Source organism: Pseudomonas sp. 3MA1 (assembly GCF_029237275.1).
GTDB lineage: Bacteria > Pseudomonadota > Gammaproteobacteria > Pseudomonadales > Pseudomonadaceae > Aquipseudomonas > Aquipseudomonas fluorescens_AP.
Genome location: NZ_JAACFX010000008.1, coordinates 224378 through 330748, shown reverse-complemented (window position 1 = coordinate 330748; position 106371 = coordinate 224378). Strand labels below are relative to the sequence as shown.

Annotated in this window: 103 protein-coding genes and 4 tRNA genes (1 of these 107 running past the window's edge); 74 read left to right on the top strand and 33 right to left on the bottom strand. The window is 61.5% G+C overall.

Features of this window, described 5'->3' with window-relative positions:
- Nucleotides 1–232: 232 nt before the first annotated feature.
- The 49 genes from birA to bfr all read left to right on the top strand — a co-directional run bounded on the left by birA (nucleotide 233) and on the right by bfr (nucleotide 36078).
- Nucleotides 233–1192, top strand: a complete 960-nt coding sequence (gene birA / locus GWQ44_RS22265; RefSeq protein ID WP_275928281.1) for a bifunctional biotin--[acetyl-CoA-carboxylase] ligase/biotin operon repressor BirA — start codon at nucleotides 233–235, stop codon at nucleotides 1190–1192.
- Nucleotides 1193–1248: 56 nt separating this feature from the next.
- Complete coding sequence (locus GWQ44_RS22260) at nucleotides 1249–1695, top strand: hypothetical protein (RefSeq protein WP_016967547.1); 447 nt, start codon at nucleotides 1249–1251, stop codon at nucleotides 1693–1695.
- A gap of 142 nt (nucleotides 1696–1837) precedes the next feature.
- A tRNA-Tyr gene (locus tag GWQ44_RS22255) sits at nucleotides 1838–1922 on the top strand.
- A gap of 24 nt (nucleotides 1923–1946) precedes the next feature.
- A tRNA-Gly gene (locus GWQ44_RS22250) sits at nucleotides 1947–2020 on the top strand.
- 26 nt (nucleotides 2021–2046) lie between these two features.
- Nucleotides 2047–2122, top strand: a tRNA-Thr gene (locus GWQ44_RS22245).
- 84 nt (nucleotides 2123–2206) lie between these two features.
- Nucleotides 2207–3400 carry an elongation factor Tu gene (tuf, locus tag GWQ44_RS22240; RefSeq protein ID WP_060841339.1) on the top strand — a complete coding sequence of 398 codons (1194 nt, stop codon included), beginning with the start codon at nucleotides 2207–2209 and terminating at the stop codon, nucleotides 3398–3400.
- A gap of 54 nt (nucleotides 3401–3454) precedes the next feature.
- Nucleotides 3455–3530, top strand: a tRNA-Trp gene (locus tag GWQ44_RS22235).
- Nucleotides 3531–3575: 45 nt separating this feature from the next.
- Entirely contained in the window at nucleotides 3576–3944 is a 369-nt protein-coding gene (secE, locus tag GWQ44_RS22230; protein WP_016968680.1) for a preprotein translocase subunit SecE, read from the top strand.
- A gap of 9 nt (nucleotides 3945–3953) precedes the next feature.
- On the top strand, nucleotides 3954–4487 hold the full coding sequence (gene nusG / locus GWQ44_RS22225; protein ID WP_002555501.1) for a transcription termination/antitermination protein NusG: 534 nt from the start codon (nucleotides 3954–3956) through the stop codon (nucleotides 4485–4487).
- 118 nt (nucleotides 4488–4605) lie between these two features.
- Nucleotides 4606–5037, top strand: coding sequence for a 50S ribosomal protein L11 (gene rplK, locus GWQ44_RS22220; protein WP_003176435.1), 432 nt, complete (start codon nucleotides 4606–4608; stop codon nucleotides 5035–5037).
- Complete coding sequence (rplA, locus tag GWQ44_RS22215; protein WP_011063782.1) at nucleotides 5037–5732, top strand: 50S ribosomal protein L1; 696 nt, start codon at nucleotides 5037–5039, stop codon at nucleotides 5730–5732. Before rplK ends, rplA begins: the two co-directional genes overlap by 1 nt.
- Before the next feature lie 198 nt (nucleotides 5733–5930).
- Nucleotides 5931–6431, top strand: a complete 501-nt coding sequence (rplJ, locus tag GWQ44_RS22210; RefSeq protein WP_016968679.1) for a 50S ribosomal protein L10 — start codon at nucleotides 5931–5933, stop codon at nucleotides 6429–6431.
- A gap of 80 nt (nucleotides 6432–6511) precedes the next feature.
- Nucleotides 6512–6877 (top strand): 50S ribosomal protein L7/L12, encoded by a 366-nt coding sequence (gene rplL / locus GWQ44_RS22205; protein ID WP_011063780.1) that lies wholly within the window; start codon nucleotides 6512–6514, stop codon nucleotides 6875–6877.
- Between the two features lie 221 nt (nucleotides 6878–7098).
- Nucleotides 7099–11172, top strand: coding sequence for a DNA-directed RNA polymerase subunit beta (rpoB, locus tag GWQ44_RS22200; RefSeq protein ID WP_016968678.1), 4074 nt, complete (start codon nucleotides 7099–7101; stop codon nucleotides 11170–11172).
- A gap of 64 nt (nucleotides 11173–11236) precedes the next feature.
- Complete coding sequence (gene rpoC, locus GWQ44_RS22195) at nucleotides 11237–15436, top strand: DNA-directed RNA polymerase subunit beta' (protein WP_016968677.1); 4200 nt, start codon at nucleotides 11237–11239, stop codon at nucleotides 15434–15436.
- A gap of 201 nt (nucleotides 15437–15637) precedes the next feature.
- Nucleotides 15638–16009 carry a 30S ribosomal protein S12 gene (gene rpsL / locus GWQ44_RS22190; protein WP_003186084.1) on the top strand — a complete coding sequence of 124 codons (372 nt, stop codon included), beginning with the start codon at nucleotides 15638–15640 and terminating at the stop codon, nucleotides 16007–16009.
- Nucleotides 16010–16120: 111 nt separating this feature from the next.
- Nucleotides 16121–16591 (top strand): 30S ribosomal protein S7, encoded by a 471-nt coding sequence (gene rpsG / locus GWQ44_RS22185; protein WP_007925959.1) that lies wholly within the window; start codon nucleotides 16121–16123, stop codon nucleotides 16589–16591.
- 30 nt (nucleotides 16592–16621) lie between these two features.
- Nucleotides 16622–18769, top strand: coding sequence for an elongation factor G (gene fusA, locus GWQ44_RS22180; RefSeq protein WP_016968676.1), 2148 nt, complete (start codon nucleotides 16622–16624; stop codon nucleotides 18767–18769).
- Nucleotides 18770–18803: 34 nt separating this feature from the next.
- Nucleotides 18804–19997, top strand: coding sequence for an elongation factor Tu (gene tuf / locus GWQ44_RS22175; RefSeq protein WP_060841339.1), 1194 nt, complete (start codon nucleotides 18804–18806; stop codon nucleotides 19995–19997).
- 140 nt (nucleotides 19998–20137) lie between these two features.
- Nucleotides 20138–20449 (top strand): 30S ribosomal protein S10, encoded by a 312-nt coding sequence (gene rpsJ, locus GWQ44_RS22170; protein ID WP_003186070.1) that lies wholly within the window; start codon nucleotides 20138–20140, stop codon nucleotides 20447–20449.
- An 80-nt stretch (nucleotides 20450–20529) separates the two neighbouring features.
- Nucleotides 20530–21165 carry a 50S ribosomal protein L3 gene (rplC, locus tag GWQ44_RS22165; protein ID WP_007924205.1) on the top strand — a complete coding sequence of 212 codons (636 nt, stop codon included), beginning with the start codon at nucleotides 20530–20532 and terminating at the stop codon, nucleotides 21163–21165.
- 12 nt (nucleotides 21166–21177) lie between these two features.
- The gene (gene rplD / locus GWQ44_RS22160) at nucleotides 21178–21780 is read left to right on the top strand and encodes a 50S ribosomal protein L4 (protein ID WP_007924200.1); all 603 of its coding nucleotides are present in this window, start codon (nucleotides 21178–21180) and stop codon (nucleotides 21778–21780) included.
- The gene (rplW, locus tag GWQ44_RS22155) at nucleotides 21777–22076 is read left to right on the top strand and encodes a 50S ribosomal protein L23 (protein ID WP_275928280.1); all 300 of its coding nucleotides are present in this window, start codon (nucleotides 21777–21779) and stop codon (nucleotides 22074–22076) included. Before rplD ends, rplW begins: the two co-directional genes overlap by 4 nt.
- 14 nt (nucleotides 22077–22090) lie before the next feature.
- Nucleotides 22091–22915, top strand: coding sequence for a 50S ribosomal protein L2 (gene rplB, locus GWQ44_RS22150; protein ID WP_011063775.1), 825 nt, complete (start codon nucleotides 22091–22093; stop codon nucleotides 22913–22915).
- A 16-nt stretch (nucleotides 22916–22931) separates the two neighbouring features.
- A complete protein-coding gene (gene rpsS, locus GWQ44_RS22145; RefSeq protein ID WP_002555486.1) occupies nucleotides 22932–23207 on the top strand; it encodes a 30S ribosomal protein S19 in 276 nt (91 codons plus the stop codon).
- 13 nt (nucleotides 23208–23220) lie between these two features.
- Nucleotides 23221–23553, top strand: coding sequence for a 50S ribosomal protein L22 (gene rplV / locus GWQ44_RS22140; protein ID WP_003103908.1), 333 nt, complete (start codon nucleotides 23221–23223; stop codon nucleotides 23551–23553).
- 13 nt (nucleotides 23554–23566) lie between these two features.
- On the top strand, nucleotides 23567–24253 hold the full coding sequence (gene rpsC / locus GWQ44_RS22135) for a 30S ribosomal protein S3 (RefSeq protein WP_007924192.1): 687 nt from the start codon (nucleotides 23567–23569) through the stop codon (nucleotides 24251–24253).
- Between the two features lie 12 nt (nucleotides 24254–24265).
- Entirely contained in the window at nucleotides 24266–24679 is a 414-nt protein-coding gene (gene rplP / locus GWQ44_RS22130; RefSeq protein WP_003228729.1) for a 50S ribosomal protein L16, read from the top strand.
- A complete protein-coding gene (gene rpmC, locus GWQ44_RS22125) occupies nucleotides 24679–24870 on the top strand; it encodes a 50S ribosomal protein L29 (RefSeq protein WP_057433756.1) in 192 nt (63 codons plus the stop codon). Before rplP ends, rpmC begins: the two co-directional genes overlap by 1 nt.
- 2 nt (nucleotides 24871–24872) lie before the next feature.
- Nucleotides 24873–25139 (top strand): 30S ribosomal protein S17, encoded by a 267-nt coding sequence (gene rpsQ / locus GWQ44_RS22120; protein WP_003194644.1) that lies wholly within the window; start codon nucleotides 24873–24875, stop codon nucleotides 25137–25139.
- Between the two features lie 23 nt (nucleotides 25140–25162).
- Nucleotides 25163–25531: a 50S ribosomal protein L14 gene (rplN, locus tag GWQ44_RS22115; RefSeq protein ID WP_002555479.1), complete on the top strand. Its 369-nt coding sequence runs from the start codon at nucleotides 25163–25165 to the stop codon at nucleotides 25529–25531.
- A gap of 11 nt (nucleotides 25532–25542) precedes the next feature.
- A complete protein-coding gene (rplX, locus tag GWQ44_RS22110; RefSeq protein ID WP_007896770.1) occupies nucleotides 25543–25857 on the top strand; it encodes a 50S ribosomal protein L24 in 315 nt (104 codons plus the stop codon).
- 20 nt (nucleotides 25858–25877) lie between these two features.
- On the top strand, nucleotides 25878–26417 hold the full coding sequence (gene rplE, locus GWQ44_RS22105; RefSeq protein WP_003210069.1) for a 50S ribosomal protein L5: 540 nt from the start codon (nucleotides 25878–25880) through the stop codon (nucleotides 26415–26417).
- A gap of 13 nt (nucleotides 26418–26430) precedes the next feature.
- Nucleotides 26431–26736 (top strand): 30S ribosomal protein S14, encoded by a 306-nt coding sequence (gene rpsN, locus GWQ44_RS22100; RefSeq protein ID WP_275928279.1) that lies wholly within the window; start codon nucleotides 26431–26433, stop codon nucleotides 26734–26736.
- A 207-nt stretch (nucleotides 26737–26943) separates the two neighbouring features.
- Nucleotides 26944–27336, top strand: a complete 393-nt coding sequence (gene rpsH, locus GWQ44_RS22095; protein WP_011063773.1) for a 30S ribosomal protein S8 — start codon at nucleotides 26944–26946, stop codon at nucleotides 27334–27336.
- Between the two features lie 12 nt (nucleotides 27337–27348).
- Nucleotides 27349–27882 (top strand): 50S ribosomal protein L6, encoded by a 534-nt coding sequence (gene rplF, locus GWQ44_RS22090; protein WP_016966733.1) that lies wholly within the window; start codon nucleotides 27349–27351, stop codon nucleotides 27880–27882.
- Between the two features lie 10 nt (nucleotides 27883–27892).
- Nucleotides 27893–28243, top strand: a complete 351-nt coding sequence (gene rplR, locus GWQ44_RS22085; RefSeq protein WP_003186037.1) for a 50S ribosomal protein L18 — start codon at nucleotides 27893–27895, stop codon at nucleotides 28241–28243.
- Nucleotides 28244–28246: 3 nt separating this feature from the next.
- Nucleotides 28247–28747, top strand: coding sequence for a 30S ribosomal protein S5 (rpsE, locus tag GWQ44_RS22080; protein ID WP_007924184.1), 501 nt, complete (start codon nucleotides 28247–28249; stop codon nucleotides 28745–28747).
- 2 nt (nucleotides 28748–28749) lie between these two features.
- Nucleotides 28750–28926 carry a 50S ribosomal protein L30 gene (gene rpmD, locus GWQ44_RS22075; protein WP_003176408.1) on the top strand — a complete coding sequence of 59 codons (177 nt, stop codon included), beginning with the start codon at nucleotides 28750–28752 and terminating at the stop codon, nucleotides 28924–28926.
- Between the two features lie 3 nt (nucleotides 28927–28929).
- On the top strand, nucleotides 28930–29364 hold the full coding sequence (rplO, locus tag GWQ44_RS22070) for a 50S ribosomal protein L15 (RefSeq protein ID WP_007924183.1): 435 nt from the start codon (nucleotides 28930–28932) through the stop codon (nucleotides 29362–29364).
- On the top strand, nucleotides 29365–30693 hold the full coding sequence (gene secY / locus GWQ44_RS22065) for a preprotein translocase subunit SecY (RefSeq protein WP_007924182.1): 1329 nt from the start codon (nucleotides 29365–29367) through the stop codon (nucleotides 30691–30693).
- Nucleotides 30694–30717: 24 nt separating this feature from the next.
- Nucleotides 30718–30834, top strand: a complete 117-nt coding sequence (gene rpmJ, locus GWQ44_RS22060) for a 50S ribosomal protein L36 (protein WP_002555468.1) — start codon at nucleotides 30718–30720, stop codon at nucleotides 30832–30834.
- A gap of 130 nt (nucleotides 30835–30964) precedes the next feature.
- Nucleotides 30965–31321 carry a 30S ribosomal protein S13 gene (gene rpsM / locus GWQ44_RS22055; protein WP_003186020.1) on the top strand — a complete coding sequence of 119 codons (357 nt, stop codon included), beginning with the start codon at nucleotides 30965–30967 and terminating at the stop codon, nucleotides 31319–31321.
- A 30-nt stretch (nucleotides 31322–31351) separates the two neighbouring features.
- The gene (rpsK, locus tag GWQ44_RS22050; RefSeq protein WP_007924177.1) at nucleotides 31352–31741 is read left to right on the top strand and encodes a 30S ribosomal protein S11; all 390 of its coding nucleotides are present in this window, start codon (nucleotides 31352–31354) and stop codon (nucleotides 31739–31741) included.
- 18 nt (nucleotides 31742–31759) lie between these two features.
- Nucleotides 31760–32380: a 30S ribosomal protein S4 gene (gene rpsD / locus GWQ44_RS22045; protein ID WP_011063772.1), complete on the top strand. Its 621-nt coding sequence runs from the start codon at nucleotides 31760–31762 to the stop codon at nucleotides 32378–32380.
- A 22-nt stretch (nucleotides 32381–32402) separates the two neighbouring features.
- The gene (gene rpoA, locus GWQ44_RS22040) at nucleotides 32403–33404 is read left to right on the top strand and encodes a DNA-directed RNA polymerase subunit alpha (protein WP_007970428.1); all 1002 of its coding nucleotides are present in this window, start codon (nucleotides 32403–32405) and stop codon (nucleotides 33402–33404) included.
- A 42-nt stretch (nucleotides 33405–33446) separates the two neighbouring features.
- Nucleotides 33447–33833 (top strand): 50S ribosomal protein L17, encoded by a 387-nt coding sequence (gene rplQ, locus GWQ44_RS22035; RefSeq protein WP_007924175.1) that lies wholly within the window; start codon nucleotides 33447–33449, stop codon nucleotides 33831–33833.
- A gap of 176 nt (nucleotides 33834–34009) precedes the next feature.
- Entirely contained in the window at nucleotides 34010–35458 is a 1449-nt protein-coding gene (locus GWQ44_RS22030) for a catalase (RefSeq protein ID WP_016966732.1), read from the top strand.
- Nucleotides 35459–35613: 155 nt separating this feature from the next.
- Entirely contained in the window at nucleotides 35614–36078 is a 465-nt protein-coding gene (gene bfr / locus GWQ44_RS22025; RefSeq protein WP_016966731.1) for a bacterioferritin, read from the top strand.
- 117 nt (nucleotides 36079–36195) lie between these two features.
- Here the strand turns inward: bfr and uvrA are convergent, their stop codons facing one another.
- Nucleotides 36196–39030: an excinuclease ABC subunit UvrA gene (gene uvrA, locus GWQ44_RS22020; protein WP_275928278.1), complete on the bottom strand. Its 2835-nt coding sequence runs from the start codon at nucleotides 39028–39030 to the stop codon at nucleotides 36196–36198.
- 178 nt (nucleotides 39031–39208) lie between these two features.
- Between uvrA and GWQ44_RS22015 the strand changes: the two genes are divergently transcribed.
- Nucleotides 39209–40603 carry an MFS transporter gene (locus GWQ44_RS22015; RefSeq protein WP_016966729.1) on the top strand — a complete coding sequence of 465 codons (1395 nt, stop codon included), beginning with the start codon at nucleotides 39209–39211 and terminating at the stop codon, nucleotides 40601–40603.
- Nucleotides 40604–40612: 9 nt separating this feature from the next.
- The gene (locus GWQ44_RS22010; protein WP_011063767.1) at nucleotides 40613–41122 is read left to right on the top strand and encodes a single-stranded DNA-binding protein; all 510 of its coding nucleotides are present in this window, start codon (nucleotides 40613–40615) and stop codon (nucleotides 41120–41122) included.
- 82 nt (nucleotides 41123–41204) lie between these two features.
- Here GWQ44_RS22010 and GWQ44_RS22005 read toward each other — a convergent pair whose 3' ends face one another.
- From GWQ44_RS22005 to GWQ44_RS21945, 13 genes are all read right to left on the bottom strand, one after another.
- Nucleotides 41205–42257: a hypothetical protein gene (locus tag GWQ44_RS22005; RefSeq protein WP_275928277.1), complete on the bottom strand. Its 1053-nt coding sequence runs from the start codon at nucleotides 42255–42257 to the stop codon at nucleotides 41205–41207.
- Nucleotides 42258–42289: 32 nt separating this feature from the next.
- A complete protein-coding gene (locus GWQ44_RS22000; RefSeq protein ID WP_275928276.1) occupies nucleotides 42290–44149 on the bottom strand; it encodes a hypothetical protein in 1860 nt (619 codons plus the stop codon).
- A gap of 3 nt (nucleotides 44150–44152) precedes the next feature.
- The gene (locus tag GWQ44_RS21995; RefSeq protein ID WP_016966726.1) at nucleotides 44153–45433 is read right to left on the bottom strand and encodes a hypothetical protein; all 1281 of its coding nucleotides are present in this window, start codon (nucleotides 45431–45433) and stop codon (nucleotides 44153–44155) included.
- Nucleotides 45434–45446: 13 nt separating this feature from the next.
- The gene (locus tag GWQ44_RS21990) at nucleotides 45447–46388 is read right to left on the bottom strand and encodes a hypothetical protein (RefSeq protein WP_275928275.1); all 942 of its coding nucleotides are present in this window, start codon (nucleotides 46386–46388) and stop codon (nucleotides 45447–45449) included.
- A gap of 66 nt (nucleotides 46389–46454) precedes the next feature.
- Nucleotides 46455–48884 carry a hypothetical protein gene (locus GWQ44_RS21985; RefSeq protein ID WP_275928274.1) on the bottom strand — a complete coding sequence of 810 codons (2430 nt, stop codon included), beginning with the start codon at nucleotides 48882–48884 and terminating at the stop codon, nucleotides 46455–46457.
- 11 nt (nucleotides 48885–48895) lie between these two features.
- Nucleotides 48896–50083 (bottom strand): hypothetical protein, encoded by a 1188-nt coding sequence (locus GWQ44_RS21980; RefSeq protein WP_275928273.1) that lies wholly within the window; start codon nucleotides 50081–50083, stop codon nucleotides 48896–48898.
- Nucleotides 50062–51507, bottom strand: coding sequence for a nucleotide pyrophosphatase/phosphodiesterase family protein (locus tag GWQ44_RS21975; protein WP_103741306.1), 1446 nt, complete (start codon nucleotides 51505–51507; stop codon nucleotides 50062–50064). Before GWQ44_RS21975 ends, GWQ44_RS21980 begins: the two co-directional genes overlap by 22 nt.
- Nucleotides 51497–52735, bottom strand: coding sequence for a metabolite traffic protein EboE (gene eboE / locus GWQ44_RS21970; protein WP_275928272.1), 1239 nt, complete (start codon nucleotides 52733–52735; stop codon nucleotides 51497–51499). The genes GWQ44_RS21975 and eboE overlap by 11 nt, the downstream gene beginning before the upstream one ends.
- Entirely contained in the window at nucleotides 52732–53616 is an 885-nt protein-coding gene (locus GWQ44_RS21965) for a TatD family hydrolase (protein ID WP_047306302.1), read from the bottom strand. Before GWQ44_RS21965 ends, eboE begins: the two co-directional genes overlap by 4 nt.
- 53 nt (nucleotides 53617–53669) lie before the next feature.
- Nucleotides 53670–54437 (bottom strand): EboA domain-containing protein, encoded by a 768-nt coding sequence (locus tag GWQ44_RS21960; protein WP_047306301.1) that lies wholly within the window; start codon nucleotides 54435–54437, stop codon nucleotides 53670–53672.
- Nucleotides 54434–55318, bottom strand: coding sequence for a UbiA family prenyltransferase (locus GWQ44_RS21955; RefSeq protein ID WP_179599533.1), 885 nt, complete (start codon nucleotides 55316–55318; stop codon nucleotides 54434–54436). Before GWQ44_RS21955 ends, GWQ44_RS21960 begins: the two co-directional genes overlap by 4 nt.
- Nucleotides 55315–57198, bottom strand: coding sequence for a 3-dehydroquinate synthase (locus tag GWQ44_RS21950; RefSeq protein ID WP_275928271.1), 1884 nt, complete (start codon nucleotides 57196–57198; stop codon nucleotides 55315–55317). The genes GWQ44_RS21955 and GWQ44_RS21950 overlap by 4 nt, the downstream gene beginning before the upstream one ends.
- 702 nt (nucleotides 57199–57900) lie before the next feature.
- Nucleotides 57901–58449 (bottom strand): cysteine hydrolase family protein, encoded by a 549-nt coding sequence (locus tag GWQ44_RS21945; RefSeq protein WP_016964701.1) that lies wholly within the window; start codon nucleotides 58447–58449, stop codon nucleotides 57901–57903.
- Between the two features lie 102 nt (nucleotides 58450–58551).
- On the opposite strand from GWQ44_RS21945, the gene GWQ44_RS21940 reads away from it, so the two are divergent.
- Nucleotides 58552–59550, top strand: coding sequence for a GlxA family transcriptional regulator (locus tag GWQ44_RS21940; RefSeq protein ID WP_275928270.1), 999 nt, complete (start codon nucleotides 58552–58554; stop codon nucleotides 59548–59550).
- A gap of 81 nt (nucleotides 59551–59631) precedes the next feature.
- On the opposite strand, the gene GWQ44_RS21935 is transcribed toward GWQ44_RS21940, so the two are convergent.
- Nucleotides 59632–63918, bottom strand: a complete 4287-nt coding sequence (locus GWQ44_RS21935) for a DEAD/DEAH box helicase (protein ID WP_275928269.1) — start codon at nucleotides 63916–63918, stop codon at nucleotides 59632–59634.
- A 243-nt stretch (nucleotides 63919–64161) separates the two neighbouring features.
- Between GWQ44_RS21935 and GWQ44_RS21930 the strand changes: the two genes are divergently transcribed.
- Together GWQ44_RS21930 and GWQ44_RS21925 are read left to right on the top strand one after the other, a co-directional pair.
- On the top strand, nucleotides 64162–65046 hold the full coding sequence (locus tag GWQ44_RS21930) for a sugar nucleotide-binding protein (protein ID WP_042942244.1): 885 nt from the start codon (nucleotides 64162–64164) through the stop codon (nucleotides 65044–65046).
- Nucleotides 65039–65968: an NAD-dependent epimerase/dehydratase family protein gene (locus tag GWQ44_RS21925; RefSeq protein ID WP_047306295.1), complete on the top strand. Its 930-nt coding sequence runs from the start codon at nucleotides 65039–65041 to the stop codon at nucleotides 65966–65968. The genes GWQ44_RS21930 and GWQ44_RS21925 overlap by 8 nt, the downstream gene beginning before the upstream one ends.
- A gap of 60 nt (nucleotides 65969–66028) precedes the next feature.
- Here the strand turns inward: GWQ44_RS21925 and GWQ44_RS21920 are convergent, their stop codons facing one another.
- The 5 genes from GWQ44_RS21920 to GWQ44_RS21900 form a co-directional block, all read right to left on the bottom strand.
- Nucleotides 66029–66727 carry an OmpW family outer membrane protein gene (locus tag GWQ44_RS21920; RefSeq protein ID WP_016968467.1) on the bottom strand — a complete coding sequence of 233 codons (699 nt, stop codon included), beginning with the start codon at nucleotides 66725–66727 and terminating at the stop codon, nucleotides 66029–66031.
- A 186-nt stretch (nucleotides 66728–66913) separates the two neighbouring features.
- On the bottom strand, nucleotides 66914–67435 hold the full coding sequence (locus tag GWQ44_RS21915; RefSeq protein WP_042942249.1) for a DUF3299 domain-containing protein: 522 nt from the start codon (nucleotides 67433–67435) through the stop codon (nucleotides 66914–66916).
- 25 nt (nucleotides 67436–67460) lie between these two features.
- A complete protein-coding gene (locus GWQ44_RS21910) occupies nucleotides 67461–68726 on the bottom strand; it encodes an ABC transporter permease (protein ID WP_275928268.1) in 1266 nt (421 codons plus the stop codon).
- Between the two features lies 1 nt (nucleotide 68727).
- Nucleotides 68728–69438 (bottom strand): ABC transporter ATP-binding protein, encoded by a 711-nt coding sequence (locus tag GWQ44_RS21905; RefSeq protein ID WP_275928267.1) that lies wholly within the window; start codon nucleotides 69436–69438, stop codon nucleotides 68728–68730.
- 61 nt (nucleotides 69439–69499) lie between these two features.
- Nucleotides 69500–70105, bottom strand: coding sequence for a DUF2796 domain-containing protein (locus GWQ44_RS21900; protein WP_275928266.1), 606 nt, complete (start codon nucleotides 70103–70105; stop codon nucleotides 69500–69502).
- A gap of 133 nt (nucleotides 70106–70238) precedes the next feature.
- Between GWQ44_RS21900 and GWQ44_RS21895 the strand changes: the two genes are divergently transcribed.
- On the top strand, nucleotides 70239–70586 hold the full coding sequence (locus GWQ44_RS21895) for a hypothetical protein (protein ID WP_016968463.1): 348 nt from the start codon (nucleotides 70239–70241) through the stop codon (nucleotides 70584–70586).
- A 105-nt stretch (nucleotides 70587–70691) separates the two neighbouring features.
- Here GWQ44_RS21895 and trxA read toward each other — a convergent pair whose 3' ends face one another.
- Genes trxA through GWQ44_RS21880 form a run of 3 tightly spaced genes read right to left on the bottom strand, consistent with a single transcriptional unit; the run spans nucleotide 70692 to nucleotide 72761 of the window.
- Complete coding sequence (gene trxA, locus GWQ44_RS21890; RefSeq protein WP_275928265.1) at nucleotides 70692–71564, bottom strand: thioredoxin; 873 nt, start codon at nucleotides 71562–71564, stop codon at nucleotides 70692–70694.
- A 31-nt stretch (nucleotides 71565–71595) separates the two neighbouring features.
- Entirely contained in the window at nucleotides 71596–72306 is a 711-nt protein-coding gene (locus tag GWQ44_RS21885; protein WP_275928264.1) for a 50S ribosomal protein L11 methyltransferase, read from the bottom strand.
- On the bottom strand, nucleotides 72303–72761 hold the full coding sequence (locus GWQ44_RS21880; RefSeq protein ID WP_016968460.1) for a hypothetical protein: 459 nt from the start codon (nucleotides 72759–72761) through the stop codon (nucleotides 72303–72305). Before GWQ44_RS21880 ends, GWQ44_RS21885 begins: the two co-directional genes overlap by 4 nt.
- 129 nt (nucleotides 72762–72890) lie before the next feature.
- On the opposite strand from GWQ44_RS21880, the gene nrdR reads away from it, so the two are divergent.
- From nrdR to GWQ44_RS21820, 12 genes are all read left to right on the top strand, one after another.
- Nucleotides 72891–73355, top strand: coding sequence for a transcriptional regulator NrdR (gene nrdR, locus GWQ44_RS21875; protein ID WP_016968459.1), 465 nt, complete (start codon nucleotides 72891–72893; stop codon nucleotides 73353–73355).
- The gene (gene ribD / locus GWQ44_RS21870; protein ID WP_275928263.1) at nucleotides 73352–74485 is read left to right on the top strand and encodes a bifunctional diaminohydroxyphosphoribosylaminopyrimidine deaminase/5-amino-6-(5-phosphoribosylamino)uracil reductase RibD; all 1134 of its coding nucleotides are present in this window, start codon (nucleotides 73352–73354) and stop codon (nucleotides 74483–74485) included. Before nrdR ends, ribD begins: the two co-directional genes overlap by 4 nt.
- Nucleotides 74486–74532: 47 nt before the next feature.
- Nucleotides 74533–75198 carry a riboflavin synthase gene (locus tag GWQ44_RS21865; protein ID WP_103741321.1) on the top strand — a complete coding sequence of 222 codons (666 nt, stop codon included), beginning with the start codon at nucleotides 74533–74535 and terminating at the stop codon, nucleotides 75196–75198.
- A 16-nt stretch (nucleotides 75199–75214) separates the two neighbouring features.
- Complete coding sequence (gene ribBA / locus GWQ44_RS21860) at nucleotides 75215–76306, top strand: bifunctional 3,4-dihydroxy-2-butanone-4-phosphate synthase/GTP cyclohydrolase II (RefSeq protein WP_016968456.1); 1092 nt, start codon at nucleotides 75215–75217, stop codon at nucleotides 76304–76306.
- A 91-nt stretch (nucleotides 76307–76397) separates the two neighbouring features.
- The gene (ribE, locus tag GWQ44_RS21855) at nucleotides 76398–76874 is read left to right on the top strand and encodes a 6,7-dimethyl-8-ribityllumazine synthase (RefSeq protein ID WP_016968455.1); all 477 of its coding nucleotides are present in this window, start codon (nucleotides 76398–76400) and stop codon (nucleotides 76872–76874) included.
- Nucleotides 76871–77371 carry a transcription antitermination factor NusB gene (gene nusB / locus GWQ44_RS21850; RefSeq protein WP_047306286.1) on the top strand — a complete coding sequence of 167 codons (501 nt, stop codon included), beginning with the start codon at nucleotides 76871–76873 and terminating at the stop codon, nucleotides 77369–77371. Before ribE ends, nusB begins: the two co-directional genes overlap by 4 nt.
- 18 nt (nucleotides 77372–77389) lie before the next feature.
- Entirely contained in the window at nucleotides 77390–78355 is a 966-nt protein-coding gene (gene thiL, locus GWQ44_RS21845; RefSeq protein ID WP_199011242.1) for a thiamine-phosphate kinase, read from the top strand.
- Nucleotides 78352–78855: a phosphatidylglycerophosphatase A gene (locus GWQ44_RS21840; RefSeq protein WP_016968453.1), complete on the top strand. Its 504-nt coding sequence runs from the start codon at nucleotides 78352–78354 to the stop codon at nucleotides 78853–78855. Before thiL ends, GWQ44_RS21840 begins: the two co-directional genes overlap by 4 nt.
- A 10-nt stretch (nucleotides 78856–78865) precedes the next feature.
- On the top strand, nucleotides 78866–79621 hold the full coding sequence (locus GWQ44_RS21835; RefSeq protein ID WP_047306284.1) for a transporter substrate-binding domain-containing protein: 756 nt from the start codon (nucleotides 78866–78868) through the stop codon (nucleotides 79619–79621).
- Between the two features lie 113 nt (nucleotides 79622–79734).
- A complete protein-coding gene (gene ribA, locus GWQ44_RS21830) occupies nucleotides 79735–80352 on the top strand; it encodes a GTP cyclohydrolase II (RefSeq protein WP_016968451.1) in 618 nt (205 codons plus the stop codon).
- Complete coding sequence (locus tag GWQ44_RS21825; protein WP_016968450.1) at nucleotides 80349–80768, top strand: hypothetical protein; 420 nt, start codon at nucleotides 80349–80351, stop codon at nucleotides 80766–80768. The genes ribA and GWQ44_RS21825 overlap by 4 nt, the downstream gene beginning before the upstream one ends.
- The gene (locus tag GWQ44_RS21820) at nucleotides 80768–81565 is read left to right on the top strand and encodes a cobalamin-binding protein (protein ID WP_275928262.1); all 798 of its coding nucleotides are present in this window, start codon (nucleotides 80768–80770) and stop codon (nucleotides 81563–81565) included. Before GWQ44_RS21825 ends, GWQ44_RS21820 begins: the two co-directional genes overlap by 1 nt.
- Nucleotides 81566–81631: 66 nt before the next feature.
- On the opposite strand, the gene GWQ44_RS21815 is transcribed toward GWQ44_RS21820, so the two are convergent.
- The 9 genes from GWQ44_RS21815 to GWQ44_RS21775 all read right to left on the bottom strand — a co-directional run bounded on the left by GWQ44_RS21815 (nucleotide 81632) and on the right by GWQ44_RS21775 (nucleotide 94101).
- On the bottom strand, nucleotides 81632–83524 hold the full coding sequence (locus GWQ44_RS21815; protein ID WP_275928261.1) for a TonB-dependent receptor: 1893 nt from the start codon (nucleotides 83522–83524) through the stop codon (nucleotides 81632–81634).
- Between the two features lie 119 nt (nucleotides 83525–83643).
- A complete protein-coding gene (dxs, locus tag GWQ44_RS21810; protein WP_016968447.1) occupies nucleotides 83644–85545 on the bottom strand; it encodes a 1-deoxy-D-xylulose-5-phosphate synthase in 1902 nt (633 codons plus the stop codon).
- Between the two features lie 101 nt (nucleotides 85546–85646).
- Complete coding sequence (gene ispA, locus GWQ44_RS21805) at nucleotides 85647–86534, bottom strand: (2E,6E)-farnesyl diphosphate synthase (RefSeq protein ID WP_016968446.1); 888 nt, start codon at nucleotides 86532–86534, stop codon at nucleotides 85647–85649.
- Nucleotides 86531–86773 carry an exodeoxyribonuclease VII small subunit gene (locus GWQ44_RS21800; RefSeq protein WP_011063724.1) on the bottom strand — a complete coding sequence of 81 codons (243 nt, stop codon included), beginning with the start codon at nucleotides 86771–86773 and terminating at the stop codon, nucleotides 86531–86533. Before GWQ44_RS21800 ends, ispA begins: the two co-directional genes overlap by 4 nt.
- Before the next feature lie 194 nt (nucleotides 86774–86967).
- Nucleotides 86968–88137, bottom strand: a complete 1170-nt coding sequence (locus GWQ44_RS21795; RefSeq protein ID WP_275928260.1) for an MFS transporter — start codon at nucleotides 88135–88137, stop codon at nucleotides 86968–86970.
- A 21-nt stretch (nucleotides 88138–88158) separates the two neighbouring features.
- Nucleotides 88159–89097 carry a LysR substrate-binding domain-containing protein gene (locus GWQ44_RS21790; RefSeq protein ID WP_047306279.1) on the bottom strand — a complete coding sequence of 313 codons (939 nt, stop codon included), beginning with the start codon at nucleotides 89095–89097 and terminating at the stop codon, nucleotides 88159–88161.
- Between the two features lie 78 nt (nucleotides 89098–89175).
- Entirely contained in the window at nucleotides 89176–91182 is a 2007-nt protein-coding gene (locus tag GWQ44_RS21785; protein ID WP_275928259.1) for a CocE/NonD family hydrolase, read from the bottom strand.
- Nucleotides 91183–91231: 49 nt separating this feature from the next.
- Entirely contained in the window at nucleotides 91232–92533 is a 1302-nt protein-coding gene (locus GWQ44_RS21780) for an OprD family outer membrane porin (RefSeq protein WP_275928258.1), read from the bottom strand.
- On the bottom strand, nucleotides 92530–94101 hold the full coding sequence (locus tag GWQ44_RS21775) for a BCCT family transporter (protein WP_047306276.1): 1572 nt from the start codon (nucleotides 94099–94101) through the stop codon (nucleotides 92530–92532). Before GWQ44_RS21775 ends, GWQ44_RS21780 begins: the two co-directional genes overlap by 4 nt.
- Nucleotides 94102–94694: 593 nt before the next feature.
- Here GWQ44_RS21775 and GWQ44_RS21770 point away from each other — a divergent pair.
- The 7 genes from GWQ44_RS21770 to nirK all read left to right on the top strand — a co-directional run bounded on the left by GWQ44_RS21770 (nucleotide 94695) and on the right by nirK (nucleotide 106123).
- Nucleotides 94695–95486 (top strand): DUF2135 domain-containing protein, encoded by a 792-nt coding sequence (locus tag GWQ44_RS21770; protein ID WP_047306275.1) that lies wholly within the window; start codon nucleotides 94695–94697, stop codon nucleotides 95484–95486.
- Between the two features lie 37 nt (nucleotides 95487–95523).
- Complete coding sequence (locus GWQ44_RS21765) at nucleotides 95524–97236, top strand: DUF2138 domain-containing protein (RefSeq protein ID WP_275928257.1); 1713 nt, start codon at nucleotides 95524–95526, stop codon at nucleotides 97234–97236.
- Nucleotides 97221–97880 carry a DUF1175 family protein gene (locus GWQ44_RS21760; RefSeq protein ID WP_016963383.1) on the top strand — a complete coding sequence of 220 codons (660 nt, stop codon included), beginning with the start codon at nucleotides 97221–97223 and terminating at the stop codon, nucleotides 97878–97880. Before GWQ44_RS21765 ends, GWQ44_RS21760 begins: the two co-directional genes overlap by 16 nt.
- Nucleotides 97877–102454 carry an alpha-2-macroglobulin gene (locus GWQ44_RS21755; protein ID WP_275928256.1) on the top strand — a complete coding sequence of 1526 codons (4578 nt, stop codon included), beginning with the start codon at nucleotides 97877–97879 and terminating at the stop codon, nucleotides 102452–102454. The genes GWQ44_RS21760 and GWQ44_RS21755 overlap by 4 nt, the downstream gene beginning before the upstream one ends.
- Nucleotide 102455: 1 nt before the next feature.
- Nucleotides 102456–104099 carry a DUF2300 domain-containing protein gene (locus GWQ44_RS21750; RefSeq protein WP_275928255.1) on the top strand — a complete coding sequence of 548 codons (1644 nt, stop codon included), beginning with the start codon at nucleotides 102456–102458 and terminating at the stop codon, nucleotides 104097–104099.
- A gap of 3 nt (nucleotides 104100–104102) precedes the next feature.
- Nucleotides 104103–104921: a DUF2135 domain-containing protein gene (locus tag GWQ44_RS21745; protein WP_016964896.1), complete on the top strand. Its 819-nt coding sequence runs from the start codon at nucleotides 104103–104105 to the stop codon at nucleotides 104919–104921.
- A gap of 113 nt (nucleotides 104922–105034) precedes the next feature.
- Nucleotides 105035–106123, top strand: coding sequence for a copper-containing nitrite reductase (nirK, locus tag GWQ44_RS21740; protein WP_042940988.1), 1089 nt, complete (start codon nucleotides 105035–105037; stop codon nucleotides 106121–106123).
- A gap of 33 nt (nucleotides 106124–106156) precedes the next feature.
- Here nirK and GWQ44_RS21735 read toward each other — a convergent pair whose 3' ends face one another.
- Nucleotides 106157–106371, bottom strand: partial view of a dienelactone hydrolase family protein gene (locus GWQ44_RS21735; RefSeq protein ID WP_275928254.1) — the final stretch only. The gene runs 868 nt beyond the window's last position; only the last 215 of its 1083 coding nucleotides appear in the window; the start codon falls outside the window, past its right edge — the gene reads right to left on this strand; it ends in the stop codon at nucleotides 106157–106159.

Sequence of the window (106371 nt, the reverse complement as noted above, 5' to 3'; positions counted from 1 at the left end):
ACGATGCATCGCCGATGGTAGTGTGGGGTTTCCCCATGTGAGAGTAGGTCATCGTCAAGATTAAATTCCGAAACCCCAACTGCGAAAGCAGTTGGGGTTTTGTTTTTGCGTCGCAGAAAAGCTGTGCTGCTAGCGCTTCGATCCCTCTCTGAAGTCCTTTGTCTGCTGTGATTTCTATGCAATGGCTTTGGGCGTGGCTATCATGCCAGCCTCATTGTAAGGCAGAGCTTGCATGTCGATGTTGTTAGAGCTTCTTAAGGATGGGCAATTTCACTCAGGGCAAGCCCTTGGGCGCGCGCTAGGTGTTACTCGTAGTGCTATATGGAAGCAACTGCAGCTTCTTGAGGCAGAGTTGGGGCTCGATATTCATAAGGTGCGAGGTCGTGGTTACCGATTGGCCTCCCCAATTACTTTGTTAAGTGCAGAGAAAATTAATCGTCTTTCTCCAGATGCTCCCTGGACGGTCCAGGTTTTTGACTTTTTAGACTCGACAAACGCTGAGGCGCTGCGCTCCATCGAGCGTGGAAGCGTTGCTCCCTTCCTGGTTCTAGCTGAGCGACAAACGGCGGGGCGCGGCCGGCGCGGTCGTAAATGGGTCAGCCCTTTTGCCGAAAACATTTACTACAGCCTTGTGTTGCGAGTTGATGGCGGTATGCGGCAGTTGGAGGGGCTCAGTCTGGTTGTAGGTCTGGCTGTGATGCAGACTCTTCGAGGCTGCGGTGTTCCAGGTGCGGGGTTGAAGTGGCCGAATGATGTTTTGGTCGGCCAAAAAAAGATTGCTGGAATACTTCTTGAGCTGGTGGGTGATCCTGCAGATGTATGTCATGTGGTCATTGGTGTTGGCATCAATGTGAACATGCAAGGTTCTGAAGAGGTCGATCAGGAGTGGACTTCAGTAAGGCTTGAGTCTGGCAAGGTCGTAGATCGCAACCAGCTTGCCGCTCGCCTGGGTGAGGTTCTGGCAACTTATCTGGAGCGTCATCGCTTGCATGGGTTTTCAGCTATCCAGCATGAGTGGGAGCAAAACCATCTATGGCAGGGACGCTCAGTATCTCTGATAGCGGGTGTAACTAGGGTCGACGGGGTTGTGCTGGGGATTGATCGTCAGGGAGGTCTGCTCCTTAAGGTAGGGGATGAGGAAAAGGTATATAGCGGTGGAGAGCTCAGTTTGAGGTTGCGCGACGACTCTTGAGCTCTGGCCAGCGCTAATTGGATTGGCTGTGGCACGTCCGCTGTCGTGAGGTGTTTATGCGTTGGTTGTTTCTGCTGTTATTGGTGCTCAATGTTTTCTACTACGTCTGGCATCAACAGGAGGCCCCGCTTCGGGCTAAAGAGGTGATGCCGCTCTCACTTTATCGGGGTTCTCAGCAGGATATTCGGCTGTTGAGCGAGTCTACTGAGGCGGTCGAGCGACGCGATAAGGGCCGTGTGGTCGATACGGAGGCGGGCTGTCTATATTTGGGAGGCTTTGCGCGTCGTGAGCCGGCTCAGGTGCTTGAGCGGCGTCTCGGTGAGTTGGGTGTCGAGGTCAAATTGCAGGCTTTGAATGCTCCTGGGTCATCAGGTTTTTGGTTGCGCATATCTCCTGAAAGCAAGCATCTATTGGATGATCCTCAGTTGCTGAGCCTTGCTAAGGAATTCAATGAGTTAAAACATAAAATAATGCCTTGTGAGGGGGTTGCAACTGTCGAATAGGTTGCATAGAATGGCGCCCGCTCCGCAGTGAAGACTTCTTGAAGTTAAAGCTAAAGAGCGAGGTCAATGCAGCTAACCTCAAGATTTAATTGAGAAAATGCTTGACAGAAGGGTGGCATAGTATATAATGCTGCCTCGCTTAGGAGGGGTTCCCGAGCGGCCAAAGGGATCAGACTGTAAATCTGACGTCTACGACTTCGAAGGTTCGAATCCTTCCCCCTCCACCAGATTTAGCGAGAGCTGCAGGCTCCGCGGGTATAGTTTAGTGGTAGAACCTCAGCCTTCCAAGCTGATGATGCGGGTTCGATTCCCGCTACCCGCTCCAAGTTTGCAGATTTTGCAAAGTGTTTTGCTCTTGTAGCTCAGTTGGTAGAGCACACCCTTGGTAAGGGTGAGGTCAGCGGTTCAAATCCGCTCAAGAGCTCCATATAACAAGGCAGATATGAAAATATCTGCCTTTGTTTTAATGGCTTGTGTGAGTTGCTTAATTCTTCTCCTAGGGGTGATTTCGATGGCTAAGGAAAAGTTCGAACGTAATAAGCCGCACGTTAACGTGGGTACTATCGGTCACGTTGACCACGGTAAAACCACTCTGACTGCTGCTCTGACTCGCGTTTGCTCCGAAGTTTTCGGTTCGGCTCGTGTTGACTTCGACAAGATCGACAGCGCCCCAGAAGAAAAGGCTCGTGGTATCACCATCAACACTGCACACGTAGAGTACGATTCGCACATTCGTCACTACGCGCACGTTGACTGCCCAGGTCACGCCGACTACGTCAAAAACATGATCACTGGTGCTGCCCAGATGGACGGCGCGATCCTGGTTTGCTCGGCTGCCGATGGTCCGATGCCACAAACTCGTGAGCACATCCTGCTGTCCCGTCAGGTAGGCGTTCCGTACATCGTTGTCTTCCTGAACAAGGCTGACATGGTTGACGACGCTGAGCTGCTGGAACTGGTTGAGATGGAAGTGCGCGATCTGCTGAGCACTTACGACTTCCCAGGTGACGACACTCCGATCATCATCGGTTCGGCTCTGATGGCTCTGAACGGCCAAGACGACAACGAAATGGGTACCACCGCTGTTAAGCGTCTGGTAGAAACTCTGGACACCTACATCCCAGAGCCAGAGCGTGCAATCGACAAGCCGTTCCTGATGCCAATCGAAGACGTGTTCTCGATCTCTGGTCGTGGCACTGTGGTAACTGGCCGTGTTGAGCGTGGCATCGTCCGCATCCAGGAAGAAGTTGAGATCGTCGGTCTGCGCGACACTCAGAAAACTACCTGCACTGGCGTTGAAATGTTCCGCAAGCTGCTCGACGAAGGTCGTGCTGGCGAGAACTGCGGCGTTCTGCTGCGTGGTACCAAGCGTGACGACGTTGAGCGTGGCCAGGTTCTGGTTAAGCCAGGCACCGTTAAGCCTCACACCAAGTTCACCGCTGAAGTTTACGTTCTGAGCAAAGAAGAAGGCGGCCGTCATACTCCGTTCTTCAAAGGCTACCGTCCACAGTTCTACTTCCGTACTACTGACGTGACTGGTAACTGCGAGCTGCCAGAAGGCGTTGAAATGGTAATGCCAGGTGACAACATCCAGATGACTGTCACTCTGATCAAAACCATCGCGATGGAAGATGGTCTGCGTTTCGCTATCCGTGAAGGCGGTCGTACCGTCGGCGCTGGCGTCGTAGCCAAAGTCATCGAATAAATTCTTGAAATATCTACATCGGGCCGACATAATGGTCGGCCTGATTTTGTTTTTAGGTCAGTAGCTCAATTGGCAGAGCGACGGTCTCCAAAACCGTAGGTTGGGGGTTCGATTCCCTCCTGACCTGCCAGATTCACTCAATGTGTCTGGCTTTCTTTTCACAGGATCTTCATAGATGACTCCTAAAGCTGAAGCTCAAGGCTCTCGCTTCGATCTGCTCAAGTGGCTCGTTGTGGTCGCTTTGGTGATTGTTGGTGTTGTTGGCAATCAGTACTATTCTGCTTCGCCGATCCTGTACCGCGTCCTAGCGCTGCTTGCTATTGCTGCTGTTGCCGCCTTTGTTGGCTTGCAGACTGCAAAGGGCAAGTCGTTCTTCGTGCTGGTTAAGGAGGCGCGCACTGAGATTCGTAAAGTCGTATGGCCAACCCGTCAAGAGACCACGCAGACCACTCTGATTGTAGTGGCTGTGGTTTTGGTCATGGCGTTGCTGTTGTGGGGCTTAGACTCCCTGCTCGGTTGGCTTGTTTCCTTGATTGTTGGCTAAGGGTGTCCCGTGGCTAAGCGTTGGTACGTTGTGCATGCTTACTCGGGTTACGAGAAGCATGTAATGCGCTCGTTGATCGAGCGCGTGAAGCTGGCTGGCATGGAAGATGGCTTCGGCGAAATTCTGGTTCCCACTGAAGAAGTGGTCGAAATGCGTAACGGCCAGAAGCGCAAAAGTGAGCGTAAATTCTTTCCAGGCTACGTGCTGGTTCAGATGGATATGAATGAGGGTACTTGGCACTTGGTCAAGGATACTCCTCGTGTCATGGGCTTTATTGGTGGTACTGCTGATAAGCCGGCTCCTATTACTGATAAAGAGGCGGAAGCGATTCTGCGTCGCGTCGCTGATGGTAGTGATAAGCCCAAGCCTAAGACCCTGTTTGAGCCGGGTGAGGTGGTTCGTGTTACTGACGGTCCATTCGCTGACTTTAATGGCACGGTTGAAGAGGTTAACTACGAAAAGAGCCGGATCCAGGTGGCAGTGCTCATTTTCGGTCGCTCTACTCCGGTAGAGCTAGAGTTCAGTCAGGTCGAGAAGGCATAACTGAACGAGAATCCCATACCCCGCAGCCTTAGGCTGTGGGGTTTTGTCGTCACTGGGATAAACGCGCAAGTAACCGGGGAGCCTTTCTAGGCGTCTGAACCCGTAATTGGAGTGCCTCATGGCTAAGAAGATTACTGCTTACATCAAGCTGCAAGTTAAGGCCGCTCAGGCCAACCCAAGCCCGCCCGTTGGTCCAGCTCTGGGTCAGCACGGCGTGAACATCATGGAATTCTGCAAGGCTTTCAACGCCCGTACTCAGGGTCTTGAGCCAGGTCTGCCGACTCCTGTGATCATCACTGTCTACAGTGACCGCAGCTTCACTTTCGAAACTAAGAGCACCCCTGCTTCGGTTCTGCTGAAGAAAGCTGCTGGTCTGACCAGCGGTTCCGCTCGTCCGAACACCGTTAAGGTTGGCACTGTTACCCGTGCTCAGCTGGAAGAAATCGCGAAAACCAAAAACGCGGATCTGACTGCAGCTGATATGGATGCAGCCGTGCGTACTATCGCCGGTTCTGCTCGTAGCATGGGCCTTAACGTGGAGGGTGTGTAATGGCTAAGCTGACCAAGCGCCAAAAGGCTATCGCCGGCAAGATTGAAGCAGGCAAGGCCTACAACTTCGTAGAAGCCGCTGCTCTCCTGACCGAGCTGTCGACCGTTAAGTTCAGCGAGTCCGTAGACGTTGCTGTGAACCTGGGCGTAGACCCACGTAAATCTGACCAGGTTGTTCGTAGCGCTACTGTGCTGCCACACGGCACTGGCAAGACTGTACGTGTTGCTGTGTTTACCCAAGGTCCAGCTGCTGAAGCTGCTCTGGCTGCCGGCGCTGATCGCGTAGGTATGGACGATCTGGCTGCCGAAATGAAAGGCGGCGACCTGAACTATGACGTAGTTATTGCTTCTCCGGATGCAATGCGCGTTGTAGGTCAGTTGGGCCAGGTTCTGGGTCCTCGCGGCCTGATGCCTAACCCGAAGGTCGGTACCGTTACTCCAGACGTAGCTTCGGCAGTCAAGAACGCCAAGGCTGGTCAGGTTCGTTACCGCACCGACAAAAACGGCATCATCCACACTTCCGTTGGCAAGGTCGGCTTCGACGCCGTCAAGCTGAAGGAAAACGTTGAAGCCCTGATCGCTGACCTGAAGCGTATCAAGCCAGCTTCTTCGAAAGGCATCTACGTCAAGCGCGTTACCCTGAGCACCACTATGGGCCCAGGTCTGGTCATCGACCAAGGTTCGCTGGACGTATAAGACACAGGTTGGCGCAAGCGATTGCGCTAGCTGCAAGATTGGGGTCCCTGCCTGGCGGGGGCTATCCAAGACCGTAGGCGACGCAAGTCTTAAACCTCAAGCCTACGCAGATGGTGCTCCCGGTTCCTTACCGAATCAGACACCAAAACGACATCCAGCCCAGGTTGGATGAAACGGTAACAAGCAGGAGTTAAACCCGTGGCAATTAAACTCGAAGACAAGAAGGCCATCGTCGCTGAAGTCAACGAGGCTGCCAAAGTCGCTCTGTCTGCTGTTGTGGCTGATGCCCGCGGTGTGACAGTAGGCGCAATGACCGGACTCCGTAAAGAGGCCCGCGAAGCTGGCGTTTACGTACGTGTTGTACGTAACACCCTGCTCAAGCGCGCTGTTGAAGGCACTCAATATGACGTGCTCAACGACGCGTTCGTCGGCCCTACCCTGATTGCATTCTCTAAGGAACATCCGGGCGCTGCCGCTCGTATTTTCAAAGAGTTCGCAAAGGGTCAGGACAAGTTCGAGATCAAGGCAGCTGCGTTCGAGGGCAAGTACCTCGCAGCAAACGAGATCGACGTGTTGGCTTCGCTGCCAACTCGCGACGAAGCTATTGCGAAGCTGATGAGCGTGATTCAAGGCGCTACCAGCAAGCTGGCTCGTACTCTGGCGGCTATTCGCGACCAGAAAGAAGCTGCTGCTGCCTAAGGCACCGCAAGCCCTTTCAAAATCATATGTTTAATTTGATGGCTGCGTAGGCTGTCACCCCAATACAGGAATTTATAGTCATGTCTCTGACTAACGAGCAAATCATCGAAGCAATCGGCCAGAAAACCGTTCTGGAAGTTGTTGAGCTGATCAAGGCAATGGAAGAAACCTTCGGCGTTACCGCTGCTGTTGCCGCTGCTGGCCCAGCTGCTGCTGCCGCTGTTGTTGAAGAACAAACTGAATTCAACGTCATGCTGACCGAAGCTGGCGAGAAGAAAGTTAACGTGATCAAGGCTGTACGTGAACTGACCGGTCTGGGCCTGAAAGAAGCCAAGGCTGTAGTTGACGGCGCTCCTGCCATGGTTCTGGAAGCTGTTGCTAAAGAAGCAGCTGACAAAGCCAAAGCAGCTCTGGAAGAAGCAGGCGCTAAAGTCGAGCTCAAGTAAGCATCGACTTTGTGTCTCCAGCCCAAGCGTTAAGCGAACGGCTGATGGCTGGTGGCTTTTGCCACCGGCCTTTTTCCGTTATTGGCGACCGACTGGGTCGGTGCCTTTAACGTGCTGTAACCCACCCTGTGCGGTGGCGCAAACCAAAGGGTTTGCACGATTTTCTGGCTGCTCCCGTCGGGAGAAGCCGAATAAGCAGGTGACCAAGCTGGGGAACGCTGATGGCTTACTCATATACTGAGAAAAAACGTATCCGCAAGGACTTTAGCAAGTTGCCGGACGTCATGGATGTGCCGTACCTCCTGGCCATCCAGCTGGATTCGTATCGTGAATTCTTGCAAGCGGGAGCGACTAAAGATCAGTTCCGCGACGTGGGCCTGCATGCGGCCTTCAAATCCGTTTTCCCGATCATCAGCTACTCCGGCAATGCTGCGTTGGAGTATGTCGGTTATCGCCTGGGCGAACCGGCGTTTGATGTTAAAGAATGCGTGTTGCGTGGTGTGACTTACGCCGTACCTTTGCGGGTAAAAGTTCGTCTGATCATTTTCGACAAAGAATCGTCGAACAAAGCGATCAAGGACATCAAAGAGCAAGAAGTCTACATGGGTGAAATCCCCCTGATGACTGAGAACGGTACCTTCGTAATCAACGGTACCGAGCGTGTAATCGTTTCCCAGCTGCACCGTTCCCCTGGCGTATTCTTCGACCACGACCGTGGCAAGACGCATAGCTCCGGTAAGCTGCTGTACTCCGCGCGGATCATTCCGTACCGCGGTTCGTGGCTGGACTTCGAGTTCGACCCGAAAGACTGCGTGTTCGTCCGTATCGACCGTCGCCGCAAGCTGCCAGCGTCGGTTCTGCTGCGCGCGCTGGGTTACACCACTGAAGAAGTGCTGGACGCTTTCTACACCACCAACGTATTCCATGTGAAAGGCGAGAGCCTGAGCCTGGAGCTGGTGCCTCAGCGCCTGCGTGGTGAAATTGCCGTTCTGGACATCCAGGATGACAAGGGCAAGGTTATTGTCGAGCAGGGTCGTCGTATCACCGCTCGTCACATCAACCAGCTGGAAAAAGCCGGTATCAAAGAGCTGGATGTGCCTCTGGACTATGTCCTGGGTCGTACCACTGCCAAGGCTATCGTGCATCCGGCCACCGGCGAAATCCTGGCAGAGTGCAACACCGAGCTGAACACCGAGATCCTGGCAAAAATCGCCAAGGCTCAGGTTGTTCGCATCGAAACTCTGTACACCAACGACATCGACTGCGGTCCGTTCGTTTCCGACACTCTGAAGATCGACTCCACCAGCAACCAATTGGAAGCGCTGGTCGAGATCTATCGCATGATGCGTCCTGGCGAGCCACCAACCAAAGATGCCGCCGAGACTCTGTTCAACAACCTGTTCTTCAGCCCTGAACGCTATGACTTGTCCGCCGTTGGCCGGATGAAGTTCAACCGTCGTATCGGTCGTACCGAGATCGAAGGTTCGGGCGTCCTGTGCAAGGAAGACATCGTTGCCGTACTGAAGACTCTGGTCGACATCCGTAACGGTAAAGGCATCGTCGACGACATCGACCACCTGGGTAACCGTCGCGTTCGCTGCGTAGGCGAAATGGCCGAGAACCAGTTCCGCGTTGGCCTGGTGCGTGTAGAGCGTGCGGTCAAAGAGCGTCTATCGATGGCCGAAAGCGAAGGCCTGATGCCGCAAGACCTGATCAATGCCAAGCCAGTGGCTGCAGCAGTGAAAGAGTTCTTCGGTTCCAGCCAGCTGTCGCAGTTCATGGACCAGAACAACCCTCTTTCCGAGATCACCCACAAGCGTCGTGTCTCTGCACTCGGCCCAGGCGGTCTGACTCGTGAGCGCGCAGGCTTCGAAGTTCGTGACGTACACCCGACTCACTACGGTCGTGTATGCCCGATCGAAACGCCGGAAGGTCCGAACATCGGTCTGATCAACTCCCTGGCGGCCTATGCGCGCACCAACCAGTACGGCTTCCTTGAGAGCCCGTACCGTGTGGTGAAAGACGCTCTGGTCACCGACGAGATCGTGTTCCTGTCCGCCATCGAAGAGGCCGATCACGTGATCGCCCAAGCTTCGGCGACCATGAACGACAAAGGTCAGCTGATCGATGAGCTGGTAGCTGTTCGTCACTTGAACGAATTCACCGTCAAGGCGCCGGAAGACGTCACCTTGATGGACGTTTCGCCGAAGCAGGTAGTTTCGGTTGCAGCGTCGCTGATTCCGTTCCTCGAGCACGACGACGCCAACCGTGCATTGATGGGTTCCAACATGCAGCGCCAGGCTGTACCGACACTGCGTGCCGACAAGCCGCTGGTAGGTACCGGCATGGAGCGCAACGTTGCTCGTGACTCCGGTGTTTGCGTGGTGGCTCGTCGTGGCGGCGTGATCGACTCGGTCGATGCCAGCCGTATCGTGGTTCGTGTTGCGGATGACGAAGTTGAGACCGGCGAAGCCGGTGTTGATATCTACAACCTGACCAAGTACACCCGCTCCAACCAGAACACCTGCATCAACCAGCGTCCGCTGGTGAGAAAGGGTGATCGGGTTCAGCGCAGCGACATCATGGCCGATGGTCCGTCCACCGACATGGGTGAGCTGGCACTGGGTCAGAACATGCGTATCGCGTTCATGGCGTGGAACGGCTTCAACTTCGAAGACTCCATCTGCCTGTCCGAGCGTGTGGTTCAGGAAGACCGCTTCACCACGATCCACATCCAGGAACTGACCTGTGTGGCTCGTGACACCAAGCTTGGCCCAGAGGAAATCACTGCAGACATCCCGAACGTGGGTGAGGCTGCACTGAACAAGCTGGACGAAGCCGGTATCGTTTATGTAGGTGCTGAAGTTGGCGCAGGCGACATCCTGGTCGGTAAGGTCACTCCGAAAGGCGAGACTCAGCTGACTCCGGAAGAGAAACTGCTGCGCGCGATCTTCGGTGAAAAAGCCAGCGACGTTAAAGACACCTCCCTGCGTGTACCTACCGGTACCAAGGGTACTGTCATTGACGTACAGGTCTTCACTCGTGACGGCGTTGAGCGTGATGCTCGTGCACTGTCCATCGAGAAGAGCCAGCTCGACGAGATCCGCAAGGACCTGAACGAAGAGTTCCGCATCGTTGAAGGCGCGACCTTCGAACGTCTGCGCTCCGCTCTGGTCGGCCATAAAGCCGAAGGCGGCGCCGGCCTGAAGAAAGGTCAGGAAATCACCGACGAAGTGCTCGACGGTCTTGAGCATGGCCAGTGGTTCAAGCTGCGCATGGCTGAAGATGCTCTGAACGAGCAGCTCGAGAAGGCTCAGGCCTACATCGTTGATCGCCGCCGTCTGCTGGACGACAAGTTCGAAGACAAGAAGCGCAAACTGCAGCAGGGCGATGACCTGGCTCCAGGCGTGCTGAAGATCGTCAAGGTCTACCTGGCAATCCGTCGTCGCATCCAGCCGGGCGACAAGATGGCCGGTCGTCACGGTAACAAGGGTGTGGTCTCCGTGATCATGCCGGTTGAAGACATGCCGCACGATGCCAATGGCACCCCGGTCGACGTGGTCCTCAACCCGCTGGGCGTACCTTCGCGTATGAACGTTGGTCAGATTCTCGAAACTCACCTGGGCCTCGCGGCCAAGGGGCTGGGCGAGAAGATCAACCGCATGGTTGAAGAGCAGCGTAAGGTGGCAGAGCTGCGCACCTTCCTGGATGAGATCTACAACCAGATCGGTGGTCGTAACGAAGACCTGGACAGCTTCTCCGATCAGGAGATCCTGGATCTGGCGAACAACCTGCGCGGCGGTGTGCCAATGGCCACTCCGGTGTTCGACGGCGCCAAGGAAAGCGAAATCAAGGCCATGCTGAAACTGGCGGACCTGCCAGAGAGCGGCCAGATGCAGCTAACCGACGGCCGTACCGGCAACAAGTTCGAGCGTCCAGTTACCGTTGGCTACATGTACATGCTGAAACTGAACCACTTGGTAGACGACAAGATGCACGCTCGTTCTACCGGTTCGTACAGCCTGGTTACCCAGCAGCCGCTGGGTGGTAAGGCGCAGTTCGGTGGTCAGCGTTTCGGGGAGATGGAGGTCTGGGCACTGGAAGCATACGGTGCTGCATACACTCTGCAAGAAATGCTCACAGTGAAGTCGGACGATGTGAACGGTCGTACCAAGATGTACAAAAACATCGTGGACGGCGATCACCGTATGGAGCCGGGCATGCCCGAGTCCTTCAACGTGTTGATCAAAGAAATTCGTTCCCTCGGCATCGATATCGATCTGGAAACCGAATAACACGTGACGCGAATCGAGAGCGGGGCAGGATTGCCCGCTCTCTGCTCCGCCAGGAGGAAAGGCCTTGAAAGACCTACTGAATTTGCTGAAAAACCAGGGTCAAGTCGAAGAGTTCGACGCCATCCGTATCGGATTGGCCTCGCCTGAGATGATCCGTTCGTGGTCGTTCGGCGAAGTTAAAAAGCCGGAAACCATCAACTACCGTACGTTCAAGCCTGAGCGTGACGGCCTGTTCTGCGCCAAGATCTTTGGCCCGGTAAAGGATTACGAGTGCCTGTGCGGTAAGTACAAGCGCTTGAAGCATCGCGGCGTGATCTGCGAGAAGTGCGGCGTTGAAGTTGCACTGGCCAAGGTTCGTCGTGAGCGCATGGCACACATCGAACTGGCTTCGCCGGTTGCCCACATCTGGTTCCTGAAATCGCTGCCGTCCCGTATCGGCCTGCTGATGGACATGACCCTGCGTGATATCGAGCGCGTTCTCTACTTCGAGAGCTACGTTGTTATCGATCCAGGCATGACTACCCTGGAAAAGGGTCAGCTGCTGAACGACGAGCAGTATTTCGAAGCGCTGGAAGAGTTCGGTGATGACTTCGACGCCCGCATGGGTGCCGAGGCTGTCCGCGAGCTGCTGCACGCTATCGACCTGGAGCACGAGATTGGCCGTCTGCGTGAAGAGATTCCGCAAACCAACTCGGAAACCAAGATCAAGAAGCTGTCCAAGCGTCTGAAGTTGATGGAAGCCTTCCAAGGCTCCGGCAACCTGCCAGAGTGGATGGTGTTGACCGTTCTGCCGGTTCTGCCGCCAGATCTGCGTCCACTGGTTCCGCTGGATGGCGGTCGCTTTGCGACTTCCGACCTCAACGACCTGTATCGTCGAGTGATCAACCGTAACAACCGTTTGAAGCGCCTGCTGGATCTGTCCGCTCCGGACATCATCGTGCGCAACGAAAAACGTATGTTGCAGGAAGCCGTCGACGCCTTGCTCGACAACGGTCGTCGTGGCCGCGCTATTACCGGTTCCAACAAGCGTCCTCTGAAATCCCTGGCTGACATGATCAAGGGTAAACAAGGTCGTTTCCGTCAGAACTTGCTCGGTAAGCGCGTTGACTACTCCGGTCGTTCGGTAATTACCGTAGGTCCGACCCTGCGTCTGCACCAGTGCGGTCTGCCGAAGAAGATGGCTCTGGAGCTGTTCAAACCGTTCATTTTCGGCAAGCTGGAAATGCGTGGCCTGGCCACGACTATCAAAGCCGCCAAGAAGATGGTCGAGCGCGAACTGCCAGAGGTCTGGGACGTTCTCGCTGAAGTGATTCGCGAACACCCAGTGCTGCTCAACCGTGCACCGACCCTTCACCGTCTGGGTATCCAGGCGTTTGAACCGGTACTGATCGAAGGCAAGGCGATTCAGCTGCACCCTCTGGTCTGTGCGGCGTACAACGCCGACTTCGACGGTGACCAAATGGCCGTGCACGTACCGCTGACGCTGGAAGCCCAGCTGGAAGCGCGTGCGCTGATGATGTCGACCAACAACATTCTGTCGCCAGCCAACGGTGAGCCAATCATCGTTCCGTCGCAGGACGTTGTATTGGGTCTGTACTACATGACCCGTGAAGCGATCAACGCCAAGGGCGAAGGTCGTGTGTTTGCCGACCTGCAGGAAGTCGACCGCGTATTCCGCGCCGGCGAAGCCGCTCTGCACGCCAAGATCAAGGTTCGTATCAACGAAACCGTTAACGATCGTGATGGCGGCAGTGTAAGCACCACCCGTATCGTCGACACTACTGTCGGCCGTGCGCTGCTGTTCCAGGTTGTGCCGAAAGGTCTGTCGTTCGACGTCGTCAACTTGCCGATGAAGAAGAAGGCGATCTCCAAGCTGATCAACCAGTGCTACCGCGTGGTGGGTCTGAAAGAGACCGTGATCTTCGCTGACCAGTTGATGTACACCGGTTTCGCTTACTCGACCATTTCCGGCGTTTCCATCGGTGTTAACGACTTCGTTATCCCGGATGAAAAAGCCCGCATCATCGGTGCTGCCACCGACGAAGTGAAGGAAATCGAGAGCCAGTACGCCTCCGGCCTGGTAACCCAGGGCGAGAAGTACAACAAGGTGATCGACCTTTGGTCGAAAGCTAACGACGAAGTATCCAAGGCGATGATGGCCAACCTCTCGAAAGAGAAAGTCATCGACCGCAATGGCGACGAAGTCGAGCAAGAATCGTTCAACTCGATGTACATGATGGCTGACTCGGGTGCGCGGGGTTCCGCTGCACAGATCCGTCAGCTGGCCGGTATGCGTGGTCTGATGGCCAAGCCAGACGGCTCCATCATCGAAACGCCGATTACTGCGAACTTCCGTGAAGGTTTGAGCGTACTCCAGTACTTCATCTCGACTCACGGTGCTCGTAAAGGTCTGGCGGATACCGCGTTGAAAACTGCGAACTCCGGTTACCTGACTCGTCGTCTGGTAGACGTGGCGCAGGATCTGGTTGTGACCGAGATCGATTGCGGCACCGAGCATGGCCTGCTGATGACTCCGCACATTGAAGGCGGTGACGTTGTAGAGCCTCTGGGTGAGCGCGTTCTGGGTCGTGTTATCGCCCGTGACGTATTCAAGCCGGGTACCGAGGACGTCATCGTTCCTGCCGGCACTCTGGTAGACGAGAAGTGGGTCGAGTTCATCGAGCTGAACAGCATCGACGAAGTGATCGTGCGTTCGCCGATCAGCTGCGAAACCCGCTATGGCATCTGCGCCAAGTGCTATGGCCGTGACCTGGCTCGTGGTCACCTGGTGAACATCGGTGAAGCGGTCGGCGTAATTGCTGCACAGTCCATTGGTGAGCCGGGTACCCAGCTGACCATGCGTACGTTCCACATCGGTGGTGCGGCGAGCCGGACCTCGGCAGCGGACAGCGTCCAGGTGAAGAATGGCGGTACTGTCCGTCTGCATAACCTGAAGCACGTTGAACGTGTTGACGGTCACCTGGTAGCCGTATCCCGTTCCGGTGAGCTGGCCATCGCTGACGACTTTGGTCGTGAGCGCGAGCGCTACAAGCTGCCGTACGGTGCTGTGATTTCGGTGAAGGAAGGCGACAAGGTCGACGCTGGTGCCATCGTGGCCAAGTGGGATCCGCACACTCACCCAATCGTTACCGAAATGAAAGGTACCGTGACCTACGTGGGCATGGAAGAAGGCATCACGATCAAGCGTCAGACTGACGAATTGACCGGTATGACCAACATTGAAGTACTTGACGTCAAAGACCGTCCTGCTGCCGGTAAGGACATTCGTCCTGCGGTGAAGATGGTGGGTATGGATGGCAAGGATCTGCTGCTGCCAGGTACCGACGTACCGGCCCAGTACTTCCTGCCGGCTAACGCCCTGGTCGGTGTGGCCGACGGTGCGCAGATTGCGATCGGTGATGTTATCGCTCGTATTCCGCAAGAAACTTCGAAGACCCGTGACATCACCGGTGGTCTGCCGCGTGTTGCCGACCTGTTCGAAGCTCGTCGTCCGAAAGAAGCGTCGATTCTGGCTGAAGTCAGCGGCACCATCGCGTTCGGTAAAGAGACCAAGGGCAAACGCCGTCTGGTCATTACCCCGAACGACGGTAGCGATCCGTATGAGGAGCTGATTCCGAAGTGGCGTCACCTGAACGTCTTCGAAGGCGAGCAAGTGAACCGCGGCGAAGTTATCTCCGACGGTCCGAGCGATCCACACGACATCCTGCGTCTGCTGGGTGTGAGTGCGCTGGCCAAGTACATCGTCAACGAGATTCAGGACGTTTACCGTCTGCAAGGCGTGAAGATCAACGACAAGCACATCGAGACCATCCTGCGTCAGATGCTGCGTAAAGTTGAGATTGCCGAGTCCGGCGACTCCAGCTTCATCAAGGGCGACCAGATGGAACTGACTCACGTACTGGTAGAAAACGAGCGTCTGAGCGCTGAAGACAAGTTCATCTCCAAGTTCACCCGCGTCCTGCTGGGTATTACTAAGGCGTCCTTGTCCACTGAGTCGTTCATCTCGGCGGCCTCTTTCCAAGAGACCACTCGTGTACTGACCGAGGCAGCAGTGACTGGCAAGCGCGACTACCTGCGCGGCCTGAAGGAAAACGTGGTCGTGGGTCGTCTGATCCCGGCCGGTACCGGCCTGGCTTACCACAGTGAGCGTAAGCGCCGTCGTGATGCAGACAAGCCACTGCGTGTAAGCGCAAGCGAAGTCGAAGCAGCACTGACTGAAGCGCTGAACTCCAGCGGTAACTGAGGTCTGCAATAGATTGAGATGGGGCCCCGGTTTTTCCGACTGAGAATCGAGACACTTTTTGTCGAGGTTCGCTGATCGGGGAGCCCGGGGCCTTGCCTTGACTGGGGACAAGATCCTCTTTAGACTCTTGTACCCCTAAATTTGGTGGAGCTCCTGCTCTGCCATTTTGTTTATGTCGAAAGACAACAGTGGAGCTAGTAGATGGCAACTATCAACCAGCTGGTACGTCAGCCGCGTAAGCGTATCGTCGAGAAATCCGACGTGCCTGCGCTGCAGAACTGCCCGCAACGTCGTGGCGTGTGCACTCGCGTGTACACCACTACGCCGAAAAAACCTAACTCGGCACTGCGTAAAGTATGCCGTGTGCGTCTGACCAACGGTTTCGAGGTTTCCTCGTACATCGGTGGTGAAGGCCACAACCTGCAAGAGCACAGCGTCGTTCTGATTCGCGGCGGTCGTGTAAAAGACTTGCCAGGTGTTCGTTATCACACCGTTCGCGGCTCCCTGGATACTTCCGGCGTTAAAGGTCGTAACCAAGGTCGTTCGAAGTACGGTACCAAGCGTCCGAAGTAATCGGTCGTTTTGCAGTTTTTAATTATATTGAGTCGATAAGAGTAAGGTCGGGCACGCGTCCATTGGATCAACTGTCCCGAGCTAACCTGAAGACCGTTTGAGGGCTTATCAATGCCAAGACGTCGCGTAGCAGCCAAACGTGAGATTCTGGACGATCCGAAATACGGAAGCCAGATCCTCGCCAAGTTCATGAACCACGTAATGGAGAGCGGCAAGAAAGCCGTTGCCGAGCGTATCGTTTATGGCGCGCTGGAAAAAGTTAAAGAGCGCAAGAACAGCGATCCCCTGGAAATCTTCGAGAAAGCTCTCGACGCCATCGCTCCGCTGGTCGAAGTGAAGTCGCGCCGTGTAGGCGGTGCTACTTACCAGGTTCCGGTCGAAGTTCGTCCGTCCCGTCGTAACGCTCTGGCAATGCGCTGGTTGGTAGACTTCGCCCGCAAGCGCGGCGAGAAGTCTATGGCTCTGCGTTTGGCTGGCGAACTGCTGGACGCTGCCGAAGGCAAAGGTGCTGCAGTTAAGAAGCGTGAAGACGTTCACCGTATGGCTGAAGCCAACAAGGCTTTCTCGCACTACCGCTTCTAATCTCAGCATCATTCATTTTGCGAGGGCTTTATGGCTCGTACTACAGCAATCAACCGCTACCGTAACATCGGTATCTGTGCCCACGTTGACGCGGGCAAGACTACCACTACCGAGCGGATCCTGTTTTACACAGGTCTCAGCCACAAGATGGGTGAGGTGCATGACGGCGCTGCTACCACCGACTGGATGGTGCAGGAGCAGGAGCGTGGTATCACCATTACCTCCGCTGCTGTAACTACCTTCTGGAAAGGTTCGCGCGGCCAATACGATAACTATCGTGTCAACGTTATCGATACCCCGGGCCACGTAGACTTCACCATTGAAGTAGAGCGCTCTCTGCGCGTACTCGACGGCGCGGTCGTTGTGTTCTGCGGTACTTCCGGTGTTGAGCCTCAGTCCGAAACCGTATGGCGTCAAGCCAACAAGTACGGCGTTCCACGTGTTGTTTACGTGAACAAGATGGACCGTGCTGGTGCTAACTTCCTGCGCGTTGTCGGTCAGATCAAGAATCGCCTGGGGCATACCCCGGTTCCGGTTCAGCTGGCTATCGGCGCTGAAGATAACTTCGAAGGTCAGGTTGATCTGATCAAGATGAAGGCTATCTACTGGAACGACGACGACAAGGGTACTACCTATCGCGAGGAAGAAATTCCTGCTGATATGCTGGACCTGGCTAACGAGTGGCGCTCCAACATGGTTGAAGCAGCTGCTGAAGCCAACGAAGAGCTGATGAACAAGTACCTTGAAGAAGGTGACCTGACTCCAGAAGAGATCAAGGCTGGTCTGCGTGCGCGCACCCTGGCTAGCGAAATCGTTCCGGCTGTCTGCGGTTCTTCGTTCAAGAACAAGGGTGTTCCCTTGGTTCTCGACGCTGTTATCGACTTCCTGCCTGCTCCTACCGAGATCCCGGCGATCAAAGGTATCCATCCGGATCTCATCGAGAAGCCGAAGGATGAGCTGGTAGAGGCTGATTACGACGAGCGTCACGCTGACGATGCTGAACCGTTCTCGGCTCTGGCATTCAAGATCGCTACCGACCCGTTCGTTGGTACTCTGACTTTCGTGCGCGTTTACTCGGGCTTCCTGAGCTCGGGCGACTCCGTGATCAACTCGGTCAAGGGCAAGAAAGAGCGCGTTGGTCGTATGGTGCAGATGCACGCCAACCAGCGTGAAGAGATCAAGGAAGTACGTGCAGGCGATATCGCTGCCCTGATCGGCATGAAGGACGTCACCACTGGTGATACTTTGTGCGATCTGGACAAGCAGATCATTCTTGAGCGTATGGACTTCCCTGAGCCTGTAATTTCGGTAGCGGTAGAGCCGAAAACCAAGCAGGACCAGGAGAAGATGGGTATTGCACTGGGCAAACTGGCTCAGGAAGACCCGTCGTTCCGCGTCAAGACTGACGAAGAGACTGGTCAGACCATCATTTCCGGTATGGGTGAGCTGCACCTGGACATCCTCGTTGACCGCATGAAGCGCGAGTTCAACGTCGAAGCCAACATCGGCAAGCCGCAAGTTTCGTACCGCGAGAAGATCACCAAGAGCAACGTTGAGATCGAAGGCAAATTCGTTCGTCAATCGGGTGGTCGCGGTCAGTTCGGTCACTGCTGGATCCGTTTCTCGGAGCCGGACGTCGACGCGAGCGGCAACATCACCGAAGGTCTGGTCTTCACCAACGAAGTTGTTGGTGGTGTGGTTCCTAAGGAATACATCCCGGCTATCCAGAAGGGTATCGAAGAGCAGATGAAGAACGGCGTCGTTGCCGGTTATCCGCTGATCGGCCTGAAGGCTACCGTGTTCGATGGTTCCTACCACGACGTCGACTCCAACGAGATGGCGTTCAAGGTGGCAGCCTCCATGGCGACCAAGCAGCTGGCCCAGAAGGGTGGCGGTGTTGTGCTCGAGCCGATCATGAAGGTTGAAGTGGTAACCCCAGAGGACTACATGGGTGACGTGATGGGTGACCTGAACCGTCGTCGTGGTCTGATTCAGGGTATGGATGACTCGGTGTCCGGCAAGGTTATCCGTGCCGAGGTACCACTGGGTGAAATGTTCGGTTACGCAACTGACGTTCGTTCCATGTCTCAGGGTCGCGCGAGCTACTCCATGGAATTCTCCAAATACGCCGAAGCTCCGTCGAACATCGTCGAAGCTCTCGTTAAAAAACAAGGCTGATTCAGTCTCCCCTTTAGGCTAGGAGTTTATTGTCGTGGCTAAAGAAAAATTTGAACGTAACAAACCGCACGTCAACGTTGGCACTATCGGTCACGTTGACCACGGTAAAACCACTCTGACTGCTGCTCTGACTCGCGTTTGCTCCGAAGTTTTCGGTTCGGCTCGTGTTGACTTCGACAAGATCGACAGCGCCCCAGAAGAAAAGGCTCGTGGTATCACCATCAACACTGCGCACGTAGAGTACGATTCGCACATTCGTCACTACGCGCACGTTGACTGCCCAGGTCACGCCGACTACGTCAAAAACATGATCACTGGTGCTGCCCAGATGGATGGCGCGATCCTGGTTTGCTCGGCTGCCGATGGTCCGATGCCACAAACTCGTGAGCACATCCTGCTGTCCCGTCAGGTAGGCGTTCCGTACATCGTTGTCTTCCTGAACAAGGCTGACATGGTTGACGACGCTGAACTGCTGGAACTGGTTGAGATGGAAGTGCGCGATCTGCTGAGCACTTACGACTTCCCAGGTGACGACACTCCGATCATCATCGGTTCGGCTCTGATGGCTCTGAACGGCCAAGACGACAACGAAATGGGTACCACCGCTGTTAAGCGTCTGGTAGAAACTCTGGATACCTACATCCCAGAGCCAGAGCGTGCAATCGACAAGCCGTTCCTGATGCCAATCGAAGACGTGTTCTCGATCTCCGGTCGTGGCACCGTGGTAACTGGCCGTGTTGAGCGTGGTATCGTCCGCATCCAGGAAGAGGTTGAGATCGTCGGTCTGCGCGACACTCAGAAAACTACCTGCACCGGCGTTGAAATGTTCCGCAAGCTGCTCGACGAAGGTCGTGCTGGCGAGAACTGCGGCGTTCTGCTGCGTGGTACCAAGCGTGACGACGTTGAGCGTGGCCAGGTTCTGGTTAAGCCAGGCACCGTTAAGCCTCACACCAAGTTCACCGCTGAAGTTTACGTTCTGAGCAAAGAAGAAGGCGGCCGTCATACTCCGTTCTTCAAAGGCTACCGTCCACAGTTCTACTTCCGTACTACTGACGTGACTGGTAACTGCGAGCTGCCAGAAGGCGTTGAAATGGTAATGCCAGGTGACAACATCCAGATGACTGTCACTCTGATCAAAACCATCGCGATGGAAGATGGTCTGCGTTTCGCTATCCGTGAAGGCGGTCGTACCGTCGGCGCCGGCGTCGTAGCCAAAGTCATCGAGTAATCGACGACTCATGAAGAAGCCCCCGCTTGCGGGGGCTTTTTTATTGGGTTGACACTCTGTGGGGCCGTCTATAGAATTGCGCCTCCTTTTAACGGGCGTATTGCGCCCGGTGGGAATAGCAGCCTGGAGTCTGAAATCCAATGCAAAATCAGCAAATCCGTATCAGGTTGAAGGCTTTCGACCATCGCCTGATCGACCAATCCACCCAGGAAATCGTGGAAACCGCGAAACGTACTGGTGCTCAAGTGCGTGGTCCAATTCCACTGCCTACCCGTAAAGAGCGGTTCACCGTTCTGGTCTCCCCGCACGTCAACAAAGACGCGCGTGACCAGTACGAGATCCGTACTCATAAGCGTGTCCTGGACATCGTCCAGCCAACGGATAAAACCGTTGACGCACTTATGAAGCTTGATCTTGCGGCAGGTGTGGAAGTGCAGATCAGCCTCGGCTAAGACTCGGTCTTAGTCGTGTAACGCTCTGAAATGGGCGGCCATAGCGGGTGAAAGCCCCGTACACTCATGAGGTTTACAACATGACTATTGGTGTAGTCGGTCGTAAATGCGGTATGACCCGTATTTTCACCGAAGAAGGTGTCTCCATTCCGGTCACGGTCATTGAGATCGAGCCGAATCGCGTCACCCAGTTCAAAACTGAAGAAACCGATGGCTATCGTGCAGTGCAAGTCACTGTAGGTGAGCGTCGTGCTTCGCGCGTGACTGCTGCTCAAGCAGGTCACTTCGCTAAAGCGAACGTTGCTGCTGGTCGTGGCGTTTGGGAATTCCGTCTTGAAGAAGGCGAGTACCAAGCTGGCGATCTGATCAATGCAGAAATCTTCGCAGCTGGCCAACTGGTAGATGTTACCGGTCAGTCGAAAGGTAAAGGCTTCGCCGGTACCATCAAGCGTTGGAATTTCCGCGGTCAAGATAACACCCACGGTAACTCCGTTTCCCACCGCGTCCCGGGCTCTATTGGCCAGTGCCAGACTCCTGGTCGTGTATTCAAGGGCAAAAAAATGTCCGGTCATATGGGCGCTGAGCGCGTGACCGTGCAGTCCCTGGAAGTAGTGCGCGTCGACGCTGAACGCAATCTGTTGTTGGTCAAGGGTGCTGTTCCTGGCGCTACTGGCGGCAACCTGGTTGTACGTCCGGCGGCCAAGGCTCGCGGTTAAGGGGAAGCTGACATGCAATTAAATGTAAATGACGCTCAAGCGATCGAAGTTTCCGAACTGACATTTGGCGGCGAATTCAACGAGACGCTGGTTCACCAAGCAGTCGTGGCCTACATGGCCGGCGGCCGTCAAGGTAGCAAGCAGCAAAAGACCCGTTCCGACGTTTCCGGTGGCGGCAAGCGCCCATGGCGTCAGAAAGGTACTGGCCGTGCTCGTGCCGGTACTATCCGTAGCCCAATCTGGCGTGGCGGCGGTACCACTTTCGCAGCTCGTCCTCAGGATCACTCCCAGAAGCTGAACAAGAAGATGTATCGCGCAGCAATGCGTTCCATCCTTGCTGAGCTGGTGCGTACTGATCGTCTGGTCGTGGTTCAGGATTTCGCTGTTGAAACTCCGAAAACCAAAGATCTGCTGGGCAAACTGAACAACATGAGCCTGACCGACGTTCTGATCGTGTCGGACGCTGTTGATCAGAACCTGTACCTGGCTGCTCGTAACCTGCCTCACGTTGATGTACGTGACGTGCAAGGTTCCGATCCAGTTAGTCTGATCGCATACGACAAAGTGTTGATCACTGTGTCGGCCGTGAAGAAATTCGAGGAGCTGCTGGGATGAACCAGGAACGCGTATTTAAAGTTCTGCTTGGCCCGCACGTTTCCGAGAAGGCTACGGTTCTGGCAGACAAGAAAGGCCAGTTCGTTTTCAAGGTTGCTACTGATGCAACCAAGCTGGAAATCAAGAAGGCCGTCGAAAGCCTGTTCAGCGTGAAAGTGGAGCGCGTTACTACCCTGAACATTCTGGGTAAGAGCAAGCGTACCGCTCGCGGTCTGGGCAAGCGTAATGACTGGAAGAAGGCAGTTATCTCCCTTCAGCCAGGCCAAGATCTCGATTTCAGCAGCAGTGCTGAGTAAGGAAGGGGTGCATCATGGCAATCGTTAAATGCAAACCGACTTCCCCTGGCCGCCGTTTTGTGGTCAAGGTGGTCAACCAGGAGCTGCATAAAGGCGCTCCTCACGCACCGCTGCTCGAGAAGAAGTCGAAGTCTGGTGGTCGTAACAACAATGGCCGTATTACCACTCGTCACGTTGGTGGTGGTCATAAGCAGCATTACCGTCTGGTCGACTTCCGTCGCAACGACAAAGATGGCATCGCTGCCACTGTCGAGCGTATTGAATACGATCCAAACCGTACTGCTCACATCGCTCTGCTGCTGTACGCAGATGGCGAGCGTCGCTACATCATCGCCCCTAAAGGCGTGAGCGCTGGTGACCAGCTGATCGCAGGTGCTCTGGCGCCGATCAAGCCGGGCAACGCTCTGCAGTTGCGCAACATTCCAGTTGGTAGCACCGTACACGGCATCGAACTGAAGCCAGGTAAAGGCGCGCAAATCGCTCGTTCGGCTGGTGCTTCGGCTCAGCTGGTCGCTCGTGAAGGTGTCTACGTGACCCTGCGTCTGCGTTCTGGTGAGATGCGTAAAGTGCTGGCTGAGTGCCGTGCGACCCTGGGCGAAGTCTCGAACTCCGAGCACAGCCTGCGTTCGCTGGGTAAAGCTGGTGCCAAACGCTGGCGTGGCGTTCGCCCAACCGTTCGTGGTGTTGCCATGAACCCGGTTGACCACCCACATGGTGGTGGTGAAGGTCGTACCTCTGGTGGTCGTCATCCGGTATCGCCATGGGGCTTCCCGACTAAGGGCGCGAAGACTCGTGGTAATAAGCGTACCGACAAAATGATCGTCCGTCGTCGCAAGTAAATAGAGGGATACGACAGTGCCACGTTCTCTGAAAAAAGGTCCTTTTATTGATCTTCACCTACTGAAGAAGATCGAAGTGGCGGCGGAAAAGAACGATCGCAAACCAGTTAAGACCTGGTCGCGCCGTTCCATGATCCTGCCACAAATGGTCGGTCTGACCATTGCTGTGCATAACGGTCGTCAACATGTTCCAGTTCTCGTGAACGAAGACATGGTCGGCCACAAACTGGGCGAGTTCGCCGGTACCCGTACATATCGCGGGCACGTGGCTGACAAGAAAGCCAAGCGTTAAGGGGTAAGGAATGATGGAAGTAGCCGCTAAGTTGTCGGGCGCTCGAATCTCCGCCCAGAAAGCCCGCTTGGTCGCCGACCAGATCCGCGGGAAGAAGGTGGGCGAAGCGCTCAACCTGTTGGCTTTCAGCAGTAAGAAAGCCGCCGAGATCATGAAGAAAGTGCTGGAGTCGGCCGTAGCCAACGCCGAGCATAACGAAGGCGCAGACGTTGATGACCTGAAGGTCTCCACCGTTTTCGTCAACGAAGGGCGTTCGCTGAAGCGCATCATGCCACGTGCCAAAGGCCGTGCTGATCGCATCGTCAAGCGGTCTTGCCATATCACTGTCAAGGTTGCTGACAAGTAACGGAGTCGAAGAGATGGGTCAGAAAGTACATCCCATTGGCATTCGCCTGGGAATCGTCAAGGAGCACACCTCCGTCTGGTACGCAGACGGTCGGACTTATGCGGACTATTTGCTCGCAGATCTGAATGTGCGTGAGTATCTCCAAGACAAACTAAAAAGCGCGTCCGTAAGCCGTATCGATATCCATCGTCCGGCTCAAACTGCACGCATCACCATCCACACCGCTCGTCCCGGCATCGTGATCGGCAAGAAAGGTGAAGATGTTGAGAAGCTGCGTCAGGACCTGACCAAGCAAATGGGTGTGCCTGTGCACATCAATATCGAAGAGATCCGCAAGCCGGAGCTCGACGGTATGCTGGTTGCGCAGAGCGTAGCTCAGCAGCTGGAGCGCCGCGTAATGTTCCGTCGTGCTATGAAGCGCGCTGTACAGAACGCCATGCGCATTGGTGCCAAAGGCATCAAAATCCAAGTGAGCGGTCGTCTCGGCGGTGCTGAAATCGCACGTACTGAATGGTATCGCGAAGGTCGTGTGCCACTGCACACCCTGCGTGCCGATATCGACTATGCCACCTACGAAGCTCACACCACCTACGGTGTGATCGGTGTGAAGGTTTGGATCTTCAAAGGCGAAGTAATTGGTGGTCGCCAAGAAGAGCTGAAGCCGCAAGCACCTGCGCCTCGTAAAAAAGCTGCTAAGTAAGGGGTACGCCAAATGTTGCAACCAAAGCGTACGAAGTTCCGCAAGCAAATGACCGGCCACAACCGTGGTCTGGCATTGCGCGGTAGCAAAGTCAGCTTCGGCGAGTTCGCGCTGAAGTCTGTTGCTCGTGGTCGTCTCACCGCTCGTCAGATCGAGTCAGCGCGTCGTGCTCTGACCCGTCACGTAAAACGTGGTGGCAAGATCTGGATCCGTGTATTCCCGGACAAGCCTATTTCCAAAAAGCCACTCGAAGTTCGGATGGGTAAAGGTAAGGGTAACGTCGAATACTGGGTTGCCCAGATTCAGCCAGGCAAAGTCCTGTATGAAATCGAGGGTGTTTCTGAAGAGCTGGCGCGTGAGGCTTTCGCCCTGGCTGCTGCAAAGCTGCCGCTCGCCACCTCCTTTGTTAAACGGACGGTGATGTGATGAAAGCGAATGAACTTCGTGAAAAATCCGCACAGCAGCTGAGCGAGCAACTGCTCGGCCTGCTGCGCGACCAGTTCAATCTGCGTATGCAGAAAGCAACTGGCCAGTTGGGGCAGTCTCATCTGCTCTCGCAAGTTAAGCGTGACATCGCTCGCGTGAAGACTGTGCTCAACCAGCAGGCAGGTAAGTAATCATGGCTGAAGCCGAAAAAACTGTCCGTACGCTGACTGGCCGTGTTGTCAGCGACAAGATGGACAAGACCATCACCGTTCTGATCGAGCGTCGCGTTAAGCACCCTATCTACGGTAAATACGTTAAGCGTTCGACTAAGCTGCACGCGCACGACGAAACCAATCAGTGCCACATCGGCGACAAAGTCACTATTCGTGAAACTCGTCCGATGGCCAAGACCAAGTCTTGGGCCCTGGTTGATGTTCTCGAACGCGCTGTGGAAGTCTAAGGGCTAGGGGTCGGAGAAATTATATGATTCAGACTCAATCCATGCTCGATGTGGCCGATAACAGCGGCGCTCGCCGCGTTATGTGCATCAAGGTGCTGGGTGGCTCCCATCGTCGTTACGCTGGTATCGGTGACATCATCAAAGTGACCGTCAAGGAAGCAATTCCTCGCGGTAAGGTGAAAAAAGGCCAAGTGATGACTGCTGTTGTAGTCCGCACTCGCCATGGTGTTCGTCGTGCTGACGGCTCCATCATCCGCTTTGATGGCAACGCTGCTGTTCTGTTGAACAACAAGCAAGAGCCGATCGGCACCCGTATCTTTGGGCCAGTGACCCGTGAGCTTCGTACTGAGAAGTTCATGAAGATCGTCTCGCTCGCCCCAGAAGTGCTGTAAGGAGATCCGACATGCAAAAGATTCGTCGTGACGACGAGATCATCGTGATCGCCGGCAAAGACAAAGGTAAGCGCGGTAAGGTGCTTAAGGTTCTGGCTGATGACCGTCTGGTCGTCGGTGGCCTGAATCTGGTCAAGCGTCATACCAAGCCTAACCCGATGTCGGGCGTACAGGGCGGTATCGTCGAGAAAGAAGCGCCACTGCACGCTTCCAACGTCGCCATTTTCAACGGCGAAACCAACAAGGCTGACCGCGTTGGTTTCAAAGTAGAAGACGGCAAAAAAATTCGTGTCTTCAAGTCGACCCAAAAAGCGGTTGATGCTTGAACACTGCTAGGTAGAAGACCATGGCACGACTAAAAGAGATTTACCGGAAGGAAATCGCTCCGAAACTTAAGGAAGAACTTAAGCTTTCGAACGTGATGGAAGTTCCGCGCGTTACCAAAATCACCCTGAACATGGGTCTGGGCGAAGCGATCGGCGACAAAAAAGTCATCGAGCACGCTGTTGCTGACCTGGAAAAGATCACCGGCCAGAAAGTCGTTGTGACCTACGCTCGTAAATCCATCGCTGGCTTCAAAGTCCGCGAAGGATGGCCGATCGGCGTCAAAGTGACTCTGCGCCGTGAGCGTATGTACGAGTTCCTGGATCGTCTGCTGTCGATCTCCCTGCCTCGGGTTCGCGACTTCCGCGGCCTGAATGCCAAGTCCTTCGATGGTCGTGGCAACTACAGCATGGGCGTGAAAGAGCAGATCATTTTCCCGGAAATCGATTACGACAAGATCGATGCTCTCCGCGGTCTGGACATTACCCTGACCACCACTGCCAAGAACGATGACGAAGGCCGCGCTCTGCTGCGTGCTTTCAAATTCCCGTTCCGCAACTGATTGGAGTAGGAAAATGGCCAAGAAGAGCATGAAGAACCGTGAGCTGAAGCGTAAGCTCACCGTTGCCAAGTACGCCACCAAGCGTGCAGCGCTGAAAGCTATCATCGTGGATCTGAACGCAAGTCCAGAGGCTCGTTGGGAAGCTACCGTAGCTCTGCAGAAGCAGCCACGTGACGCGAGCGCTTCGCGCATGCGTAACCGCTGCCGCCTGACTGGTCGTCCGCACGGCGTTTACCGCAAGTTCGGCCTGGGCCGTAACAAGCTGCGTGAAGCCGCAATGCGTGGTGACGTACCAGGTCTGGTCAAAGCCAGCTGGTAATAGCTATCAAAGTCGCGGTGTTCGGTGTCGCAAGATCCCGATCACCGGTGGCCTTGAACTTGAATCAAGCCCCTTTTGGGGCTTGATTCATTTCTGGGGTGTGTCTAGAATGATCGGCTCGCCTGAGCCCGTGTTTTTTGCCCGGAATTTCTCGGCGACAGTTGTAGCCGCAAGGCTAATTCTTTTTGTATCAGGAGCATCTAGCCCATGAGTATGCAGGACCCGTTAGCGGACATGCTAACTCGAATCCGTAATGCCCAGATGGCTGAAAAGTCCGTCGTAAGCATGCCGTCTTCCACGCTGAAGGTGGCTGTAGCAAAAGTCCTGAAGGACGAAGGTTACATCGCGGGTTATCAGATCAGCAGCGAAATCAAGCCTCTGCTGTCCATCGAGCTGAAATACTTCGAAGGCCGTCCGGTCATCGAGGAAGTGAAGCGCGTTAGCCGTCCAGGCCTGCGTCAGTACAAGTCCGTTGAAGAGTTGCCGAAAGTTCGTGGCGGCCTTGGCGTGTCTATCGTCTCCACCAACAAAGGTGTGATGACTGATCGTGCTGCGCGCGCTGCCGGTGTCGGCGGCGAAGTTCTTTGCACTGTGTTCTAAGGGGGGATAAGCATGTCTCGCGTCGCTAAGAACCCCGTTAAGCTGCCAGCTGGTGTCGAAGTTAAATTCGCCGGCCAACAGCTTTCGGTGAAGGGTGCCAAGGGCACTCTCGAACTGAACGTTCACTCGTCCGTTGAAATTGTTGAGGAAGCTGGTGAGCTGCGTTTTGCTGCTCGCAATGGCGACCAACAAACTCGTGCAATGGCCGGTACCACTCGTGCTCTGGTAAACAACATGGTCCAAGGCGTAAGCCAAGGCTTCGAGCGTAAGCTCCAGCTGGTCGGTGTTGGTTACAAGGCACAAGCAAAAGGCACAGTGCTGAACCTGGCCCTCGGCTTCTCGCATCCAGTGGATTACGAACTGCCGGAAGGCATCACCGCTGAGACTCCTAGCCAGACCGATATCCTGATCCGGGGCATCGATAAGCAGCTGGTAGGTCAAGTGGCCGCTGAGATCCGCGACTTCCGTCCACCAGAGCCTTACAAAGGTAAAGGTGTGCGCTACGCGGACGAAGTCGTCCGTCGTAAAGAAGCCAAGAAGAAGTAGGGCATAGCAAATGACCGACAAAAAAGTTACTCGACTGCGTCGCGCTCGCAAAGCACGCCTGAAAATGCACGAACTCGAAGTCGTGCGTCTCTGCGTGTTCCGCTCTTCGCAGCACATCTACGCCCAGGTCATTTCGGCCGACGGCAACAAAGTCCTGGCAAGTGCCTCGACTTTGGATAAAGAACTGCGTGATGGCGCCACTGGCAACATCGACGCGGCCACTAAGGTTGGCCAGCTGGTCGCTACGCGTGCAAAAGCCGCTGGCGTCTCGCAGGTGGCTTTCGACCGCTCTGGCTTCAAGTACCACGGCCGCGTCAAGGCGCTGGCTGATGCTGCTCGTGAAGCTGGGCTGGAGTTCTAAGTTATGTCAAATAACGACCAAAAGCGCGACGAAGGCTACATCGAGAAGCTGGTTCAAGTTAACCGCGTAGCCAAAACCGTTAAAGGCGGCCGTATCTTCACCTTCACCGCGTTGACCGTGGTTGGTGATGGTAAAGGCCGTGTTGGCTTCGGCCGTGGCAAGTCGCGTGAAGTGCCTGCTGCGATCCAGAAGGCAATGGAAGCTGCTCGCCGCAACATGATCCAAGTTGATCTGAACGGCACCACTCTGCAATACGCTATGAAGTCCGCCCACGGCGCTTCGAAGGTGTACATGCAGCCTGCTTCTGAAGGTACCGGTATCATCGCTGGCGGCGCTATGCGTGCCGTTCTCGAAGTGGCTGGTGTTCAGAACGTTCTGGCCAAGTGCTATGGCTCGACTAACCCAGTAAACGTGGTTCACGCCACTTTCAAGGGTTTGAAGGCTATGCAGTCCCCTGAATCCATTGCCGCCAAGCGTGGCAAAAGCGTCCAGGAGATCATCTGATCATGGCTACCGTAAAAGTAACGCTGATCAAAAGCATGACCGGCCGTATCCCTAACCACAAACTGTGCGTTAAGGGTCTGGGTCTGCGTCGCATCGGTCACACTGTAGAAGTCCAGGATACTCCCGAGAATCGCGGGATGATCAACAAGGCTTACTACATGCTGCGTGTCGAGGGTTAATCGATGAAACTCAATGATCTGAGTCCAGCGCCGGGTTCCCGTCGCGAAAAGCATCGTCCGGGCCGTGGTATCGGTAGTGGTTTGGGTAAGACTGGTGGCCGTGGTCACAAAGGTCAGACTTCCCGCTCCGGTGGCACCATTGCTCCAGGCTTTGAAGGCGGCCAACAGCCGCTGCATCGTCGCCTGCCCAAGTTCGGTTTCGTTTCCTTGAAAGCCATGGACCGCGCAGAAGTGCGTCTGTCCGAACTGGCTAAAGTGGAAGGCGACATCGTCACTGTGCAGTCCCTGAAAGATGCCAACGTGATTAACCAGAACGTTCAGCGTGTGAAAATCATGCTGTCCGGCGAAGTTACTCGCGCTGTGACCATCAAGGGTATCGCCGCCACCAAAGGTGCGCGTGCGGCTATCGAAGCAGCTGGCGGCAAGTTCGAGGAATAAATGGCTAAGCAAGGTGCTCTCTCTGCGCTCGGCAAAGGCGGTATGTCTGAACTCTGGGCTCGTCTGCGTTTTCTGTTCTTGGCGATTATCGTCTACCGAATAGGCGCACACATCCCGGTTCCAGGTATTAACCCTGACCGACTCGCAGACCTGTTTCGACAGAATGAGGGGACCATTCTTAGCTTGTTCAACATGTTTTCCGGCGGCGCGCTGGAGCGGATGAGCATCTTTGCACTGGGGATCATGCCGTACATCTCGGCATCGATCATCATGCAGCTGATGACCGCCGTCAGCCCGCAGCTGGAGCAGTTGAAGAAGGAAGGTGAAGCTGGCCGTCGCAAGATCAGCCAGTACACCCGCTACGGCACTGTCGTCCTAGCTCTGGTTCAGGCCATCGGCATGTCCGTTGGTCTGGCGGGGCAGGGCGTTGCGTTCACTGGTGACTTTGGCTTCCATTTCGTCGCGGTATCCACTTTTGTGGCTGGTGCGATGTTCATGATGTGGCTGGGTGAGCAGATTACTGAGCGTGGTGTTGGCAACGGTATCTCGATGTTGATTTTCGCAGGTATCGTCGCCGGTCTTCCGAGAGCGATCGGGCAGTCTTTCGAGTCTGCACGTCAGGGTGATATCAATATTTTTGCCCTGGTTGCAATCGGTTTGCTGGCAGTAGCGATTATCGGTTTCGTGGTGTTCATTGAGCGTGGCCAGCGTCGTATTGCTGTTCACTACGCCAAGCGTCAGCAGGGCCGTAAGGTGTTTGCTGCGCAGACCAGCCACTTGCCGCTGAAAGTGAATATGGCCGGTGTTATTCCTGCTATCTTCGCGAGCAGCATTTTGCTGTTTCCGGCTTCGTTGGGTGCCTGGTTCGGTCAGTCTGAAGGTATGGGCTGGTTGCAGGACATCTCGCAGTCGATCGCTCCTGGTCAGCCGTTGAATATTCTGCTGTTTAGTGCAGGGATTATTTTCTTCTGCTTCTTCTATACGGCGTTGATGTTCAATCCGAAAGACGTAGCGGAAAACCTGAAGAAGTCCGGTGCCTTTATTCCGGGCATCCGTCCGGGTGAGCAGTCGGCGCGCTACATTGATGGCGTTCTGACCCGCTTGACCATGTTCGGTGCTCTATATATGACGGCCGTGTGCCTGTTGCCCCAGTTCCTGGTGGTTGCTGCAAACGTTCCGTTCTACCTTGGCGGGACCTCGTTGCTGATCGTGGTCGTGGTTGTTATGGACTTTATGTCGCAAGTACAATCGCACCTCGTTTCCCACCAGTACGAATCCCTGATGAAGAAAGCCAACCTGAAGGGTTATGGCAGCGGCATGCTGCGCTAATCCATAAGGTTCGAGGAGTTGGTGATGAAAGTTCGTGCATCGGTGAAAAAGCTGTGCCGTAACTGCAAGATTATTCGCCGCGAAGGTGTTGTTCGAGTAATTTGCAGCGCGGAACCGCGTCACAAACAGCGCCAAGGCTGAGTGTGATTGTGCTTCAAGCCCGGCAGCTAGTGCGCTGCCGGGTTGATTATTTGTTATTACAGCGATATTATCTCGCGCCCTATTTCTTGGCTTCCGGGGCGTAGGTAGCTGTCAATTGGAGTCCCACTGAATGGCCCGTATTGCAGGCGTTAACATTCCAGATAACAAGCATACTGTTATCTCGCTGACCTACATCTATGGTGTTGGTCGCACTACTGCACAGAAAATCTGTGCGGTGACTGGGGTCAACCCAGCTGCGAAGATCAAGGATCTGAGCGACGAGCAAATTGAACAGCTGCGTGGCGAAGTGGCGAAGTTCACCACTGAAGGTGACCTGCGTCGCGAAATCAACATGAAAATCAAACGCTTGATGGATCTGGGCTGCTACCGCGGTCTGCGCCATCGTCGTGGTCTTCCAGTGCGCGGTCAGCGTACCAAGACCAACGCGCGTACTCGCAAAGGTCCGCGTAAGCCGATCCGCAAGTAATCGCACCAGCGAATCGACAGGAATTTAGTCATGGCAAAACCTGCTGCTCGTCCTCGTAAAAAGATTAAAAAGACAGTGGTTGATGGCATCGCCCACATCCACGCGTCTTTCAACAACACCATCGTGACCATCACCGACCGTCAAGGTAACGCTCTTTCCTGGGCAACCTCCGGTGGTTCGGGTTTCCGCGGTTCTCGCAAGTCCACCCCGTTTGCTGCTCAAGTAGCCGCTGAACGTGCTGGTCAAGCTGCGCTGGAATATGGCCTGAAGAACCTCGACGTTAACGTCAAGGGCCCAGGTCCAGGTCGTGAATCCGCAGTCCGCGCTTTGAACGGCTGTGGCTACAAGATCGCCAGCATCACCGACGTGACGCCAATCCCGCACAACGGGTGCCGTCCGCCGAAGAAGCGCCGCGTGTAATCCAGGAGATTGTAAAGAATGGCTCGTTACATTGGTCCAAAATGCAAACTGGCTCGTCGCGAAGGCACCGATCTCTTCCTGAAGAGCGGCGTGCGCGCTATCGAATCCAAGTGCAACATCGAAGCAGCTCCTGGCATCCACGGCCAGCGTCGTGGTCGTCAGTCCGACTATGGTACTCAGCTGCGTGAAAAGCAAAAAGTTCGTCGTATCTACGGCGTACTCGAGCGTCAATTCAGCGGCTACTACAAACAAGCAGCTGGCAAGAAGGGCGCAACCGGCGAAAACCTGTTGCAACTGCTCGAATGCCGTCTGGACAACGTTGTATACCGCATGGGCTTCGGTTCTACTCGTGCCGAGTCCCGTCAGCTGGTATCGCACAAGTCGATCAGCGTAAACGGTCAGACCGTTAACGTTCCGTCCTACCAGGTTCGTGCTGGTGACGTGGTCGCTGTTCGCGAGAAAGCAAAAAATCAACTTCGCATTGTCCAAGCTCTCGATCTGTGTGCTCAACGTGGCCGCGTAGAATGGGTAGAAGTAGACACTGAGAAGAAGTCGGGCGTTTTCAAGAACGTTCCAGCTCGCAGTGATCTGTCCGCCGACATCAACGAAAGCCTGATTGTCGAGCTCTACTCCAAGTAAGGGCTAGAAAATAGGTGCATCCATGCAGATTTCGGTAAATGAGTTCCTGACACCCCGCCACATTGATGTGCAGGTTGTCAGTCCAACCCGCGCCAAGATCACTCTCGAGCCTCTCGAGCGTGGCTTTGGCCACACCCTGGGCAACGCGCTGCGCCGCATCCTGTTGTCCTCAATGCCCGGCTGTGCAGTAGTCGAGGCCGAGATTGACGGTGTGCTCCACGAGTACAGCGCCATCGAAGGTGTACAGGAAGACGTAATTGAAATCCTGTTGAACCTTAAAGGTCTGGCTATCAAGCTGCACGGCCGTGACGAAGTTACGCTGACCTTGTCGAAGAAGGGTTCGGGGGTGGTTACCGCTGCCGATATTCAGCTGGATCATGATGTCGAGATCGTTAACCCCGATCACGTAATCGCTAACCTGGCGTCTAACGGCGCCCTGAACATGAAGCTCGTAGTAGCTCGTGGTCGTGGTTATGAACCGGCCGACTCGCGTCAGAGCGATGAAGACGAAAGCCGCAGCATTGGTCGCTTGCAGCTCGACTCTTCGTTCAGCCCGGTTCGCCGCATCGCATACGTGGTGGAAAACGCCCGTGTCGAGCAGCGTACTAACCTGGACAAGCTGGTTATTGATCTGGAAACCAACGGTACTCTGGATCCTGAAGAGGCTATCCGTCGTGCTGCAACCATCCTGCAACAGCAGTTGGCTGCGTTCGTCGACCTCAAAGGTGACAGTGAGCCAGTGGTAGTCGAGCAGGAAGACGAGATCGATCCGATCCTGCTTCGCCCGGTTGACGATCTGGAACTGACTGTACGTTCGGCTAACTGCCTTAAGGCGGAAAACATTTACTACATCGGCGACCTGATTCAGCGTACCGAAGTAGAACTGTTGAAGACTCCGAACCTGGGTAAGAAATCCTTGACTGAAATCAAGGACGTTCTGGCCTCCCGCGGTCTGTCCCTCGGCATGCGCCTCGACAACTGGCCGCCTGCAAGTCTTAAGAAGGACGACAAGGCGACTGCCTGATCGTCGTAATCACCGAACGTTGTGTTTGGTAAGGAATGAACCATGCGTCATCGTAAAAGTGGGCGTCACCTGAGCCGCACCAGCTCGCACCGCAAGGCCATGTTCCAGAACATGGCGGTGTCGCTGTTCGAGCACGAGCTGATCAAAACTACACTGCCGAAAGCTAAAGAACTGCGCCGCGTTGCCGAGCCGCTGATCACTTTGGCCAAGACAGACAGCCTGGCTAACCGCCGTCTGGCTTTCGACCGTACTCGTTCGAAAGCTATCGTTGGTAAGCTCTTCAACGACCTGGGCAAGCGTTACGCTACCCGTGAGGGTGGCTACCTGCGCATCCTCAAGTGCGGTTTCCGCGCTGGCGACAACGCTCCTATGGCGTACGTTGAACTGGTTGATCGTGCTGTCGGCGGTGAAGCTGTATCCGCTGAGTAAGACGTCAGTCTGAAACAAGGAACCGGGCCTAGTGCCCGGTTTTTTGTATCTGTATGTATTAGATATTTCTATCGTTAGCTAATGTGTAATGCATTGGATCTTGTAACACTGCTGGTCAATACTCTTCGTCAGCCGATTAGCCGGCAGTTTCACAGACTGACAGAGGAAGATTGTGCATGAGCCAGACCAAAACTCTTACTACCGCTAGTGGCGCTCCTGTCGCTGATAACCAGAATTCCCGTTCCGCCGGCCCTCGTGGTCCGCTGCTTCTCGACGATTTTCACCTGATCGAAAAGCTCGCCCATTTCAATCGCGAGAATATCCCTGAGCGTCGCGTGCACGCCAAGGGCTCGGGTGCCTACGGCACTTTCACGGTCTCTCGCGACATTACCCAATACACCAGTGCCAAGCTGTTTGAAGCAGTTGGCAAGAAAACTCCGACCTTCCTGCGTTTCTCCACAGTAGGCGGCGAACGTGGTTCGGCTGACACCGAGCGCGATCCCCGCGGCTTTGCCCTCAAGTTCTACACCGAAGAAGGCAACTGGGACATCGTGGGTAACAACACCCCGGTCTTCTTCATTCGCGACCCGCTGAAGTTTCCCGATTTCATCCACACCCAGAAGCGCCTTCCTCAGAGCAACCTGAAAAGTGCTCAGATGATGTGGGATTTCTGGTCGCATTCGCCTGAGGCGCTGCACCAGGTAACCATTCTGTTTTCCGATCGGGGCATTCCAGACGGCTACCGTCATATGCACGGCTTTGGCAGTCACACCTACAGCCTGATCAACGCCAAGGGCGAGCGGCACTGGGTCAAGTGGCACTACAAGACCAAGCAGGGCATCAAGAACCTGGCACCGGCGGAGGCTGCACGTCTGGCGGGTACCGACCCGGATTACGCTCAGCGCGACCTGTTCAACGCGATCGAGCGCGGCGACTTTCCGAAGTGGAGCGTGTGCATCCAGATCATGACTGAGGCGCAAGCCGCGGCGCACTATGAGAACCCGTTCGATGTGACCAAGACCTGGTCGCAGAAGGAGTTCCCGTTGATCGAGGTTGGCGAGTTGGAGTTGAACCGCAATCCGCTGAACTACTTTGCCGAGGTCGAACAGGCCACCTTTGGCCCAAGCAACATGGTGCCAGGTGTCGGGCTTTCGCCGGATCGCATGCTCCAGGGCCGGGTATTCGCTTACGCCGATGCGCACCGCTACCGCGTGGGCACCAACCATCAGCAGTTGCCGGTCAATGCTCCATTGAGCCCGGTAAACAGCTACCAGCGTGACGGCTCCATGGCTTTCGGAAGCAACGGCGGCGCTGCACCGAACTACGAGCCCAACAGCTACAGCGATGCACCGAAGCAGGCTCCACGCTACGCAGAGCCGCCCCTGGCGCTTAGCGGCGCCGCAGACCGCTACGATCATCGCGAAGACACCGACTATTACAGTCATGCGGGAGCTCTGTTCCGCCTGATGAATGATGAACAGAAGGCTCTGTTGATCAACAACATTGCCGGTGCCATGACTGGGGTGACGGCTGATGTGGTTGATCGTCAACTGCAACATTTCTACAAGGCGGACCCGGCTTACGGCGAAGGTATCGCCAAAGCTTTGGGCGTATCGCTCAAGTAAGTCTAAATAAGAAGCAGAACCGCCCTCATTAGGGCGGTTTTTGCGTTATTTCTACTGGTTTTCTCGGATATTCTTTACTTTTCTGGCTATTTCTAAGTGACCTGCAAGTCAGCTTGGTTCAAACTATCGACTTTCAAGCAGGGAGATTTAGGGCGATGCAAGGTCACCCGGACGTAATCGATTACCTCAACACGTTGCTGACGGGCGAACTGGCAGCACGCGACCAATATTTCATTCATTCGCGGATGTACGAAGACTGGGGCTTCACCAAGCTCTACGAGCGTATCAACCACGAAATGGAAGAAGAGGCGCAACACGCCGATGCCCTGATACGCCGCATTCTGATGCTCGAAGGCACACCGCGCATGCGCCCCGATGATCTCGACACCGGGACCACCGTGCCGGAGATGCTGGCCAGTGACCTGCGTCTGGAATACAAGGTTCGCGCTGCGCTGTGCAAAGGCATCGAGCTGTGCGAGCTGCACAAGGACTATGTCAGCCGCGACATCCTGCGTATCCAGTTGGCAGATACCGAAGAAGATCACACCTACTGGCTGGAGAAGCAGTTGGGCCTGATTAAGTCCATCGGGTTGGAAAACTACCTGCAATCGCAGTTCTGACTGCAGAAGGCGGGGATGCCGGTTCGCGAGCAAGCTCGCTCCTACGGTAGATGCGTCAGATCCGAGATGTAAAAAAGCCCCTGGCACCGCGAGGTGACAGGGGCTTTTTCATGGGCCTCAGGCGCGGTCGCGGGTCAGCAACGGCTTGAGGTAATGCCCGGTGTGGGATTGGGGCATTTCCGCAACCTGTTCCGGGGTACCGACGGCGATGATCTGGCCGCCTTTGGAGCCGCCTTCCGGCCCCAGGTCAACCAGCCAGTCGGCGGTCTTGATCACATCCAGGTTGTGTTCGATCACCACCACGGTGTTGCCGTGATCGCGCAGGCGGTGCAACACGTCCAGCAGTTGCTGGATATCCGCGAAGTGCAGGCCTGTTGTCGGCTCGTCGAGGATATACAGGGTCTTGCCGGTATCGCGCTTGGACAGCTCACGGGACAGCTTGACCCGCTGGGCCTCGCCGCCGGACAAGGTGGTCGCCGATTGGCCGAGCTTGATGTAGGACAGGCCTACATCCATCAGCGTTTGCAGTTTGCGCGCCAGGGCCGGAACCGGATCGAAGAACTCGCGGGCTTCCTCGATGGTCATTTCCAGTACTTCGTGGATGTTCTTGCCCTTGTACTTGATCTCCAGGGTTTCGCGGTTGTAACGCTTGCTCTTGCACACGTCGCAGGGCACGTAGATGTCCGGCAGGAAGTGCATCTCCACCTTGATCAGGCCATCGCCCTGGCAGGCCTCGCAGCGTCCGCCCTTGACGTTGAAGGAGAAGCGGCCAGGGCCATAGCCCCGGGAGCGAGACTCCGGCACGCCGGAAAACAGCTCGCGAATCGGTGTGAACAGCCCGGTGTAAGTCGCCGGGTTGGAGCGCGGAGTACGGCCGATCGGACTTTGATCGATGTCCACTACCTTGTCCAGGTGCTGCAGGCCGTTGATGCTGTCGTGGGGCGCCGCTTCCAGAGTGGTTGCACCGTTGAGCGCCGTGGCACTCAGGGGGAACAGGGTGTTGTTGATCAGCGTCGACTTGCCCGAGCCGGACACCCCGGTCACGCAGGTCAGCAGACCAATCGGAATTTCCAGGTCGACATTGCGCAGGTTGTTGCCGCGTGCGCCCTTGAGGGTCAGGGAAAGCTTCTTGTTGCGCGGGGTACGTTTGGCCGGCACCACGATCTTCACTCGGCCAGACAGGTACTTGCCGGTCAGGGAGTCCGGGTGCGCCATGACTTCTGCCGCAGTACCTTCGGCAACGATTCTCCCGCCGTGCACACCGGCGCCCGGGCCGATGTCCACCACGTAGTCGGCCAGGCGGATCGCATCTTCATCGTGTTCGACCACGATCACCGTGTTGCCGATATCCCGCAGGTGCTTCAGGGTCCCGAGCAAACGATCGTTATCCCGCTGGTGCAGGCCAATGGATGGCTCGTCGAGGATGTACATCACCCCCACCAGGCCGGCACCGATCTGGCTGGCCAGGCGAATACGCTGTGCCTCGCCGCCGGACAGGGTATCGGCGCTGCGATCCAGGGTCAGATAGTCGAGCCCCACGTTGACCAGGAACTGCAGGCGTTCGCGGATTTCCTTGAGGATCTTGTCGGCGATCTCGCCACGACGCCCAGTCAGTTTCAGAGTGCCGAAATAGTCGGTGGCATCGCCGATGGGCAGACTGGTGACCGCCGGCAGGGTTTTCTCGCCGACCCAGACATGACGGGCCTCGCGGCGCAGACGCGTGCCGCGGCAGTCCGGGCAGGGCTGGGTGCTGAGGAACTTGGCCAGCTCTTCGCGCACGGTGGCCGACTCGGTTTCCCGGTAGCGACGCTCCAGGTTCGGCACTATCCCTTCGAACGGGTGGGAGCGCTTGACGATATCGCCGCGGTCGTTGAGGTATTTGAAGTCGACATTCTGCGTACCGCTGCCATGCAGGATGACTTTCTGCTGATCCGCCGGCAGTTGGTTGAACGGCACTTCCAGGCTGAAGCCGTAATGAGAGGCCAGCGAGCCGAGCATCTGGAAGTAATAGACGTTGCGCCGGTCCCAGCCGCGAATCGCCCCTTCGGCCAGGGTCAGTTCGCCATTGACCAGGCGCTTGATGTCGAAGAATTGCTTCACCCCCAGGCCGTCACAGGTCGGGCAGGCACCGGCCGGGTTGTTGAAGGAGAACAGCTTGGGTTCCAGCTCGCTGATGGCATGGCCGCAGATCGGGCAGGCGAAGCGCGCGGAGAAGATCATCTCTTCCCCGGGCTCATCGTCCATCGGCGCCACCAGGGCAATGCCGTCCGCCAGCTTCAGTGCGGTTTCGAAGGATTCGGCCAGGCGCTGCTGCAGGTCGGCGCGGACCTTGAAGCGGTCGACCACCACATCGATGGAGTGCTTCTTCTGTTTATCCAGCTTCGGCAACTCGTCCAGCTCGAACAGCTTGCCGTTGACTCGCGCCCGCACAAAACCCTGGGCCCGCAGCTCTTCAAAGACCGAAAGGTGTTCGCCCTTGCGCTCACGAATCACCGGCGCCAGCAGCATCAGCTTGCTGCCTTCAGGCTGGGCCAGCACCAGGTCGACCATCTGGCTGACGGTCTGGGCTTCCAGCGGGATGTCGTGATCCGGGCAGCGCGGAGTACCGACACGGGCATAGAGCAGGCGCAGGTAGTCGTAGATTTCGGTAATGGTGCCGACTGTGGAGCGCGGGTTGTGGGAGGTGGATTTCTGCTCGATGGAAATCGCCGGCGACAGGCCTTCGATGGTGTCGACATCGGGCTTTTCCATCATCGACAGGAACTGTCGGGCATAGGCCGACAGCGATTCGACATAGCGGCGCTGGCCTTCGGCATACAAAGTGTCGAAAGCCAGGGACGACTTGCCGGACCCAGACAGCCCGGTGATGACGATCAACTTGTCCCGTGGCAGGGTCAGGTCGATGTTCTTCAGGTTGTGGGTGCGGGCCCCACGAATCAGAATCTTGTCCAAAAGTGGCCTCGATCGGCGGGCGTAAAGGCAGGAGTATAAAACCAAATACTGGATGGATGCACACTATCGTGCGCGGCTTTTTCGGTTGCCGGTCAGGGCTGCGCGGCAAAGCGTCGCCATATACCCCCTCTACCGATCCGACTGGTAGAATCGCCGCCGGTTCACACGAGGTTTTTCCATGCACGATCCCCACAGCGAACGCATGAGCGGCAGCGAGACCCGCGCAGCAAGCGGCCTGGCCCTGGTGTTCGCCTTCCGTATGCTTGGCATGTTTATGGTACTGCCGGTCCTGGCAACCTATGGAATGGATCTCGCAGGAGCGACCCCGGCCCTGATCGGCCTGGCCATTGGCGCCTATGGCCTGACCCAGGCAGTTTTCCAGATTCCCTTCGGGATCATTTCCGACCGTATCGGTCGCCGCCCGGTTATTTACCTGGGGCTGATCGTATTCGCCCTGGGCAGCCTGCTGGCGGCGAACGCCGACTCGATCTGGGGCGTGATCGCCGGCCGGATCCTGCAGGGCGCCGGGGCGATTTCCGCAGCAGTGATGGCGCTGCTCTCGGACCTGACCCGGGAGCAGCATCGGACCAAGGCCATGGCCATGATCGGCATGACCATCGGCGTCTCCTTCGCCGTGGCCATGGTCGTCGGCCCGCTGCTGACCCGCAGCTTCGGCCTGTCCGGGCTGTTCCTGGCCACCGGTGGCATGGCCCTGGTGGGGATCCTGATCATCGCCTTCATGGTGCCGCGCGCCACCGGGCCCTTGCAGCACCGCGAATCCGGAGTGGCGCGCCAGGCGCTGCTTCCCACCCTCAAGCACCCGGATCTGCTGCGCCTGGACCTGGGGATCTTCGTGTTGCACGCGATGCTGATGTCGAGCTTCGTTGCCTTGCCCCTGGCCCTGGTGGAAAAAGCCGGCCTGCCCAAAGACCAGCATTGGTGGGTGTACCTCACTGCACTGCTGATCTCCTTCTTCGCCATGATCCCGTTCATCATCTACGGCGAGAAGAAACGCAAAATGAAACGAGTTCTGTTGGGCGCGGTCAGTACGCTGCTGCTCACCGAGCTATTCTTCTGGGAGTTCGGCGACAGTTTGCGGGCGCTGGTGATCGGCACCGTGGTGTTCTTCACCGCGTTCAACCTGCTGGAAGCGTCCTTGCCGTCGCTGATCAGCAAGGTGTCGCCGGCAGGCGGCAAGGGCACGGCGATGGGGGTCTACTCCACCAGCCAGTTCCTCGGTTCGGCACTGGGCGGCATCCTCGGCGGCTGGCTGTTCCAGCATGGCGGTTTGTCGGTTGTGTTCCTTGGAGGGGCAGGTCTGGCTGCACTCTGGCTGGCCTTTGCTGTTACCATGCGCGAGCCCCCGTATGTGACGAGCCTGCGCTTGCCGTTATCGCCCGAAGCGATCCGCGAAGCCGGCCTGGTCGAGCGCCTGAAGGCCGTTGTTGGGGTAACAGATGCCGTAGTGGTGGCCGAAGAAGCCGCCATTTACATCAAATTGGACACCGAATTATTGGATCGCACGACCCTCGAGCAGCTGGTCAACCCAGCGCCGTCGGCGCGCGAAGCCTAGGAGAACGTTATGGCCCGTGGGGTTAACAAAGTCATATTGGTCGGCACTTGCGGCCAGGATCCCGAAGTTCGCTACCTGCCCAACGGTAACGCCGTGACCAACCTGAGTCTGGCCACCAGCGAGCAGTGGACCGACAAGCAGACCGGTCAGAAGGTCGAGCGCACCGAATGGCACCGCGTGTCGATGTTCGGCAAGGTGGCCGAGATTGCCGGCGAATACCTGCGCAAAGGTTCGCAGGTCTACATCGAAGGCAAGCTGCAGACCCGCGAGTGGGAAAAAGACGGTATCAAGCGCTACACCACCGAGATCATCGTCGACATGCAGGGCACCATGCAGCTGCTGGGCGGCCGTCCACAGGGCGACCAGCAGGGCCAGGGCGGCATGTCCAACTCGGCACCGCGTCCTCAGCAGTCCCGTCCTGCCCCGCAGCCACAGCGTGAGTCGCGTCCGGCACCACAGCAGGCCGCTCCGCAGCCGGCACCGGACTTCGACAGCTTCGATGACGATATTCCGTTCTGAGCCGCTGCTTTTCAGCGTTCAGCATCGATGAGAAAGGGGCCCACAGGGCCCCTTTTTCATGCCTGGTCGATCAGGCGCAGGCTCACAGCTGCACCCGGCGCAAGCGCCCGCTCAGGGCCACCACCTGCTGATCGGCAGTGGGAATCGGCCGACCGCTCAGGCCCATGCCTTCGCTCACCAGCACGGCATTGGCCACGCAGCACAGGTTCGAGGGCGTATCCAGGCCCTGGGCCAGTACCTGCACCGAGCGTTGCCCCAGATCGCAGCGCAGCAGGCGGCCGCTGAAGCGGGCGAAGCCGCCGTGCAGCACTTCGCCGGACCAGTCGGGCGGCAGGGGCTGCAACAGCCGGTCGCACAGTTCCAGCACCAGAATCCGTTCCTGCGGATCCAGCGCCAGTCCGGTGGGCAGTTGCAGCCCGCGAATCAGCACCTCGATCCTGCCGCTGGCGGGCCAGACCCGAATCACCTGGCCGGCCTTGTCGGCGAAGTCGATGCCCTTGCGCGCCGGATCGCGATGCAGTTCACCGGAAAACAGGCTGATCAGTACCGCATCGGTCTGCGGTTCGTGGACCAGGGTCACGGGGACCGCTTCCTGGCCCTGATCCAGGTCGGGCAGCTGGGCCAGCACCTGCTCGCCGTCCTCGGTGAACTCCACCAGCTGGTTGGTATCGGGCTTGACCGCCAGCCAGCTTTGCCGCGAGGGGTGATAGCACAGTGAGTTGAGGTTGCCGCGGCTGTGAAACAGCGGCTCGGGCGGACGGTATTGCAGGTCCAGCAGCTTGGATCCGGCCACGTAGTCGGTCTGGCTGGCGAGGCAGAGCCCGCCGCCCAGGGCGATGTCCGACAGGCCCATGATTTCGTCGCGAAGCATGCGTGCCTGCATGTTCATCGAACGAAAACCCTGGGCCAGGACCTGCGGTGGCAGATAAGCGCCCGGCTGTTCCGGGTCCGGGCGCAGGCGACTGATGCGGCCACTGAATGGCTGGTCCGGCAGGCCTGAGCCGGCTTCCGCCAGCAGCAGGCTGCCATCGACTTGCAGGCAGAGGCCGCGGGGGTTCAGCAAGCCTTCGGCGACCACGTTGCTGGGGCGCAGGTTTTCCTGCGCCTGGCCGGGGATGAGCAATGCAATTGGCATGTGGATTCTCCCTCGCAATTAGAGCGACCCCATCACTGCAGCGGCTGCCAGGGTTCATGGGTGAACCAGCATTTGAGCAGGGCTCTCTGGCTGGCGGACATCGAGCGCACCACGGGCATGTACAAGGTCGTGCCGAGGTATTCCCGGGAGGTGCGTGCCAGGATCATCTGGCGTGATCCCCAGACGGCGTCCTGCTGATTGAGTGCGATGTAGCGGGACATGGCGGGGAAGGCCAGGTAGTGAAAACGCAGCACGTTCTTGTACACCTGGTCCCAGGTGACGGTGCTGCCCGGCGCGATCCCGAAATCGGTGATGGCGTATTTGCGCAGGTTGATGAAAAAACCGTTGGATTTTCCGTGCTCGACTGCGCAGGTCAAGGTGACAAATCCAGCCTGTGCTGCCGATCCGGGCTTGAGGCTGACCTTGAAGCTCACGCTGGATTGGCCGGCCTTGACTGTTTGTCTGGGCTCGAACTCCAGGAAGTCCCAGAACTGAGGATCTTTGTAAGGGGCATCCGGGCTGCCGTTTGAGGGGCCGGAGCTGATGGTGATCACGGTGTCTTCGGTGACGGGTTGTCCATGCTGGCTCAAGTTCAGGGTGATCTCGAGGCCCTCGGGGTAATCCTCCAGATACAAATTGCGTTGATCGGACGTCAGGCGATAGGTCTGTTCGATGGCGTTGATATTGATCGGTTTGGGCTCGGGGTCGGAGGGGTAGTAGCGCGTCTGCGGTGCCTTGATGGCAATTGGCTCCTGATTGGCCAACTGGCGTTGTGTGGGCGTCAGCGGCAGGTCAAGGATGCCGCCATATACGTAGTAGTCCGACAGCGGAGTCTTGAGCGGATCCAGGGTCGTCAGTGTCGTCGAGCCAAGGTTGATCGAGACATCGCCGAAGTTCGCATTGGGGCCGATGGGCGAGGTGGTGTCGGTTCGAACGCTGCGAAACGCCTGCTTGGGAATGATATTGAGCATGTCGATGCTCAACAGATTGTTCTCGAGCACACTCGCGTAGCCTGCGCTACGTGACGATGGATTGATGAGCTGGCGCCCGCCGGTGACGATCAGCGGTTCCCCGGCAAAGGCCGGAGCCAGGGTGCCGACCACGCGGCCAATGCTTGGGTTGGAGGTGTACTGGTGGGCGGCGTAGTCGGCGTCCAGTTGCGCCGTGGTCATTTTCGGGCACATCTCGAACATGACGAAGCGCACGACGATGCCGGTCGCGCCGGGGGCCTCGATGATCGAGCGCAGGAGCGGATTGTCCTTGTTGTAGCTGACGATCTGGTCGCGAGAGAAAGTGACCTGAAAACTGCCGCTGATACGGTTGGAACCCGGCGCATCCTGCTCCGGGTCGAGAATCCGGATGGCCACGTCATAACTGCTGCACACCGTATTGCCCTTGACCAGCAACTGCGGGGGCGTGCTGTTGCCGATCTGCAGGCCGCCGAGAAAAATCTGCGTGCTGATAGTGCCGGTGGGGTCCAGGTCGACCATCATCGGCCCGGTCACCGGTGGGGCGCCGGTGACCGGGTCCGCCGAGCCCAGCAGATAGAAAGGCTCGCCGACGAGGTCGCCCTGGGTGCTGATGTTGCCGGGCGTGCCCTGGGAGCTGATGGCAACGCTGTCCAGGGTGACGACATGCTGCCCGTAGTGGTTCCAGCCACCGGCGGTGTAGTAGGTGCCTGTCGGCGCATTGATCATTTCGGTCAGTTGCTCGTCGCTATAGACCTCGGCCTCGGGGTACAGGGTCGAGGTGGTCAGGTCGAATAGAGAGAGTGTTGCTTCGCTGTCCGGATTTGTCGGATCGCTGGGAATGGTGGGCGAGTTGTTGGGCAGGCTGACGTTGGTCTCGATCCCACCCCAGAAGTTCAGCCGCGGGCCGTTGAGAATACTCATGATTCACTCCTTGCCCTTGATGGATGGGCTGCTGGGGGATTGGGCGAACTTGAACAGGTAGGAAAAATCGGCCTTTTGCAGGCTGTTGATCGGCGTTGCCATGGAGTGGCAGTTGGTGCAGCTGCTGTTGGGCTGGATGTAGCTTTCCATGGTCACGTTGGCCGACAGTTCAGGGGTCGTCTGGCCCATGGGCGCGCCAGGGTTGGGCGTGGTACTCCATTGGGTGGTGATCAACTGGTAGTACTTGAATACGGATGCCTGAACCTGCGGTAGCGCCTGGTACTCGCTGTTGAGCTTGGTCGTGGCGTCGGTCAACGGGGTAAAACGGTCCAGTGGGTTGGGGGTGGTGAAACTCATCCCCGGCTTCGGCGTGCAGATCATGTGGCCATTGTGCAGGGTCCAGTTGCAGGGGCTCTGATTGACCTTGTCGGCAGGCGCCTTGGCATCGAAGTAGGAATACGCGATGCCTTTCTGCGGCTCATTGACCCACTGGTTTCCCTGCTTGACCTTGGGCGGCACATTGTCGACCTGCTCGAAGGTCGACCAGATCCACTGTGGAAACCCCTCGACCTTGTTGATGATGTGCAGCCCCACCAGGCCTAGCGTCGCTTGAGCCGTACCGTTGGCCACGCCTTGTGCATCGAACGTGGTGATCTGGGCCTGCATGTGCAGGTAGCGGCTGGGGTCATCCTTGGCGGTGAGTATCCGCCAGCTGGATTTGATCTCGTTGGTCGCGTTGGGGAAGTTGATGTTGCTGGCCTTGGCCACGACATCGGCGTTGTAGAACTGGTTGTTGACGATGTAGTCGTAGGAGGCCTGGTTGGCGGCAATCTGGTAATAGGTCGGATTGCCGTTCTGGTCGATCAGCCAACCGCCCACGGCCTGGTTGTCGTTGGCCGTTGCGGTGTTCTTGCGCCCGGCGATATTGATCAGCTTGAGGACCTTGGCCATAGGTGCCGAATTCCATGGACCGGGGTCCTGCCCTTGAGGCAGGAAGACCTCATTCACGCCCTTGTAGCTCTGCCACACGGTATCGCCAGGACTGCCCAGGGGTTTGCTGCAATCGGCGACTCCGCGTTGGCCGGTCTTGGCCGGCCAGTTCAGGTTGATGAACACCTGCCAGCTGTATTGATCGAAAGCCTGCTGCGATGCATTGGCGGCAGGTACCACGGCATTGGGTGGGCAAGAGGTCTGCTGCTGCGGCGCGCTGGGCTGCAGGGCGCAGGCTTGTTGGCTGCCCAGGCCAAGCAGCAGCAGGGTGGTGAAACGGCTCCAATGGTTCATGACGCGGCTCCTGTCACTGCGGGGTGGGCGAGAGTTGGTTCCACTGCGGCCGGGCACCGTTTTGCAACGAGGGCGGCGGGTTGAACAGCTGGCAGTCCGGTGGGTTGACCGGGCACATCTTCGCCACCTGGTCCCAGGTCTTGGCCGGGTCCGGCTTCTCGTTGCGCCAGTTGCGATAGTTCTGGCTGACGATCGGTGCGTTGGCGACGCTGACATCGCCGGAGAAGTAGAACGACTGCGGATGCTGATACGGCGCCAGGCCCGCCCCGTCGCTGGTGGCCTGCTTGTAGAAGGCGTAGCCGAACAGAATCGGGCTCGGCTTGACCGGAATCTCCAGGGCGTAGGCCTGCACGCTGGCGTCCAGGTGCTGGCTGCGGGCGGCGCTGTAGGGCAGGTGCTTGATGAAGTCGCGGCGTGGCGGGTGGTTCATCGGCGAGAACATGCAGCAGGCCGGCATGTCCTTGGGCCGGTCCTCGGGGTAGGTGAGGAAGTAGGCCTTGTTGCCCAGGGAGACAAAGGAGCAGGTGTAGTTGTTGTCCTTGATCGGGAAGATCGGCAGGCAGTACTTCTCGTAGTGCTCCATCATCGCCCCGGAACCATCGCCGTCGGCGGGCACATAGTCATTGTCGTAGTAGCTGGTGCCCTGGGACACGGTGTAGTCGGCAGGCTTGAGGGTGCTGGGCGGGCTGCTGTAGGGCGGTGGGTTGTTCTTGTAGTGGGCGGTGACCCGGTACATGGTCCAGTCGCTGACCCAGGTCGCCGGGTAGAGCGGATCGGCCGGATCGCCCGGGTGACGCTTGGCGATGCAATTGTTGGTCTTGGCGTCGCAGCCCTTGTCGTTGTGCACGCCCATGTTGAAGTAGACGTTGTCGGGGTATTCCTGGGCCCAGGTTGCCTGGCTGGCGCACAGCAGGGTGGCGGCCAGCAGCAGGCGCTTGAGTGGGTGGGTGTTCATCTGACTCTCCTTTGCAAAGCCGGGCGACTCGGGTCGCCCGGTGTTCCAGTGCCTGAGTGTTGTGGCTCAACCTGGCTGATAGTCGTTGAGGTCGAGCGGGGTCGGTGGGTAGCCGGTGCTCACCAGGTCCTTGGCCCAGATCTCCAGCACCTGGCGCCGGCTCTGGGGCAGGTCCCGGGTGATGGGCATGGCCAGGGTGCTGGCCTCCTGGTACTCCTTGCTGATCAGGGTGATGAACTGCTCGATCGCGCCCTCGATGCGTTGCAGGGAGTTGAGCGGCATGTACTTGTTCATGATCGGGTAGAGGTAATAGAAGGGCTGGAGGATCTGCGGAAAGATGAACTCCTTCCAGATCCGCACATTGGCGTCGTCGAACTGGTACACCCGGTTCCAGCAGTCGACGAAGTCCTTGAGCATCTGCGGCTCTTGCGGCAGCACCCGCAACGGCGAGAGGAAGTCGGTGAAGGCGTCGGTGTAGGAGAAGCTGAACGGAATGCCCGCCGGATCGTCCTGAATGAAAAAGCGCAGGGTGGGAAAGCCCGGCGCCACGGCCTGCACCGTCAATTGGGCAATGCCGTCGGCATTGGTCTGGATGCGGGTCAGGCTGTAGTTCACGGTGGCGCCCAGGCCGGCGTCATTGTCCAGTGTCCCGGTCATCGGTTGCGGGTTGTCGAATTTCAGGCAGGGCCTCAGATCAACTGCGGCCGGTGTTTTCAGGAACTCCTGATAGGTGATGGCGTTGCCGACCGGCTCATCGCACGCACTGCTGTCCCTGACCATCATGGCGCTCAGGCGCCTGCCGCTGCCCTCCCTGAGCAGGCTCGGATGCTGCGAGCCGTCGCTGAACTGGGGCATGCCCGGCTGGTTTTTCGCTCGCGCATCGGGATAGTCGGTGATCAGCACGAAATCCGCCGGATTGCTGAACGCCAGGTAGTAGTTGCTGGTGGTCAGCATGAAGGCGTTGTTGTACTCGGCGACCCACAAGGTAGTGCCGGCCGGTGCCGGTTGGCCGTTGTTCTGCACCATGATGTTCAGCGTCCGGCGGTCACCGACGTCGATGAAGCTGCCGCTCTCGATGACTTCCGCGGTCCACGTCTGCTGTTGGGCGGCGATGGTGTCGGTGCCCTTGAGCCGCAGCGCCAGGTTGCCTTTTTTCAGCAGGGCCTGGGCGCCGGCGTCCAGGGGCAGGTCCAACAGGCCAGAGCGCTTGTCGAAGGCCGATTGCTGATACTGGTCGAAGCCGATGCTGGTCAGGGGTTCGAAGTTGCTGCCCTGCTGCACCCCCAGCTCGTAGTCGCCGACATGGAACTTGGCGGCGACCGGAATAGCATTGTTGCGGCCATCCAGATCGGGAGCGGCCGGGCCGTCATGGACGGCCGGGTAGATCGGAAAGGTATTGCCCAGGTCCAGCGACAGCGTACTGCCGTTGAGCTGGGCACTGAGCACGCCCAGGTTGACCCGCTGGTCTTTTTTGTGGATCACCGTATCGCCCGGGACCTTCTTGTAGAAGGGCACCGGATCCTTGGGCGCCAGGCGCTGGCCGCCCGGCGCGGTGGGGAACTCGTTGGCGAACCACAGGCCCAGGGTGCCAGCAGTGCGGCTGTAGGCCGGGTTGAAGAAGGTTTCGGTCGGGTTGTCCAGGCCCATTTGATAGAGCATCTGCAGCCTGGACATGTCCCAGGGCGCCTTGGAATGGCTGTTGACGTTCTTGAAGTCGTTGAACAGGCCGTTCTGGTCATAGACCGTCAGGTAAGTGGTGAACCTGATCATCAGGCCCTGGGCGTTCTGGCTGAGCATTTCATCCTGCAGGCTTTTCAGCAGCTTCGAGTCGCCGATGACCCATTCCAGCTGGTCCTTGGGAAAGCAGGTCTGCCAGGTGGCCGTGACGTAGACCAGGCCGCCAAAGGCGCCCCAGTTGAAGTCGAGAAAGCGGTTGAGCATGCGGTAGGTGTGTTTCAGGGTCAGGCCACAGGTGGCGTCGCCGAGCACCAGCTTGTCGAAGTACAGGGCGGTGAAGGTGTTCTGCCAGGGGCTGACATCGACGAAGCGTGCGGCGGTCGGGCTCGGGTTGCCGAAGGAATTGCCCAGCAGTTGGTAGGACTTGTTGATCAGCGGGTCGCTGTCGATGTAGCTGTCGACCTTGGATTCCCCGCCGATGATCACCGAGCGCAACTGCTGGTAGTTCACGGTGCCGCAGGCGTTGTCGCCGAACAGATCCCACTCGGCGGGAATCATCGGGTAGCTGTCGGGATCGCCGTTGGTGGGGACCTGCAGCACGTAGTCCGGAACGTCCTTGTAGGCCAGCGGGGTGATGCCCCACGGCATCAGGGTTTGCGGGGCATTCTTGTCATTGATCCCGTACTGGCTCAGGAAGCGCCAGTTCATCTTCATCTGCACCGCGTCGTACAGCGGCAGCACATCGTTGTTGTTGAAGGTCGGCGGGTTCCAGAACATGAAACCGTTGAGGTAGATCCGGGGAAAGTTCAAGACGCTCATGGGGGCTCTCCTTAGCGTTTCCACTGGGCGCGTTTGAGCGACCAGACGTAGTCCAGTTTTTGATAACCGACGAAGTCTTTGTCCGGCAGTACGCTGGTGGGGTAGAGGATTCCGCCTGTGTGGTCGATGTTGAACGAGAAGAAGTTGTTCTTCTTCGTCGAATAGGCCGCGGTGCTATGGCAGGCCAGGCACGAAGAGCTGCCCTGGAAAGCCGATTCCAGCTGGGAGTTGGCCAGCAGCTTGGGTTCGGCACGGTGCTGGTCGTACTGCACACCGATCAGTTCGTACTGGGCCAGGTTCGAATACTGCTGCTGGAAGCTGCTGTTCACCGGCTTGGCGGCATCGGTGGGGCCGGTGATGTTGGTCATCGGCTTGGGTGGGGTGTCATTGGTGACGGTGTACTTGGGATTGTTGCGATTCTCGAAGGTGGTCCAGACCCAGTCCGGGGTCAGCTTGTTGATCACATGCATGCCGCTCAGGGCGGCGTAGCCCACCTGATACTGGCCGGTGCTGTCCACGTAGTAGGCCTGGGAGATGTAGTAGCCATCTTCGGCCAGCAGGGTCTTGAAGCCCGGGTCGGTGCCGATCCAGAACCAAGACGTCTTCAGCTCCCAGGCGGTGGCCGGGAAATCCAGGTTGCTGGTCAGCTTGGCAAGGCCATCGCGGTTGTAGACCTTGTTGGCCACGATGTAGTTGAAGGTGTCCTTGCCCATCATCAGGTGAAAACGCACCAGTTGTTCGTGCTTGGAAGGCGGGACCGGTGCGCCGCTGCGCATCTTCAAGGCCAGGCCATCGACCTGTTGCACGCCGTTCTGCGGGCTGCCGGCGGTGTCGTTGCCCAGGAACTGGAACAGCCCTTTAGGGTCCATGCCCTGCTTTTGCGCCAGCTCCGGCACCTCGCTCGGCAGATTCTCGCGCTCGGAGTAAGGCAGGGGCTCGGCCCCCTTCAACAGGTAGACCTGATCGGAAGGCTTGAAGGTCTCCCAGACCCGCAGGCCGCTATTGCTGGCGTCGGTCTGGTTGAGACAGACGAACCAGTTCCAGGCCATGGTTTCCGGGCTCTGCTGGAAGGTGTTCAGGGTGCCGCTCTGATCACCGTTGAACGTGAGGAAGTTGCTGCAGTTGAAGGGGCTGGCGGTCTGGGCCTGAGCAAGGCCGCTCAACACACTCAGCACGACTATAGGGATGGTTCGCCGCATGGAATCTCCTTGGCCTGAGCCGTATCGTCATTGGGGCGCCCTAGGAAATGCTCTAGGAGCAGGTGCTTTACCGCGGTGGCCGGCAGGTGCTCCGGCAGTGGTAAATCGCAGTCGGTGATCAGCAGGGGGCCGACCTCAGCGTTGCTCGGCAAGCGTCCGTGGCTGCCGCGGATCAGTGAGGTGTCCAGTGGAATCAGGTCCATGTAGTAGCGAAAGCCGAGCTTCTTCTGCAGCAGGCGGCGCGCTACCCGTAGTTTGGGAAAGCGGATCGCCGGGTCGATGAACAGCTCCAGCGGGTCGTAGCCCGGCTTGCGGTGGATATCCACGGTGCGGGCGAAGTCCGGGGCCAGGCGATCGTCGAACCAGTAGTAGTAATCGAACCAGAAGCCCGCGGCGGCCACCGCCACCAGCTCGCCGCTGCGCGGGTGATCCAGTTGCCAGGCCCGTTGCTCGGCCTTGTCCAGCACCTGTTCGATGCCGGGCTGGCGCTGCAACAGCGCCTTGACCCGGGCGATGTCCTTGGGCTCGCGCACATAGACGTGGGCGATCTGATGGTCGGCCACGGCAAAGGCGGCGCTGGCGCCGGGGTCGAGCAACTCCCAGCTCAGGGAGCGGCGCACCTGCAGCAGGCCCTGCTCACGCAGCACGCGGTTGATGGAAACCGACTGCTGCACCGCCTCGATGCCGTATTCGGACACCAGCATCACTGCCGCGCCCTGCTGCCGGGCAAAATCCAGCAAGCGCCCGACTTCATGGTCGATGGCCCGCACTTCATCGCTGATGGACGGATGCTCGGGCCCCAGGCGCTGCAGGCTGTAGTCCAGGTGCGGCAGGTAGATCAGCTGCAGGTGCGGCCGGGTGATCTGGAACTCGGCGATGGCGCAGTCGACGATCCAGCGGCTGGAGGCAATCCCCGCCGCCGGGCCCCAGAAGCCCGGGAAGGGAAACTCGCCGATCTGCTGTTCAATGCGCTCGTGCAGCCCGGGCGGCGAGGAATAGAGGCCGAAAATCTTGCGCCCGTCGGCCGGGTAATGCGGCCGTGGCGTGATGGCCGCGTCGACCTGGGCATGCATGTTGAACCACCAGAACAGCTGGCTGCAGCGCAGGTCGGGGATCTGCCGCCGCAGGCTCTGCCAGATCTTCTCGCCCTGAATCAGCCCATTGGGCTGCAGCCAGAAACGCACTTCGGCCTGATCGCGCCAGTACCAGCCGTTGCCGACGATGCCGTGTTCCGAGGGCGGCAATCCGGTGAGGATCGAGGCTTGCACCGTCGAGGTCACGGCCGGGAACACCGGTTGCAGTCTGGCCATCCGCGCCCGTTGCAGCAGGGCGTTGATGCGCGGGGTGGCCGGGCCCAGCAGGCTCGGCGTCAGGCCCACCACATTGATCAGCAGCAAGGGCTGGCGCAGGGTTTCAGAGGGCATGGCTGGGGGCCTCCATGAGCGGTGCTTGCCCGTGCAGCAAGTGCCGTTGGCGCAGTTGTTCCTCGACCCATTGCAGTTCCGCGGCGATGCCGTGCAGCAGGGCCTGTTCGGTGTCCGGGCGCAAGGCGCCGGGCAGCACGTTCCAGCTGTAGGTTTCGACCTCCAGCACCGGCTGGAACTGCGGGTGGGCGGCCAGAAAGTCGAAGGTGCGCATCAGTGCCTGCTGGCTGCCATGGAGCTCCGGCAGCAGGAACTGCTCGCTGAACAGGGGCACATGAAAGTGGATCCGCAGCTCGCGGCAGTGCCCCTGTTGCGGCTGCGCCGCCTGCAGCGCCTTGGGCAGGTCGGCCCAGGCCAGCAGTTGCCCCGCGCGGTCCCGGGCCTTGACCTGATGCAGGTAGGTGGTCTCGACGAAGCTGCCCAGGGCCAGCAGCACCTGCTGGCGGCGTTGCGCGTCGGCCTCGGGCAAGTGGCAGATCAGCGCATTGGACAACTGGATCTTGCCCACCGGTATGCGTGCCTGCAGCAAGCGTTGCAGCGACTGGTAGCAGTCTTCGAACACCACCGCCTGGTGGCAGACGTCGAAACACAGCGCCAGGTACTGATGGTGCGGGTCGCAGGTTTGCCAGCGTTGAAAGAAAGCGATGGCCTGGTCGGTGTTTTCCAGGACGCAGTCCGGCTCCATTTCCAGGCACAGGAGAATCTTCTTGCCGCTGCGTCGATGCAGGCTGGCCAGTTCGGCGGTCAACTGCAATAGCTTAGCCTCGGCCTGTTGCTGCTGGGCGTCGTCCCAATGGGCGGCATAACCCAGGGGCACGCTGGAAATCACCCCCTGAGGACAGTCCAGGGGCAGGGCGGCAGCCAGCAGTTCTGCCAGTTGCAGGCTGTACTCCAGGCGCTGCGGTTCGGCCCAGGTCGGCCGATAGACCTCGGCCTTGACCGCGCCCTGATGGAATTGGCCATAAGGAAAGCCGTTGAGGGAGGTCAGGCGCAGCCCGCAGTCGTGGAGCAAGCCGAGGAACGCCTCGCGCGCCGCGGGCTGTTGCAGTTCGCCGGCGGCCTGGGCGCTGATCCACAAGCCGCTGTCCTGCACCGCCAGCCCGCGCTGGCGGCGCACGCCCTGGAAGTGCTGCTGGATCGACGCCCCCAGGTCGGCCACGTTCCGGGCCGGGTGCACGTTGCTGCAGTAGCCGACCTGCGCGGCGCTCCAACCGGCCCGGGCGCTCATTTGATCACCGGTTCCTGGCCGCGCAGGGCCGAGTTGTCCTGCCACTGGCGGCGCTGGTCGATCGGCAGCGGGCTGCTCACCAGCTGTTTGTCCAGTTGCCCGCTCTGGGCGAAGAAATCCACCGGGTTGTGAAACAGCACCTGTTCCACCTGGGCCTCGCTGAACCCGGCGGCGAGCATGGCCTGGCCGGTCTTGGGCACCTTGAGCGGATCGCTGATGCCCCAGTCGGCGGCGCTGTTGACCACCATTTTCTCGGTGCCGTACTGCTGCAGCAGGGCCACCATGCGCTGCTCCGACATCTTGGTGTTGGGGTAGATCGAGTGCCCGCGCCAGCAGTCGCTGTCCAGCACCAGGGGCAGGGTCAGTTCATTGAGGTGATCGATGATCACCAGGTGCTCGGCGATGCCCACTTCGCGGATCACCGCCAGGGTGCGCTTGGTGCCGCCGATCTTGTCCCGGTGCGGGGTGTGCACCAGCACCGGCAGGTTGAACTGCTTGGCCAGTTCCAGTTGCGCGGCGAGAAAGCGGTCTTCCTCGGGGGTGATGTCGTCGTAGCCGATCTCGCCGACGGCCACCACGCCGTCCTTGACCAGATAGCGCGGGAGAATCTCCAGCACCTCGTTGGCCACCGACAGGTCATTGGCTTCCTTGGGGTTCAGGCCGATGGTGCAGAAGTGGTGAATGCCGAACATGCTGGCGCGAAAGCGTTCCCAGCCCAGCAGGGTGTCGAAGTAATCAATGAAACTGCCGACGCTGGTGCGCGCCTGGCCTTGCCAGAAGGCCGGTTCGATCACTCCGGTGATGCCGGCGGCGGCCATGTTCTGATAGTCGTCGGTGGTGCGGCTGACCATATGAATGTGCGGGTCAAAGTACTTCGGCATGGTGAGTCCCTGATGCAGTGGTGAAAAATCAGTGAGGGGCGGCCCGGGGGCGTTCAGGCGCCGGGCGGCAAGTGTTCGAGCCAGTGCGCGGGCAGACGGCGCTGCCGACACAGGCCGCGCAGGCGCTGGCACTGGGCCTGGCTCAGGAGTTCGAAGGCGATGGCGTGGGGCAGCGTGTCGCTGACGCTGCGCAACGCGGCCAATTGCTCTTCCATGTGTTCCAGGGCCAGCTGGTTGAGGTCGACGCTACGACGCTCGGCCAGGCCGACGATGCGTCCGGTGTCCAGGCCCATGCCCAGGGTCTTGAGCAGCAACTGGTGGAAGGCCCGGTCGGGGTAGTGGCGCGCGGGGAAGGGGTTGTCCAGGGCCAGGGCGGCGAACACTTCGCGGTTGTTGGTGCGTCCGGCCTGCAGCGCCAGGTCGAGGCTGCGGCCCTCGCTGTCCAGGTCATCCAGGACCTTGAGCAGCACGCTCTTCTCCTGGTCGTCACCCCAGAGAAACAGCTGGCGCAGCAGGGCCAACTGATCGCTGCCGGCCTGTTGTTCCAGCAACTGCGCCAGAAGCAGGGCCCGGGCCAGCTGAGTGCGATCGTTGCCCGGGCCGGTGAGCGGCGCCGGCTGGCCAAGCCGCCGTTTGCACTGGCTGCTGAGCAGCACCAGGGTATTGGCCGAGGGCTGCCGGGCCAGTTGTTCCTGGGCCTCGTGCCACCAGTGCCGGCTCGGGTCGTCGAGCTGCTGTTCAAGGTGCCGGCGGCGTTCGGCAAAGGCTGCATGGCGCAGGGCGAGCGCAGGCGAGAGCGGGGAAATGACGTCCGTGGTCATGTCGGCTTGATCCAGCGTTGAAGGTGGGGAAGCAGGAAGAACACCAGTACGCACAACAGGCTGCCCAGCGGCTGATTGGCCAGGGCCAGTACCAGGGCGTCGAACAGCGGCAGGGCCGCCAGGCCGGCGCCGATGAAGGCGCGGATCTGCCGCTGCCGTGGGTTGGCCAGGTGGCGCCGGTAGTGCCAGCCCAGCCAGCCCAACCACAGCAGCAGGACCAGCCAGAACACGCCGTTGTTGGCGTAGCAGGCCAGCACCAGCGGGCTGAGCATCAGCACCAGCGGCAGGCGGCTGAGCAACTGGTTGCGGTGCTCCAGCCGGGCCAGGTAGGTCAGGCCGGCGATGTAGGTGCCCAGCAAGGCGGCGCACAGCCACAGCGGTTGCGGTGGCAGCGCCAGGCAGGCGGCGGCGGTCAGGTACAGGGCCGAGCGACAGCCGCCCATCAGCCAGACGCTGTGGGGATAGTTCTTGTGCAGCAGGTTGTAGGCGAGGATGAACAGCAGCAGCAATCCGGCGCTGGCCAGCAGCCAATGGGGTTGGGCGATCAGGTGGCTCAGGCCCAGCACCGACAGAGCGGCCACCAGCAGCAGGGCGGCGGTGGCCAGGCTGACCTGGGTGCGACTGACCAGGCCGAGAACAATCGGTCGCGGGTTCTGATGCCGCAGGTCCCAGTCGGCATCCAGCAGATCGTTGAGCAGCATGCCCGCCAGGTACAGCGCCGAGAGCGCCACCAGCAGCAGGGTCCAGACCAGCGGCGAAGGCGGCGCCTGGGTGGTGGCGCTGCTGGCCAGCAGGGCGGCGGCCAGGGCGTTGGTCCATACCGTCGGCAGGTTGGAGACTCGGCCCAGGGTCAGCCAGGTGGTCAATGCGGACTGGCTCATCGGGCGCAGTCCTCGCTCCAGGCGCAGTCCGGGCCGCCGACACTGGCCAGGCGCAACAGGGCCTGTTCCATCAGTGGCATGTCGATGTGGTGCACATCGATGGACTGGCCGATGCGGTTGAGCATCGGGATCGACAGCTGGCCGCCCAGATGCTGGCGGAATTCTTCCAGGCCGATCAGCACCAGGGAGCGGCCCTGGGCGTCCTTCAAGCCCAGTTCCGGCGGACTCAGGTTGAAGCCGAGCTGCTCCAGCAGTTGCAGCAGGCGCTGGGTTTCAGCGTCGCTCAGCAGGCCGCTGGCATTGGCATAGAGCGCGTCCAGGGCCATGCCCACGGCCACTGCCTCGCCATGGCGCAGACGATGCCGGCTGAGGTTTTCCAGCTTGTGCGCGGCCCAGTGTCCGTAGTCCAGGGGCCGGCCATTGCCCCGCTCGAAGGGATCGCCGGCGCCGGTGATGTGCCCCAGGTGCAGTTCGGCGCAGCGGCGGATGGCGTAGCGGCTGGCGCTGTGTTCGAAGGTGGCCAGGGCCTGGGCTTGCTGCTCCATCCATTGGAAGAACGCGGCGTCCTTGATCAGCGCCACCTTCACCGCTTCGGCCAGCCCGGCGATCTGGTCCCGGGGCGACAGGGTGAGCAGCCACTGGAAGTCGTTGATCACCGCCGTGGCCGGATAGAAGGCCCCCAGCAGGTTTTTCTGGGCAAAGGCGTTGATGCCGTTCTTCACCCCGATGCCGGCATCGTTCTGCGCCAGCACCGTGGTCGGGATGCGGATCAGGCGCATGCCGCGATGGAAGGTGGCGCAGGCGTAGCCCACGGCGTCCAGCAGCGCGCCGCCACCCAGGGCCAGCACATAGCAGTGGCGGTCCAGACGGTGTTCGAGCATGTGTGCGTACAACTGCTGCAAGACCTCTGGGGTCTTGCTCAGCTCGCCTGCCGGCACCGGGATCGGCGCGGCCTGCAGGTGCAGGTCGGCGGCATGGGCGGTGAAGTAGGCGTCGATCTGCTGCGGCAGTTGCGGGGAGCACAGCAGCAGTTGTGCATCGACGAATGCCAGCACTGTGGTGCGCCCCGCCTGGGGCTTGGCCAGTTGCTGGTGCAGGCAGGGGTTGTCGGGCCGGAACACGTGATCGGTGAACAGCACCGGGTAGTGGTAGCTCACCTCGAAGCGGCCTTCCAGGGCCTGGGCCTGATCGCTCCGTGCCGGGGCCAGGCGTGGCTTGAGCAGGCTGCGGGCGCCGAGGAACACCCCCGGCAGGACCATGCTGGCGAGAATCGTCGCCAGCATGGCGTTCTGTTCCACCAGCAGGCTGCCGATGGCCGCGTAGGCCAGGGCCAGTCCGGCATTGGCCAGGGTGGTGACCAGCAGGAACTGGCGCAGTGGATAGCGCTGCATGCCGGCGGCCAGCACCGAGGTTTCCGCCAGGACCGGCACGCCACGCAGGCACACCAGCGACAGGGTGCTGAGGCGATAGGCCAGTTGTCCGGGTTGCCAGCTTCTCAGGCCCAGCCAGGTGGACAGCAGGCGAAAGTAGCCGGCCCCCAGCCAGTAGCCCAGGACGGCCCCCAGGCACAGACCGATGAAGATCACCAGGTAGCCGCCAATGGCGCCCAGGGCCGCCACGGCCAGCAGCGCGACCAGGCTCGAAGGCACCGGCAACAGCACATCCAGCGCCAGCAGGGTGATCAGCAGCAGGGCCAGACTGGTGCGTTGCACGGGATCGGTCGGGAGCAAAGCGCCGAGGTGATTCAGCAGTTGCTGGATCTGCTGTTCGAACAGCAGGAAGCTGGCGACCACCAGGGTCGAAAACAGCAATAGGGAAAGCCAGTAGTTTTCCGCCGTACCCTTCAGTGAGAAAGCACGAGGCAATGAGCTGCGCTTCATCAAGCGTCCCTCTTGATTGATATGACTAATTCCGTGTCAGTGTCAGCTGGGTCAGGCAGGGAGGGCGTCCGGTTATTCAACTCCTCGGCGGTTCTTATTGATTTTCTGGCGGCTGAAGCGCACTTCAGTGGCGAGTAGCTATCAACTTAGTCAAGGCCGCCGGATTTGCAAGCAGGCTCAATCAAGTGGCTTGCAAGGAAAATATATGGCGCGTTGGGAAAGTCTGGGCTAGATGGGCAAACAGCCTGGAAAAGCTGCTGCTGCGAGGGTGGCTGGTGTGTCTTTGTGAGGTCTTTGCCCCAATGAATACGGGGTGCTACGGCGCCTGCATGTTCACGTTTGCTATATGGTTTATTTCTTTTCGCTATATGAAAATTAAGTAACTCACGGAAGTAAGTAGTGGGGCTTTTATGCAGTTGTTATGGGACGAAAGTGCAAGATTAGAAGCCTGGGTCGTATTTGAAACAATGCTGTGGTTATTGGTTTCTAATTAGTCAGCTATTGAATAGTCAGCTTCTTAGTGATGTCGGTTATTGGGTTTGCCTGGGTTATTTGATTGGCGCAATAGCAACAACTAACACTTTAAAGGCTAAATAGAATCATTCGTAACTATTGTCGGTTGTCGCACCGGTCGCGCCATGCCGTAGGTGATTGCGGTGGGGTGTGCCCACCGCAATGCCGAAGGACCACTCAGGCCATCCGTCAGGCCGCCAGAAACGCTTCGGTGGACAACACAGTGGCGTAGGCAAAGGCCAGGCCCGCCATCACCGCGCTCTGCACTTGCGCCGCGGCCACGCGCTGACCATTGAACTCCAGGTCGAGGGTGGCACAGGCATCGTGGATCACCTTCACCGGGTAGCCCAGGTCGGCTGCGGCGCGGGCGGTGCCTTCCACGCACATGTGGCTCATGTTGCCGACGATCACCAGTTCCTCGATGCCCTGCTGCTCAAGGATCGAGTGCAGCTCGGTGTCGCGGAACGAGTTGACGAAGTGCTTGAGCACCACTGGCTCATCATCCTGGTTCAGCACCTTGGCGTGCAGGCGCGCGCCTTCCGAGCCCGGGGTGAAGAACGGCGCGCTGTCGGAAGTGAATTCATGGCGGACATGCACCACCGGATCGGCGTTCCGGCGAAAGGCCTGGATCAGCCGCGCGGCGTTGTCCGCCGCCGCGTCGACGCCGACCAGTGGCCACTTGCCGCCGGCGAAGTAGTCGTTCTGGATATCGATTACGATGAGCGCCTGTTTGGCCATGGGTGTTGCCTCCAAGTGTATGTTTGCTGTGGGGCTCAGTATCGGCACCCGCTGTCCTTTGGAGGATTGGCCGCAACGACATTAACAGGGGGAAAACTGACAGTGGGCATTCAAGACGCGGTCGTCGAGCTTGGCGTACTGCTGTATCCCGGGGTGCAGATGGCGGCGGTGCATGGCCTGACCGACCTGTTCGAAGTGGCCAACCGGATCGCCGCTGAACAGCCGCAGGCAGCGCTGCCGCGCTTGCGCGTGAGCCATTGGCAGGGGGATGACGAACAGGGCCTGGGGCGGGTCCATGACAGCCTGCCGGGGCCGGACACCGGCTTGCAGGCCGTGGTGATACCACCGTCGCTGACGGGGTTTTCCGCCGCTCAGGCATCTGCTGCCGTGGTGACCTGGCTGCGCCGCCAGCATGCCGCCGGCGCCACCCTCGGCGGCGTGTGCGTGGGGTCGATCCTGCTGGCCGAAAGCGGTCTGCTCGATGGTCGGAGCGCCACCACCCACTGGACCTCGGCCCGGGCATTTGCCGCGCGTTATCCCCAGGTGCGCCTGGAGGCTGACCAGCCCATCGTCGATGACGGCGACCTGATCACCACCGCCGGCCTGATGGCCTGGGCCGAACTGGGGCTGCGTCTGGTGGACCGCATGCTGGGGCCGAGCATTGCCAGCGCCACCGCACGCTTTCTGGTGATGGAGCACAGCGCCAGCGCCAGCCAGTGCGGGAGCAATTTCGCGCCGATCCTCAACCATGGCGACAGCGCGATTCTCAAGTTGCAGCACTGGTTGCAGGCCAATGGCGCTGTGGATGTGTCGCTGCCGGTGATGGCGCAACAGGCGGGGCTGGAAGAGCGCACCCTGTTGCGGCGGTTTCGCGCGGCCACCGGCCTCAAACCGACTCAGTACTGCCAGCACCTGCGGGTGGGCAAGGCCCGGGAGCTGCTCGAATTCACCAGGGGCACCATCGATCACATCGCCTGGACCGTGGGTTATCAGGACCCGGCGACCTTTCGCAGCCTGTTCAGGAAAATCACCGGTCTGGCGCCCAGCGAATACCGCAGTCGCTTTGGCGCGGCGCCCGGTGCCGCCAGCCGCAGCCAGTAGGCGCCGGCTGGCTGGCGCATGGGGCGTGGATCCTGCACCGGGCTCAGGAGTCCATCCGCCTTCCATGAGCCGCCGCAAGACTCAGCGCTGTACCAGCTTGTTGCGCAAGGCCTGGGCCTCATCCGGCGCCAGCTCCATCCACAGCTGCTGGGTGCCGGCGATGTCGGCGGCGGCGGGCAGTCCGTCGCGATACACCAGGCGATTGCCGCTGAGGGCCGGAACCTTGGGCCCGGGCAGCAGTGTGCCCGCCAGGTTCAGCGGATCGACCCCGCACACGGCGATCAGGCTGCCGTCGTGGGGACGCCGGCGGACCTCCCGCAGCAAGGGGATGGCCTCCGGCAAGGCGAACTGCTCGCCGGCCAGGCCGCTGACAAAGCGTCCGCCGCGGATTTCCCCGCGGGCTTCCAGGCGATGCAAGGTGCGCAGCAGTTCGCGCCAGCTGGGCAGCCAGTCCGCCTCGCGCTCCAGCAGGCGCCAGAACACCACGCCGTAACGCCGCAACAAGGTCATGGCCACCTGCTCCAGGGTGGTCGCCGGATCTTCAGGCGCGGCGCGGCGCAGCAGGGCCCAGCGTCCGGCATCGTCCATGCCGCCGACGAAGGCGCCACGGCCGCGTCGGCTGCTGCGGTTCTGGCGTTTGCTCGCCGGGGTGATCAGGGCGCGCAACCCGGCGAAGCTGTCGGCGTTGACCAGCCCGGCCCCCACCAGCTCCTGCAACACGCTTTCCAGCTCGCTGCGCAGCAGGTGGGCTTCGTGCAGCAGTTCATCGAAAAACAGTGCGCCCTGCTGGCTCAGCACGGCGTGGACCTTCTGTGCCTTGGGCGAGAGTGAGTGAGGCTCGACCGGACCGCTCAAGCTGCTCCAGAGGGCCACCCGCGCACGTGGCAGCAGCACGATCGGTGTGCTGCGCAAGGCACCGCTGGCGGCCTTGCCGGTGCTGTTGATCCGACTCCAGGCCAGCTTGCCGCTGCGGCACAGTTCATCCAGCCAACTGGCGGAGTAATCCTTGATCCGTGCTGGCAGCAGGTCGCTGTCCCAGGCCGAAGCCGCTGCCGGGTAGCCTTCGAGCTGGCCGACCACTGCGCCGAGCATGGCGCTGCCCCGGCCCTGGGTGGCGGGTGACAGGTGCTGCCAGTCGAACAGGAAACGAATGAAGTCCTGCAGCGCCACCGGTTCGATTTCCCGGCGCAGGCGCTTGACCGTGTAGCGATGAATCCGCGCCAGCAGGTGGCGTTCGCACCATTGCTCTTGATCGCCTCCGGGGCTGAAGCGCCCACGCAGTACATAGCCTTCGCTCTCCAGCTGGATCAGCGCCTGGTGGATGCTGGCCGCAGGCAGGCCGAGAGGCGCGGCGATCTGCGCCAGGGTCAGGGGAGCGAAGCCGCTGAGGCGGGCGCGAATCAGCTCCACCAGGGCCGGCTGCTGTTCCCAGACCTGGTCGAAACCGGGCAGCGGTTGCAGCGCGGGTTGCAAGGCGGCCTGAGGGTACAGCGCCTGCAGGCAACTGATGCGCTCCAGAGCCAGCCACAAGCCGCCATCGGGGCCGGCCTGCAAGCGGCAGGCGCGGCCTTGGCTGGCGAGGGTTTGCAGCCAGTCCGGCCAATGGCGATTAGCCTGGGCTTCGGCTTCGCTGATACAGGCCAGGCTCATCAGTGCTTCATGCATTTCATCGGCGCCGGCCGGGGCCGGCCAGGCTTCGGCGGCCACTGCGGCAATCGCTTCGGCATCCAGGGCACCGAGGTCATCGGTGGCTTGCGGATCGCTCCAGCGCCGGGCCAGTACCGCCTGGGTGCGGCGCTCTTCCAGGGGCGCGTCATCGAGAAAGGTGTAGGGCTTGGCGCTGAGAATTTCCGCCGCCAGGGGCGAGGGCGCCGGCAAATCGCGGCTGAGCAGGCGTACCTGGCCCTGCTCCATGCGCCGCAGCAGGTGCAGCCAGCCTTGGCTGTCCATGGCCTGGTGCAGGCAGTCGTCGAGGGTTTGCTGCACCAGGGGGTGATCGGGAATCTCGCGCTCGCCGGCGAGGTTTTCCAGGCAGGCGATCTGATCGGGGAACACGCTGGCGATCAGGTCTTCGCTTTTCATCCGCTGGATCTGCGGCGCCACTTTGCGTCCACCGCTGTAGCGCGGCAGGGCCAGGGCCACCCCGGCGTTCCAGCGCCAGCGCACGCCGAACAGCGGCGCGTCGAGCAAGGCCTGGATCAGGATGTGTTCGGCGCTGTGGCTGTGCAGGTAACGCCAGACGTCGTCCAGGGCGAAGCTGTGGCTGGTGGACAGCGACAGGACGATGGCGTCTTCGCTGGCGGCGGCCTGCAGTTCGAAATTGAAGGTGCGGCAGAAGCGTTTGCGCAGGGCCAGGCCCCAGGCGCGGTTGATGCGGCTGCCGAAGGGGCTGTGTATCACCAGTTGGGTGCCGCCGGACTCGTCGAAAAAGCGCTCCATGATCAGCGTGTCCTGGGACGGCAGGGCGCCCAGGGCCAGGCGCGCCGGTGCCAGGTAATCCACCAGTTGCTCGGCGCTGACGCGGTTCAGCCCCAGCTCCTTTTGCAGCCAGTCGATGGCCGGTTGCAACTGGCCCGGAGTCGCGCCGAGCAGGGCGTCCAGTTGCGCCAGCAGGCGGGCCACGGCGCTGGACAGTTCGGCGCTGCGGCCCGGGGCCTCGCCCAGCCAGAAGGGGATGTTCGGCGGCTGGCCCTGGGCATCCTCGACTCGCACCTTGCCGCTTTCGACCCGCAGGATGCGATAGGAGGTGTTGCCCAGCTGGAACACGTCGCCGGCAATGCTCTCCACGGCGAAGTCTTCGTTGACGCTGCCGATGTTCAGGCCCTGGGGTTCGAGCAGCACGCAGTAGTCGGCGTTGTCGGGAATGGTCCCGCCGCTGGTGACCGCGGTCAGCCTGGCCCCGCGACGGCCGCGCAGGGTGCGGGTCAGGGCGTCGCGATGCAGATAGGCGCTGCGCAGGCCCTGACGACCGTTGAAACCTTCGGCCAGCATCTGCAGCAGGGCCTGATAGTGGGCCTGATCCAGATCGGCATAGGGCGTGGCCCGGCGCAGCAGGCTCAGCAGGGCGGCTTCCGACCACTCCTGGCAGCTGACTTCGGCAACGATCTGCTGGGCCAGCACATCCAGTGGTGCATGGGGGATCAGCAGGCTGTCCAGCTCGCCGCGGCGCACGCAGTCCAGCAGGGCGGCGCATTCGATCAGGTCGTCCCGGCTCAGGGCGAACAGCCGGCCTTTGGGCGTGCCGCCCACCTGATGGCCGGAGCGCCCGACCCGTTGCAAGAAGGCCGAGATCGAACGGGGTGAACCGATCTGGCACACCAGGTCGACATCGCCGATATCGATGCCCAGTTCCAGGGACGCCGTGGCGATCAGCACTTGCAGTTCGCCGGCCTTGAGTCGTTGCTCGGCGTCCAGGCGCTGCTCCTTGGCCAGGCTGCCGTGATGCGCGGCCACCGCCGGCTTGCCCAGGCGTTCGCTCAGGTGCCGGGCCAGGCGTTCGGCCAGGCGCCGGGTGTTGACGAATATCAGCGTGGTGCGGTGCTCGCGGACCAGCTCGGCGAGGCGCTCGTACACCAGCTCCCAGACATCATTGGCCATGACCGCCGACAGCGGCACGGGCGGCACTTCGATGTCCAGGTCCCGGGGCCGGGCATGGCCGATGTCGACGATTTCGCAGGGCCGCTCATGGCCCACCAGGAACCGCGACACGGCCTCGATGGGTTTCTGCGTGGCGGACAGGCCGATGCGCAGCAGAGGCTCGCTGCACAGGGCCTGCAAGCGCTCCAGGCTCAGGGCCAGGTGGCTGCCGCGCTTGCTCCCGGCCAGGGCGTGGATCTCGTCGACGATCACCGTGCGGGTGCTGGCCAGCATCGCGCGGCCGGAGTCCGAACCCAGCAGCACGTAGAGGGATTCCGGAGTGGTGACGAGAATCTGTGGCGCGCTCTTGCGCATGGCGTTGCGGTCTTTTTGCGGGGTGTCGCCGGTACGCACTGCGGTGCTGATGGACAGTTCCGGCAAGCCCATGCGGCGCAGCTGCTCGGTGATGCCGGCCAGCGGCTGTTGCAGGTTGAGCTGGATATCGTTGCTCAGGGCCTTGAGCGGCGAGACGTAGACCACCAGGGTGGCGTCCGGCAAGCGCCCTCCGGCGGCCAGGCCCTGGCGGACCAGGTCATCGATCACGGCAAGAAAGGCGGTGAGGGTCTTGCCTGAACCGGTGGGGGCGGCGATCAGGGTCGAGCGGCGCTGGGCGATCAACGGCCAGGCGCGGGCCTGGGCCGTGGTCACGGCGGCAAAGGTACGCTTGAACCAGGCGCTGACGGCGGGGTGAAAACCGTCCAGGCCCGGGCTCACGGATTCGGCAAGGTTCATGAAGGGTTTTATGCGGCCGCTGCGACCAACTTGCAAGTACCGGGCGCCTTGCCGCCGCTGCCGCCGCCGTGGACAGCAACTAGAGTTGAGGCAGGGGATGCATCGGCGCGCACCGACACTTTCTCAGTGACGGTTGCGCCACAAACCCGCAAAATGCAACGATTCCGGCAATTCTCGACGGTCGAAACCACGGGATTGGCCGATCCAAACCATCGTTCTGAACAGACTGGGCCTGCTGACTCTATGCGAATGCGCCTTATGTTACTGGGCGGCGGAAATGCCCTTGGGCAGGCGCTGATTCGCCTGGGTGCGGAGGAAGACATCGGTTTCCTCGCTCCCCGTCCCCCGCAAGACGGTTGGGACGCCGCGAGCCTCACGCAACTGCTCGATGACACCCGTCCGGATGCCTTGATCAATCTGGCTTACTACTTCGACTGGTTTCAGGCGGAGACGGTGGGCGAGGCCCGCCTGAGCGGCCAGGAACGTGCGGTGGAGCGCCTGGCGGAGCTTTGCCAGCATCACAACATCATCCTGCTGCAACCTTCGAGCTACCGGGTGTTCGACGGCTCTCGCGCCACCGCCTACAGCGAGAAAGACGAGCCGGTGCCTCTGGGGCTGCGCGGTCAGGCGCTGTGGCGGATCGAGCAGAGCGTTCGCGCCACCTGCCCTCAGCACGTGCTGCTGCGTTTCGGCTGGTTGCTGGACGACAGTGCCGAGGGCATTCTCGGGCGTTTTCTCGCCCGGGCCGAGTCTCCCGAAGAGCTGTTGATGGCGGACGACCGTCGGGGCAATCCGACGCCGGTGGACGACGCCGCGCGCGTGATCATCTCGGTGCTCAAGCAGCTCGATTGCGCCGCGCCCCTGTGGGGCACCTATCACTATGCCGGCCAGGAAGCGACCACCCCGCTGGCCCTGGGCCAGGCGGTGCTCAGCGAGGCGCGGCAACTGCATCCGCTGGCCATCGAGGCGCCCACTGCCCAGGCCCACGCGGCCTGCGCCGATGCCGCCGAAGAGCCGCAGCACGCGGTACTGGCCTGCAAGAAGATCCTTCACACCTTCGGGATCAAGCCGCGCGCCTGGCGTGCCGCGCTCCCGGCTTTACTGGATAGGTTTTATCGTCATGGCTGATGGCCCTGTATTGATCACCGGCGGTGCCGGTTTTATCGGCTCGCACCTGACCGATGCCCTGCTCGCCAACGGCTACTCGGTGCGGGTGCTGGACGACTTGTCCACCGGCAAGCCGAGCAACCTGCCATTGGCAAACCCACGGCTGGAACTGATCGAGGGCGACGTAGCCGATGCGGCGCTGGTGAACCGTGTCATGCAAGGCTGCAGCGCCGTGGCGCACCTGGCGGCGGTGGCATCGGTGCAGGCTTCGGTGGACGACCCGGTGCAGACCCACCAGAGCAACTTCATTGGCACCCTGAATGTCTGCGAGGCCATGCGCCTGCATGGCGTCAAACGGGTGCTGTTCGCGTCCAGTGCGGCGGTGTACGGCAACAACGGCGAGGGCCAGTCCATCGATGAGGACACGGCCAAGGCGCCGCTGACCCCTTACGCCTCGGACAAGCTGGCCGGCGAACACTACTTGGACTTCTACCGGCGCCAGCACGGTCTGGAACCGGCGATCTTCCGCTTCTTCAATATCTTTGGTCCGCGCCAGGATCCGTCGTCGCCCTATTCCGGGGTGATCAGCATTTTCAGTGAGCGGGCCCAACAGGGGCTGCCCATCACCGTGTTCGGCGATGGCGAGCAGACTCGGGACTTCGTCTATGTCGGTGATCTGGTGCAGGTGCTGGTACAGGCCATCCAGGCGCCGCAGCTGGAAGTGGGGGCGGTCAACGTCGGCCTGAACCAGGCCACCACCCTCAAGCAGATGCTTGCGGCCCTGGCCGAGGTGGTCGGCGAGTTGCCGCCCATCAGCTACGGTCCGGCCCGCGCCGGGGATATCCGTCATTCCCGGGCCAACAACCAGCGCCTGCTGCAGCGCTTCAGGTTCCCCGAACCCACGCCGATGAGTGTCGGCCTGGCGCGCCTGATGGGGCGCTGAGGCATATCGCAGACATGAAAAAGGCGCCTCGCAAGGCGCCTTTTTTCATCAGCGATGGGCTTAGAATTTGTAGCCCAGACCCACCATGTAGACCATCGGATCGACGTCAACGTTGACCTTGGCGCGAGTGCCTGGGGCCACGCTGTTGTTGTCCACGTAGGCGGTGGTGTTGATGTCGATGTAACGCACTTGGGCGTTGAGCATCAGCTTGTCGGTCAGCATGTAGTCAGCACCCACCTGCCAGGCCAGGCCCCAGGAGTTCTTGGCGCGGAAGTTGTCGAAACCGGCTGCGTTGGCACGGCTGCCGACGTGTTCGTCGTAGATCCAGGTGTAGTTGATACCGGCGCCGACATAGGGTTGGAACACCGACTTGGAGTCCAGCGGGTAGTAGACCACGCTCAGGGTTGGCGGCAGGTGCTTGAGGGTACCGAGCTTGCCGTTGGCCGCGGCCAGGGAGGTGTCCTTGAGTTTGACGTCGTGCTCGAACGGGGTGGCCGCCAGCAGCTCGATACCGATGTTGTTGGTGAGCATGTAGGCGAAGTTCAGGCCCAGTTGAGTGTCGCTACCCATGGTGGCCTTGCCACCCAGGTTGGTGCCTGCCGCCGGGCCACGGTCCACTTTGACGCTGCCGCTGTCGGCTTTCGGGTTTACGGTGATGGCACCGGCGCGGACGAGGATATCGCCAGCTTCGTGGGCGTTGGCAATCGGGGCGGCGAGTGCGAGCGCGATCAGGGAAGCGCTAAGCAGGGACTTGTGCATGGGAGCTCCAAAGGACGATTCAAATTGGCTATGTCCAATGGTAAGGATCGTCAAGTTGACCGCCTTGACTCAGCTCAATGAAATGCCAACCCCCGGTGGCAGGGCTGAACTATTCTTTTGTTCTGCACTCTTTTGGCCTGGTGCCCAGACCCTGCCTGAGTCGGCTCGCTGGCGCCGCTGCCGCACTCACTCCTGCAACTCATAGACATAGATCTTCTGTGCCGCCATCTGGTAGCCGGCGTCCGCCAGCTCGCTGGTCGAGGGCTTGACCTGCATGTCGCCCTCGATCCAGTAAGGCTGGTACAGCTCATCGAGTTTCACTCCGACCTTGCTGGTGACGTGGACGATCTGGTTCGACGGCGGTGGCGGCACATGGATGCAGGCGCCGAAGTAGGGCACCAGGAGAAACTCGGTGGTGCGGCCTTCCTCGTTGACTTCCAGGGGCACGATGTAGCCGGGCAGGCGCACCGTCTGGCCGTCCAGGCTCTTGACCACCGGTGCATTGGGCAGGTCCTGCTTGGCGGCGGGGGCCGATTCGGCGGCCAGTGCATTGCTCATCTGCGACAGGTCGTGCAGCGGCTGCATGTTCGGCACTTCCGGCGGCGCGTCCGGCGGGATCATTTCCGACCAGGTCAGGTCCTTTGGTGCCCCCGCCGCCCACAGCGGCGAGCTGAGCAGCAGCGACAGGGCAAGCAGGGAGCGCAGCAGGCGTTGGGTCTTCATAGGGCAGGGCTCATAAACGAATCGACAGGCCATCGGCCAAAGATTGCCGGTAGGCGCGCCAGGCCGGCACGCTGCCCATCAGCAGCGCGGCGATCAGGATACCGCCCAGCAGCGTCCACTCATATTGGCTGGGCCAGGACAGCGGCAGGTACAGGCCGTAGTTCGATTGCACGTAGCCCTGGGCCAGGGCGATGCCCAGGTACAGCAGGCCAAGCCCGGCCAGGACCCCGGTCAGCGCCAGGGCGAAGGCCTCCAGTACCAGCAGGGTTGCAATATGCCAGGGCCGGGCGCCCACCGAACGCAGAATGGCCATCTCCCGACGGCGCTCATTGAGGCTGGTGAGGATCGCCGTGAGCATGCCGATCAGGCCGGTGAGCACCACGAACAGCGACACCACGAACAAGGCTTGCTCGGCGGTGCCCATCAGGCTCCAGAGTTCCTGCAGGGCCACGCCGGGCAGGATCGCCAGCATCGGCTCGCCGCGGAACTCGTTGATCTCGCGTTGCAGGGCGAAGGTCGAGATCTTGCTGTTCAGGCCAAGCATGAAGGCGGTGATCGCCTGGGGCGTCAGGTCCATGTTGCGCGCCTGATCGGCACTGATACGACCGTCGCCACGGGCCGGCACGCCGTTGTGCCAGTCGATGTGGATCGCCTCCATGCCGCCCAGGCTGATGTGCAGGGTGCGGTCCACCGGGGTCCCGGTGCGCTTGAGGATGCCCACCACGGTGAACGGCTTGTCGTCGTGCTTGACCAGGCTGATGGCCGCCACGCCATGGGCCAGCACCAGTTGGTCCCCCAGTTTGTAGTGCAGGGCATCGGCGACTTCGGCCCCCAGTACCACCTCGAAAGGGTCGCTGGCGAAGGCCCGGCCCACGGCCAGTTGCAGGCTCTGCTGATGACCGTACTGGTAGTGCTGGAAGTAGGCGTCGGTGGTGCCCATGACCCGATAGCCGCGATGGGAGTCGCCCAGGGAAATCGGGATCGCCCACTTCACTTTCGGGTTGCTGGCGAAATGCTCGAAGCTGTCCCAGCGAATGTTGTTGGTGGCGTTGCCGATGCGAAACACCGAATACAGCAGCAGATTCACCGAGCCGGAGCGGGCACCGACGATCAGGTCGGTGCCGCTGATGGTGCTGGCGAAACTGGCTCGGGCTTCGGTGCGCACCCGCTCCACCGCCAGCAGCAGGCAGACCGACAGGGCAATGGCGAAGGCAGTGAGGATCGCGGTGAAGCGGCGGTTAGCCAGGCTGGCCATGGCTAGACGGAACAGATACATCTCAGACCTCTGCGGGCGTGGCGGCGCGATTGAGTTCGGCCAGCGACAGGTGGCGATCGAACAGCGGCGCCAGGCTCTGGTCGTGACTGACGAACAGCAGGCTGGCCCCAGCCTCGCGGCACTCGGCGAACAGCAGTTGGATGAAGGCTTCCCGGGCGTCGTAGTCCAGCGCCGAGGTGGGTTCGTCGGCGATCACCAACTCTGGCTGACCGATCAAGGCCCTGGCCGCGGCGACCCGTTGCTGCTGGCCGATGGACAGTGAGTCGGCGCGACGACCGAGCAGGTCGGGGTCCTTCAGGCCCAGGTGGGACAGCAGGGTGGCAGCCGCCTGATCGACGCTGCCGTGGCGCTGAATGGCGCGGCTGGCCCGCAGTCTGGAGAAGTGGCAGGGCAGCTCGACGTTCTCGCGCACCGAGAGAAACGGCAGCAGGTTGAACTGCTGGAAGATATAGCCGGTGTGATCGACACGAAAGCGGTCGCGGGCTCCGGCGGACAGCTCGGTCAGCTCCTGGCCCAGCAGGCGGATGCTGCCGCGACTGGGTTTTTGCACGCCGCCCAAGAGACCCAGCAGGGTGGTCTTGCCACTGCCGCTGGGGCCCTTGAGGAATAGAGTTTCGCCGGCTTCCAGGCGGAAGGCCGGGATGTCCAGCAACTGAGGGTGGCCGGGCCAGCTGAAGCCCAGGTCGGACAGTTCGATAAGTGCTTGGGTCATGTTGGGCCGATCATGCAGTGAGTGGTGTAGCCGCCACGGCCGGCGGCTACTGGTGCAGCGCTTAAAACTTCAGGGTGGCAGCCTTGGCTGTGGCTTCGACACCTTGCTGGCCGTTTGGCGAAATCAGTTGTACCTGAATTTTCTGGGTGGCGGGGAAGGTCTTGAAGATCTGCCCCAGGTCGAGGTCTTTCAGGGCGTCCGGCTTGGCGCAGGTGAACTGGTAGTGGGCGTGGATTTCACTGTGCTCATGGTGATGCTCATGGCCGTCGGTGCTCTTGGCATCTTCGTCGTGGTCGTCATCGTGATCATCGGCATCGGGCTTGTCGCCGAACAGCGGGCTTTCCAGTTCCTGCTTGGCCACCGTGCAAGCGGCGGTCTTGGGCAGGCTGAACAGCACCAGGGGCTGTTCCAGCTGGGTACGGGCAGCAGCGACCTTGGTCTTGTCGGCGTCGGTGCTGGGAGCGTGCTCGAAGCCCACCAGGTTCATGGCCGGGCTTTCCAGCTCCAGCTCCAGCGCCTGGCCGTCGAGCACCGCGTTCAAGCGGGCCACGCCATGTTCATGGGCGCCGAGGCTGCCATGTTCATGCTCGTGTTCATGGGCTTGCACGGCCTGAGAGACAGCCAGTGGCAACAGGGCAAACGGCAAGGCGAGGAGCAGACGGCGCATAGCAAGTCTCCGGGGCGGCGATGAAAAAAATGTTATGTGATCTTATAACAATAGGCCGCAGAGTTTGACCGTCCGCTTGGCGTTGCGCAAGACGCGTGGGAGCATGCTCGTCAGAAAAATCGGGAGCACAGCGATGTTGCGGATTCGTGGAAGCATCGGCGATTGGCCGGTGGATTTGACCCTGGAACTGGACGAAGGCGATTGGGCGCAACTGGGCGCGCAGTTGCAGGCAGCCAGGCCTGAAGCGGCGGCGCCGACGCCGGTCAACAAGCCGGCCAGCCAGGACGATGCCTTGTGGCAGACCGCCAAGGAGCTGTTGCGCAAGGCGGGCCAGATCAGCGGGCCGCAGTTGCTGGAGCAGCTGGAGGGGCTGACCGGCAGCGCGGCGGCGGGCAAGCGCCTGCTGGTGCGCTTGCGCCACTGCGCCGAGGTCAAGGTGGTCAGCGGCGCGGATACACCGCTCTACAGCTGGGTGCAATGATCCTGTAGGAGCCAGCTTGCTGGCGAACGCGTTCGGTCTGTCAGAACGCTTTCGCTGGCAAGCCAGCTCCTACACAAGCCAGTTGCATGAGCCGGCACATCCGGCTCAGTACAGCGCGGCGAAGAGTTTGCGGCGGTAGGCGGTTACCAGCGGATGATCGTTGCCCAGCAGGTCGAAGACTTGCAGCAGGGTCTTGTGGGCAATGCCTTCGCTGTAGCTGCGGTTGCGCATGAACAGCTTGAGCAGGGCTTCCAGCGCCGCTTCGTATTGCTGGCGGGCCAGTTGCTGGATCGACAGTTGGTACAGGGCCTCGTCATCCAGCGGGTCTTTGGCCAGGCGCGCCTTCAGCTCCGCGGCGTCCGGCAGGTCCGCGGCCTGCTTGAGGAAGGTGATCTGCGCCTTGGCGCCGGCCAGGGCGGCTTTGTGTTCATCGCTCTTGACCGCCTCGAGCACGGTCTGGGCTTCACCCAGTTCGCCGCGTTCGGCCAGGCAACGGGCATAGAGAATCAGCGCCTTGGCGTTACTGTTGTCTTCACCCAGGAGCACTTTGAGGATGGCTTCGGCGTCGCCGATCCGGCCATCGCTGAACAAGGCTTCGGCCTGTTCCAGCGGGTCGGCGGCCGGGGGTGGTGGCATCTGCACATGAGGTTCGAGCATGGCGCGTACTGCGGATTCCGGTTGTGCACCGGCAAAGCCGTCCACCGGCTGACCGTCCTTGAACAGCACCACGGTGGGCAGGCTGCGGATGCCGAAGCGGGCGACGATGTCCTGCTCGACATCGCAGTTGACCTTGGCCAGCAGCAGCTCGCCCTGATAGCTCTCGGCGATCTGCTGCAGCATCGGCATCAGCGCCTTGCAGGGCGCGCACCATTCGGCCCAGAAGTCCACCAGGACCGGCTTGTGGAAGGAGTTCTCGATCACCGACTGGTCGAAATCGGCGGTGCGGGCGTCGAAGATATACGGCGTGTCCTGACTCATGGGGTATCTCGAATAAGCGGGAATGGAAGCACTATAAAGTTGCGCGAAGTAGATCGCTATTGCCCGTGGCAGCTGGGTCGCCGGCCAATGGCCGCTGCGCGTGATACAGGCTCACGTTGCGAAACTCCCAAGGCTCGGCCAGGTCAGGCAGAGTCAGGGCGTTGAGCATTTCCAAGCGCTGATACAGCGGGTGCTGGAAATCCCTGACCCGGGAATCCGCCACCAGGGCTTCGCGGCCGCGGCTGAGGAATTCATCCAGCAGCGGCAGGTTGGCTCGGTCATAGAGCACGTCCGCCACCAGGATCAGGTCGAAGCGATCAGCCTCGGCGAAAAAATCCGTTGAATAGCTCAGCGCGACGTCGTTGAGTGCGGCGTTGGCCCGGCAGGCGGCAATCGCCAGCGGGTCCAGGTCGCAAGCCACCACTTCCAGGGCGCCGGCCCTGGCCGCGGCGATCGCCGCCACCCCGGAACCGGCGCCGAAATCCAGCACCCGCTTGCCTTGCACCCAGTGCGGGTGCTGGGCCAGATAGCGGGCCAGAGCCAGGCCGCTGGCCCAGCAGAAGCTCCAGTAAGGCGGCTCGTGGAGAATGCGCCGGGTTTCTTCCGGGGTGAAGGCGCGGTCCATGTTCTGGGCGTCGATCAGCCAGAGTTTCAGCTGGGTATCGGGCAGCTCGCAGGCCACCAGTTGCGCGTCCCCCAGCAGTTCGCTGAGGGCGTCTTGCAGGTCGAGCGGTGGGTTCATGGGGCTTTGACGAACTGCAGTGGACCCAGAGCCTGGGTGGTGGGTTGGTCGATGCGCACTGCTGGCAGGTGCAGGATCAGCTGGCCGGATTGGCTGGCGCGGCCACGCAGTTCGACCCGGGCTCCAGCGGGGAACGCCTCGGCGGCGAAGCGCAGGCGAAATGGCAGCGCCTGGCTGGTGCCGCTGAGATTGCTGCTGGCCAAAAGGCGTTGCGGACGACTGCGTTCATCGATCACCAGCAGCGCCAGTTCCACGTCGGCGCCGGCCGGCACGCCCTCAAGGGTGCCGCTCAGTTCGCGCTGATAGGCCGGCAAGGGCCCAAGATCAGCAGGCTGCTGATTTTTTTTCGTGGTCTGTTGCTGTGGAGAAGAGGGGGCCGCAGGTTTCGGGGCATCGCTGCTGCAAGCGACCAGCAGGCTGACAAGACTGAGCAAAACGAGCGGTCTGAGCGGCATCTGAAGCTCCAACAAGGCGAATTTCCGTGTGCGAAACATAATAGTCGGTCTGTATACCGTAAAGGCTATGGCTTGTCTTGCCAGTGGGATGCGCTACCATGGCCCTCCCTTTTTTTGTTGCCTGCCACCATGCACTGTCCCTTCTGCGGTGCCAACGACACCAAGGTCATCGACTCGCGTCTGGTCGCCGAGGGCGAACAGGTGCGCCGCCGGCGTGAATGCCTGGCCTGTGGTGAACGTTTCACCACCTTCGAAACCGCCGAACTGGTGATGCCGCGCCTGATCAAGACTGACGGCAGCCGTCAGCCCTTCGACGAAGAAAAACTGCGCGCCGGTATGCAGCGCGCCCTGGAAAAACGCCCGGTGAGTGTCGAGCGCCTGGAAGCGGCGTTGGTGCACATCAAGCACAAGCTGCGGGCCACCGGCGAGCGTGAAGTCAAATCCCTGGTCGTGGGTGAACTGGTGATGACCGAGCTGCAAAAGCTCGATGAAGTCGCCTATATCCGCTTCGCGTCGGTCTACCGGCGCTTCCAGGACCTCAACGAATTCCGCGAAGAGATCGACCGCCTCGCCCGTGAGCCGGCCAAGTCATGAGCCTGTCCCCGGAGCAAGCGGTGCTCGACGCGCACTACATGGCCCGCGCTCTGGAACTGGCGCGCAAGGGGCGGTACTCCACCCATCCCAATCCCCGAGTCGGTTGCGTCATTGTGCGCGACGGCCAGGTGGTGGGTGAGGGCTGGCATGTCCGGGCCGGCGAGCCTCACGCCGAAGTCCACGCCCTGCGCGCGGCCGGCGACCAGGCCCGTGGCGCCACGGCTTATGTGACCCTGGAGCCTTGCAGTCATCACGGTCGCACGCCGCCCTGTGCCGATGCCCTGGTCAATGCCGGCGTGGCGCGGGTGGTCGCGGCGATGCAGGACCCGAACCCGGAAGTGGCCGGGCGCGGCTTGCAGCGCCTGGCCCAGGCCGGTATCGACACCCACAGCGGTGTGCTGGAAACCGAGGCCCGGGCGATCAACAAGGGCTTCCTCAAGCGCATGGAACACGGCCTGCCTTATGTGCGGGTCAAGCTGGCCATGAGCCTCGATGGCCGTACAGCGATGGCCAGCGGCGAGAGCCAGTGGATCACCGGAGCTGCCGCGCGCTCTGCGGTGCAGCGTCTGCGGGCGGAATCGTCCGTGGTGCTGACCGGTGCCGACACGGTGCTGGCCGATGATGCGCGGCTGACCGTGCGCGCCGCCGAACTGGGCCTGGACGCTGAACAGACGGCCCTGGCCATGAGCCGGCCGCCGCTGCGAGTGTTGATCGATGGTCGCCTGCGAGTGCCCCTCGACGCAGCGTTCTTCAAGGCCGGCCCGGCCTTGGTCGCGACCTGCGCGGCGGTGGAAGAGCAATATGCCAACGGTCCGGAATGCCTGATCGTGCCCGGCCCCGATGGCCTGGTGGATCTGCGGCGTCTGCTGCTTGAACTCGCCGCCCGTGGCGTCAACGAAGTGCTGGTGGAAGCCGGCCCACGACTGGCCGGGGCCTTTGCCCAGCAGGGCCTGGTGGACGAGTACCAGATCTTCGTCGCCGGCAAGTTCCTCGGCTCCTCGGCGCGGCCGTTGCTGGACTGGCCGCTGGCGCAGATGAGCCAGGCGCCCTTGCTGAAGATCATCGAAATGCGCGCGGTGGGCGATGACTGGCGAGTCACTGCCATCCCGGCCCCGCCAGCGAGCGTATAATTCCCGACTTTCGCCTACCCGGCGGCCCTGTTCTCGAGGAGGACTCCATGTTCACCGGCATCATCGAATCCATCGGCAGCATTCGCGCATTGACCCCAAAAGGCGGAGATGTGCGGGTCTATGTAGAAACCGGCAAGCTTGATCTGGCCGACGTCAAACTGGGCGACAGCATCGCGGTGAACGGCGTCTGCCTGACCGCGGTTGAACTGCCGGGCGATGGTTTCTGGGCCGATGTCAGCCGCGAGACTCTGGATTGCACCGCCTTCCATCAGTTGAAGGCCGGCAGCCGGGTCAACCTGGAGAAAGCCCTGACTCCGACCACCCGCCTGGGCGGTCACCTGGTCAGCGGTCACGTCGACGGCGTCGGTGAAGTGGTGGCGCGGGAAGAAAATGCCCGGGCCATCCAGTTTCGTATCCGCGCGCCGAAGGAGCTGGCCAAGTACATCGCCCATAAAGGCTCGATCACCGTCGACGGCACCAGCCTGACGGTCAACGCGGTCAATGGCGCCGAGTTCGAGCTGACCATCGTGCCCCACACCCTGGCGGAAACCATCATGGCCGACTACCGGCCGGGTCGGCAGGTCAACCTTGAAGTGGACCTGCTGGCGCGTTACCTGGAGCGCCTGCTGTTGGGTGACAAGGCGGCCGAAGCCACCAACGGCGGCACCATTACCGAAAGTTTTCTGGCCGCTAACGGCTATCTCAAATCCTGACCCAAGGGGGTGCCGCGTGGCGCTCAACAGCATCGAAGAACTGGTTGAAGACATCCGCCAAGGCAAGATGGTCATCCTCATGGATGACGAAGACCGCGAGAACGAAGGCGACCTGATCATGGCCGCCGAGTGCTGCAAGGCCGAGCACATCAACTTCATGGCCAAGCACGCCCGTGGCCTGATCTGCATGCCCATGAGCCGCGAGCGTTGCGAGCTGCTCAAGCTGCCGCTGATGGCGCCGCGCAACGGCTCCGGCTTCGGCACCAAGTTCACCGTCTCCATCGAGGCCACCGAAGGCGTGACCACCGGCATCTCCGCCGCTGACCGTGCGCGCACCGTGCAAGCGGCCGCCGCCAAGGACGCCAAGCCCGAGGACATCGTCAGCCCGGGTCATATCTTCCCGCTGATGGCCCAGCCCGGCGGGACCCTGGCTCGTGCCGGCCACACCGAAGCGGCTTGCGACCTGGCGCGCATGGCGGGTTTCGAACCCAGCGGGGTGATCTGCGAGGTGATGAACGACGACGGCACCATGTCCCGTCGCACCGAGCTGGAAGCCTTCGCCGCCGAACACAACATCAAGATCGGCACCATCGCCGACCTGATTCACTACCGGATGATCCACGAACGTACCGTTCAGCGGATTGCCGAGCAGCCCCTGGACAGCGAACTGGGCCAGTTCAACCTGGTGACCTATCGTGATTCCGTGGAAGGCGACGTGCACATGGCCCTGACCCTGGGGGACATCTGCGCGGAAGAACCGACCCTGGTGCGGGTGCACAACATGGACCCGCTGCGCGACCTGCTGATGGTCAAGCAGCCGGGCCGCTGGAGCCTGCGCGCGGCCATGGCCAAAGTGGCCGAGGCCGGCAGTGGCGTGGTGCTGTTGCTGGGTCACCCGCTGGATGGCGATGTACTGCTGGCGCACATCCGTGAAACCGCGGAACACCAGCCGGTGAAGAAACCCACCACCTACAGCATCGTCGGTGCCGGTTCGCAGATCCTCCGCGACCTGGGCGTGCGCAAAATGCGCCTGATGAGTGCGCCGATGAAGTTTAATGCGATATCCGGTTTCGACCTGGAAGTTGTAGAATACGTGCCCTCCGAATAAAAGCCGGTCGTTTCTGGCTTGAAATTCGCGGTTCAAATATCACTGAAGAGCGTGTGCTAGACACGCTCTGGCTCTTTAAGAGATTTGTCGAATGACCCTGAAGACCATCGAAGGTACCTTCATCGCCCCTAAAGGCCGCTATGCCCTGGTGGTCGGCCGTTTCAACAGCTTCGTCGTCGAAAGCCTGGTCAGCGGCGCGGTTGACGCCCTGGTTCGCCACGGCGTGAGCGAAAGCGACATCACCATCATCCGTGCCCCTGGCGCCTTCGAAATTCCGTTGGTCGCGCAGAAAGTCGCACAGAAGGGTGAATATGCGGCGATCGTCGCCCTGGGCGCGGTCATTCGTGGCGGTACTCCGCACTTCGAATACGTGGCCGGCGAGTGCACCAAGGGCCTGGCCCAGGTGTCCATGGAGTTTGGCGTGCCAGTGGCCTTCGGCGTGCTGACCGTTGATTCGATCGAACAAGCCATCGAACGTTCCGGCACCAAGGCCGGCAACAAAGGTGCTGAAGCTGCCCTGTCCGCCCTGGAAATGGTCAGCCTGCTGGCGCAGTTGGAGGCCAAGTGATTAGCGACGAAAGCGATCGTTTCAACCCGCGCGATCCCAAGCCTGCCAACGCCGGCAAGCCATCCAAGAGCGCCAAGCGTCGCGAAGCCCGTCAGCTCGCGACTCAGGCGCTGTACCAGTGGCACATGGCCAAGCATTCGCTGAACGAGATCGAAGCGCAGTTTCGGGTCGACAACGATTTCACTGACATCGACGGCGCCTACTTCCGCGAGATCCTGCACGGGGTCCCGGCCAACAAGAACGAGATCGACACCGCGCTCGTGCCTTGCCTGGACCTGGCCATCGATGAGCTGGACCCGGTTGAACTGGCGGTTCTGCGCCTGTCCACCTGGGAGCTGCTCAAGCGCGTCGACGTGCCATACCGCGTTGTGATCAACGAAGGTATCGAACTGGCCAAGGTCTTCGGTTCCACCGACGGCCACAAGTTCGTCAACGGCGTTCTCGACAAGCTGGCACCACGCCTGCGCGAAGCTGAAGTGAAGGCGTTCAAGCGCTGATCCGCGCTTGCAGCTGCCATGGGCGAGTTTGAGCTGATCCGTCATTTCTTCGCTGCCGCGCCCTGTGCGCAAGGCGGCGAGGGCATTGCCCTGGGGATTGGCGACGACTGCGCCTTGCTGGCGGTTGCACCTGGCGAGCAGTTGGCGATTTCCACCGACACCCTGGTGGCGGGTGTGCATTTCGCCGATCCCTGCGAGCCCTTTCTTCTAGGCCAACGCTCTCTGGCGGTGGCCGTCAGCGACCTGGCCGCCATGGGCGCCACGCCGCTGGCCTTTACCCTGGCCCTGACCCTGCCGACGGTAAGCACCGATTGGCTGCAGGCCTACGCCCGCGGTTTGAACCTCATGGCCCAGGATTGTGGCGTGCGCCTGATCGGCGGCGACACCACCCGCGGCCCGCTGACCTTGACCCTGACCGTGTTCGGCCGGGTTCCCGGCGGTTTGGCCCTGACCCGCAGCGGCGCCCGTGCAGGCGACCTGCTGTGTGTCGGCGGCGAGCTGGGCAATGCGGCCGGCGCCTTGCCGCTGGTACTGGGGCAACGCCGCGCCGAGGCAGCAGTGGCCGAGCCGTTGCTGGCCCACTACTGGTCGCCCCGACCGCAGCTGGCCCTGGGTCAGGCCCTGAGAGGCAAGGCCAGCGCCGCCCTGGACATTTCCGATGGCCTGCTGGCCGATTGCGGGCATATCGCGACCGCCTCGGCGGTTGCTCTGCAGGTGGACCTGGAAAAGCTGCCCCTGTCTCCGGCGCTGCTCGGCTTTGTGGGCCTGGAAGGCGCTCGCGCCGCCGCCCTGAGCGGCGGTGACGACTATGTCCTGGCCTTCACCCTGCCGCCTGCCGAACTGGCGCCGCTGCGGGCGGCGGGTTGGCCGGTGCACGTGGTGGGGCGAGTGCTGGCGGGGCAGGGGGTGACCCTGCTGGATGCCGGCGGCCAGGACATCACCCCCGGCACCCGGGGTTATCAACACTTTCCGGAGACACCGTGACAGATCATCCCAAACAGGTCCCGGCGGAGTTCGTACCGCCGTCGGTCTGGCGCAATCCCTGGCACTTCCTGGCTTTCGGCTTCGGTTCCGGCACCTTGCCCAAGGCGCCCGGCACCTGGGGCTCGCTGGTTGCGCTACCCTTTATCCCGCTGTGGCAGATGCTGCCGGACTGGGGCTACTGGCTGATGCTCGGCATCACCATGCTGTTTGGCTTCTGGCTGTGCGGCAAGGTGGCCGACGATCTGCGGGTGCATGACCACGAAGGCATCGTCTGGGACGAAATGGTCGGCATGTGGATCACCCTGTGGCTGGTGCCTGAAGGCTGGTACTGGCTGCTGGCGGGGTTCCTGATGTTCCGCTTCTTCGACATTCTCAAGCCGTGGCCGATTCGCTGGGTCGACCGGCATGTGCATGGCGGCGTCGGCATCATGCTCGACGACGTGCTGGCCGGTGTGTTCGCCTGGCTGGCGATGCAAGGCTTGGTGTGGTGTTTGAGCTGAGGGGTTAGGCATGGACGTGCGCCGCGTGCTGCTGGTACTGCTGGTTGTCTGGAGCTGCGGCGGCCGGGCCAACGAGTTGCAGGCGCAACCCCAGCACATTCGCATCGCCAGTGAAGAATGGAGTCAGTACACCGAAGCCAACGGCGAAGGCCTGGCCTGGGACATTCTGCGTGAAGTGTTCGAGCCCCAAGGGGTGCGCATCGAGCGCAGCAGCGTGCCTTACACCCGTTCGGTGGGCCTGGTGCAGCGTGGTGAAGCGGATGCGCAAGTGGGCGCCTATCGCGACGAATCCCCCGGCTTGCTGTATCCGCGCTGGAACTACGACACCGACCACATCTACTCCCTGGGGCTGGCCAGCAACCCCGAGCTGACCCTGGCCAACCTCGGCAGTTACCGTCTGGTCTGGGTGCGTGGCTACAAGTACCAGGACTACCTGCCCAATGCCCGGCGCTACAACGAGATTCGCCGGCGCATCGGCATCCTGCCGATGTTGCAGTACGGCCGGGCCGACTATTACATCGACGCCCAGACCGAGATCAGCTATGTGCTCGGACAAGCCCAGGACCCGAGCCAGTTCAAGGTCAGCCACCTGGCCGAGCTGCCCCTGTACCTGGGCTTTGCCGACACCCCCCGCGGCCGTGCCCTGCTTGCCTTGTACGACCGGCGCATGGAGCAGTTGGTGAAAGACGGTGTGTTGCGGCCGATCTTCCAGCGCTGGAAGCAGCCTTATCCGTTCGACGGGAGCCCGCAGCCAGCGCCCCGTTGATCAAACTTATCGATCTTTATCTCCGATAATTCAGCCTAAGCGTGCAGTGGAGGCTGCTGTTACAATGCCGCCTCTGCGAATCTCCAGTCCTCATACAGATCAGGAGCACAACAGTGCCCGTCGTTTTTGTTGCCGCTTCCAAGCTGCCTACGCCTTTTGCGCAATTCACCATGCATGGTTTTCTCGATGAAGCCACCGGTCGCGAGCACGTGGTGCTCAGCCTGGGCGATATCGCCGATGGCGCGCCGGTTCTCGGCCGCCTGCACTCCGAATGCCTGACCGGCGACGCCCTGTTCAGCCAGCGTTGCGATTGCGGCTCGCAACTGGAAGCTGCCTTGCGCGCCATTGCCCGGGAAGGTCGTGGGGTGCTGCTGTACCTGCGTCAGGAAGGGCGCGGCATTGGCCTGCTGAACAAGATCCGTGCCTACGAGCTGCAAGATGGCGGCGCCGATACCGTGGAAGCCAACGAGCGCCTGGGCTTTGCCGCGGACCAGCGTGACTACGCCATGTGCCTGCCGATGCTCGAGCATCTGGGGGTCAAGGCGCTGCGGCTGATGACCAACAACCCGCGCAAGGTCAAGGCGTTGACCGACATGGGCATCCAGGTCGCCGAGCGGGTGCCGCTGCACACCGGGCACAACCCCCACAACAAGCTGTACCTGGCGACCAAGGCCAGCAAGCTCGACCACATGATGGGCAACGAGCACCAGGGCGAGGTCGACCGCGCGTGACTCGGGGTCAAGTCAAGCGCCGCCTGGCCGTCAGTTGGTGGCAGTACCTGGCCCTGGCCTTGCTGCCGCTGTTTGTGATCAACCTGGTGTTTGGTCAGGGCGAGGCGTTGATGCCCGTGCTGGCGATGCCATTCTTTATCGCCGGTACGGCCTCGATGTTCGTCAGCCTGCGTTTTTTCAACGGCTACAAGCATGCCTTGATCGCCACCGGCAAAGCCCTCGATACCCCTGAGGAGCCTGCCGCCTGGATCACCCTGGCGGCCCGTCGTCGCGCGGCCTTCCTGGCGGCATCCTTGCCCGCCTGGATCGGTGCCCTGGCAGTGTTTGTCGGCCTGGAAGCGGTGCCGCTGATGCTCCTGGCGCTGTCCACCGCGGTGCTGTTCTACCTCTACCGTATTCCTCGTCAGCTGGGCTGATGTGGCGCTGGCTGGCGGTCCTGTGCCTGCTGGCCGGCACTCCGGCCCTGGCGGCGCAGCGGGTGGTCAGCCTCGCACCGTCACTGTCGGAGATCGTTGTTGAGCTGGGCGCCGCCGATCGGCTGGTCGGGGTGCTGGATGCCGGCGAACGGCTGCCGGAGCTCAAGGACGTGCCCTCGGTCGGGCGTTACGGCCAGTTGGACATGGAGCGCCTGCTCAGCCTCAAGCCCGATTTGCTGCTGCTCTGGCCCGCCAGTATCGGCCCGGCCCAGCGCGATCAACTGGCCCGCCTGGGCATTCCCACCTACGTTGCCGAACCCCATGATTTCCAGCAGCTGCTGGCGCAGATCGCCGAGATCGGCCAGCGCCTGGGCCGGTCCGCGGCGGCCCGGCAATTGTCCACGCAATTGAGCGCGCAGTTGGCTGGGTTGCGTGAGCGCTATCACCGCGATCCCCAGTTGCCGGTGTTCTATCAAGTCTGGGATCAGCCGCTGTACACCGTGGGCGGCGGGCAGATCATCAGTGAAGCCTTGAGTGTCTGCGGGGCGCGCAATGTATTTGCCGACCAGCACCTGCCGGCGCCCCAGGTCAGCATCGAATCGGTATTGCAGCGTAATCCGCAGGCGATCCTGGCCACCGCACAGGGGCAGCTGGATGCCTGGAAGGCCTGGCCGCAGATCGCGGCGGTGCAGCAGGGACGGTTGTTGCTGGTGAGGGACAAGGGCATGGAACGGCCCAGCGGGCAGATGATCGCGGCCACTGCCAAGCTCTGTGCCTTGATCGCACCTGAGCGCTGAGCCCCTTCGCCGGCAAGCCGCGAAGGGATTCTGCAGGCGCCGGCTTGCCGGCGAAGGCGGCGGATCTTACAGCTCGGGCGTCCAGGTCACGCCGAGCATCCAGGTGCGGCCTTCGCTGCGATAGCCATAGTTGTTGCCGTCGTAGTGGTAGAGCGCTCGGGAGTAGGACTGGTCGAAAAGATTGTCGAGCTTCAGGTCCAGTCTGATCTCGCGATTGACGGCCCAGCTGCTGCGCAATCCCACCAGTCCATAGCCGCTCAGGCGCGCCTGCTTCTGTGGGGACTGATCTTCACGGCTATCGCTGACCAGTTGCCAACTGGCGCCCAGGCCCAACTGCTCGAACTGCCGGTCCAGATCCAGGTTCAGGGTGCGCCTGGCCCGGCGAGGCAGTTGCTCTCCGCTCTGACGGTTGCGTGGGTCGATGATGGCCGCGCCAAGGCTGCTCTGCCAGCCGAACCACTCCTGCTTCAGGGCCATTTCCAAGCCGTTGATTCGCGCCGAGCCGATGTTCTCCGGGCGCTGCGCGGCGAAGTCGAAGATGATCGCGTCCCTGATATCGGTGCGGTACACCGACGTTTCCAGGCGGCTGCTTGGCGTCAGTTGGCTGCGCCATTGCAGTTCGTAGCTTCTGGAGTGCTCCGGCTTGAGGTCCGGGTTGCTGAAGCCCGGGTAATACAGGTCGCTGAAGTTCGGTGCCCGGAAGCCTTCGCTGTAGGACAGCAGCAGGTCGTTGTCCGGATTCAGCGGCAGAGTCAGGGTGCCGCTCCAGGTGTTCTGGCTGCCGTACTGCTGGTTCTGGTCACGGCGCAGGCCCAGTTCGGTGGAGAAGCTCTGGCCTTGAAACCGATGCTGGATAAAGGCTGCGCGATTCCAGCGGCGGTCTTCGGCGAAGTACAACGGGGTGTTGTCGATGAAAAAGGTCGGACCGGTATTGAGTCGGTCCTGGTACCAGTCGGCGCCAAGGATCAGGCTGTGCTGGGCATTCAGGCGCAGATCGTTCTGCCAGGCCAGCGAGTCGCGGTAGGTGTTGAACACGCTGCGTTGCTCGCTGAGCTTATCGGGCTTGAGGTCGCGGTTCTCGCTGTGGCCCAGCTCCAGTCGCGACTGCCAGCGGTCGTTGACCGTTGCATCGATAAAGCCGCTGACACTGCTGACGGTGAAGTCGGTGTAAGGGTCCTGCTCCGGGCCGAACGGTTCGTCATAACGGCTGCGGCCTCGGTTATCCAGCAGGTTGAAGCCCACTTCCAGATCGTCGCTGAGGGCATGGCTGAGGGTGAGGCTCAGGGATTGGTTGCGGTAGCCATCGTGATCCGCATCGCTGGGGTAAGAGGCGTGGGTCCAGTCGATTCCGGCACTTTCATCCAGGTTGGCGCCGAGGCTGAAGCGGGTCTGGGCGTCGCCGCCGGAAAGGCCCAGGCTGCGTTCCCAGGTCTGGTTGCTGCCAGCGGCGACACGCATGCGCCCATGCAGCCCCGAGTCGGCGCCGCGCCGGGTGAAGATCTGGATCACCCCGCCAATGGCGTCGCTGCCGTAGATCACCGAGCGCGAGCCACGCAGCACTTCCACCCGTTCGATCTGCTCGACGCTGATGAATTGCAGGTTGCTGTCGCCGGAGGATGAACTGCTGATGCGCTGGCCATCCACCAGCACCAGGCTCTGGGCCGAGCTGGTGCCACGAATGAAAATGTTCGGCAGGTTGCCGCGTCCGCCGCTCTGGGCAACCTGGACCCCGGGCACCCGTTGCAGCAGGTCGGTCAGGCTGGTGGGTTGCAGGCGGTCGATATCTTCCCGGGTGAACACGGTGTTGGCGGCACTGCTGTCGTTGCGTGCTTCCACCTGGCGGTTGGCGCTGATCAGCATCTCCGGCAGTTTCAGGGCCTGATCGCGCTCGGAGGTGTCGGCCAGCAGATCGGTGCAGGGCAGGAGACATAGCGGCAGGGCCAGGCGAGAGAGTTTCATGGCTATTCCGTTAGCGCGGCTCGGCCTTCGCCGCAGTGTGTGAAGCCGGATAAGGAAGGGAGCAAAAGCGACGCCCGCGTGGCGGGCGCGCAGCAGCGGCTACAGGTAGCCGCTGTGGATCAAGCCAGGCCCAGCAGCGCCAGGCGCTGGCGCACCGAAGCTTCGATGCCGGCTTCGTCGAGGCCGCATTCGGCGAGCATCTGCGCCGGCTTGGCGTGCTCGACGTAGGCGTCGGGCAGGCCCAGGTGCAGGATCGGCTTGAGGATGCTTTCGCGGGCCAAAAATTCGCTGACCGCGCCACCGGCGCCGCCCATGATGGCGTTCTCTTCGATGGTCACCAGCAGTTCATGGCTGCCGGCGATCTCGCGCACCAGGGCTTCATCCAGGGGTTTGACGAAGCGCATGTCGACCACGGTGGCGTCGAGCTTCTCGGCCACTTGCAGGGCTTCGGCCAGTTGCACGCCGAACACCAGCAGGGCCACTTGCTTGCCCTGGCGGCGGATCACGCCCTTGCCGATCTCGATCGGTTCCAGGTCCTTGTCGATCGGCGCGTTGGGGCCGGTGCCGCGCGGGTAGCGCACGGCGGCGGGGCCGTTGTACAGGTGCCCGGTGCTGAGCATCTTGCGCAATTCGTTCTCGTCGCTCGGGGTCATCACCAGCATGCCGGGGATGCAGCGCAGGTAGGACAGGTCGAAGCTGCCGGCGTGGGTCGGGCCGTCTTCGCCCACCAGCCCGGCGCGGTCGATGGCGAACAGCACGTCGAGGTTCTGCACCGCCACGTCGTGGATCAGTTGGTCATAGCCGCGCTGCAGGAAGGTGGAGTAGATCGCCACCACCGGCTTGGCGCCTTCGCAGGCCATGCCGGCCGCCAGGGTCACCGCGTGCTGCTCGGCAATCGCCACGTCGAAATAGCGCAGCGGGAACCGCTCGCTGAAGGCCACCAGGTCCGAGCCTTCCTTCATTGCCGGGGTGATGCCCACCAGGCGCGGGTCGGCGGCGGCCATGTCGCACAGCCACTCGCCGAAGACGCCGGAGTACTTCGGACCGCCGGCCTTTTTCGGCGCGGCTGCCGGAGCGTCCAGCGGCTCCAGCTTGGTGATCGCGTGGTAGCCGATCGGGTCGACTTCCGCCGGGGCGAAGCCCTTGCCCTTCTTGGTCACCACATGCAGGAACTGCGGGCCCTTGAGGTCGCGCATGTTGCGCAGGGTGGCGATCAGGGTCGGCAGGTCGTGGCCGTCGATGGGGCCGATGTAGTTCCAGCCCAGCTCTTCGAACAGGGTGCCGGGGACCAGCATGCCCTTGGCGTATTCTTCGGTGCGGCGGGCGATTTCCCAGGCACCGGGCAGGCGCGACAGCACTTTCTTGCTGCCTTCGCGCATGCTGGCGTAGGTGCGGCTGGAGAGAATCTTGGCCAGGTAGTTGGACAGCCCGCCGACATTGCGCGAGATCGACATGTCGTTGTCGTTGAGGATCACCAGCATGTTGGCGTCCACTTCCGGCGCGTGGTTCAGGGCCTCGAAGGCCATGCCCGCGGTCAGGGCGCCGTCGCCGATCACCGCGATGGCCTTGCGCTCGCTGTGCTGCAGGCGGGCGGCGATGGCCATGCCCAGCGCGGCACTGATGGAGGTGCTGGAGTGGCCGACGCCAAAGGTGTCGTACTCGCTCTCGGAGCGCCGCGGGAAGGCGGCCAGGCCGTCTTTCTGGCGCAGGCTGGCCATCTGTTCGCGACGACCGGTGAGGATCTTGTGCGGATACGCCTGGTGACCCACGTCCCACACCAGCCGGTCGTCCGGGGTGTCGAACACGTAATGCAACGCGATGGTCAGCTCGATGACGCCAAGGCCGGCACCGAAATGCCCGCCGGTCTGGCCGACCGTGTAGAGCAATTCCAGGCGCAATTCATCGGCCAGGGTTTCCAGCTCGGCTTCGCCTAACCGGCGCAGGCCGTCCGGCGTCTGGGCACGGTCGAGCAGCGGCGTGGTCGGGCGTTTGCGGGGAATCTCATGAAACGTCGTGGGCATCAGGCGAATCGTTATAGGTATAGAAAGAGGCGGCAGTTTACCTTATGCATCGCAAGCTGCCCACGCAGAGCACTGAACTTGGCCGATATGCGGCGCGTCGATCAGTGGCGCCGCTCGACGATATACCGCGCCAGCTCGCGCAGGGGCTCGGCCGCTGCGTCAAACGGACGCAGCGCATGCAGCGCCTGGTCCCGCAGCTCCAGCGCGTATTCCTTGGCCGCGGCCAGGCCCAGCAATGCCGGGTAGGTCGGTTTGTCCCGGGCGATGTCGGCGCCCTGGCGCTTGCCCAGGGTCGCGGTATCGCTTTCGACGTCGAGGATGTCGTCCTGCACCTGGAACGCCAGGCCGACAGCCTGGGCGTAGGTCTGCAGGGCCTTGAGTTCGTCTTTTTCCGCCCGGCCGCTGGCCAGGGCGCCGAGAATCACGGCGGCTTCGATCAGCGCGCCGGTCTTGTGCCGGTGCATGTACTCCAGGGCCTTCTGGTCGAGCTTGAGCCCCACCGAACCCAGGTCGATGGCCTGGCCACCGACCATGCCCGCCGGGCCTGCGGCCTGGGCCAGGGTGGTGACCATGCGCAGGCGGATCTCGGCGCTGGCGTCGCTCAGGCCCGGGTCCAGCAGGGCGCTGAAGGCCAGGCTCTGCAGGCCGTCACCGGCGAGGATCGCGCAGGCTTCGTCGAAGGCCTTGTGGGTGGTCGGCTGGCCGCGACGCAGATCGTCATCGTCCATCGCCGGCAGGTCGTCGTGGACCAGGGAGTAGGCGTGAATCAGTTCCACCGCGCAGGCGGCGCCGTTGGCTTGCTCGGGCCTGCCGCCCAGCGCCTCGCAGGCGGCATAGGCCAGCAGCGGGCGCACGCGCTTGCCACCATTCATCACGCTGTAGCGCATGGCTTCATAAAGGCGGGCAAGTTCGGGGCTTGGAGCGGTGAACAGGGTGTGCAGTGCAGCGTCGACGCGGGCCTGGCTGGTGGCCTGATAAGCGGCAATCATTCTGGCTGTTCCGCATCGAAGGGCTGTTCGGCCAGTTCACCGTCGCGCTCCAGCAGGATCTGCACCTTCTGCTCGGCTTGGGCCAGGGCTGCCTGGCAATCACGGGTCAGGCCGATGCCTTGTTCAAAGGCGGTCAACGAGTCTTCCAGCGACAGCTCGCCGTTCTCCAGACGCTCGACCAGGGTTTGCAGGTCGGCGAGGGATTGTTCGAAATCTAAGGCAGCTTTTTTGCGGGCCATGGCGGCTATCCCGGTTGACGTTAAACCGGCGCGACACTAGCAGACACCGGGGTTTCGGGCAAATGAGAAGCGCTCGCTGGCGCACCCGTACCCGGGCGGCGCGAGGCGCTCTGCGGTCCGGTGGACGGGGCGTCTGGCGGATGGGCTCTATGGCCGAGCGACCCGGCTTGGCCTTCATTTGAGCCGTGCCTGTATCAGCGGGATCCGGCCTCGGCCTCGACCCGGAACTCCCCGCTGACCTTGCTCGGTTGTACCCGCCAGGCCAGCAGCAGGGCGAACACCGAGAACACCAGGTAGAAAGCGTTGTGGCCATAGAGGTTCATCAGCGCGCCGCTGAGCAGCGGCCCCAGACAGGCGCCGACGCCGTGGGTGGCCAGGAGCATGGCGCTCAGGGCCACGCGTTGGGGTTGCTCGATGTGGTCATTGGCCAGGGCGACCGCCAGCGGGTAGAGGCTGAACAGCAGCAGGCCGCTGAGGCAGGCGAACAGCAGCAACCAGGTGAACGACAAGTTGAACAGCCCCCACAAAGGCACAGTCACCAGGCACAGCAGCAGGGCGCAGGCGCGGATCAGCCGCGCGCGGTCGAGGCGATCCGAAAGCCAGCCGAGCGGCCACTGGCCGCACAGGCCGGCGAGGATCGCCACGGCGACAAAGGTGCCGGCCTGGGCCGTGTCCAGGCCGCTCAAGGTGATGAACACCGGTGCCAGGGCGTAGAACGAGCCGACCAGCAGTCCGGTGATGAATACCGTGCTCAGGGCTTGCGGCACCCGGCGCCAGAAAAAACCGATCTGCAGCGGCGCCGCTTCCAGTTTGGCCGGGTGCAGGCGGCGGGTCAGGGCGACCGGCAACAGGCAGGCGGCGAAGCACAGGGCGACGATCAGCAGCGGCTTGAAGTCCAGCTCGGGGCGCCAGATCAGCACCCCCTGGCCAAGCATCAGGCCCAGGGACACCGCCACCATGTAGCCGGCGAACACCGCGCCGCGCTGCTGGTTGCCGGCCTGCTCGTTGAGCCAGCTCTCGATCACCATGTACTGGTTCATCATCACCAGGCCGGTGATGAAGCGCAGCACCAGCCACAACCACAGCGCCTCGAACAGCAGGTGCAGGAGCACGATCATGGTCGCGGCACCCGCGCAGGCCACATAGGAACGGATGTGGCCCACCGCGGCGATCATCCGATGGCCGAACTTGGCGCCGCAGACCATGCCGGCGTAGTAGGCGGCGGTCAGGCCGCCGATCCACAGCTCGCCGACCCCGTCGCTGGTCAGGCGCAGGCCGATAAAACTGAAGAACAGCCCGTTGCCGGCGAGCATCAACAGGGTGGCGCAGTAGAGCGCGGGGAAGGTCAGCAGGGTCAGGTTCATGAAGTCGTCAGGTCGGGGCGGTCAAGGACCGGTTTCGTGGGCGAGGTGGGTGTGTTCCAGCAGCCATTGGCGAAAGCGGCGCACGGCGGCTGGGGGATTGCGGTGGTGCGGTTGCATCAGGTTCAGGCGCCCGCGGCTGGGCATGCAGTGCGGCAGCGCGCGTTGCAGGCGTCCGGCGGCGAGTTCGTCCTGCAGCAGGCTTTCCCAGCCCAGGGCCACGCCCTGGCCCATCACCGCCGATTGCATCAGCAACTGGTAGCTGTTGGTGCGCAGGGCGTGTTGCGGGGAGTGATAGGTCGCGCCCACGGCGCTGAACCAGTCGGACCAGGTCAGCCAGTCGTGATAGTGGTCTTCGACGATCAGCAGCCGGTGTTCCTGCAGCAGGTGTTGCGGGTCGCGAATCGGTCCCTTGCGGCTCAGGTAGTCCGGGCTGCAGACGCAGATCACCTGCTCCCCGGCAAATACCGGGGTCAGCTCCAGGCCCAGGGGCGCCGGCAGCTCGTCCAGGTGATAGAACAGTCCCAGGTCGTACTCGCTGACATCCAGGTGCGACGGGCTTTCGCTGCAGAGGATGCGGATGTCCAGCTCCGGATACAGGCTCTGGAACGCAGGCAGCAGACGCGCCAGCCAGATCGAGCTGATGGTCGGGGTGCTGGCCAGGGTCAGCTGGCGCTCGGCGCCGCGTCGGCGCAGTTCTGCCGACTCGCGGTCCAGCTCGCGCAGCAGGCGCTGGATGGTGCGAAAGTAGCGCTCCCCCGCCGGGGTCAGGCTGATGCCCAGGTTGTGGCGGTGGAACAGCGGTCGGGCGAGATTTTCCTCCAGCCGCTTGATCTGGCGGCTGACCGCGCTCTGGGTCAGGTTCAGTTCCTGGGCGGCCCGGGTAAAGCTCAAATGACGGGCCACGGCCTCGAAAGGCTGCAGGCAGTTGAGGGGGGGCAGATCGACGTTGCGATGCGACATGCGGGTACCAGTCTACAGGGGGCGGGCGCTGTGTCCTGCGTCCCGCCGAGTCTCGGAGATTGGGCATCCTGCCACGCTTTACAGCGTGGATCGGGCGATCCGTTTGTGCCACTGGCGTTGATGAATCTGCCGGCCATCGAGTCGCGCAACCTGGGTGGCCTGCAGGTAGAACCACTGCGCGTCGGCGTGCAGGCCCAGGGTGCTGTCCACCTCCACCGACCAGGTGCCGCGACCGGCCCGGTACTGCCATTGGATGTCGGCCCGGGTCGACAGCGGGTCCCAGGGCAGGGTGCGGTACTGCTCGGTGCAGCGCTGGTCGACCCACAGGCCGTGATCGAGCAAGCGCATGGCGCCCAGGTCGTCGTCGATACGCACGCACACTTCACCGCTGGCCACGTCTTCGCTGAGGGTGCGCTTGGGGGCGGCGGCGCGGATGATTTCCAGGTTGGCCGGCGGCGCGCTTTGCGGGGCTTCGAACGGACACGCCACGGGTTCGCCGATGAACACCGGCAACTGCACGCTCTGCACCTCGGGCAGCAGGGTCAGGGTGGTCAGCTCCCTGGCCGGCCACAGCAACGGGAAGCTGGCGCTACTCAGCGCCAGGCGCAGGCGATAACCGGCCGGCAGGCGATAACCGACATGGTCGAGGTTGAAGCGAACCTGCAGGGGCGCGCCGGGCTCGGGTGGGCTGGCCACGGCGAAGTCCTCGCGCAGCGACAGGTTCAGGGTGCCGTAGGTGATCTGCGCTACCTGACCGTCCGGGGCCACCGCGTTAAGCCGGGCGACGATCTGCCCGCAAGGCCGGTCCGAGGTCAGGCGCAGGTCCAGGCGCACATCACCCAGCAAGGCCAGGGGCTCGCTCAAGGGCTGGCTGTCGAAGCACAGCGAATGGGCGTCATCCCGGCGCTGGTCGGTGGGGCCGTCCGGGCCGAACCAGATGGCGCAGTACTCGCCCTGATGCAGGCCGGTGGTCAGGGGCGAGCAAATGCTGCGACTTGCGCTCAGCGCTTGGGCTCCCGCGCTGAGCCCGTTGTCGCTGAGGCTGAAGGTCTGCCACTGGATCTGCGGATCGGGCCAGCCGGCGGTCTGCACCCAGACGCCCGGGCGTTCGGCGTAGCTGGCCTTGGGCGGCACGGCGTCCTGCAGGTAGAAGGTGCAGGCCGGCTCGTCCATCACCCCGTTGTCGATGCCCTTGAGCCAGTGGTCCCACCAGCGCTTGGCTTCCTGGAGAAAACCGATGGCCGGGTTGGGCACGGCAAAGTGCGGGTACTTGTGGATCCAGGGGCCGAGCAGGGCTTTCTTCGGGCCGCTCAGGTGCTGCATCAGGCGCGGCACGCTGTTCTTGTAGGCATCGCCCCAGCCGCCGATGCAGTACACCGCGGCCTTGATCGCCGCGTAGTCCTCGCACACCGAGCCCTGGCGCCAGTAATCGTCGCGGGTCTGATGCTGCAGCCAGGTTTCGGCCAGCATCGGCATGGCGTCCAGGCGTTGCTGCCATTGCACCTGCCAGTCCTGCACCAGCAGCGGGTCGGGCACGGCGGCGCTGAAGTTGAGCATGGTGGCGGCCCAGCCCTGGTTTTCCATCAGCAGGTTGCCGCCCTTGTAATGAATGTCGTCGGCGTAGCGGTCGTCGGTGGAGCACAGGGTAATGATGGCTTTCAGCGCTGCGGGTTGATGGGCCGCCACTTGCAAGCCGTTGAAGCCACCCCAGGAGATGCCCATCATCCCCAGGTTGCCGTCGCACCAGGGTTGGGCGCAGAGCCAGTCGAGCACTTCCAGGGCGTCCTGTTGTTCCTGAGGCAGGTACTCGTCGGCCATCAAGCCCTGGGACTCGCCGTTGCCGCGCATGTCCACGCGCACGCAGGCGTAACCCTGGCCCGCCATCCAGGGATGGGTCAGGGCATCGCGCACTGCGGTGCCGTCGCGCTTGCGGTAGGGCAGGTATTCGAGGATCGCCGGGTAACGCCGGGTGCCGGCATCGGCCGGCAGCCAGATGCGCGCGGCCAGTTGGGTGCCGTCGCGCAGAGGGATCAGGCAGTGCTCGATCTCGCGGATCGGATGGGGAAAGTCGCGGATGACGTCCATGGGCTACTCCAGTCGAAAAAGGGGCCGGCACCGGGCCGAGCGCGGTGGATCACAGCAGGCTGAAGGGGTATTCGGTGACCAGGCGGATGTGGTCGACATCGCCGTTCGAGGTTCCGTGAATGCGGTAGGTGCCCTGGCGCAGGCTCAGGGACAGGTCCTTGGCGACGCCGCTCTGCACCTGGTAGCTGAGGTCGATGTCCCGCTCCCAGTGGCGCTCCTTGTCGGCGTAGTAGCGGTAGGGACTGCCCTGGGGGATCCGCCGGCCGTCGACATGACTGCCCCGGATGTAGCGGGTGCCGAAGGACAGGCCGGGCAGGCCCAGGTGTTCCAGGTCGAGTCGGTAGCCCAGGCTCCAGGAGCGTTCGCCGGGGCCGTTGAAGTCGGCGATCAACGAGGCGTTGGCCAGGTAGATCGAGCCGTGGAAGCCGCCGCCGCTCAGGGCCAGATAGTCGAAGGGCTGCTGGCCATGGATGCGTTGGTGGGCCAGGGTCACGGTGTGCGGCCCCTCCTTCAGGGCCAGCGCCGCCGACCAGGCCGTTACGGCGATATCCCCGGCCAGGGCCTTGCCATCGTCCAGGGAGCGATAGAGCCGCAGGTCCAGGTTCAGGCTGCGCCGATCCTCGGCGTCCAGGGGCTGGTCGAGGTTGAGATTGAGGTAATGCTGGCGCCACAGGTCTTCATAGCGCGAGCTGTAGAGCCCCAGCCCGACCTGCGGATGCACCTGGTAGGTGCCGCCCAGATAGCTGGCGTCGCCGCCCTCGACCCTGGCGTAGCCGGCGTGGAAGCCGCCGCGGTGACCGGTCTGGTTGAAGTCCCGGGAGGCGGTGAAGTGTCCGCCCTCCAGCAACAGGCCTTCCACCTCGCGGCTGCTGAAGGCCAGGCCAGTGGCGGTCGCCGGCATCAGCCGGTTGTCGGCCAGGGCCAGCACCGGGGTCTGGGGCCGCAGATCGCCGTATTTGAACTCGGTATTGGACAGGCGCATTTTCAGCGCCGCCCCGGCAGTGGCCGACTCCCGCTTGCTGCTGCCGTCGCTGTCGCTGACCAGCATCATGGTGCGCGCCCGGCCACCGCCGCTGTCGAGTCGGGTGGCGAAATAGGCATGGGCATCCAGGCCCCAGCCCAGGGTGCCCTGGGTGTAGCCGGAGGCGTAGTCCAGCTGCAGGCCCTGGCCCCATTCGCGGGCATCCAGGTCCCACTGGCGATGGTCGTTGTTGCGGTAGTTGTTGCGCACCAGGCCGTTGATTCGGCTGTCTTCGACAAAGCCCCGGGATTGCGCCTGACTGGCGTGGGCCAGCACGGGGCAGAGCAGCGTCAGGCCCAGGCCGCCCAGGATCAGGAGACGGACGTTCATGGGGTAGGCCCTCGTGGCGAGTGGCTTGCCCCGGGCTCGTCCGCGGGCAGCGGCGGTGTCAGCAGGGACGGGTTTTTCATCCAGATGATCAGTGCGCTGCTGGAGAGCAGGACAATCAGCATGCCCGGCAGGCCGCCCAGGTTGGAGAGCATCTTGACCCCGTCGATGCCGACGTAGGCCACCATCACCCAGGACACGCAGCCGATGATCGCGCCCCAGATCACCTTGAGCAGCGGGCTGCCGTCCAGATCGGAATCGGCGGTGACCCCGCGACTGCACAGATTGCCGATGACATCGGTGCTGGAGTCGGCAGCGGTGACAAAGGAGATGAAGGCAATGAACAGCAAGAAGGCAATGATCAGGCCGCTCGCCGGCAACTGCTGGAACACCTGGTACAGCACATGCTCCACCCCTTGTTCGTTGAGCACGCGGTTGAGCACCCCATCACCCTGGGCGTCGAAGTACAGGCTGCTGCCGGAGAAGATGCAGATCCACAGGGCGGTGAACAGCGCCGGGTAGAGCATGGAGATGTGAATGAACTCGCGCACGGTGTAGCCACGGCCGATCTTGCCCAGGAACATGGCGCTCACCGGGGCCCAGGCGAACCACACCGACCAGTAGAACACCGTCCAGCTCTGGGGCCAGTTGTCGCCACTGGCTGCGCCGGTGAACAGGCTGCGGCCGAAGAAGGTCTGCAGGTAGGTGCCGAAGGACTCGATGCCGAGGCTGAAGATGTACAGGGTCGGCCCGCAGACCAGGACGAACAGCCCCAGGGCCAGCATGATCCAGGTGTTGAAGGTGGAGAACTTGACGATGCCCTTCTGCAAGCCGCTGGCGGCAGAGAACACGAAGGTGGCGACGATCACCGCGATGATCAGTCCCAGGCGCAGCGGCGTGGTGTCACCGCCGATGTACTGGCTCAGGCCACCGGACAGGGTCAGCGCGCCGGTGCCCAGGGAAGAGGCCATGCCCGCCACCAGGGCGAACATCGCCAGGGTGTCGATCAGTCCGGCATGGCGCTTGACCCATGCTGCGCCGAGCAGGGGTTGCAGCATGGCGCCGATGGAGAAGTGGCCGCGCAGGTTGTAGAAAACCAGGGCGAACACCAGCGAGGGCACCAGATAGATGGCGTAGGGCGTCAGGGTCCAGTGCAGGAACATGCTGGACATGGCGAAGTGCTTGGCCTCGCTGCTGCCGGCTTCGATGTTCAGGCTCGAAGGCGGGCCATACAGGTGATAGAGCGGCTCGGCGGTGGTCCAGAACAGCACGCCGACCGCCAGGGTGGTGCACAGGGCGACCATGAACCAGCGCGGCTTGCTCAGCAGGGGCTTGGCGTCTTCGCCACCGATGCGCACCCGCCCCAGGGGCGAAAAGTAGACGATGACGGTCAGTACCAGGAGAAAGAAGCTGCCGGCACTGAACAGCCAGGAAAAGTTGTCGAGGATGATCCGGTTGAGCTGCCTGCTCACCGCCAGGAAACCCTGCAGATCAAGGTAACTGGCGATCACCGCTGCCAGCAGAATCAGAAAGGTGGGCCAGAAGACCCAGGCTCTTAACGGATACTTCATCAGTGAGGCACTCCCGTTGCTTATCTTTTTTATGGCCAGGCGAGGCCGCAATCACAGGGCGCCGCGGTGCAACACCGCGGCGCTCCTAGATAAGCGTTGAGCGGCGTGCTCTAGCAATCGACTAATGGGTATGGGGTCATTCCCTGAGGGAATGCGCGATGGCCCCTGGCTGCCATGGGCGCAGGCCGGGCCGATTGGCGCAACGGGCATTCCAGAGCGCTCGCCGCAGGGGCCAGTGGAGGCTGTCGGCGGTGGGCGGCAGGGTGCTTGCGAGTGCTGGAGCGGCGGACCCTTTGGGGCAGATTCGTACTGGAACTAAGGCTGTTTCTTGGCGGGCGGCGGAAAGTGCCAGTAGTGGCTGAAAGCCACCTTTTTCGGCGTGTGTAATGTCGCCGTAATGGCACTTGCGCAGCGGGTTTCAGCGGGGTGTCGATTGCCTTGCAAAATCCCGGTTCGGCAATTGTGTAACAGACGGCAAATCGCTAATCTGCGGCCTTTCCGACGCCCGCAGTCGCTGGGCCGTTTTCCGAATGTTTGCAGCCGCGCCGAGGATCTGGCGCCAGGGTTTCCCCATGCATGGCAGGACGCAGTACATGCGCGTTTTATCCTCCCTTCTGCTGACCTTGCTGCTGGCCGGTACGGCGCTCGCCGAGCCCTCCGCCGAGCTGCAGGAACCCCTGGCCGGCTGGCGCTATTCCGGCTTGCTGGACCGCACCGAGCAGGACCGCGTGGCCTACCCGACGCCCCCGATCGATCGTGGCATCCAGCGCAATCGCACCCTGATCGAGGGCCAGCTCAAGGCCATCGGTCATCTGCGCCAGCCCCATAGCCTGTCGGTCAACGGCAACCCGCTGAACCTCTACACCGACGAACAGGGCCGCTTCGCCCGCCCTTATGCGTTTGGCGCCGGTTCCAACAGCGTTGAAGTGCGCAGCTCCGAAGGCAAGTCCCTCAAGCGCGTGCAGTTCTACGAAGCCAATCAGAACAAGACGCCGCCGCGGATCCGCGTGGTGCTGGGCTGGGACGATCCCAAGGCCGAGCTGGACATGCACATCATCACCCCCGACGGTCAGCACGCGTTCTTCGGCCACCCCGGCCTGACCAATGGCGGCGGCCTGGACCCGGACGGCGTCGACGGCCCGGGCCCGGAAATGTTCACCATGACCGCGCCGCTGCGCGGCACCTACCTGATCTACGTGAACTACTGGGGCAATTTCGGCAGCGGCGGGTACAACTTCGACGAAGGCAGCAATCAGAACGAGGTGATCACCTCGCAGATCAACCTGATCCTTAACGAAAACACCGTCGATGAGAAACGCGAGACCTTTATCGTGCCCATGCGGGCCATCGGCGACCTGTTGCTGGTCAAGTCTTTCAACTATTGAACATCCCGCACCACGGATGAATTGGGCTTTGTGAATCATGAGCGAAAACACCGCATCCCCGGCGGCCGGCGTGCCCGGCACTGAACAACCCGCCAGCAAGCGGCGCTGGCCGGTCCTGGTCATGGGCCTGTGCCTGGTGGCGGCCGCGATCACCGGCGTGGGCTGCAAGCCCAAGAGCACGGTGGCCGAGCTGGCAGGCGACAAGCTGGGCCTGAGTCGCCCCGATGGGCTGCTGGAAACCCATTCCCTGACGCAACTGCCCAAGGACCTGCTGGCGGTGCCCTTTCTCAAGGACACCCTGACCGAGGACTTCGTCTTTTATTACCAGGCCCACGCCGACCGCCTGGGGCTGATCGGCAGCCTGCGGCGGATCATCTACGAGCATGACCTGAAACTGCAGGACAACCTGATCGAGCAACTGTTCGACCAGCCGGCGGATGTGGCGCTGTGGCGTGGCGCCGACGGGCGTCTCAAGGACTTCCTGCTGGTGATGGACCGCGGCGGTCTGGCCAAGCTGCTGGAGCCTCTGGCCAAGGTCGCCCTGGACGACACGCAATTGAGCAAGCTGGCCGAGCTCAAGGTCGGCGGCGATGCGGTGACGCTGTACCAACTGAACTACAACGCCGGCAAATCCCTGGCGTTCGCCTCTTACGGCGACAAGCTGGTGGTGTTGTCCAACCCGGGCAAGCTGTACGACCTGAGCCAGGGCGCCGACGATGAACACGGCGCCGTTTCCACGGCCGCGCTGGAGGCGCTGCTCAAGGGTGACAAGCTGTTCCCCGAGGCCTTTGGCCTGGAGGCGCGCAAGCCCGAGGTGCAGCAGCGGCTGGCGGTCAACGCCGGTGTCCTGGCCATGGGTTACCAGCGCTTCATCCCCAACTTCGCCGGTTTGCGTTTCGACATGGACGGCCAGGGCTGGCACAGCTACCTGGCCCTGCAGGAGCAGGACAACCAGCCGGACTTCGACTTCAAGCCGATCTGGCAGGCCATGCCCATGGGCGCCAGTGCCTGCGTGGCGCTGCCTCTGGCGGCGCAGCAGCAGAAGCCGCTGCTGGTCAAGCTCGGTGCCGAAGAGGCGGTGGCCACCACCCTGACCGAACACATGGCCGGTACCGCCGGGCTGTGCTGGTACGCCGACTCGCGGCTGTACACGCCGCTGCTGGTGGCCAGCCTCAAGGACAAGGACAACGCCAAGCTCGATGCGGACCTGGGCAAGCTGTTCGGTTCCATGGTCGGGGCCCGGGAAAGCAAGGTGCCGGAGCGCATCTTCCCCGTGGTCGAGCAGCAGAACGGCGAGGTGCACCAATGGCAGCGCCAGGTCAGTTCCAACTTCGGCCAGTACCCGGCCAAGGAGGCCAAGGACCCGCAAGCCATCACCGGTCGCGCTTTCATGCAGGTCAGCCTGGCCCGCCATGGTTCGACCCTGGTGTTCTCCCTGGACGACAAGCTGGTGAGCAAGGCCCTGGGCACCCTGGACAAGCGCTTCCCGCCCCTGGCCGACGTGGTGCCCAAGGATGCGCTGATGCCGGTGTACCTGGGCCCGCAATCCCTGGCGCAGTTGATCCAGCAGGAAACCTTCGACAGCCTGCCCCAGGACATGGAGCCGGTGTTCAACAACGCCGCGCAAACCTACCTGGTGCCCAAGCTGCGCACCTTGGGCGGTTACGGCAAGTACGCCCTGACCCTGCCTGAAGGCAGCGAGCCCAACGGTCACTGGCAATGGCTGCCGCTGCAATGGCGCGCGCTGTGAGTGCATGGCGCAAGAGTCTGTCCAGCCTTGGCCTGTTGGCCCTGTTGCTGAGCAACGCCGTGGGCGCGACCCAGGCGCCGCCGTTGGATGTGCAGCAGTCCCAGGTGTTTCGTGCCTGGTTCGTGCGCATCGCCCAGGAGCAACTGAGCCAGGGGCCGAGCCCGCGCTGGTATCAGCAGGACTGCGCCGGGCTGGTGCGCTTTGCCGCCAACGAAGCGCTCAAGGTCCACGACAGCAAGTGGCTGCGGGCCAACGGCCTGTCCAATCGCTACCTGCCGCCGGAGCTGCAACTGAGCGAAGGCCAGCGCGGCCTGGCCCAGCAGTGGCAGCAGGGCGGCGGGCAGACCGGGCCCTACGTCAATGCGATCAAGCTGATCCAGTTCAACAGCCATCTGGTCAGTCGTGACCTGGGCCAGGCGCGCCCCGGCGATCTTTTGTTCTTCGACCAGGGCGACGACCAGCACCTGATGATCTGGATGGGCCGCAACATCGCCTATCACACCGGCACCACCACCCCCACCGATAACGGCATGCGCTCGGCCAGCGTGCAGCAACTGATGACATGGAAGGACACCCGATGGATACCCGACCCCGCCAACCCCAACTTCATCGGCATCTATCGACTGAACTTCCTCACCCAATGAGCGAATCGCGTATGTGGCGTTTTCTGTTTCGACTGACTGTTGTTCTGACCCTCGTGGCCCCTGCGAGCCTGGTCAATGCCGAAGACTCGGTGCCGTCCAGCGATTACGCGGCGGTCTCCGGCGAGAGTTTCTTCCTCTTGGCCGACAGCAGCTTTGCCAGTGACGAGCAGGCCATGGTGCGCCTTGAGGCCCCGGGCCGGGATTACCGGCGCTTTCGCATGGAACCCTACGGCGGCGCGGACATCCGGGTGTACCGGATCAACCAGCCGCTGGACTTCCTCAAGCGCCAGAAGAACCTGCACCGGGTGGTCAGTGACGGCCAGTTCAAGGGCGAGGGCCTGTCCAACACCCTGGCCTACCTGTGGGACAACTGGTATCGCAAATCCCGCCGGGTGATGCAGCGCGCCTTCTCCTACGAGTCACGCAAGCAGGTGACCGAGGAGGTGCCGGAATTGAAGGTCGGCAATTCGATGCTGGCGCCGACGCCCTATGACGCCCAGCCGCAATTCGCCCTGATCCCGGGGCTGCCCCTGGTGACCCAGTTCCGTTATCCGCTGTGGCAGGCCAAGCCGATCCAGCCGCCGGCCGGGGTTGACCTGTCCGGTTCCTCCAGCCAGTTCATCAACGTCGCGCCGGGCAACGTCTATATCCCGCTGGGGCAACTCAAGCCGGGCCTGTACCTGGTGGAAGCCCTGGTGGGCAAGTACCGCGCCACCACCATGGTCTTTGTTTCCAACACCGTGGCGGTGAGCAAGATCGCCGGCGACGAGCTGCTGGTCTGGGCCGCGGGCAAGCATGAAGGCAACTCGGTGCCCAAGGTCAACGTGCTGTGGACCGATGGCCTGGGTGTGATGAACAGCGGCGCCACCGACGAACAGGGCCTGGTGCGCCTGAAACACGTCAGCCCCGAGCGCTCCTACGTGATCGGCGAGGACCAGGAAGGCGGGGTGTTCGTCTCCGAGAACTTCTATTACGACAGCGAAATCTACGACACCAAGCTCTATGCCTTTACCGACCGGCCGCTGTATCGCCCGGGGGACTGGGTATCGCTGAAGATCGTCGGCCGCGAGTTCAAGAACGCCCGGGATTCGGTGCAGCCGGGAGCCGGTACGGTGAATGTCAGCGTGCTGGATGCCGCGGGCACCACGCTGCAGAACCTGACCCTGAATCTGGATGCCAAGTCCGGCGCCCAAGGCCGCTTCCAACTGCCGGAAAACGCCGTGGCCGGTGGTTATGAGTTGCGTTTTGCCTACAAGGACCAGGTCTACAGCAGTGCCTTCCGGGTGGCCGAATACATCAAGCCGCATTTCGAGATTTCCCTGAGCCTGGCCAAGGCGGATTTCAAGACCGGTGAGCCGGTGAAGGGCAATCTGGTGCTGCTCTATCCGGACGGCAAGCCGGTGGCCAATGCGCGCCTGCAACTGAGCCTGCGGGCTCAGCAACTGTCGATGGTGGACAACGAGCTGCAGTACATGGGCCAGTTCCCGGTGGAACTGACCAGCGCCGAACTGACCACCGACGCCAAGGGCAGTGCCACCCTCGATCTGCCGGCGGCCAGCAAGCCGAGCCGCTACATGCTCACCGTGTTCGCCAGCGATGGCGCCGCATACCGGGTCAAGACCACCAAGGAAATCCTCATTGAGCGTGGCGCGGCAAGCTTCAGCCTGAGCGCGCCGCAGCGTTTCAGCGCCGTGGGTGACAAGGTCCAGTTCAGCTACGCCAACCAGAACACCAGCGAGCAGAGCAAGAACGTCAAGCCCAACCGCTACAGCTGGGTGCGCCTGGAAGACCAGTCCACCGGCGAGGGCAAGCTGGGCGAGGCCGACAAGGGCTTTGCCCTGGCCTTCGAACGGCCCGGCACCTACAACCTGACCCTGAAGGACGAACACGATCGGGTCTTGGGCGGCACCAGCCACTCGGTCACCGGCGAAGGCGTGAAAGCGGTGCCGGGCACCGTGGAAATCGTCCTCGACAAACCCGAGTACCAGGCCGGTGACGAAGCCCTGGCGCTGATCACCTTCCCCGAGCCGATCAACGATGCGCTGCTGTCGCTGGAGCGCGACAAGGTCGAGGCCACGGCGCTGCTGTCCAAGGGCGGCGACTGGCTGAAGGTGGAAAAACTCAGCCCTACCCAATACCGCGCCCGGGTGCCGGTGAAGGACAACTTCGCGCCGAACCTGACCTTCTCCGTGCTCTACACCAAGGGCGGCGAGTACAGCTTTCAGAACGCCGGGATCAAGGTGCTGACGCCGCAGATCGATGTGGCGATCCACACCGACAAGGACAAGTACCAGCCGGGTGACCTGGTCACCGTGGACCTGTCCACCCAGTTCGCCGGCAAGCCGGTGCCGGCGCACTTGACCGTCAGCGTGGTGGACGAAATGGTCTACGCCCTGCAACCGGAAGTGGCGCCGAGCATCGACCAGTTCTTCTACCACCCACGGCGCAACAACGTGCGCACCAGCGCCAGCCTGTCGTTCATCAGCTACGACGTGGCGCTGCCGGGCAGCCCCACGGCCCCGGGCAAGGCCAACCGCAGCGAACGCGGGGTCAAGGTGCTGGAGCGGCCACGGCGTGAAGACGTCGACACCGCTGCCTGGCAGCCGGAACTGGTGACCGACGGCAGCGGCAAGGCGCGTTTCACCTTCCGCATGCCCGACTCCCTGACCCGCTGGCGCATCACCGCCCGGGCCATCGCCGATGCCGGCCAGGTGGGGCAGAAGAAGCAGTTCGTGCGCTCGGAAAAAGCCCTGTACCTGAAGTGGAGCGGCCCGACCCGTTTCCGCGCGGGCGACAAGCCGGACCTGGGGGTGTTTGTCTTCAGCCAGTCCGAGCAGACGGCCAAGGCCGAGCTGGTGGTTCGTTATGCCGGGGAGTCCCAGCGTCTGCCGCTGACCTTGAACAGCGGGATCAACTACGTGGCGCTGCCGGCCATTGCCCCGGGCAATGGAGAATGGAGCGCCGAGCTGGTGCAAGGTGGCAAGACCGTGGATGCCCTGGCCGTGCGCCTGCTGAGCAGCGCGGCCGGTTGGCAGACGCTACAGACCCAGAGCCTGGACGTGGCTGGCACCAGCACGCCGTTGGGCCTGCCGGCCGATGCCACGCAGATCCGCCTGCGCCTGGACGACAGCCCGCAAGCGCTGTTCCGTTCGGCCCTGGATGACCTGCTGGAATACCCGTATGGCGGCGTCGAGCAGACCGCCAGCCAACTGCTGCCATTGAGCGTTGCCTACCCGGCGCTGGCCAGCAATCCGCAGATTCGCGATCGCTTGCGCCTGATGATGCAGAACAGCCGCCTGCGCCTGGTGCACATGGCCGGGCCGGAAGCGGCGTTCACCTGGTGGGGCGAGGATGCCGATGCCGACGCCTTCCTCACCGCTTACGCCTATTACGCCGATTGGCATGCCAGCAAGGTCATGGACCTGAACCTGCCGCCGGAGCACTGGCAGCGGGTGCTGGAGGTCTACGCCAAGCAGGCCGGCAACACGCCGTTGCTGCAACGGGCGCTGATCCTGTCTTTTGCCCGTGAGATGAACCTGCCGATCGCCACGCTGGTCAGGGGCCTGATGGACGATCTGGCCAAGGCCGGCAGCGGTCCGGCTGACAGCGTGGACGCTGGCAGCAGCGACAGCCTGGTGATGGCAGAGCCGGATTCGGCCCTCGGTCTGGCCAGTGCCCGGGTATTGACCGCGGCCCTGGCGCGGGACGCCAAGGTCACCCCGCCACCGGCCTTCGTGGCGCAGTTGGACGCGGCCCAGCAACAGCTCGACCTCAGTTCGCAGCCGTTCGCTCAGGCCATCAACCTGTCCTTGAAACCCTTCGATCAAGCGACGGCGCGCGCATTGCTGCAACGCCTGCTGCCATCGCAACCGACCCTGGACCGGGCCCTGGCCCTGACCTGGCTGCAACGCAGCGTGACTCAGGCAGCGCCGGCCGTGGCCCTGAACCCGGGGCAGGGCTGGCAACCGCAGCAGGGCGCCAGCGGTGAGCGCTACTGGCTGTGGCAGGGCCCGCAGGTGCCTGCGGTGCTGACCCTGGATCCGTTGCCGGAGCGGCCGTTGCGCGCTTCGCTCAGCTACCAGAGCCAGCAGGCGGCGGGCACGCCATTGCCGGTGAACATCACCCGTCGCCTGTTGCGCCTGGTGCCGGGCGACGAGGCGTTCACCTTCAAGCTGGAACCGGTGGGCAACAAGCCGATCGCCAGTGACGGCCTGTACCTGGACGAAGTGATCATCGCCAACGAGGGCAAGCGGCCGCTGCTGTACGGCATGCTCGAAGTGCCGTTGCCGCCGGGCGCCGATGTCGAGCGCACCACCTGGGGCATCAAGCTGGCTGGTCCTGCGGGTACGGAAGCGGCGTCCCTGGAGAAGGCCCGCTTCGAACCCGGGCAGATGAGCTACGCGGTGCCGCTGGATGCCTTGAACGACAGCAGCGAGGTGCGTCTGCGGCACTTGATCCGCTTCTCCCAGAAGGGCCAGTTCAACTTGCCTGCGGCGCGTTTCTACCAGGTCTATGCACCGGAGCATCAGGCTCAGGAACGCACGCCGGCACTGGGTCAGGTCACGGTCAAATAACATGACGCGGTGTTGGGCCTGGTTGTGCCTGTGTCTACTCCCTGGGCTGGTGACAGCCCAGGACGAGCCTCTGCGCCTGGTCTGGAAAACCGCCCCGGACAGCGAGCTGGTGAGCCTGAGCAAGACCCAGGTGCTGGCCCGCGAGCCGTTGCCGCAGGACCTGCAGGCGCCCCTGGGCAGTGTCTGGAAGCTCTTCGTCTATGCCTGGTTGGTGGACACCGGCGCGCAAGAGCCGGCCTATGCCTGCCAGGGCAAGTCCAGGGACGAGGTCTATTGCTGCACGAGCGGTGGCAGCATCGCCCGGGACCAGGCCCTGGTCCGTTCCTGTGGGTTGTACTTCGAGCCGCAACGCTTGCAGTTGTCCAGCGCCGACTGGCGCCAGTACTGGCAGGCCCGCCATGCGCCCGAGTGGTTGCGCGATCTCGACCGCCTGCAGCCGCAGACCCGGGTGCCGGTGGCGGAGCTGTTGCAGGTGCTGGCGCAGTTGCCGGCCCAGGAGACGGCGCGCCGGGTGCTGCTGGATGTGCTGCTCAACGCCTCCGATGGCGCGGTGTTGGGAGCCTTGGGCGGGCGCCTGCGGGTCAAGACCTGGAGCTGGCTGGCGGACCAGGACCCGCAGTCGCGCCAGGGCGGCTTTGCCGGGTGGCTGGTGGACGGCACGCCGCTGTGGGTGGGGGGACGAGGCACCAGTCAGCGGGTGTTGAAGGATTACGCCCAGGTTCTGGACCAGGTGCTGCCGCAGCGTCCGGCGCTGGACAAAGGCCGCTGCGTGGAGGTCGGCCTGTTCTCCCGCTATCCGCTCAAGAGCGTCAGCCAGAATGCCCGCGCCGCCAGGCCAGGTGCCCTGCAAGGGGATTACCGGGTGGAGTTCGCCAATGGCAATCAATTGGATATCCACAGTGGCGGCGAGCTTTTCCTGCAAGCCAACGCCTCGGCCCTGCAACTGGTGGCCCGTCTGGACCGCGAGGAATACGTGGCCCGGGTGCTGCAGCGCGAGGCCTCCAGCGAACCCCGGGAAGCCGCCAAGGCCCTGGCCGTGGCGATCCGCACCTATCTGTTGCAGAACGCCGGGCGCAGCGGCGAATGCCTGAGCATCGACGACAGCAGCAGTCGCCAGCGGGTCGCGCCGCGTCCGGCCACCGCCGAGGCCCGGGCCATCGCCGCCTGGACTGCCGATCTGGTGCTGGCCGGAACCCAGGTCACCTACCATTCGGATCAGCAGGCACCGGACAAATTGTCCTGGCAACAGGCCGTGGAACAGGCCCGCGCCGGCCAGGGCTACGACGCCATCCTGCTTCATGCTTACCCGCGGGCCAGCCTCAGCCGCTGGGACAATCCGCAGGCTTCCTGCGAACCCTTGCCGGCCGCTCAAGAGTGGCTGCTGAACCAGCGTCGACGCTGGCGTCAGCCCCTGGAACAGGAAGTCGGCTACAACGAAATCAGCCAGTTCGCCGTGTGCCGCCTGAGCTTCGGCCGGCCCTACGTCGACCGCGAACGGCAACGCATCTACGTGCGTGGCGTGCTCTCGCTGCAAGATCGCCTCGACCTGACTCACGAATACCTGCACCTGGCCTTTGAGGCGCATCCCAACGGCCAGGATGAAACCTACATCGAAGGGCTCGCCCGTCATCTTTTATTGGAATAGGCCATGAAACTTCCTGCTCCCCCGGTCCTCCTGTTCCTTTGTGGAATGTTCAGCCTGCCCATGGCCCTGGCCGACAGCGGCATCCGCCTCGACACCCCCAAAGGCGGCTGGCGGACCCGCGCCGTCGATGGCGAGCAATACATTCAGGAGGTCAACTACCCGGCTTCCTCGGTCAACACCCCTCAGGGGCAGGCCGATACCGCGCGCATTCGCGGGCAGATCAAGGGCGCGCCCAAGGCGAGCAAGGAGCCGGGCAAGCTGATCGTCAACGGCGTCAGCATGCCGCTCAAGTTCGACGAGCAAGGCGGTTTCGACCGGCCTTATTCCTTCCCCAACGGCAGCAACAGCGTGGAGGTGCGCAGCCCGGACGGGCAGCAGCGCAAGCGCGTGCAGTTCCTCAATACCGGCGGTGGCGTGACCCCGCCCAAGTTGCGCGTGCTGCTGTCCTGGGACAGCGACAACACCGACCTCGACCTGCACCTGGTGACCCCCGATGGCGCGCACATCTGGTACGGCGATCGCGTGGCCCCCAACGGCGCGACCCTGGACGTGGACGTGACCACCGGCTACGGCCCGGAGATCTTCTCCATGCCGGCGCCGCTCAAGGGCCAGTACCTGGTCTACGTGAATTACTACGGTGGCGGTTATCGCAGTGATGACGACGAAGACGGCGGCCAGGAAAACGCCGTGCAGCCGCTGACCACGGCCCAGGTCACGGTGATCACCGAGGAAGGCACGCCGGATGAGAAGAGCGAATCCTTCATCGTGCCGATGCGGGCGCCCGGGGAGCTGACCCTGGTGCGCAGTTTCAGCTATCCATGATCGAGCTCAACCCCTGCGCCTGCCCGGGCATGGCTTCATTGCCCTGAGACAATACGAGCGCCCGGCGTTTGCCTTGCAATGAAGCACCATTCATAGGCAGGGAAATGCGCAACATGGGTGCTTTTCAATCGTGGTTGAAGTGCTGTGTGGTGGCCGGCAGCTGTGTCTCCGGCCTGGTGATGGCCGCGGGCGCCGACGGCTTGCAGCGGATCAAGGTGGATCTGGTGGCGCCGCCCCAGGTGCATGCCCATGAACAGGTGGTCAGCGGACCGCCCAAGGTCGTGCAGTTCCGCATGAGCGTGGAAGAGAAAAAGATGGTGGTGGACGATGAGGGCACCACCCTGCAGGCCATGACCTTCAACGGCTCCATGCCCGGTCCGACCCTGGTGGTGCATGAGGGTGACTACGTCGAACTGACCTTGAGCAACCCGGCCAGCAACAGCATGCCCCACAACATCGATTTCCATGCCGCCACCGGCGCCCTGGGCGGGGCCGCGCTGACCCAGGTCGTACCAGGCCAGGAGGTGGTGCTGCGTTTCAAGGCCGATCGTAGCGGCACCTTTGTCTATCACTGCGCGCCGTCGGGAATGGTGCCCTGGCATGTGGTCTCGGGCATGAGCGGAACCTTGATGGTGCTGCCGCGCGATGGCTTGAAAGACCCTGCCGGCAAGCCCTTGCACTATGACCGGGCCTACACCATCGGTGAGTTCGATCTGTATATCCCCAAGGACCAGGACGGGCATTACAAGAGCTACCCGGACCTGGCCTCCAGCTATCAGGACACCCGTGAAGTGATGCGCACGCTGACCCCGAGCCATGTGGTGTTCAACGGCCGGGTCGGGGCTCTGACCGGGGCCAACGCCCTGACTGCCAAGGTCGGCGAAAGCGTGCTGTTCATCCACTCCCAGGCCAACCGCGACAGCCGTCCGCACCTGATTGGCGGCCATGGCGACTGGGTCTGGACCACCGGCAAGTTCGCCAATGCCCCGTTGCGCAATCTGGAAACCTGGTTCATCCCCGGCGGTTCGGCGCTGGCCGCGCTCTACACCTTCAAGCAGCCGGGCACCTATGTGTACCTCAACCACAACCTGATCGAGGCCATGGAGTTGGGGGCCCTGGCGCAGGTCAAGGTCGAAGGCACCTGGGACGATGACCTGATGACCCAGGTCAAAGCCCCGGGGCCCATTGTTCCGGCCAAGTGATAGCGGCCGGGGCTCAGGTCCCGGTGCCTGGTATCAGAGGTTCAGGGCGAATTTCAGGTAGCCCGGGTACGCCTGGCGCCAGTCGTCCTGAAAGGTGTGGCCCTCAGCATGTTCATGGCTCTGGACCTGGTTGCCGGGTTCCAGGGCCTGCTGCGTCGTGGCAGTGAGTTTCTGGTTGCTCTCGTGTTCCTTGGCGCCATGGACAATGACGATACGCTTGTCACGGGCCCGGGTTTCACCGAACGGAA

Bases quoted from the DNA above. Each gene is read 5' to 3' on its own strand.
- GWQ44_RS22260 (WP_016967547.1), top strand. From the start codon at position 1,249: ATGCGTTGGTTGTTTCTGCTGTTATTGGTGCTCAATGTTTTCTACTAC.
- rplV (WP_003103908.1), top strand. From the start codon at position 23,221: ATGGAAGTAGCCGCTAAGTTGTCGGGCGCTCGAATCTCCGCCCAGAAA.
- birA (WP_275928281.1), top strand. From the start codon at position 233: ATGTCGATGTTGTTAGAGCTTCTTAAGGATGGGCAATTTCACTCAGGG.
- GWQ44_RS21975 (WP_103741306.1), bottom strand. From the start codon at position 51,507: ATGCCCTCTGAAACCCTGCGCCAGCCCTTGCTGCTGATCAATGTGGTG.
- rpsH (WP_011063773.1), top strand. From the start codon at position 26,944: ATGAGTATGCAGGACCCGTTAGCGGACATGCTAACTCGAATCCGTAAT.
- rpsK (WP_007924177.1), top strand. From the start codon at position 31,352: ATGGCAAAACCTGCTGCTCGTCCTCGTAAAAAGATTAAAAAGACAGTG.
- GWQ44_RS21755 (WP_275928256.1), top strand. From the start codon at position 97,877: ATGAGCGAATCGCGTATGTGGCGTTTTCTGTTTCGACTGACTGTTGTT.
- rpsG (WP_007925959.1), top strand. From the start codon at position 16,121: ATGCCAAGACGTCGCGTAGCAGCCAAACGTGAGATTCTGGACGATCCG.
- GWQ44_RS21815 (WP_275928261.1), bottom strand. From the start codon at position 83,524: ATGAAACTCTCTCGCCTGGCCCTGCCGCTATGTCTCCTGCCCTGCACC.
- GWQ44_RS21750 (WP_275928255.1), top strand. From the start codon at position 102,456: ATGACGCGGTGTTGGGCCTGGTTGTGCCTGTGTCTACTCCCTGGGCTG.
- bfr (WP_016966731.1), top strand. From the start codon at position 35,614: ATGCAAGGTCACCCGGACGTAATCGATTACCTCAACACGTTGCTGACG.
- rplQ (WP_007924175.1), top strand. From the start codon at position 33,447: ATGCGTCATCGTAAAAGTGGGCGTCACCTGAGCCGCACCAGCTCGCAC.
- trxA (WP_275928265.1), bottom strand. From the start codon at position 71,564: ATGAGTCAGGACACGCCGTATATCTTCGACGCCCGCACCGCCGATTTC.
- GWQ44_RS21780 (WP_275928258.1), bottom strand. From the start codon at position 92,533: ATGAACGTCCGTCTCCTGATCCTGGGCGGCCTGGGCCTGACGCTGCTC.
- GWQ44_RS21905 (WP_275928267.1), bottom strand. From the start codon at position 69,438: ATGACCCAAGCACTTATCGAACTGTCCGACCTGGGCTTCAGCTGGCCC.
- GWQ44_RS21795 (WP_275928260.1), bottom strand. From the start codon at position 88,137: ATGAACCTGACCCTGCTGACCTTCCCCGCGCTCTACTGCGCCACCCTG.
- nirK (WP_042940988.1), top strand. From the start codon at position 105,035: ATGGGTGCTTTTCAATCGTGGTTGAAGTGCTGTGTGGTGGCCGGCAGC.
- rplB (WP_011063775.1), top strand. From the start codon at position 22,091: ATGGCAATCGTTAAATGCAAACCGACTTCCCCTGGCCGCCGTTTTGTG.
- GWQ44_RS21965 (WP_047306302.1), bottom strand. From the start codon at position 53,616: ATGCCGAAGTACTTTGACCCGCACATTCATATGGTCAGCCGCACCACC.
- rplF (WP_016966733.1), top strand. From the start codon at position 27,349: ATGTCTCGCGTCGCTAAGAACCCCGTTAAGCTGCCAGCTGGTGTCGAA.
- GWQ44_RS21910 (WP_275928268.1), bottom strand. From the start codon at position 68,726: ATGTATCTGTTCCGTCTAGCCATGGCCAGCCTGGCTAACCGCCGCTTC.
- ribE (WP_016968455.1), top strand. From the start codon at position 76,398: ATGACCCTGAAGACCATCGAAGGTACCTTCATCGCCCCTAAAGGCCGC.
- ispA (WP_016968446.1), bottom strand. From the start codon at position 86,534: ATGATTGCCGCTTATCAGGCCACCAGCCAGGCCCGCGTCGACGCTGCA.
- rplL (WP_011063780.1), top strand. From the start codon at position 6,512: ATGTCTCTGACTAACGAGCAAATCATCGAAGCAATCGGCCAGAAAACC.
- GWQ44_RS21885 (WP_275928264.1), bottom strand. From the start codon at position 72,306: ATGAACCCACCGCTCGACCTGCAAGACGCCCTCAGCGAACTGCTGGGG.
- rpsL (WP_003186084.1), top strand. From the start codon at position 15,638: ATGGCAACTATCAACCAGCTGGTACGTCAGCCGCGTAAGCGTATCGTC.
- GWQ44_RS21925 (WP_047306295.1), top strand. From the start codon at position 65,039: ATGGCTGATGGCCCTGTATTGATCACCGGCGGTGCCGGTTTTATCGGC.
- GWQ44_RS21865 (WP_103741321.1), top strand. From the start codon at position 74,533: ATGTTCACCGGCATCATCGAATCCATCGGCAGCATTCGCGCATTGACC.
- GWQ44_RS21930 (WP_042942244.1), top strand. From the start codon at position 64,162: ATGCGAATGCGCCTTATGTTACTGGGCGGCGGAAATGCCCTTGGGCAG.
- GWQ44_RS21770 (WP_047306275.1), top strand. From the start codon at position 94,695: ATGCGCGTTTTATCCTCCCTTCTGCTGACCTTGCTGCTGGCCGGTACG.
- secE (WP_016968680.1), top strand. From the start codon at position 3,576: ATGACTCCTAAAGCTGAAGCTCAAGGCTCTCGCTTCGATCTGCTCAAG.
- rplK (WP_003176435.1), top strand. From the start codon at position 4,606: ATGGCTAAGAAGATTACTGCTTACATCAAGCTGCAAGTTAAGGCCGCT.
- rpoA (WP_007970428.1), top strand. From the start codon at position 32,403: ATGCAGATTTCGGTAAATGAGTTCCTGACACCCCGCCACATTGATGTG.
- rpsE (WP_007924184.1), top strand. From the start codon at position 28,247: ATGTCAAATAACGACCAAAAGCGCGACGAAGGCTACATCGAGAAGCTG.
- rpsQ (WP_003194644.1), top strand. From the start codon at position 24,873: ATGGCTGAAGCCGAAAAAACTGTCCGTACGCTGACTGGCCGTGTTGTC.
- rpsJ (WP_003186070.1), top strand. From the start codon at position 20,138: ATGCAAAATCAGCAAATCCGTATCAGGTTGAAGGCTTTCGACCATCGC.
- fusA (WP_016968676.1), top strand. From the start codon at position 16,622: ATGGCTCGTACTACAGCAATCAACCGCTACCGTAACATCGGTATCTGT.
- rpmJ (WP_002555468.1), top strand. From the start codon at position 30,718: ATGAAAGTTCGTGCATCGGTGAAAAAGCTGTGCCGTAACTGCAAGATT.
- GWQ44_RS21745 (WP_016964896.1), top strand. From the start codon at position 104,103: ATGAAACTTCCTGCTCCCCCGGTCCTCCTGTTCCTTTGTGGAATGTTC.
- dxs (WP_016968447.1), bottom strand. From the start codon at position 85,545: ATGCCCACGACGTTTCATGAGATTCCCCGCAAACGCCCGACCACGCCG.
- GWQ44_RS21835 (WP_047306284.1), top strand. From the start codon at position 78,866: ATGGACGTGCGCCGCGTGCTGCTGGTACTGCTGGTTGTCTGGAGCTGC.
- GWQ44_RS21800 (WP_011063724.1), bottom strand. From the start codon at position 86,773: ATGGCCCGCAAAAAAGCTGCCTTAGATTTCGAACAATCCCTCGCCGAC.
- GWQ44_RS21960 (WP_047306301.1), bottom strand. From the start codon at position 54,437: ATGACCACGGACGTCATTTCCCCGCTCTCGCCTGCGCTCGCCCTGCGC.
- GWQ44_RS21990 (WP_275928275.1), bottom strand. From the start codon at position 46,388: ATGAACACCCACCCACTCAAGCGCCTGCTGCTGGCCGCCACCCTGCTG.
- ribD (WP_275928263.1), top strand. From the start codon at position 73,352: ATGAGCCTGTCCCCGGAGCAAGCGGTGCTCGACGCGCACTACATGGCC.
- GWQ44_RS22005 (WP_275928277.1), bottom strand. From the start codon at position 42,257: ATGCCAATTGCATTGCTCATCCCCGGCCAGGCGCAGGAAAACCTGCGC.
- rpsN (WP_275928279.1), top strand. From the start codon at position 26,431: ATGGCCAAGAAGAGCATGAAGAACCGTGAGCTGAAGCGTAAGCTCACC.
- rpsC (WP_007924192.1), top strand. From the start codon at position 23,567: ATGGGTCAGAAAGTACATCCCATTGGCATTCGCCTGGGAATCGTCAAG.
- secY (WP_007924182.1), top strand. From the start codon at position 29,365: ATGGCTAAGCAAGGTGCTCTCTCTGCGCTCGGCAAAGGCGGTATGTCT.
- rplO (WP_007924183.1), top strand. From the start codon at position 28,930: ATGAAACTCAATGATCTGAGTCCAGCGCCGGGTTCCCGTCGCGAAAAG.
- GWQ44_RS21785 (WP_275928259.1), bottom strand. From the start codon at position 91,182: ATGGACGTCATCCGCGACTTTCCCCATCCGATCCGCGAGATCGAGCAC.
- GWQ44_RS21985 (WP_275928274.1), bottom strand. From the start codon at position 48,884: ATGAGCGTCTTGAACTTTCCCCGGATCTACCTCAACGGTTTCATGTTC.
- GWQ44_RS21880 (WP_016968460.1), bottom strand. From the start codon at position 72,761: ATGCCGCTCAGACCGCTCGTTTTGCTCAGTCTTGTCAGCCTGCTGGTC.
- rpsD (WP_011063772.1), top strand. From the start codon at position 31,760: ATGGCTCGTTACATTGGTCCAAAATGCAAACTGGCTCGTCGCGAAGGC.
- GWQ44_RS21945 (WP_016964701.1), bottom strand. From the start codon at position 58,449: ATGGCCAAACAGGCGCTCATCGTAATCGATATCCAGAACGACTACTTC.
- rpsM (WP_003186020.1), top strand. From the start codon at position 30,965: ATGGCCCGTATTGCAGGCGTTAACATTCCAGATAACAAGCATACTGTT.
- eboE (WP_275928272.1), bottom strand. From the start codon at position 52,735: ATGAGCGCCCGGGCCGGTTGGAGCGCCGCGCAGGTCGGCTACTGCAGC.
- GWQ44_RS21950 (WP_275928271.1), bottom strand. From the start codon at position 57,198: ATGAAGCGCAGCTCATTGCCTCGTGCTTTCTCACTGAAGGGTACGGCG.
- rplA (WP_011063782.1), top strand. From the start codon at position 5,037: ATGGCTAAGCTGACCAAGCGCCAAAAGGCTATCGCCGGCAAGATTGAA.
- GWQ44_RS21760 (WP_016963383.1), top strand. From the start codon at position 97,221: ATGGCGCGCGCTGTGAGTGCATGGCGCAAGAGTCTGTCCAGCCTTGGC.
- GWQ44_RS21995 (WP_016966726.1), bottom strand. From the start codon at position 45,433: ATGAACCATTGGAGCCGTTTCACCACCCTGCTGCTGCTTGGCCTGGGC.
- GWQ44_RS21775 (WP_047306276.1), bottom strand. From the start codon at position 94,101: ATGAAGTATCCGTTAAGAGCCTGGGTCTTCTGGCCCACCTTTCTGATT.
- rplR (WP_003186037.1), top strand. From the start codon at position 27,893: ATGACCGACAAAAAAGTTACTCGACTGCGTCGCGCTCGCAAAGCACGC.
- GWQ44_RS21790 (WP_047306279.1), bottom strand. From the start codon at position 89,097: ATGTCGCATCGCAACGTCGATCTGCCCCCCCTCAACTGCCTGCAGCCT.
- tuf (WP_060841339.1), top strand. From the start codon at position 2,207: ATGGCTAAGGAAAAGTTCGAACGTAATAAGCCGCACGTTAACGTGGGT.
- thiL (WP_199011242.1), top strand. From the start codon at position 77,390: ATGGGCGAGTTTGAGCTGATCCGTCATTTCTTCGCTGCCGCGCCCTGT.
- rplD (WP_007924200.1), top strand. From the start codon at position 21,178: ATGCAATTAAATGTAAATGACGCTCAAGCGATCGAAGTTTCCGAACTG.
- GWQ44_RS21980 (WP_275928273.1), bottom strand. From the start codon at position 50,083: ATGCGGCGAACCATCCCTATAGTCGTGCTGAGTGTGTTGAGCGGCCTT.
- GWQ44_RS22015 (WP_016966729.1), top strand. From the start codon at position 39,209: ATGCACGATCCCCACAGCGAACGCATGAGCGGCAGCGAGACCCGCGCA.
- rplW (WP_275928280.1), top strand. From the start codon at position 21,777: ATGAACCAGGAACGCGTATTTAAAGTTCTGCTTGGCCCGCACGTTTCC.
- GWQ44_RS21900 (WP_275928266.1), bottom strand. From the start codon at position 70,105: ATGCGCCGTCTGCTCCTCGCCTTGCCGTTTGCCCTGTTGCCACTGGCT.
- GWQ44_RS21935 (WP_275928269.1), bottom strand. From the start codon at position 63,918: ATGAACCTTGCCGAATCCGTGAGCCCGGGCCTGGACGGTTTTCACCCC.
- GWQ44_RS21895 (WP_016968463.1), top strand. From the start codon at position 70,239: ATGTTGCGGATTCGTGGAAGCATCGGCGATTGGCCGGTGGATTTGACC.
- rplN (WP_002555479.1), top strand. From the start codon at position 25,163: ATGATTCAGACTCAATCCATGCTCGATGTGGCCGATAACAGCGGCGCT.
- rpmC (WP_057433756.1), top strand. From the start codon at position 24,679: ATGAAAGCGAATGAACTTCGTGAAAAATCCGCACAGCAGCTGAGCGAG.
- GWQ44_RS21820 (WP_275928262.1), top strand. From the start codon at position 80,768: ATGTGGCGCTGGCTGGCGGTCCTGTGCCTGCTGGCCGGCACTCCGGCC.
- GWQ44_RS21955 (WP_179599533.1), bottom strand. From the start codon at position 55,318: ATGAGCCAGTCCGCATTGACCACCTGGCTGACCCTGGGCCGAGTCTCC.
- GWQ44_RS21920 (WP_016968467.1), bottom strand. From the start codon at position 66,727: ATGCACAAGTCCCTGCTTAGCGCTTCCCTGATCGCGCTCGCACTCGCC.
- rpmD (WP_003176408.1), top strand. From the start codon at position 28,750: ATGGCTACCGTAAAAGTAACGCTGATCAAAAGCATGACCGGCCGTATC.
- nrdR (WP_016968459.1), top strand. From the start codon at position 72,891: ATGCACTGTCCCTTCTGCGGTGCCAACGACACCAAGGTCATCGACTCG.
- GWQ44_RS22000 (WP_275928276.1), bottom strand. From the start codon at position 44,149: ATGAGTATTCTCAACGGCCCGCGGCTGAACTTCTGGGGTGGGATCGAG.
- GWQ44_RS22010 (WP_011063767.1), top strand. From the start codon at position 40,613: ATGGCCCGTGGGGTTAACAAAGTCATATTGGTCGGCACTTGCGGCCAG.
- GWQ44_RS21765 (WP_275928257.1), top strand. From the start codon at position 95,524: ATGAGCGAAAACACCGCATCCCCGGCGGCCGGCGTGCCCGGCACTGAA.
- rplX (WP_007896770.1), top strand. From the start codon at position 25,543: ATGCAAAAGATTCGTCGTGACGACGAGATCATCGTGATCGCCGGCAAA.
- rplC (WP_007924205.1), top strand. From the start codon at position 20,530: ATGACTATTGGTGTAGTCGGTCGTAAATGCGGTATGACCCGTATTTTC.
- rplP (WP_003228729.1), top strand. From the start codon at position 24,266: ATGTTGCAACCAAAGCGTACGAAGTTCCGCAAGCAAATGACCGGCCAC.
- rplE (WP_003210069.1), top strand. From the start codon at position 25,878: ATGGCACGACTAAAAGAGATTTACCGGAAGGAAATCGCTCCGAAACTT.
- rpoB (WP_016968678.1), top strand. From the start codon at position 7,099: ATGGCTTACTCATATACTGAGAAAAAACGTATCCGCAAGGACTTTAGC.
- GWQ44_RS22030 (WP_016966732.1), top strand. From the start codon at position 34,010: ATGAGCCAGACCAAAACTCTTACTACCGCTAGTGGCGCTCCTGTCGCT.